This is a genomic window from Pseudodesulfovibrio hydrargyri (assembly GCF_001874525.1).
In the GTDB taxonomy this organism is placed as follows: domain Bacteria; phylum Desulfobacterota; class Desulfovibrionia; order Desulfovibrionales; family Desulfovibrionaceae; genus Pseudodesulfovibrio; species Pseudodesulfovibrio hydrargyri.
Genome location: NZ_LKAQ01000004.1, coordinates 2,293,914 through 2,405,680, shown reverse-complemented (window position 1 = coordinate 2,405,680; position 111,767 = coordinate 2,293,914). Strand labels below are relative to the sequence as shown.

Below are 111,767 nucleotides of genomic sequence, written 5' to 3'. Positions count from 1 at the left end.
GCAAGATGCGCGAAAAGGGCGGGCGCTTCCCGGACGTGGTGGACGCCTCGAAGCTCAAGGGCATCCGCTCCCTGCGAGAATTCGACGACCGCTTCACCGCGCCCATGGGCGGCTTCGCGGACGCGGCCGACTACTACGCCAAGGCCTCCTCGCTGCAGTTCCTGCGCGCCGTGCGCGTGCCCGCCCTGCTGGTCAACGCCCAGAACGATCCGTTCCTGACCCCGACCTGCTTCCCGGTGGCCGAGGCCATGTCCAACCCGCGCCTGTTCCTGGAGACCCCGGTCCACGGCGGCCACGTGGGTTTCGTCTCCAAGGACAAGGAGAACGTCTACTGGTCCGAACGCAGGGCCGAGGCCTTCCTGAACCAATTTCCGGCTTGATCTGCCTCCGGCACTCCCACGGAAAAGGCCCGTGCGTATCGAACGCACGGGCCTTTTCCGTTTCGAACTGACCGAGGTTAGTTGAACCGGCACCGCTTCTTGACGGCCAGCAGGGCCGCCAGCGGGATCAGGGTGCCGAACACGCCGAGCACGCCCAGGACGTAGGGCTTGTGGGGCCAGTCCCAGGAGATGAGCTGCATGGACACGGCCGCGACAAAGAATATCTCGAAGGTCAGGATGCCCGAGGCCGCGCCCACGTCAGAGTCCACCTGGTCCAGGATCATGGAGTTGGAGATGGGCCGGGAAAAGCCCACACTCAACGCCATGCAGAACATGGGGATGGCCAGGGTCAGAGGTGTGCGCCCGCCGAGCACGAACATCAGCAGGGTGGACGCGAACAGGCAGGCGAAGGTGGTATAGAGCATGTGCAGCGGCTTGTACGTGCCGACCATCCGGGTGCAGATGAACGAACCGAGCATGAAGCCGATGGCGTTGGCCCCGAAATAGATGCCGAAGGCCTGCTCCGACAGCCCCAGTTCGTTGATATACATGTCTGCCGAGCCGCCGATGAAGGCGAAATGGGGCAGCGACATGAGCGCGAACCCGCTGGCCAGGACCGTGAACGGCAGGTTCCCGAGCACCAGCCGGTACCGGCCGGCCATGGACAGGAAACCGCCGCGCGTGAACTCGGTGAGGGGCTCCTTGAGACGCAGCACCCCGTACAGCCCGATCAACGCCAGGCCCACCTGGAAGATGAATATCCAGCGCCAGGAGGCGAACTTGAGCATCAGTCCGCCGATGGACGGGGCCAGCATGGGGGCCAGGGCCATGATCACCCCCATGTGGGCAAGAATCTTCTGCCGCTGGGCTCCTTCGTACAGGTCCTTGGACAGGGCCAGGGCCAGGGACGCCCCGGCCGCGGCCCCCGCCGCCTGCAGGCACCGGCATGCGATCATCACCTCGATGGAGGGAGACAGGGCGCAACCGAAAGAGGCCAGAATGAACAGGGTCAGCCCGCCGGTGAGCACCGGCTTGCGGCCGAAACGGTCGGATAACGGGCCGTGGATGAGCAAAAAGACGCTGAACACGCCCATGAACAGGACCAACGACAGGTTGGCCGTGGCATAGGAGATGCTCCACTGCGTCTGCAGGGTGGGGATGGCGGGCAGATACATATCCGTGGACAAGGGCGGGAACGACGCCAGCAGGGCCAACAGGATCAGATTGGGCATGGGAACCTCGACGATTGTTGAAGGCGCAACCATCGGGAAAGACTAGCCTGATGTCAAGGATGTTCTTGATCGGCGTCGAGGTCGGGCCTGTGGGCCGAGGCGGGAGCGGGCAACGGAGACCGGCGGCAAGGACGGGTCCGGGATTATCTCTTCCCCGCCCACAAGGAAGGTCCGGTGCGCGAGGGTGGGAATCAGCCGACAGGCCGAATTTCCCAGAAATCGCTGAGTTTCTTGACGTCCCCGGATCGCGCCCACTCCAGGAACTCGTAGACGACCGCCTTGATCCTGTCGCGGATGGCCCGGACCTGGGCCAGCTTTTCCTCGTGGCTGCCCCGGGCCTTTGCCGGGTCCGGGAAGGGAAGGTGCAGGCGGTGCGTCATGCCGGGATAGACCGGGCACTCCTTCTCCACGGATTCCTCGCAGACCGTGATGACGTAGCTGAAGATGCGGCCTTCCTTGTACAGATCGAAGACCGATTGCGTCTTCTTGCCCGAGAGGTCGATGCCCTCTTCCTTCATGACCTCGACCACCAGCGGATTGATCTCCGTTGGCTCGAACCCGGCGCTCTCGGCCACGAACCCGCCGCCCCCGAACGCGTTGAGGAAGGCCTCCGCCATCTGGCTCCGCGCGCTGTTGTGCACGCAGACGAACAACACCTTATCCATGGTCGCACTCCTCTTTGACGGAATCATAGGGTCGCTCCCGACCGGCAAGACCGCACCGACGGCTCCCCTTCCAGGCGAGGACCATAGCCTATCGCGCCGCGCGTTTGGTTTCAAACAGGTGACGAATAGGCAGGCGAGAACGCAAAAAAGGCCGGCGCCTTGTTCCGGGCACCGGCCTTGAATGTCGTTTGCGGCCGTCCTAGTCGAAGACCAGCTCCCCTCCGCGTTCGTCCACTGTCACGGTCTGGCCTTCGGCCAGGTCGCCCGCGATGAGGCGCTTGGCCAGGGGCGTTTCCAGGTTGTGCTTCAGGTAGCGGTGCAGGGGCCGCGCGCCGAACGACGGGTCGTAGGCCGACTGGGCAATGAACGCCTTGGCCCGGTCGGTCAGGGTCAGCCCGATGTTGCGGTCCTCGAGCCGGACGCGCAGGCCGGCCACCAGCAGGTCGATGATGCCGATGAGCTGGTCCTGGGTCAGCGGCCGGAAGAGCACGGTCTCGTCCACGCGGTTCAGGAACTCGGGCCGGAAGTGATGGCGCAGGACCTCGCGGACCTGGTCCTCCACGCCGTCCTTGAACTCCCCGGACGCGTCGATGCCGTCGAGCATGTACTCGGCCCCGAGGTTGGAGGTCATGATCACGATGGTGTTCTTGAAGTCCACCGTGCGGCCGTGGGAATCGGTCAGCCGCCCGTCGTCCAGAATCTGCAAAAGCACGTTGAACACGTCGTGGTGCGCCTTCTCGATCTCGTCGAACAGGATGACCGAGTACGGCTTGCGCCGCACGGCCTCGGTCAGCTGGCCGCCCTCGTCATAACCCACGTAGCCCGGAGGCGCGCCGATGAGCCGGGCCACCGTGTGCTTCTCCATGTACTCGGACATGTCGATGCGGATCATGTTGTCCTCGGTGTCGAACAGGGCCGAGGCCAGGGTCTTGCACAGCTCGGTCTTGCCCACGCCCGTGGGGCCGAGGAAGATGAACGAGCCGATGGGCCGCGACGGGTCCTTGAGGCCCGCCCGGGCGCGCAGCACGGCGTCGGCCACGGCCTGGACCGCCTGGTCCTGACCGATGACCCGCTCGTGCAGGACGTCGCCCAGCCGCAGCAGCTTCTCGCGTTCGCCCTCCATGAGCCGGGAAACCGGGATGCCGGTCCACTTGGCGATGACCTGGGCGATGTCATCCGGGCCGACCTCCTCCCTGACCATGCGCGGGCCCTCGCCGGTCTCCAGCGCCTCGTTGCGCTGGGCCAGCTCCTTCTCCAACTGGGGCAGCCTGCCGTATTCCAGCTCGGCGGCCCGGTTGTAGTCGGGAATGCGCTTGGCCTCGTCGATCTCGCGGCGGGTCTCCTCGATCTCGCCCTTGAGCGCGCGCAGCCGCTCGATGCCGGACTTCTCGTTCTCCCACTGGGCCAGCATGGCCGCCTGGGACTCCTTGAGTTCGGCCAGCTTCTTCTCGAGCTCGACCAGCCGCTCGCGCGACGCCTTGTCGGTCTCCCGCTTCAGGGCCTCGCGCTCGATCTCGTACTGCATGATCTGGCGGTTGGCCGTGTCCAGTTCAAAAGGCTGGGAGTCGATCTCGGTGCGGATCAGGGCCGCGGCCTCGTCGATGAGATCGATGGCCTTGTCCGGGAGCTGCCGGTCGGTGATGTACCGGCTGGACAGCACGGCCGCCTCGACGATGGCACCGTCGGCGATGCGCACGCCGTGGTGCACCTCGAAGCGCTCGCGCAGGCCGCGCAGGATGGAGATGGTGTCCTCCACGGACGGCTCCTCCACGAGCACGGTCTGGAAGCGGCGCTCCAACGCCGGGTCCTTCTCGATATATTTACGGTACTCGTCGAGCGTGGTCGCGCCGATGCAGTGCAGTTCGCCGCGCGCCAGCATGGGCTTGAGTATGTTGCCCGCGTCCATGGCCCCGTCGGTCTTGCCCGCGCCCACGATGGTGTGCAGCTCGTCGATGAACATGATGATCTGCCCGGCGGACTCGGCCACTTCCTTGAGCACGGCCTTGAGCCGCTCCTCGAACTCGCCGCGGTACTTGGCCCCGGCGATGAGCGCGGACATGTCCAGCGAGAACACGGTCTTGTCCTTGAGGCCCTCGGGCACGTCGCCCTTGACGATACGCTGGGCCAGCCCTTCGGCGATGGCGGTCTTGCCCACGCCGGCCTCGCCGATGAGCACCGGGTTGTTCTTGGTCCGGCGCGAGAGGATGCGGATCACGCGGCGGATCTCGGAATCGCGGCCGATGACCGGATCGAGCTTGCCCGAACGGGCCTCCTCCACCAGGTCGCGGCCGTACTTCTTGAGCGACTCGTAGGTCGCCTCCGGGTTGTCCGAGGTCACGCGCTGCTTGCCGCGCACCTCCTCCAGGGCGGTCAGGACCTTGTTCCTGTCCAGGCCGAACTGCTTGTTGACCCGGCCCACGCCGCTGCTTCCGGACTCGTCCATGAGAGCCACGAAGACGTGCTCCACCGAGACGTACTCGTCCTTCATGCGCTTGCGCATGTCGTCGGCGGCCACCAGCGCCTTCTGCATGCGCTGGGTGACCACGATCTGGTCCGGGCGCACGCCCGAGCCGGACACGGACGGGATCTTGGCGATCTCGGCGTCGATGGCCCCGAGGTAGGCGTCCGGGGCCACGCCCAGCTTGCGCAGGATCTGCCCGGCCAGGCCGTTCTCCTGGGCCACCAGGGCGTGCATGAGGTGTTCGCAGTCGATCTGCTGATGGCCGCCACGGATGGCCAGGTTCTGGGCCTCGGAAACGGCCTCCTGGGTCTTGCGGGTGAACGTATTGATATCCATTATATTTTTACCTCCTCATGAAATAAGTCGGTCAGACAAGTCTCCTGAGTTCCTCGACCTCGGTCTCGAGCTCCTCGATCCTCTCCATCAGGTCCACGATGATGGATCCGCCGTAGACCGAGACCTCCAGGTCGTGGACCAGGCGCATGAGCTTGTGGATGCGGTAGACGTCCTTGAGACGGAACAGGTATTCCTCGGCCCCGGTCCGCTTGGGACTGATCCAGCCGAGGTCGACCAGCTCGCTCATCTCGGCGGGCTCGATGGAAGTCAGCTGGACCAGTTGGGCCCAGGCCACGTATTCGCTGCGCTCGGGCAGGTTCAGGCCCGGCATGCGCATGATCACTTCCTGCAATTTCTTCGTGGTCATTGTCGTACCCCTAGAAATTTCTCGGCTTGAAGTCCGAGACCTTCTGCAATTGTTCGAACAGGTCGCGCTCCTCGGCCGAGAGCCGTTCCGGCACCTGGATCATGATGCGGACAAACTGGTCGCCCTTCCTGGCCCCGGCCCCCAGGCCCCGGCCCTTGACGCGCAGCTTCTTGCCCGAGCCGATGCCCGGCGGAATCTTCATCTCCACGGCCCCGTCCAGGGTGGGAATGCGCGCGGTGGTGCCGAGCGCCGCCTCCCAGGGGGACAGGGGCAGGTCGAGGATCACGTCCGATTCCGAAATCTTGAACAGATGGTGCGGCATGAGCCGGATCTTCAGGTACAGGTCGCCCTTGGCCCCGCCGTTCAGGCCGGGATTGCCCTGGCCCGCCAGGCGGATCTTCTGGCCGTCCTTGATGCCCGCGGGCACCGTGACCTCCAGGGTCTTGGTGGTCATGCGCGGGATGCCGTCCGGGCCGCTGGTCTGCTCCTGCAGGGTGATGGACTTCTTGCCGCCCCGGTACGCCTCCTCCAGGGTCAGTTCATAGGACGCCTCGGAATCCGCGCCGCGACGCGGACGCCGCTGATAGTCGCCGCCGAAGTCGCCCTGCGAAAAGCCGCCGGACTGGAAGCCGCCGCGAAAACCGCCGCCTCCGCCGCCGAAGATGGTCTCGAAGAAGTCCGAGAAACCCGCGCCGCCTCCACCGAAGCCGCCGCCTCCGCCGAAGTGCACGTTCTCGTAGCCCGGCGGCGGCTGGAAGTTCTGGCCGTGCTCCCAGTTGGAGCCGAACTGGTCATAGAGCTTGCGCTTCTTCTCGTCCTTGAGGACCTCGTAGGCCTCGTTGATCTCCTTGAACTTGTCCTCCGCATCCTTGTCGTTCGGGTTGAGATCGGGGTGATACTTCCGGGCCAGCTTCTTGAAAGCCTTGCCGATCTCTTCCTTGGAGGCGGAGCGGGACACTCCGAGAAGTTTGTAGTAGTCTCTATATTCCATTAGAATCGTTTTCCTTGATGCTGACTGATTTCAATTTTTCCAACGCTTACCATAAATAATATGCCTTTGCCCGGTGTCAAGCCGGAAAAAACGACAACCGGACAATTTTCCACAGAGTTATCCACATATTCGACAAGGAGAAATCATGCGTCATTCCAGATCACTCGCCACCGTCCCGCTGATCCTTAGCCTTGCCCTGTCCTCCCTGGCCTGGACCCCGTGGGGAGCCATCTACGAAAGCGCGCGCGACGAACGCAGCGTGGGCGACCAGGCGGCGGACAAGAAGATATCGCTGTCCATCAAGACCGATCTGGCGGACAAGGACTCCAAGCTGGCCCTCAAGGTCCACGTGTATTGCTTTCTGAAGCACGTCTACCTGGTGGGCGCGATCGACGACCAGCCCTTCCGCGCCTTTGCGGTGAAGACGGCCAAGGGGGTCGAGGGCGTAAAGAAGGTGACCAGCTATTTCAAGCCCGAGACCGACACCACGGCCGACGATCTTGAACTGTCGGCCAAGGTGCGCGCCGATCTCATCGCCAACGGCGACCTGAGCTCGACCCAGATCGAACAGGAGGTCATGAACGGCGAGGTGGTTCTGCTCGGCATGGTCCGAAGCCAGGCGGACGCCGCCCTGGCCGTAAAGGTGGCCAAGGGGGTCAAGGGCGTGCGCAAAGTCACGTCCTTTCTGATCCCGCCCAGGTAGACGGGAAGTGGCCAGAGGGAATCAGGCCGCTGAGCGGTGCGCCGTGGAGGGACAGCAGTGGCCCTGGTTGAGGGCGTCGACCAGGTCCCGGACGGAGTTGACCGGCACGGTGAAGCGCGTGGGACAACGGCCCAGCTCCTCCAGGGAGTGGGCGTCGGACCCGGCCACGGCGGTCATGCCGCGGGCCTCGATCAGGTCCATGGCCATGCCGTTCTCGACGTCGGTGTTGCGCCCGTTCTCCGCCTCGGCGATGGAGCACAGCCCCTGGTCGAAAATGATCGTGTCGGCCGGGCGCCATGTCCGGCACGGGTGGGCCGAGATGGCCGCGCCGCCCAGATCGCGCACCGCCGGAAGCAGGACCTCGGCGGACAGCCCATGGGGCAGGGAACGGACGTCGCCGAAGATCAGGTAGTCGCCCTGATCCGTGGTGTACTCCATGCCCACGATGAGGAGCAGCCCGTCGGGCTGGAATCCCTCCCGACATTGCGTCAGGATGGACATGGTGTCGTGATCGGTGATACAAACGGCATCCAGGCCCAGGGAACGGGCGTTGGCCAGGATTTCCGAAGGCTTCAGGATGCTGCACGGGGAACAGGTGGAGTGGACGTGAAGGTCTATGAGCATGGGCCTATCTTACACCCGCATCCGCCCAAGACAATGTGATTGTATGTATGATACCCATTACTGTTATCGAGCGTATCTATGAATCTACCAGGGCCTCCAATGCCTGATACATGCATCCTGATCCTGCTGGACGGTCTGGGCGACCGCTCCCACCCCGGCCTCGGCGACCGCACCCCGCTCCAGGCGGCGGCCACGCCCTGTCTGGACCGGTTGGCCTCGGTCTCGGCCACCGGCCTGTACCACGCCACCCGGTTCGGCCGGCCCCTGCCCTCGGAGAACGCCCATTTCGCCCTGTTCGGCGGCCTGCCCGAGGAATTCCCGGGACGCGGCGCGCTGGAGGCCCTCGGCGCGGGAGTCGAACTCGGCACCGACGACGTGGCCCTGCTGACCCACTTCGCCCATATCGGCCCGGACGCGGACAACCGCTTGACCTTGCTGCACGACAAGGTGCCCGCATCGCCCGGCGAGGCCGAAGCCCTGTTCGCCGCCCTGCCGCCCTTCCTGTTCGAGGGCGTGACCGGTTCCGTGCACCCCGTGGGCGGGCTGTTCGGCGTGCTGGTCCTGCGCGGCGAGGTCTCGCCCTTTGTCACCGACACCAATCCCATGGTGGACGGACGGCTCCTGCCCCGCCCCCTGCCGCTCAAGGGCCACGAGGATACGGCTGCACGGCGCACGGCGCGGGCACTGGAGGACTATCTCGTGCGGACACACCGGACCCTCTCGGCACTGCCCCTGAACCGCGAGCGGGAAAAGGCCGGGCAAATCCCGGCCAACGGCCTGGTCACCCAGCGGGCCGGACGGCTGACCCGCTGCCCGACCATGCGCCAGCGGTACGGGCTGCGCGGCCTGTCCATCGCCACCGGGGCCATGTACGCCGGGCTGGCCCGGTTCGCGGGCATGGATTTTCTCAAGGCGCGAGACACGGACGATCCGGGCGCGGACCTGGCCGAACGCATCCGGCTGGCCCTGGACCGGAAGGACGACTACGACTTCATCCACGTGCACACCAAGAGACCGGACCAGGCGGCCCACAGCAAAAACCCGGAGGCCAAGGTCCGGGTCATCGAATCCCTGGACCGAGGGCTGGGCGAGGTTGCCGACGGGATATTGGCCGACCCGCGCCTGCTCCTGGCCGTGACCGCCGACCACTCCACCCCGAGTTGCGGCGCGCTGATCCACTCGGGCGAGCCCGTGCCGCTCATGTTCGCGGGCCGGGGCGTGCGCCGGGATGCGGTCGCCGCCTTCGACGAAGTGGCCGTTGCGGGGGGCGCGCTGGGCTGCATGCGCGGCCGCGAGTTCCTGTTCACGGTCCTCAATTACCTGGACCGCGCCCGGCTGGCCGGTATCCACGACTCGCCCGACCCGGTGGAGTACTGGCCGGGCGACCATCCCCCGTTCATCCTCGATCCCCAGGAGTGACCATGCACCCTCTCGGCTTCATCCACGGACGGTTCCAGGTCCTGCACAACGATCATCTTGTCTACCTGTTGGCCGGAAAAGCATTGTGCGAACGGCTGATCATCGGCGTGACCAACCCGGACGCGGCCTCCACCCGCGAGGAGCTGACCAACCCGGAGCGGTCCAGCCGGGAGAACAACCCCCTTTCCTTCGAGGAGCGCAAGGCCATGATCGAGGCCGCCCTGATGGAGGCCGGGGTGGACCGGCACGCTTTTTCCGTGATTCCGTTTCCGATCAACTGCCCGGAAATGCTCGAGGGGTGCGCCCCGCGCGAGGCGGTCTATTACCTGACCATCTACGACGACTGGGGACGGGAGAAACGCAAGCGGTTCGAGGGCCTTGGCCTGACCACCCACGTCATGTGGGAGCGGCCCCAAAGCGAAAAGGGGATCAGCGGCACGGACGTGCGCGCGGCCATCCGCGAGGACGGCGAGTGGCGTTCCCTCGTTCCTCCGGCGGTGGCCACCCTGGTGGACCGCTGGCACCTGGCCGACCGGTTCCGGCAACTTTCATAGCCCTCTCCCGGCGAAGCCCGACACCTCGCGCCGCAGGCGCAAAATGGGATGCAAGGGGGCGAACCCTTGCCCGCCAGAGGCGAAGTCACCCGGCAACGCCGCGAAGCGGCACCCACTCCTGGTTTTCTCCCTACACAACGGGCGGATCCGAATCCTCGGGGTCGTAGTCCCTGGTGTCCGGGTTGTAGCAGTATCGGCAGCGGCCGGGGCGGCGGAACCAGCGGATCAGGACGATGCCGGCGACGAACCCGCCCACGTGCGCCCACCAGGCCACGTTCTGCGCGCCGTGGGCCGTGGAGTACACTCCGGAGAGGATCTGCGTGAGAAACCAGAACCCGAGGAACAGGGACGCGGGTATGCGGAAGATGAAGGGAAAAAAGAAGACCGGAATCAGGGTCAGGACCTTGCCGTGCGGGTAGAGCACGATGTACGCGCCCATGATCCCGGCGATGGCCCCGGACGCGCCGATGACCGGGAGGGGCGAGGACCGCTCGAAGGCCATGTGCACGGCCACGGCGGCCAGGCCGCAAAGCACGTAGAAGAGCACGAACCAGCCGTGCCCGGTGACGTCCTCGATGTTGTCGCCGAAAATCCAGAGCATCCACATGTTCAGGATGACGTGCAGCCAGCCGCCGTGCAGGAACATGTAAGTCAGAAACGGCCACCCCAGGGTGTCGGGATAACCGGCCCAGGCCGCCCAGTCCGGCTCGAAAAAGCGCGCCGGGACCACCCCGAAGAGATAGAACATCTGGGCCCGGGCCTGGGGCGAAAGGCTGAACACGAACAGGAAGACCAGGGCGTTAACGATGATGATCGCCAGCACGGCATAGGGCCGCGTCTCGCGGGGCACGTTGTCGCGGATGGGGATCACGCCTCGCTTCCTCCGCCGTCCGGCCCGGCGGCCAGCTTCTCGGCCAATTCGCCGGACAACTCGTCGGCCAGCCCGGGCCACAAGCCGTCCATCCAATCCGCGAACTCCCGGTTGCGCCGCTCCCAGGCGACCTGGGCGGTTTGGTCCAGACCGCGCGCGCCCTCGGCCAGCTCGGCCAGCCCCTTGTCGTTGTCGACGATCACGTCGCAGGCCGCCAGCTTGTCCGCCTCGGGCCACTGCCAGGAGTCGAACACGGCCAGGATTTCCGGGGAGAGATGGCGGAGCTCGCGCAGCTCGCCGGTGCGCTTGGCCGGCGGGCAACGCACCCCGGCCACCAGGTCGACCATGCCGTCCTTGTGCCACCCCCCTTCCAGGAGCAGGGGGACTTCGGCGTAGGCCACGGGCTCGTCGCGGTGGGCCCGGAAGAATTCCTCGCATTGGTGGCGGACCATGGGATGGACCATGTCCATGACCTCGCGGCGCACGGCCTCGGATTCGCGCATGGCCTTGAAGAGGCCCGGCTTGTCCACGCCGCCGTCGTCCAGGGTATACCGCCCGCCGAACCGCTGTTTGATCATGGCCGCGCCGTCGCCGCCCGGTCCGTAGAGCGCGGCCACGGACTCGTCCGCCGAGAAACAAGGCCGCCCCATGCCGCGCAGGGCCTTGAGCAGGGTGGACTTGCCGCCGCCCGGCATGCCCACGATGCCCACGCGCAAACATTCGCGCGTCAGCCCGGACAGGAGCGCGCGGAAGTCCTCGGGCGGGGCCAGCCAGCGGGTCACGGGCTCGCCTGTGGCCGGATGGGGCACGCAAAGATAAAAGGCGTGGAGCATCTGGCGTGGGGCCAGCCCGGCCAGCCGGTCGGGCCGCCGCGCCCACTCGGCGTTCTCGCGCGGGCCGTAGACCGCGTCGCCCAAAAGCGGATGGCCGATGTGGGCCATATGCACGCGGATCTGGTGGGTCCGGCCGGTATGGATGCGCACGGCCACCAGGGAGGCCAGTCCGCGCGGGCCGGTCCAGAGTACCCGGTAGTCGCTGCGCGCCTCGCGCCCGCCCTTGGGCAGCACGGCCATGCGCGTCTTGTGGTGCGGGTGGCGGCCCATGGGCGCGTCGATGGTCCCCTGCCGGGGCTCGGGGCACCCCTGGACAAGGGCCAGGTAGACCTTGAAGGTCTCGCGCCCGGCGAAACTCGCGGACAGGGCCAGGCGGGCCGCTTCGGTCCGGGCCACGGCCATGAGCCCGGAGGTGTCCTTGTCCAGGCGGTGGACGATGCCGGGCCGCTGCGGATCCATGGAACTGTTTTCGGCGGCGATGTCCGGCCACTGGTGAACCAGCAGGTTGACCAGGGTGGGGCCGGGTTCGCCCGGCGCGGGATGGGTGGTCAGCCCGGCGGGCTTGACGACCACGAGCATGTCGGCGTCCTCGAACACGGCCTCGATGTCGCCCCGGACCGGTTCGGCCGCAAACTCGCCCGGCTCGGGCGCGGCGGCCCGGATGGCCACGGTCTGGCCCGGGGCCAGCTTGCGGTTGCCCTTGGGAGCGGCCTCGCCGTCCACCAGGGCCAGGCCGGACTCGATCCAGCTCTTGATGCGTCCACGGGAGACGCCTTCCCCGGCCAGTTCGCGGCCCCAGAACTTGTCCAGGCGTACCCCGGCGTCGGCCCGCGAAACGGTCCGTTCCCAACACTGTTCGGATTTCTCGTTTGTCATGGTCAAGGTGATATACCGGGAATCATTGGAAAGTAAAATTCAAATTGATTTTATGCACTCGCCGTTTACAAAATTGGCTCTTGACCCTCTCCCCCCATCGGCTTAGAAAAAAGAAATTTTGCGCAATTGAAACTTTCCCCTACATATTATCAAAAACCCAAAGAGAGGCGAAAATGGCCTTACACCTGGTTGACCACCCGCTGATCCGGCACAAGGTTGGTCTGCTCCGCCAGCACGACATTTCCACCAGCCACTTCCGGACGCTGGCCAACGAGATCACCCGGTTGCTGACCTATGAGGCGACCAAGGATTTCGAGACCGAAAAGAAGACCATCAAGGGATGGGCGGGCAAGGTCGAGGTGGACCGCATCAAGGGCAAGAAGGTCACCGTGGTGCCCATCCTGCGCGCAGGCCTGGGCATGATGGACGGCGTGTACGACATGATCCCCGGGGCCAAGGCGTCGGTCGTCGGCTTCTACCGCAACGAGGAGACGCTGGAGCCCGTCCAGTACTACGTCAAGCTGGCCAAACGCATCGAAGAGCGCATGGCCCTGATCCTGGACCCCATGCTGGCCACCGGCGGCACCCTGAACGCGACCATCAAGCTGCTCAAGGAGGCGGGCTGCCAGTCCATTCGCGGCCTGTTCCTGTGCGCCGCGCCCGAAGGCATCGAACGTATCCTGAACGAGCACCCCGACGTGGACATCTACACCGCGGCGGTGGACGAGAGATTGAACGACGTAGGCTATATCATCCCCGGTCTCGGAGACGCGGGGGACAAGATATTCGGCACCAAGTAGGCAAAGGGCACGCTGCACAGCGTGCCTTTTTTTGAGACCGGAGAGCAACACAGGAGTCGGGGGGCTCCGCAACCAATAAGAGAGGAGTGGGTAGCGATGAGTGACGTGCATTCCACCGAGTACAATTTCAGACTGAAGGACGCCCTGCTGGGCGCGCAGATGCTCTTCGTGGCATTCGGCGCGTTGGTCCTGGTGCCCATCCTGACGGGCATCGATTCCAACGTGGCCTTGTTCACGGCGGGCATCGGCACCCTGCTGTTCCAGGTCATCACCAAGGGCAAGGTCCCGGTCTTCCTGGCCTCGTCCTTCGCCTTCCTGCCGCCGCTCTTCGCGGCCCAGCAGGGAGAGTTCACCTATCCGGAAATAATGTGCGGCCTGGCCGCGGCCGGTGTCCTGTACGTGATCATCAGCCTGTGCATCCGCTTTTTCGGCGCGGGCTTCCTGCACAAGCTCCTGCCCCCCATCGTCACCGGCCCGGTGATCATGCTCATAGGCCTGATCCTCTGCCCGGTAGCCGTGAAGATGGCCCTTGGACACAACGGCCAGGTCTGGATCGAACCCGCCGTTCCGTCCATGATCGTGGCCGGCGTGGCCCTGTTGACCACCATCCTGGTCTCCCTGCTCGGCAGGGGCTGGTTCAAGCTCGTGCCCATCCTGTGCGGCATCGTGGCGGGCTACGCCTGTTCCCTGATCCTGGACGCCACCGGCCTGTCCGCCTCCATGTACCAGACCTTCGTGGACTCGGCCGTGGACGGCAAGATCAACGGCATGGGCCTGGCCCCGTGGATGGACGGCACCCTGATCTCGATGGCTCCCGTGAGCCAGGCCAAACTCTTCGCCGTGCCGAACTTCTCCATGCCCACCTGGAGCTGGGAGGCCATCCTCTACGTGGTGCCCATCGCCATCGCCCCTGCCATCGAGCACTTCGGCGACATCCTGGCCATCAGCTCCATCGCGGGCAAGGACTACGTCAAGGACCCGGGCATCCAGAACACCATGCTCGGCGACGGCCTGGCCACCTCCCTGGCCGCCCTGCTCGGCGGCCCGCCCAACACCACCTACTCCGAGGTCTCCGGCGCCGTGGCCCTGACCCGCGCCTTCAATCCGGCGATCATGACCTGGGCCGCCATCGCCGCCATTCTGCTCGCCTTTGTCGGCAAACTCGGCGGATTCCTGAACACCATCCCCATGCCGGTCATGGGCGGCATCATGCTGCTCCTGTTCGGGGCCATCACGGTCATCGGCCTGAGCACCCTGGTCCGCGCCCAGCTCGACCTGCTTCTGCCGCGCAACATGATCATCGTGGCCATCATCCTGGTCTTCGGCCTGGGCGGCATGGTCCTGAACATCGGCATCACCGACCTCAAGGGCATCGGCCTCGGCGCCATCGCGGGCGTGGTCCTGAACCTCATCCTGCCCTGCAAGGACTGCAACGAGGAAAACGACCCCGCCGAGCTCTAGCATCCCGCTCGTCCAAGGCCCCTCTTCGCAGGAAGGGGGGCCTTTTCGTTTCGGATGGACCGGGCCGCCGATAGCGGCTATGATCCCCCTGCCCAAGGAGAAAACCCATGCGCGAAACCGTGACCGGCCTGGTCCTGACCTACAATGGCGAGCGGCTGCTCGAAAAATGCCTCAAGTCCCTCGACTTCTGCGACGAGATCCTGGTGGTGGACTCGCAGTCCACGGACCGCACCCGGGAGATCGCGGAAAAATGCGGCGCTCGGGTCGTGGTCCGGCCCTGGCCCGGCCCGGTGGACCAGTTCCACTTCGCCCTGAAGGAGATCGGCACGACCTGGGTGGTCTCCCTGGACCAGGACGAGCTGCTGACCGGCGAGCTGCGCGCGGCCATCGAGGACAGGCTCAAGGCCGGAGAGCCGGTGGCGGGCTATTACGTGCCGCGCAGCTCATTTTATTTCAACCGGTTCATGAAGCACTCCGGGTGGTACCCGGACTACCTGCTGCGCGTCTTCCGGTCCGGTAAAATGGAGGTCACGGCCTCGGGCGCGCACTACCACTTCCATCCGCTCGGCGAGACGGGGAAGCTGTCCGGCGACATCCTCCACTACCCCTACGAGTCCTTCCGACAGCACATGGACAAGATCAACTACTATGCCGAGGAGGGCGCGGCGGCCCTGCGCGAAAAGGGGCGCAAGGGCGGCCCGGCCCGGGCCCTGCTCCACGCCGCCATGCGCTTTATCAAGCTCTACCTGCTCAAGCTCGGCTTCCTGGACGGCACCGCCGGACTGTGCAACGCGCTGGCCGGGTTCTATTACACTTTCCAGAAGTACATCCGCGTGGAAGAACAAGGGAAATGGGGCGGCGAGTAGACAAAAAGACATCGCATCTTATCAATAAAACTGTTCCGATATTTTTTCCCCTGTGCTAACAATTCGCACGACGAGATCACACTTCATTTTTCCGGAGGAACCATGGACATCAACATCTCCCAGCTGACCGACACGATCATGGCCTACGTCACCCAGTACGGCCTGCGGATCATCGTGGCCCTGCTCATATTCGTCATCGGGCGGATCATCTCCAAGGCCCTGGCCAACGGGACCAAGAGGATCCTGCTCAAGGCCAAGGTGGACGAGACCCTGGCCTCGTTCCTCAAGAACATCACCTATTACGCATTGATCGCCGCCGTGGTCATCGCGGCGCTGGGCCAGGCGGGCATCAACGTGACCAGCTTCCTGGCCGTACTCGGCGCCGCCGGCCTGGCCGTGGGCCTGGCCCTCAAGGACTCCCTGTCCAACTTCGCGGCGGGCGTCATGCTCATCCTGCTCAAGTTCTTCAAGAAGGGCGACTACGTGACCGCGGGCGGCCAGTCCGGAACGGTCACGGCCATCAACATCTTCAACACCGTGCTGACCACCCCGGACAACAGGGTCATCACCGTGCCCAACTCCGCGGTGCTCGGCGGGACCATCGTCAACGTGACGGCCAACGACACCCGGCGCGTGGACATGACGTTCGGCATCGGCTACGACGACGACCTGCTCAAGGCCAAGCAGACCCTGGAGCGCATCGTGTCCGAGGAGCCGCGCGTCTTGCCTGAGCCCGCCCCCGTCATCCAGGTCATGGAGCTGGCCGACTCCTCGGTCAACTTCGTGGTCCGACCGTGGTGCAAGACCTCAGACTACTGGGGCGTGTACTTCGCCCTGACCGAAAAGGTGAAGCTGGTTTTCGACCAGGAAGGCATCTCCATCCCGTTCCCGCAGCAGGATGTGCACATGTACACCGAGAAGTAGCCGGAGGGGCAGCCCATGCCGATCCTCGCCTGGAGCAAGGAGCTGAGCGTCGGTTTCGAGGCCATCGACGACGATCACAGGAAGTTGATCGCTCTGTTCAACGACGCTCACGAAGCGGCCAAGGCCACCGCCCCCAGGGAATTCGTCGAAAAGCTGCTGACCGAACTGATCGAATACACCGGCTGGCACTTCGACCATGAGGAAGGCCTCATGGAACAGCACGGCTACGACATGATCGAAAGCCACAAGCTGGAACACCGGGAACTCGCCGACAACGCCAACATGCTGTACGTGCAGTATCTCGGCGGGGACGACACCGTACCGGGCGTCCTCCTCCCCTTTCTCCGGAACTGGCTGACTGCCCACATCATGGGCTCGGACAGACGCCTTGGAGACTTCCTGAACGGCTATCGGCGCCGGGAACTCTGAACAAACAAAAGGCCCCGCCTGGGCGGGGCCTTTTTCATTCCTGTTTTGCCGGGGAGAATCGGAATTACTGGGCGTCGATCCAGGCGTTGGCCTCTTTGACGTCCAGGGTGCCGACGTAGATGGCGCGGCCGGAGATGGCGCCCTCCAGTCCTTTCTTGGACAGTGGGTAGAGATTCTTGATGTCGTCGAGGGTGTGGACGCCGCCGGCGGCGATGACCGGGACCGAGGTCTTGGCGCACAGCGCTGCCAGGGCGTCGAGGTTGACGCCGGTCTGCATGCCGTCTCGGGCGATGTCGGTGTAGACGATGAAGCAGATGCCGTCGTTCTCGAGGCGCGGCAGGACGTCGTCGATGGTCAGCCCCGCGTCCTCGACCCAGCCCTTGGTCTTGAGCCTGCCGTCCACGGCGTCCAGGGAGACGCCGATGCGGCCGGGCAGCGCCTTGCACAGATCGGAAAAAAGCTGCGGTTTTTCCAGGGCCATGGTGCCGATGATCAGACGGCGCACGCCCGCCTCGATGTACTTCCGGGCCGTGGCGATGTCGCGGATGCCGCCGCCCAGCTGGACCGGGATGTCGATCTCGGAGCAGATGGCCTTGATCAGGCCGAAGTTCTTGGGCACGCCGGAAAAGGCCCCGTCCAGGTCCACCACGTGGAGGTAGCGCGCGCCGAGGTCTTTCCAGTAGCGCGCCTGGGCGACGGGGTCCGAGGCGAATACGGTGACCTCGTCCTCCTTGCCCTGGGCCAGGCGGACGCATTCACCGTTCTTGATGTCGACAGCGGGAAAAAGAATCATAATCCAAATCCTTATATCTAACTATTTGAAATTATTAAATATTTTAAACGCATTTTCATGCATTATTCACCATTTTGCCAACTCTAGGTTGGCGTGGATGTACGATTTACACACAGAATCGAAGTCCATTCTGGATGCAGATAAAAATCGAAAATTACCCACATCGGATATTCTATGCAGTTGGACGTTCTTTGTGCTAGAGAATTCTTGTGGTTGCAGCTCTTGTCGCGAACTCAAACCAGAGAGATTTTACTCATGGCCCTAACCCAAATCCAGATCATACAATCTCTAGGCGAAGCCTTATCCTGGATGGAAAAAGAAATCAATTGGGGAGTACCCGTAACCGAGCTTCGCCACCTTTCTGGTAGAATCGGAGAACTGTACGCAGCCCTGATCTCAAATGGGCAGATGGCAACCGAGGTCAACCAAAAGGGGTATGATGTTGTCAGCGAAAACCGTGGTCGAATTTCAGTCAAAACGACAGCGCAGAACACCTATACAGGACACTTCAGTTTCAACCCCAATACGTTAGATCAAGTAGACTGGATTATTGCTCTAAAGATCGACACTGACGAGATGGAAATTCAGCTCCTCTTGGATGCGAAAAAAGAAGAAGCTCTCGAACTCATGCGGGAATCAAAAGGTCATTACACTCTCCCGATGAGTAAGCTGGCACCAACGCCTGACAGCTCAAAGCCCATCAAATACGTCAACGAAGTTCAGCATGGTGAATACACTGTACGAGAAGCAGAAACCGGCTCATTTGAAATACTAAAAGGTTCTGAAAGCATCTCGCCGGTAAAACCAACGATGAGAAAGATCGCCAAAGAGATAGGAGTTGATCTGACCAATATAAATGGCAATACGAAAAACACCCGCCAATTGGGGGCGAGTGTTATTCAGGCTTTACAGGATATTTCCTAGTGCTATTCTGATTCGTCATCAAATTGCTTTTTCAATTTCTTGATCGGGTCAACCTTCTCTGCGACTCCTCTCCCCCATTGCACATACTCTTTTGCCTTTGGGTTGTCGGGATATGTACTTTCAACCGCATCGAGGAAAGCCTCAAGTTTTGCAAAAACATCCCACTCCTCGGCAGTTTTCAGTAAACGCTTCTCCTTTTCAATCTCAGCAAGCCTGCGCTGTTCTTCTTGTCTCCGAATTTCTCGCAGCCTAGCTTCTTCTCTAGCCTTTATTGCTTCCTGTTTTATGGCCTCATTGAAACGATAAAACTCCTGCAATATTGATTTAAAATGACCATCTAATTTGGTCTTTGCATTTTCTTTCCACTCGCCTTTTACTCTGTAATAAGCATTGTGAATTCTAAATGAGAAGTAACCCGTTGGTGTAAACTGATACCGATCATAGCCTAGAAACGAATTCTCTCCATGAACTGGCTCTGGAGTTTGGGACCTTTTTCCTGTCTCATAAATACCAACCTGGATAGCTGACTCTTTAAAAGAGATAACAGTCTTGACCCATTGGTAATCTTTTACAAATCTCACTTCAGCTCCCATACGCTCTACCGTTTTCAACAAAGAATCAAAAAACAGTAACGCACGATCCAGGGACGCTGGTGAGACTTGAATATCCAAAACCTCTTTATACCTAAGATCATACACATTACGCAGACGATCAGGCTTTGCCTTTTTAAACATCGCCTTCGCTTCACGAACAAGAGGGTGCTGAGAACGAAGAGAACCTTTCACGATCTTGATATCGTCTGGGACCTCAACATGAAACTTTTCTTTTTTAGGAACAGGCGGGGCTGGATTGTATTGAACTAAAGAAACTCCTTTCAGCGAAAGAGGCTTCAAAGGTGTCTTCTTAACTTTTGCGTAAGACTTCTTCTTGGCCCAATACCCTCTCGGTGGCTTTGGGACCTCCATCTTACGGCACCATTTAGCAATAGCACTGTCCGATATGTTGAAGTCCTTTGCTAACTGGCTGGTAGGCTTCTCCCATACCAACTCGTATAACTCTTCACGGGTAAGGACTTTGTTCGTCATAAAAAACTTAAATAAACAAACCGCTTATCATTGAGCCATACGCTCTACCATTATGCATATCCTTAAACTAGCCTTCTACTAAACTCATCATACTTCTCTCCGTATAATCGGGAAAATCTACAAAAGCGGTAAAATCAGGTACGTGCTTTTTATAAATACTATAAACTCGTTTTACCATCCCTCTTCTCCGATCAGGACTCATTGCTTGAAAACAATCGGAGCTAACACTAAACGATTCTCCTTGAAGGAAATTGTCCAAAGTTTCGGACAAAACATGTGTAGTCGCGCCAAGTTGAACACGTCCTTCTTTTGATACTGCATTCCATGCAAAAAGAGGTGACCAACGTAATCGAATAACCGCCAGAGACAATTTTGCAGTAAGGGATCGTGCACACTCTCCGCAACCATCACTACAATCCATCCCTCGCCTGCCAGCCAACCGATACCACTTAAACTCATCGATAACGCTAAAGTCGGTGCACAGAGTTAATGGGCAAAAGACTTTCTTCCTTCCAAAGCAGTACCCTGTAATCTCTGAAGGAAAGTCGGTATCCATAAATATCCGCGCGCCCTTTCCACTTGCTTCTAACTTAACAGCTCGCGTTACAGCATCACCAACTAAAAACTTACTGCTTTGACTCTTTTTATTCTCACATACAGTCTCACCATAGGATAATCCGCCACGACACAAAATGCCTACAGATAGTAATCGCCACATTAAATCCGGCAGGGCATAAAGCATGTCATCTGCTTTTTGTGTCCACAGAAACGCGGAGTCTGACAAAAGCGAGTAGCCCAAACGATATTTGCGAGAAACTTCTTGAACTATCTTGCGATATTTTTTGACCAGTTCGATTGAAAGCATCAGATTTTTATTGTCGCATTTACCACGGAGAAACGGATGTTCTTCGACTTGGACACTTTTGTTTGTCAAAGCACCAAACCCAATAATATCTAGATAAGCTACAGCTCGATTTTTCACTTTTCACCTTCAATACTCATCACCTTTGAAACTCCCTTGGCCCAACCACAATATAGCTTCACGTTTGAACCTCGGAAGGCTTCTTGAAGAACGCCCATCTGCGCTTGAACTCCATACAAATCCAAGAACGCCGAGTAGTCATTGAACCATTCATTTTCCTCTGAAAACGAATGGACCAACATGATCGCACTGGTCGCATGAAATTGCTCTGCCACGATAAGAGGCGAAGCGGTCCGATGTAGGAGCTGATACCGAACTTCGTCAGCAAGAACTCCGTCTAGTTGCAACACTTCCTGTAGGTATGCCAACCGCCTCAGCTTGCCCTCTGATCCATTGGCTCTCCACTCTCCGAGAGTTGGACCAAATGACTCATATGCTTTCCCTTCAATCATAATGACGACAAGCTCATCATCATTTCTAGCCATCACGAAAAGGTCATTCTGAGAGGGCCTGCTCCCACCCGGCAAGGAAACTTGGTATTCTGGAACGGCAAACAGTATTTCAAGATTCTGAAATACCGACTGTGTATTCAAAACAGCTTGAATTTCAGCCGGAAAGCCTTTTGACATTTCCCAGCTATAAGCCAGTTCTTTAGCGGAGTAGCCCGTCTTCCATTGTTTGACAGGATCAGCAAGAAACTGCCGCCAATCGTCGGGGCCTTTGCTTGGTACATAGAATGAGGAGAGCTTTTTCATACTCATCCCAGGCTACTCGCTTTGGTCCTCTTCAAAGCTCAAGTTATCCTCGATCTCCTTTTGCACCTCTTCAGGAGTATCCTTTCTAAAAACAATACGCCGAGTCCCATCAGGCAACTCTTCGACAGACTCAACATATTCAGCCAACTTTTCAGGCAAGACCGAAATTACTTTGGAAAAGACTTCATCAGCAGAATCGTTCTTAGTGATCAGTTGATGTAAACCCCAACCAAAGAGAGAACCACCAACTCCAACAGCAAGCCACGGAAGGAAAAATGCCATAACAACTCCAACCTGTTAAATATTATAGCGCTACCCATCACCGCCTATATAGCCGATATCTTTAATCTTAAACTTCTTCTTTTTCTTCTTACGCTGAGAGGCCCCAGCCATCTTCGCTTTACGTTCCTGATGTTTACTAACAGTATCACCATCCTCACGAACCCTAGGGACAGCCTCAACAGATTTTCGCTTCGCTTCCTCAAGAGGCTGAAAATAAACTCTTGTTGTCGTTGAAATATCACTGTGCCCAAGAATTGATGCTATCGCCGCTGGATCACCTCCCGATGCGCCAGAGTAAGTCGCATGCATGTGTCGAAGATCATACATCCGAAACGGCTTAGTGATCCCAGCTTTCTTTAAAGCATTCTGCAAGGAAGTAGTAACTCGGTTAATGGGCTTCCCATTACGTTCAATGACATGATCAGTCTTAGCTTTCCTCTTTGCCCTTTTGAGGATTGGACGCAAAGCTTGGGAGATCGGGATTACCCCGTAGTTGTTTGTCTTACTGCGAAATATCCGTATTTCATCCCGCTCGAAATCGACATCATCCCACTTCATTGCAAACAATTCAGTTACTCCAGGTCTAACACCTGTATAATACGTAACCAGGATTGCCAGCTTGAGGTGTGGTGGCGAATGCTTGAGAAGCTTACCAAGCTCATCAAGGTTTATCTCAAACCTCCTGGGAGGGACTTTTTTCTTTTTCCAATGCTGTAATGGATTTACTTCCATATACCCATGACGAATTCCAAAATTGAACACGGAGCTTAGATACGCCAGCCAATTGTTTATTGTTGACTGTGATTTATTCGGATAGCGCTCAATAAAATCCATCACATGCTTATATGTCAGTTCATCGACAGGCTTACTTGGAAGATGCAAAAAGACTTTCTTCTTAAAATGAGATTTTAAAGATTCTGCCTGCTTCTTACTTTGACCACGCAGGACATAATCTTTGATATATAATTCAAATAATTCTTCTAAGTACATCGCTGATCCCGAAATAAGAATAGCTGATTTTCTTTTCTTTTTGGCAAGCTTGACTTCAAGGTCAAACACCTCTGCCTTATCCTTACCGCGCAGCCCTACCCCGAAGTGCTTGTTCCGCTGCTTTCCAGCCGCATCCCGATAGCGGACAAAATAACTGTTTCCACGCTTGTGTACGCTCATGCTCGACTCCCATCACCGAGCATTGTCGGTGAGTCTATATAACAGTGTAAAAAAAGGAAAGGGACCTCGGCATAGAGCTTCGCCAAGGTCCCGTCAGGGTTCAGCAATCTAGATCGTATTGAGTAGGATTTCCTCGACCTCCTCGGCCTGGATTCCCAAGTATCGCCTTGTTATTGAGGGCGTTGCATGGTTGAGCCGCTGGCACAACACCTCCCATGGGGTGCCATAGTGGATCCTCTGGACATAGCAGAACGTCTTCCTGAGGCTATGCGCCCCAAAATTACCTGAGATATTGAGCGATGAAGCCCATTCTTTCACTAAGCCAGTCACTCGGTAAGTTGTGATCGGGTTAAAACCCTTTCGACTTGGGAAAAGATACTGATCTGTTTCCGGTTCAAGTTCATCCATGTAGAACTTGAAACAGTCGGCGATCTCTTTGTTCACTATGACCACATTTTCCTTGTTGGTCTTTGATTCGCGAACTGTGATGCGATCACCGATCTTCTTGCCTTCCAGATCACTCACACGGAGCCGCAATAGATCGATGCTTCTCAGGCCCGCGTTGATTCCCATTGTGAAAAGCAACAAATCCCTGGGCTTTGATCTGAGCAGCTTCTTGATGTTTCTGATGTCCTTCAAATTGGTAAAAGGCTGCACCTTCATTTGTTCCCTCCTGAATGTTCGAATTTATTGGAATAATGGTAGATTGTTCCATTCAAAACGGCACGATGGAGCTGAGCTTTTGTTTGGCTTGGGTAACCCGTTGTCATCCTTCGCCAAATCTGAGGACAGCTTTCGAATGTACGTTTCTTTTATGAAAACGTGCATTCAACCACCTAGGATTTAATATCTATTTGAAGGTACGAAAAAGCACAGGCAGATGATGCAGGATTTGCCGTTAAAGAAATCCGAGAAACAAAAAGAAGGAAATGCCCATTAAGAGCACCTCCTTCTCCAAATACTCTTTCATCGCTTTTTCCTGAATGCTTCATCGATGAGGATGATCGCTATGGTCTTCACAGAATGTTTGAGTATTTTAACGGCTGTCTTGGACTTGAGAATCTTAATGATGATCGCTCTATGAGCAACCACACTTCGAACCATTCGTCCTCCTTCTGCAAAAGGGTTGAACCATTACCCCTTAATATCTCTATCTATTGATCCTTAATGACATTCTTCTGGCTTTGATGGCTCTTTGAGAAAGAGTAAATTATTTACAGATATAATAGAATTCAGAAACACCTCATTCGAGTTGCATTTGATTGAGAGGAGTGATTTGCGGAATGAAAAAATGATGAATTTCAAAACAATATATTATTATAATTACTATTTTAAAATATTAATAATTCATTAAATGGTATACTCATTATCTAATTCAGTCATAATAAATAATATTATCATCATTCATCATTAAAAATGTTATTAATATTATGATTGTTGACTAATATACAACACTTCATCTGTTACTGCGGTCTTTATTAGTAACAGTCACTCCGTCAAATCTTCCCGCCACCGTCAACGGTCCTCAAAGCTCCCGCTCCATGGGAGCTTTTCTATTTGTGTCTCCTGGTTCTTCTACGTCACGCGACAAACCGATCCAGCAGCAACAATTCGAATTCATCTTTCACTTCAACAGGATTTACTTATGAAAAAATACAAACCTGATTCATTTGCCGAGTATCAAGAGCTGTCCGATTCATTCATGGACTTCGAATTCAGCTCCATCGAAATCAAACCGAGCATCGACTACCTAAAGTTCTCGATCAGCTTCATAGACCTTCCATCAAGAAACGTTTCTGACTATCTGAAGGAAAATGGCTTTGAAATAACAAGAAGCTATCCCGATGGTGGAGATGCAACCATCACCAACATTCAGGCGCAGATCAGTATCGGGGGTAAATGGTACGGGCTTTTCTGCAAAGTGGTTCCGAAATGCTTCAGGACGACTTTCAGAATGGTTGATCCAGACAAGAATTTTTTCAACCATATGTTTGGAATGATGTATTATCCTTACGTGTTGTCCGAGGTTGAGTATTCACTTGATTTTCATGGTTGTGATAACGGCGAAATGTTCAGCTTTCTCGCCTCTCACGGCAATCTCAAGAAGCCCGGCAACCTCTTCACTGTGGATGAATACGACTACCCTCCCACGCAATACTTCAACAACGTCCGTGACACCAATCAAGTCGGCTGCAAAGTCTACATCAAAGAAAAAGAAGCCCTGGTCTTCGTGCGCCTCGAAGTGTCCATCAAGCAGAGACAGTTTCGCGTATTGGGAATTGACAGCTTGTTCGGTGCCACTCAGGTCACGGCAGATGAAGTCTTTCGCAAGTTGCAAATTCAAGCGTTTGATTTCGAGAACTTCCTGAAGAACCTGGGTATCCAAGGATACGAATACCAAGACTTTGAACAAGACATCATGGGAGCCATGAACGGTAACGCGAACTGCGGAGGGCTTACGGCAGTGAAGAAGATGGCTGAAGCTTTCAAGCCAAATCCTGCATATTACTTTAAGACACACCCATTTCAGGACGCATTTCATAGTGCAATCAAAAACATGACGTTCGTTCCTTCAGGAGCGGTAACTGACTAATGAAAAACAAGGCATAGTCCAAGGGATAGAAGAACGGAGAACAACGCCATGGGAGGTTAACCCTAAAGAGGTTATTGACTTCGCCATGTTCTCGCCTTCAATGCGTACAACATTTTGTCTGTAGTACACTGAAAGCCCGAAAGGTACGGGCGACAATGGGAATGGGGGACTCATTCCCGACTCATACAGTGAACGCACTCTGTCCCTCATTGCTCCAGGGTGCATCACCTTCAAAAAAAGACTGGAAGCCGCAGTGTTCATCCCGCTACGGCTTCCTCTTTTTAGTCCTCAATCCCGTCTTCCGAAGGTTCCGAGAACTCGACAGATTCAATGGGGTCTTCCACCTGATCGACGATACGAGTCAGCACGATCTTTTCGTTGTCGATTTCGATTTCGAACTGATCGTTATGCTGGTAGGTCGATCCCGGAAAATCCAGCATCCGCTTCGTCAGACGCAACTCGTTTTTGAAGTTGATCATGGGGCGGCGAAGATTTCGCACATACAGCCCCGGCACGTCATAGAACTGGCGGTCCTGGTTGATAAGCTTGAGTACGTGCTGCCGCAGAGACTGCTTGGACACAATACCCAAAGCACTTTGAATTTCATCCGCAGTCTTCCCCTCGGTAACCAACGTCCGAAGAGTCGCCGGATCATACTTACTCTCGAAATGCATCTTGGATTCCTGAGTTTTCTTCTTAGCCATAGTTCCTCCTGGTTTTATTTCATAATATCTATACATTTCAGGAGAAAATCACGGGCTGGTGGTTTATTAGGAATTCATCCATTGAAGGAGTGATAAAGACAAAGTTGACTCGTTAAACTAATTCCAAAAAGCCGGTATACCGGCTTTCCGGTTTGAGCTGAAATAAACAGCAAAAAGGCTGACCAAGATACGCTCCTGGTCAGCCTTTTTTTACCCATTGGGATGTCATTCTATGGAAGTAACGGCGAGTTGTTCACTTCGTATTCAAGGTTGGCGAAATACAGCATGTTCACCAACTCCCGGTAGAAGTCACCATCATCGGTTTTGAATGCTTCGAAATCCAGGTCCAGATTGTGAGCGATGTACCGCTTGAAGTCGTCCAGGTACTTATATTCGTGGTAGTAGTAACCCTTACCTTCATCCGGCTTTTCCTGGTACTTCGGGAAATAGATTACATCAGTCTTATCCAGCCCCTTGTTTTCAGGATTCCAATACAGGACCTTGCCACGAGTTCCGTAGTCAAGAAACGTCTTGGAATCGCATGAATACAGCGGCACATGATTGATAATCTTCGGAGTGGTCTTGCCAAAGAGATGGACCTTGATACCTGCTTGGTAAAGCCGATCCACTACGGGATAGAGCACACGCAGATCATCCCGCCCTTTGCACTGCCCAATGGCAACCATATCGTATTCATTGTCGATAAAGTAGCTGATCTCGTTGGGATCGTAGATATTATGGATAACAGGAATCGCGTTAACGCCAATGTCTTCCATTTCATGCAGCCGCCCAAGATTGTGCTCCATGCTGTCGAGATCAAAACGATCATCCATGCTGATGATATGATCATACTGTTCATGGGCCAGCTCGGTGTACGCCTTATACGCCTCGAACAGTTCATCAGAAGCTCGCTCCCTTTCGTCCTCTGAGCGATTCCTGTACTCCTGCTGTAAGCTGAACGCACCACAATCCAGCATAAGCTCTCCAATGCGCTCCCGGTTCTTAATCGTATATCGGGTGGGCTTCAGGTCTCCCCGGCTGAGCGGGTAGATGTCATAGTAGGTTATAAGCACGTTGGGCTTGTATACAGTCACCCTCTTGGCAAACTCCTGAACCAGTCGGATTAACGGTGACGAGATAAATATCTTGATGTTCGAATTCATTCTAGATTCCTTCCTTCACCCCCGACCGCCTCACGACAGCCGGGGGTGTTTACTAGTTGGGTTAAGCGTGACTACGGAGGGTGGAGCGCAGCTTCTGAAGACTTTCGATCAGTTCATCTATGGCTTCGAGATCAACAGAGCCTTCGAACTCTTCCTTTCTAAAGGCTTCCTTCAGAGAAGAACCAAGCTTTGAAACCTGCGTGTCAATATTCTTGATCTTCCTATCGACGATGGAAGCATCGGGAGTAGCTTCGAGAAGCAGCCCTTCACGTTCTCCACCGGCAGCCCTGACCGCATCCAAGTATTTACCAGGAGCCTTCTCATCCTTCTGGGCGATGAGAGCCATGTACTTTCGATCCGCGCCAGTGATCTTGAGCTTTGCCTTAAAGAACTTCTCAATAACATCGGGAGACACGTTGATCTTCTTCTGTGCGAGGTCATAGTGAGCCATGATAGAATCAATCTTTGTACGATTGTTTTCGAAAGGCTGTCCCATAGTGACACCGTGCTCCCTAAGCATCATTCCAATCGGGTCATCTGAAAGAGTGGTCTGCTGCTTTACTGTCAACTTATTGTAGTACCGACCAAACTCAGACAGTCGTTCCACACCTAAATCAAAGTAGTTTTCCACTCCAGGAAGGCTCGCAATACGCATCCGATTTTCACGAGCAGTTTTATTGATTTCGGGGAAAGTCTCATCTGCCCACTTCATCCAACCACCTTCGCGGCTACGAAGAAACTTAAGCTGATTGAGATAAACTCCAGCAACATATGCCTTTGCAGATACAATCTTACTGGCTTTCGCAAAGACGTCCTTGTAATCAGCGTCAGACTCTCGCACCTTGGTAATCAAGAACTTTTTATCAGTGATATTAGGCACCTCTTCCTTGAGCTTCGCCAAAAGGTCATCGTAGGAATAATCCTTGATTACCTCTTCAGAATCTTCAGGAACACCGCCAAGTCCTCCAGTGCCTCCAGCAAGGGTCTTCTTGTTCTCTTCCTGAAGCACTGCATCAAAACCAAGAGGCTGATCGCTGTATCCACCGGGCAGTCCGGGACCGCCAGTACCGGAAGTGTATTCCTCGCCGCCGCGCTGATTCATGTTCTGCTTTTCCATCTTCATTTCCTTCTTGTTTTCATGGTTGTTGTTCTGAGCCTGAGACACGTTCTGGTTGTTATTTTTCGACATGAAAAAAACCTCCATTTCATAGTTTGCTTTCCCGACTTGGATGAAGTGCCGTTCACTTCACCGCCGCCGTTGATTGCAAGCTATGGAAAGGAGGTTCAGAACTCTCGCCAAACTCTGAGAAACAATTTGGCAGAAGATGAAAATCTAGAAAGTTTTAATCATTCAGGTTGAATACGTACATATCTTTTATACATCTATCTGTTGCGGAAAAATACCCTTGAATACGCTTTCGGCGTGACAAGAACTGGCTGAATGGTTTTTCGCCACCCATTCCAGCCTCTTCGATCTTCGCTGTGACTTGCTCATAAGCGTCCATGAACCCCGCATCCAGATCATCGGGGTTTGCTTCAAATGCTCGGTCCCACATCCAAAGCACTGCCAGCCGAACCAGATCGGAGTTGTTGATATGCTTTCCGGCGATGCTGAGCTGGTAGGCAGCGTTGGGAGTCGCCTCGTCCAAGACCTGTTCCCCATGCTCCTCAAAGAGAGCCTTGTGAAGCATATTCAAAACTTGGACCTCATGTCCGATCTTCGCCAACCTATCCAACGAAACATTGGGGTTGATGGGAACGGTTGCATCAGCCTCTCCAAACACTAGGACATGAGAGGGAGCATTACCATCTATCTGGACGATCCAGTCATGGTGCATCTTGAGCATGGCTGTCATATCCGCAAGGCTTTCCACCTCAAAGGAGACTGGCTCTTCGGTAAGAGATTTAGACAAATTTTCTAGAGTCTTAGAGAAGTATTCTTCTGTATCCATACCTATGGATGGGTCACGAAAGATTCGCTTGAACTTCCGGTCAAACTGAAATCCGAGAAGCGACCACTTTATGAAAGCTCGCCTTGCCTCCTTGCCATGCTCATCTTCAAGATGTCGGCAATACGGGTTGTCCATGATCGCATCATCATATTGCGGGTCTGAGTAATACTCTTTGAGCTTATGGGCGAATTCTTCGGAACACAGATATTCCCATTCTCCAATGTCATCGAAGTAAAGGATGTAACGCTCAATCACTTCACACCAGCGTCGATACTCCGGGTTTCTTCGCTGGTATTCCCAATGCCAGAAAGCGACATTCCTCAGCCGGTCATATCCGTCCTTGGGTATGGATTGTGCCATTCACATGCTCCTCAGTTTGATCATAGGGACACTCAGTATTCGGTTCAGCCACGCAAAAAGTGGAGAAACAGCTACTAAGTATCCAGCTAAACCATGAAGAGCAACACTGGTATTCGCTACAAGTCTCATCAAAAATCAAAAAGCCGGTAAACCGGCTTTCCAGAATTAGGTGAACGCCTCACCAAAACGGACATTGGGATTTCCTGGCCCCCTCCTGCGATTTTGCCTGTGGAGCTTGACCAGCCATCAGATTTCAAATTCAAATTGCAGGGAGGTCCCATTTTGCGCGAAGGGAAGACCACCCTGCAACTCATTTTGGGAGGTTCGAACTATTGGAAGGCCCAGATTTGACCGGGGAAGTCGGATTCAATGCGAATCAAGAAAGAACAGTTTATGGGGGAATTGATCTCCGCCCCGATCTTTTCTACGAAGTCTGAGAGGTCCCATTCGCAGCAAGTTCAAACAGGCTTCCGATTTGTGGCTGCATTTCCTTGTGAGCAATCTTATCAGCATCATTGATAAGGAACACCCGCTTCAAGGAACCATTCGCCTTATGCGCCGCTCTCGCTTCGATAAAGCCATCACTGTGACCAATCAGCGCAACAATCACTTTGGACCCATCAGTCTTGTTGATTTGGGAGATGAATGTCTGTTCGGCAGCTTCTTTGAATTTCCATGAGATGGACTTCTCTTTGGTGAGCGCAATTATCTTGTCCAGAAGTGATATGGTTTGCTGATCCTTCTTGGTGACAAGCGGGAGTGCAACATCATCCAGCACAACGATCTGGACCAGCTCAAACACTTCCTTCATTGCGTCCTGAATCTCAGAGTTAATGGAGTCGCTGCCATGAGGTACGTGCATAGCCATAAGGGGTTTATCATCTTTGATCCACAAGACCTCGAACTGAACTTCACCGTCCTCTCTGAGATAGAGTGCATATTGGGCCTCGCCAACGGCATCCTCCGTTTTGGCGACAAAGAAGTCTTCTTCAAAATACTCCCAATCCAATTCTCCAGTGAGAGTTCCTTGCCGAAGGTTTTTGAATTGAAAGCGCAAGCTGTTCAGGAGGTACCGAGAGTCTGTCGAAGGAAGTGCGATTTGCTCAATGGTTTTCTCGATAGAAGCTGGGGGAGGGGGAGAAGAGAACTCATTTTTAATGGCGTTGATTGCATTAAAAATGCCTTTACCCAAGTTAGTCGCACCTTTCAGAACCTCAATGCACAGCTCAGGATTATTCCGCATGGCGGTTGTTGCAAATTCCCACTTGTTCACTTCACGACTCCAGAAGGCTAGAAGAAATCAAATGCCGAATGTTTACTGCGATGTAAGGAAAGAATCAATCGCCGAATGGCAATCAAGCAATCCCGCCGTTCAATAAAGCAAATAAAAACTTCTTCCGAAACGTCGAGGTCCCGGAAGAAGCCTGTTCTAGTGTCCAAAAGCACACTGTCCAATGATGAAAGCCACTCCGATAACCAAAGCGATTTTGAAAAGGTAGAGAATCCCCGCTTTGGCAGAAAGCTTGGCTCCACAATTGAAACACTTGTCAGCTTTCAGAAGGTTCTCAACTCCACACTTGTGGCACTTCTTCGTTTGCATAAGACACTCCTTTTACTAGGATATATCTATGCAAATCGATTCATTATGAAATTAGCCACCAATAAGCTGCATAGCCATACGGGGTAAGCTGTTCGCCTGGGCCAGCATCGCTACTGCGGATTGGGTGAGTATCTGTCGGCGCACGAATTCGGTCATTTCCTGGGCCACATCTACGTCTGAAATACGGGATTCTGAGGCTTGTAAGTTCTCAGCTTGGATTTCCAGATTTGAAATGGTGTTTTCCAAACGATTTTGCATGGCACCAAGATGGGCACGAACACCATCCTTGTAGACTATGGCTTCATCAATTTGTCCAAGAGCCTCCTGTGCGTTGCTTTGAGTCTGAACTCTCGTGTTTTCAACTCCAAGAGCCTCCGTGGTCACCGAACCAATAGCGACATCATAGTAATCCTCTGCGCTGTCGTTCCCTGTCCCGAAGTGAACCAATACGTCTTGCTCTTCAAGCTGCGTCGATGTCGAGCTTGTGGAAGATTGATTATACAAATCGACAACTTCATCCTCGGTCAGTCCGGTTGAGTAGATTCTGAAGTCTTCCACATTCCCGATAAAACGAGCCGCGTTTCTGCGCCCGCCATCGGTCCAGTAGTTCATCCCGATATTGTGTTCATCCGCGTATGCCGGATCAGCTGCTCCTATCGCTGCTGGCGTGGTGTCTTGGGCAACGAGCGTATCATTTTTATATACGCTGAAGCTGTCACCTGTGAGACTCATGGTCCACCGAATGTAGGTATCTCGATCTGCTACATTATCGAACGGGACATTGAGGACATTGCTTCCCGCGCGGAACTGGATATTAGTCCCGCTCCTGTGAATCCCGACATGCAGGTTGGAATAGGTGATATACGCAACCTGCCCAGGACTGGCGATTGTATCCTCATTGATGTTCATGGATAGAGTCATCTCGGAGTAGGTTGACCAGTCAATCTGAGGCACTTCAACATATCCCCCTGTGGGGGTTGCCGGGAGTACGAAATCTCCCGATTGACCTTCTATCCTCGCATTGGTGCCATTGAGAGTGACATTGTTATACGCAATCGCATTGGCCCCACCTTCCTCGTCCGCGTAAGTGTTATCGAACGTATAGTGGACAGACATATTCTCAAGATACGCTGGCGAACTAGTCGATGTACTGATGCTCCCATTGAGAAGATGAATCCCATTGAATTCTGTCGATTGGGCAATCCTTTCAATTTCAGATTTCATCGCTTGAAATTCTGAATCAATAATCAATCGCTGATCCGAGTTATAGGTTCCAGTTGAGGCTTGAATGGCAAGCTCTTTCATGCGGATCAACTTTTCGTCGATCACCTGTAAGGCACCATCCGCTGTCTGGATCATCGAAATCGCATCATTGGCGTTCCTGATACCTTGATGAAGTGACTTGACTTCGGAACGCATTAACTCTCGTATGGCTAGTCCTGCTGCATCATCAGCCGAGGTCCCAATTCTCAGACCAGATGACAGCCGCCTCGTCGAAACGCTCAATGCTCCATAATGGGCATCAAGGTTCCTGGCGGAATTCATTGCCATCAAATTGTGATTTATCGTCAGGGACATCAGCTACAGGCTCCGATCAACAGGAAATATATTCCTCACTCACTCGAACAGGAATCCACTCAATCCGTTGAAAACAACGGGCATAGAACTTTTTTCAACAGTTGTTTAAATATCGGTAGCAAATATTAGACCATCGTTGCTTATTAAGCTTCTGAAACTCCACTACCATTGTGGTGGAGGTGCCAATGGCTAAAGTTCAGGATGCATTTGGAAAACGACTTCGGGATATTCGCCGAAGAAAAGATATGACCCAGGAGAAGCTTGCTGATCTGTCTGGCCTGTCCATCCAGTACATTGGCGAGATCGAAAGAGGGAAACGAAACCCATCATTGACGAGCATCGAGACGCTGGCAACCGCGCTGGGCATGTCCGTAGCAGCCCTCTTTGACCTTGAAGAGTTTCAGATCAGCAACGAAGAAATGAAGGCAAAGCTCATTGACCAAATCAATCGGGCTGATGATGAGAGCCTTCACCTCTACTTCGCCATCTCTAGGGCTGTTCTCGGATAACAACCTCATTCATCCTCAGGCAGCATGAGAGTGATGACAGGTTCCATGTCATCTCCTGGCCCGACCATCGCGAGACACTTCACTAGGTCAAGGGACCTCGGCATCTTGAATAGTACTTGATAGTACACTCGGTTGTCTTCCCACCGGGTAGCCATGGCAGCCTTGGTCATGGTGAAAAGATCATGCAGCCGCCCTTCGACAGACTGCCCCTCACCATCCATTCCATCGGGTGGAACAACATACCCATGATAGAGATGACCGCTGACGCAAACCGGGAGCTTGAATCCAGCTTCCCGCGCTTGGTCCGACACGTCGATCAAAACCCCATCCGCAATTGCTTGTTTCCGACTATAAGAGTAAATAATTGAGAAACTATTTGGACACATTCGACTCTCCTTGATTTTGGATTTTCTGAATGTGTGGGAAAATATCCTCGAAATTGGACCTCCTCACGCTAAATTTAAAATAAAATTTGGCTAGTTAGATTTTGATTCGAAGGAAGGAGACGAAGCGATGGGGCTTTTTGATAAGATATTGGACGGAGCACAAAAGCTGAAGGATGTCGCCATTGAGATTACGACAGAAGAAGTTCCCGTAAAACACTCAGACCCCATTGATAATTCAGACACCGAGAATATTTCAGATAACGAACTGGACTTAGCAAAACCACAAGAGACAAAACGGGTTGCAAAGAAATGGGTTAAAACTACAGGAAAAGCAGCCGCCGCTTTAGCGACACTCTATTTAGCGAAAAAGGGATACGATAAGACTAAAGATTATCTCAGTTCAGATGACACCGAAAACAGAAACACTTGGGATGACTCTCATCCCCAAAACGACTCTGCATATCAATCAGTTGCAGACACAAGAAACTATGAAATGGATTATGGCAACTGGCCCTCTAACCCTTCTGAGACTGCCAACTCATCTTTAAGAAGCAACTGGGAAACACAAGACTCTGTCAATAATCAACACATTGAAAACTATGTGTCAGACTTCTTTGCAAAAAACTCCGACACAATAGATTCAAAATGGGATTACAAATCTTATGAAGTAAATCCCGTGGATTTAGATGATACTTCACTCGACAATCTCATCAAATCATCCGCTCAGATTGAAGGACTACTTGAAAGCAACGGTGCTATTGGTCGAGGGCTGCACGAAAAAGTATCAAGTGTTGAAACGATGATCCCCAATGGTTCAGTAAAAGCAATTCGCTTCATAGCTTCGATCAGAAACAAACTGGTACACGAAGGACCAGACTCTGTTTCATCGGAAACCAAAGAAGACTTCCTAGCAGCATGTGATCGCGTGTTAGACGATCTATCCGATTGAAGCATACAGGCACATAGTGCTCAAAGCGCAAAGGAGCTTTACTTACAAGCCGGACTTGCGCTGCAGGACTGGCCCCAGAATCGTGTCTGAATTAGGAGCAAGGTCACGTGAGTTTTGAAACAATGAAAATTAAAATCGAAAGCTGAGGCTGCTGGACTTGTGACCCCACTAGGTCTTTTGCTATCAACTTGGACCTGACAAACTCTGGTCAGTCACGTGAAGGACATCCGTTGTTTATGTGAACTATAACGCTTGTTTGAAGTTCGACAGTCTGATAAGCGTAAGCGCATATGTTTTTCAAAAACTCTAGGCAAAAATACTATGAGTAAAAAAGAAGTAAAAAATGGGAATGTTATTAGATTACAAAACGATGTTAATGCTGACATCGCTATAGAAGACAATCTTAGCTACATGCGTAAATTCCCAAATGAATCTATGAAACTAATTGCGACATCTCCTCCGTATAATATCGGAAAGGAATATGAGAGCAAAAAGTCACAAGATAAATATATCGAAGAGCAAGCAGCATGTATTGCGGAGGCAGTTCGATTAGTTCACGAAGAAGGGTCTATATGCTGGCAGGTCGGCAATCATGTAAGTGATGGAGAGGTATTCCCTCTAGATATTATTTTATATGACCTCTTCAAACAACATGGGATGATTCTACGGAATAGGATCATATGGATATTCGGTCATGGACTCCATTGTCAGAAGCGCCTCTCAGGAAGGCATGAGACTATATTATGGTTCACCAAGTCAGATAACTACACCTTTAACCTTGATCCCATCAGAGTTCCCTCCAAATACCCAAAGAAAAAGCACTTTAAAGGTCCTAACAAAGGCAAACTATCTGGCAACCCACTAGGTAAAAATCCCACAGATGTATGGGATATTCCTAATGTCAAAGCAAATCATGTCGAAAAAACAGAGCACCCTTGCCAGTTTCCTGTTGGACTTGTTGAACGGCTAGTCCTGTCTTTGACTAACGAGGGGGATAATGTCCTTGATCCTTACCTTGGGGTTGGCTCATCAGCCATTGCAGCTTTAAAGCATAACAGAAATGCCTACGGCTGCGATGTTGACAAAAAATACATCAACATAGCTTGGGATCGAATCCATCAATTAAGGGCTGGCTCCCTAAGAACACGACCAATGAATAAACCGGTTTATGACCCAACTCAAAAGGGATGATATGAAACTTGCTTACACATACGATGACCATCACAATGCAGGCTCAGTCTGGGAAAACCGAGATTTGAAGGACTGGCTTACTGACGTATTCGAAGCACCTGCTATCAAAATCGAACCAAGATGCACCTCTGCTATTCGCGAGCATGTCGAGTTGGAATTTTTAAACGAGGGATGGGGCCTAAATGTAAAGCTAGACCCCGATTTCGGATTAAAAGTATTTTCTCTGAAGGATGATCTCGCGTTTCAACTTCAAACAGGCAATATGAGTCGTGCTCCATATGATTTGTTAAAATTACAGTATTTATTTCAAGCTGGAAAAATAGAAGGCGCAGCGATTGCTCTTCCAACACAAGAAGCTGGACGAATCATTGGCGACAATATCGCTCACGCCGAAAGAGTTTGTAGAGAATTAAAACTTTTTGATCGAGTAGTAACTGTACCTATTCTCATCGTTGCTTTCGAATAGCTCTGAATTCCTGGAGGACCAAGTGAAATATGAAATAAACATCGTACCCAGATCTGAGCGAGAGACACTTATTGCTCAGCGAGTTGACAATTCAGACAAAACAGGAACTCCAATCTATGAATTTAGAGGCGGCGAGTATACTCCCAAAGTCATATCTGTAGGCATCAACCTACCTGTATATAGAATGGGTAATTGTAGGGTCTTCTCTGCACAACAAAGCGCAATTGCAAAACAAGGTTTAGAAAAAGATCATTTTTCAAAAGGCCAAGAGAAAAGCTCTGTACAAACAGAACAACACACACTGTTAGTAAAACTTGCAGAAAGAAAAACTACAAATGTCACACCTATTATAGAAGTTCTGAGCAGGGACGGTCAAAGAGAGCCTATCCTTATTACAAGCACAGGAGTTGTGGTTAATGGCAACCGCAGACTGGCAGCCATGCGAGAGCTCTATCGAAGGGATGATGGCTCAGTTGATAATCGGTTTAGCCATGTTGAATGTGCTGTATTACCTCCTGACACTACCGCTGATGAAATTGATGATATTGAAGCGGACCTCCAAGCACGGCCCGAGACTAAACTAGAATATGATTGGGTTGGTGATGCCCAACTGGTCAGGAGACAGATAAATAAAGGTAGAACTCCGAAAGAAGTTGGAGACAGGCTGCGTAGAAGTGAGGCTGACATTAAAAACGTCTTACAGTCATTAGAAGAAGCTGACCTCTATTTGAACGAATGGATAGGTAAGCCAGGACAGTACGACTTAGTAAGTGGCGATGGCGAACAAATATTCGGAGATATACCTAAGAAAATTGCAAGAAAAGAAAGCGGGCTCCAGAACGCTAGCCGTGTTATCGCTTGGTCTCTCTACGAAAACAGAGATCAAGTGCCTGGTCGTGTATACTCCTATAATGCTGCATTCGGAAACCTTGCACCACAAGTACTCGACATCCTTAATGACCAGTTGGACTTAGATGATGCCACTGGCGATGACCTGGACTCAGAAGACGATGATTTTCTCATTGATATTGAAGAAGACAACGGTGTTAATGACTACTCCCTAATAATTGATGCTCTCAAAAATGAGGAATCAAAAGAAGAGGCTGTTGTCGCACTGATTGATGCTTGTCAGACAGCTCTTGAACGAGAGAAGGGAAAAAAATCAGAAAAGGCTGCACTCAAAGCATTATCTCAGGTAAATGCAAAGCTTACAGGCATAGATGTCCTATCTGCCGGCGAACACACTTTGCCTGGCATGAAAAAGCAAATTGAATCAATTCAGGCTCTCTTGATCAAAATGAATGAAGCTGTTGATAAACGTATGGTCGGAACTGAAAACGATAGCATGTAGGTAGGAAGAACGCGATGAGCAATACTCCTACAATTGTGACGATTCAGACACATCACAATCAATCTGGCATTATTTCCGTCCCCCCCAATGAAACGGACTCTCCTATTTGGTCTAGGATTAAGCTAGCAGTAAGAGCAAATAATACCGAGTTTCTTTCGTCAAACAATACAATCCAAGCTTCTTGGGCGGATGTATTGGGACTGGTCCGTGAACTGGGGTCAAAAAACAGCCAGGTTTCATTAAACTTTCGTTTCCGACCTGAAGGTGATGCTCTTGATAAATTGAAGGCTTTCTCTGCACAAATCAAAAAAGCAAGGGAGCAGAGGCAAACCTTGGTGGAAGAAATACCACCATCAGAACTTGAATCGAGACTTCAACATCTTGGCTTCACCAAACGACATTTGAAAGAGTTCCAACTGAGAGACTTAAGCCATCTACTTTCTCTTTCGAATGGAGCCAACTTCTCTGTTCCTGGGGCTGGAAAAACTACCGTTACCTTTGCCCTTCACACATTGACTCGCGCAGCGGGTCAACATTTTATTGTGGTATGTCCTAAAGCGGCGACACAAGCCTGGAAAGATATTGTTGATGAATGCATGGAAGAGGATTCTCCCAATAATGGGAATGAACCTTTCACACTCCTAGAGGGCCAGGAAATAGACATCATAACAGCTTTAAACTCAGGCTCTACAAGGTTCATTATATCCTACGACTTAATGATCCGTCAGCAATCGACACTGTCCACTCATATTAGTAAAATACCGACCCACCTTGTTCTTGATGAGTCTCATAGGATGAAAGCAGGATGGGCATCACAGCGAGGAGCCTTCCTGCTCAGTGTAGCAACACTTCCAGTACGAAGAGACATCCTCACCGGTACTCCTATGCCACAAGCTGCATCTGATATTGAATCGCAGCTCGATTTTTTATGGCCAGGACACGGATTAGGGCTAGAGGTTGTATATGGGAAAACCCCTAGGGAAGTTCTCGGCAACCTTTATGTTAGGACAACTAAAACAGAACTTGGTCTTCCGCCTGCAAAAAGATTTTTTATTGATGTGGACATGGAGCCAGGGCAACTTGCGCTATATTCAATCGTGAGAAATGAATTCCTGAGGGAATTTTCGAGAACAGTCAGCAGGAATATGCCCAGTACCCAAATTCTAAAAGCAAGAAGATCAGTAATGCGCCTCTTGCAACTCTCTGTGAATCCTGTGCTGGCATTGAGTGCTATGGCAAACGAAGATTATTCAATAGAATCAAAAATTGCAGACACAGTCCTAGAAGAAGGTCATTCAGCTAAAATGAAAGCTGTCATGGACCATGTGAGACTACTCGCGAGCGAGGGCAAAAAGAGTGTCATTTGGACAATCTTTACCGACAGCATACACAGCTTTGCGTCTTCATTGGCTGATCTAAATCCAGTCTATATACACGGCGGTGTGCCTTCTGGGTCAACAAGCGACCCAGAGACTCGTGAAGGTAGAATTAAAAAATTCCATGAAGACAAAAATTGTCGAGTCTTAATCGCCAATCCTGCCGCAGCAGGCGAAGGGATTAGCCTTCATACTGTTTGTCATAATGCAATTTATGCAGACAGAAGCTATGTCTCTACACACTACCTTCAATCAATTGATCGAATTCATCGCCTAGGATTACCTCCTGACCAAGAGACAAATATCTACGTTTATCGGTCCAAAGCTCCTGCACAAATAGGAAGCATTGATCTATCTGTTAGCCGAAGATTAACAGAGAAGATTAGGAATATGCAGGTGCTCCTAGATGATCCAGATTTGCATGAATTAGCACTTGATGAAGAAGAAGCCGTAGATCCGATTGATTACGATATTCGCCTCCAAGACATCATCGATTTAATCTCTGAACTAGAGGGAAAGGCAATCGATCCGGCGGATGGCTTATGATTTCGAGAGTGCCTACCGAGCGCTTGTTTTCACTCCCTTCTTTTGAAGGCTTGAAGCTCATTCGAAAATATGCTGAACAGCAACCAACTCTAGGAGTTTCACAACTCGTTGAGCTGATTGAGAAGATCGATTCAGACGGATTGAGTCTAGACTTACAAGCCTCCTCTTATCTCCACACATTGGTAGCAGATGATTGCCCTATGAATGGCTTGCCGTTCTACCAAGAGTGTATAAAAGCTGTTGTAATTCGACACCAGCCGATCTGGTCAAAGATGATGAAAGCAGGTCGAAAACGTTTTGTAAAAACACTCAATCAGGATGACCAAGATGTATTTAGTGCTGCGGGATTGATGATTGATCCGCCACCCATGGATGTAGTCAGGTGGTGGGACGATGTTGCTGGACATGCCCGTCTGAAAAACGACATTGAAAAGATGGAACAAGCAAGAGAGGCGGAATTACTAAGCATTGGCTACGAAAATGATAGACTGGAACGTCTTGGGATTGCCAAGCCCCCTATCTGGACAGGACTTGATGATAACTATGCAGGGTACGATGTACTGTCTTACGACTACAAAGATGAAGAAATCATATCAATCATGGTTGAAGTCAAGTCAACAATAGCCTCCCCTCTTAGATTTTATCTAACAAGAAATGAATGGAATCAGGCTAGTAAAATAGGCGAAGCGTATTCGTTTCACATATGGGACATGGCTAAAGAATCCCCCGAATTGCATATTCGCACAGTTGATCAAATTCTTCCTCATATCCCTTCAGACAATGGAAAAGGAGCGTGGTCCAGTGTGCTAATCCCTTTAGGGGCAAACCACTAAATATACTAGTCTACCATCAAGCATCACCAGCGTATGCCTGCCTCAGATGCCCCTTAACTATTCAAATAGCGCTTATATTCCTCTGCTCTTTCCACCACGGAATAATTGCTATAAGCAATCCACAGCCTAATGAGACACACACTTTTCCGAGCATCCAATATCTTTCAACGACTGCTCCGCGTGCTTCAATCATTTTGCTCTTTTGATCAACAGATGCCATTAAAGACACCCTTTTAGCTTGAACTTTTGCGATTGCGTCTTCTTTGTCAAACATAGATCGTTTATAATCACGAAATCGTTCATTAATAAATTTCACTAGCTGTTCACCAGTCATCCCAGGAGTGTCTTTCTCGTAGTTAAAAAACATCTTGCTCTCAATTCTCTGAGAGAGTTCATACAGTTCATTAAGATTATTAAGTTGCCTGTTTGCTTCGGCCATTTCTAGCTCTGCAATTTTCAGTTCTTCTTCTGTTGAGCTTATCAGCAATAGATATTCACTTTCTTTCTTTTGAGGAACAACCATTGCAAACAATATTAGAGCTATTCCAATTGTAGTAAGGTAGGCATACACATTATTGGCTGGCAGCGATGGCATATTCATACAAACTCCTCCGATTAAACAACACAGGCTTCTTAAGATTGCTTCAAATTTGGATACATTTCACTCCACTCACTAAAGCTTGAATAATTCTTGCGCCCCTTTGACTTATTGAGTTTTCCTAGAATCGTATTATCAATTTTCTTTTGAACAAACTCAGCACATGCTTCGACATCATTTACACTCAATAAATCCCACTTCGTTCCAAACTGCTTCTGGATGCTACTGTAAATAACAGCATAGCTAAATTTTGCCCTTCGGTTCTTATTCTTGCTTGCAAAGTCGTTATAACGATCAATCAAATGTTTTATATATGAACGAGATAAACGATCATTTGCGACACTATCAGAAGGAGGAATGATCGATGGAGATGCCTTCTTGGGTGTCTTGAATTGTAAAATGGTAGTCTGCTTAGCTCCAGGACTATTTACCACCACATTACTTGAATTGCTGACATTCACAGCCGCTGAGGTATTTAAAATCTGCTGTGCTTTAAACATGTCTTCATCATTTTCTTTTCGTCCACGATTACTTTCATGAATTTTCTTAATCTCTCTCAGGGCTTCGGCGGGATACCAATCTTCCCGACTGTCAATAATCGTGTGGCAGTTAGGACAAAGAATTAGAAGGTTGTCATAACCGTTTCGCTCTTCGTCTGATTGGTTTGGATCGAACCTTGAACCATTTCTATTTTTAGCATTGATATGGCAAATCTCCCCAAGAAAAACTCCTGCCTTGGAAAATAATTTTGTATCACAAGCGGGCATTGCACATTCATTGCCTGACATTGCATAGAGCTTTTTGATCGTCAGAATTGAGATACCTTTCATACAGTGACGGCTTCCTAGTTAACAGTTTTCAAAACTTCTATATTCTATCAATCTTTTCTTTGAAAAGCCACGTAGTAGAGATAGAAGCAAAACTAAATAGCCGGTAAACCGGCTTTCCAGTCACAGCTCAACACGCCACAAAAAACCATCCAGTTTTCACTGAACTCGTCAGCAAAAACCAGCTGGTATTAGCTGAAAGAATCACCTCAAACCAAATCAGCCTAACGCTGCCAACCACGCAGGCTGGCATTTCTGGTTGGCAGACAGTCAGAAAACACGAAAAAGGGGCTAGCTGAAACATACAGCTAACCCCTTGATTTTATTCAATCCGAGTGTTTGGCGAGTATTATTCTACGCGCATCGGAATCATAATCCGAGTTCCGTGAGTTTCTCGTCCATGCCGTCGCGGGCCAGGCGGGTGGCGGTCACCCACTTGCCGCCGCGGGCGGCGAACTTTTTGGCGTTATAGAGGTTCTCCAGCAGCGACTGCTGGGTCTCCTCGTAGCGGGAGCGGAGCATCCGCTCGTTCTTGACATCGATCAGGTAGAAGTCGATGGCCACCGAGGCCGGGGTCTCCACGCCCGCGTCGCTGCCCACGCGCTCGCGCCAGGTGGTCAGCTGCGGGACGAGCAGAAAATCGGCCTGGATGCACTTGCCCACGCCGAGCCAGTACTTCCACGCGGACACCCGGGGCTTGCCCGAGTCCTCGAACACAACCACGTCCTCGCACTGGCGCACGGCGTCCGGGGTGATGTAATCGAAGACCTGGTGCTGCTGCAGGGTGTCGGCCAGAATCATGTTCAGGGTCTCGACGGTCCCTGCGGGCGCGGGCTTGCCCTCTTCGTCGAGATAGCCCGCCAGAAGTTCCCAGTTGAAGGTGGGATTGGAGAACCCGGCCACGGCCAGCTTGCCCTCGGGACGCGGCACGGCGGCCGTCCGGGTGGACTTGCCGCAACCGGCCACGGCCAGCAGGACCAGACACGACAGGGCCAGGACGGTAAAGACAGCGGAACGTTTCATCAGTCGAGACTCCCTTTGGTGCTGGAGACCCCCTTGCGCCCGACGGTGGCCGCCTTGGACAGGGCCAGGCCCAGGGCCTTGAAGGCCGCTTCCAGCAGATGATGGCCGTTTTGGCCGTACTCGAATTTGACGTGCAGGTTCATGCCCGCCTTGTACGCCAGGGACTTCAAAAATTCGCGCCAGACGTCCTTCTCGTCGCCCGCGATGAGGTCGGGCAACAGGGCGTCGTCGTAGACGATGTAGGGGCGGCCCGAGAGGTCCACGACCACTTCGGCCAACGCCTCGTCCATGGGGACCTTGGCCGAAGCCACGCGGTTGATGCCCCGCTTGTCGCCCAGGGCCTCGGCAAGGGCCTGGCCCAGGCAGAGCCCGACGTCCTCCAGGCTGTGGTGGGTGTCGATCTCCAGGTCCCCCTTGCAGGTCAGGTCCAGGTCGAACCCGGCCCAGAAGGCGCACAGGGTGAGCATGTGGTCGGCGAACCCGATGCCGGTGTCGACCGCGACCTTCCCCTCACCGTCGAGATTCAGGGTCAGGGATATGTCCGTTTCCTTGGTGGTCCGAGCCACTGTGGCCTGGCGCATGGCGCACTCCTTTCCTGTAGAACTTGAGCGTCGTCCCCATACATAGAGGAAAAGACTAGAAAAATAAACAGGGCAGGCACCGACTTTTGCGATGCCCGCCCAGGATGCGGTCGCTAGGGGGTCTCTTCTCCGTCCTCGTCGCCGCCCTTTTCGGCCACGGCGTCCAGTTCGGCCTGGGCCTTTGCCTCGGCCTGGGCCTGCTTCTGCAGATGGCGTTTCTCCCTCTTGCCGAAGAAGAAGGCCACCCAGATGCCGACCTCATAAAGGACGATCAGGGGCCCGGCCATGAGGCACTGGGTGAAGGGGTCCGGCGGGGTCAGGATGGCCGACAGGACAAAGGCGAACAGGATGGCATACTTGCGCTTCTTGCGCAGCCCCGTGGACGAGACCATGCCCAGCCGTGCCAGGAAGAAGATGAACAGGGGCAGCTCGAATACAAGGCCGAAGGCGAACAGGAGCTTCAGACAGAAACTTAGATATTCGTTGAGCTTGGGAACGAACTGAATGCCCTCGTTGGAGAACCCTGCGAAAAAGTCGAAGGCGTAGGGGAAGACCTGGAAATAGCCGAACAGCGCGCCGCCGGTGAAGAACATGCCCGAGAACAGGGCCATGGGCACCATCCATTTGCGCTCGTGGGCGTACAGGCCCGGGGCGATGAACCCCCATATCTGGGCGAACACGTACGGGCTGACCAGGAATAGACCGGCCACGATGGATATTTTTATGTGCGCGAAAAAGGCCTCGGCCGGATAGGTGTACTGGAAATGCCCCTCCCTGGCCACGGCCATGAGCGCCTTTTGCAGGGCGCCCATGAATATCTGCATCTGCTCGGGGTGGTTGAACCCGTTGGCGGCCAGCATCTTCTCGAAGACAGCGCCGAACTGCTGGTAGAACTCCGGGGTGAGCAGCGGGCCGGTGGCCGCGGCCTGCTTCTGAAAGACGTCCACCATGGGCTGCATGAGGATGTCGAACATCTGCGAGGCAAAGGAATAACAGGCGACCATGCCCACGCACACGGCCAGGGCCGCGCGGGTCAGGCGGGAGCGCAGTTCGCCGAGATGGTCGAGCAGGGACATCTGGGCCCCTTCGCCGTCCTCGGGATCCGCGTCCTCGTCGTCTTCGTCGTCCTCATCTTCCGGCTCGTCGTCGGATACGGCGGAAGCCGCACCGGTGTCCGAACCTCCCCCGTCGCCGCCCTCGGCCGGGACGGCCGTGGCGGCGTACACCTCGGGCGGTTCGGGCGCGGCAACCTCGTCGCCGCCCTCATCGCTCCCGGAGGAAGTCTCCTCTTCAGGGGCGTCGCAGGTCTCGGCCCCGGCGGATTCGGACGGCTCCACGTCCATCAGGGTCGGGTCTTCCTCCGGCTCGACGGCCTGGCTGGAGACGGGCTCCTCTTCGGGCCCTTTGACGTCGTCTTTCTCGGAACTCATTGAAACCTAGGCCTTTTTCTCTTCGGGCTCAGCTTCACCCGCCGTTTCGGCCTGGGCCTCGGCAGCGGATTCGGCAGCCGGGGCCTCGGCGGCGGATTCGGCGGCCTCCTCCTGCTTGGCCTTTTCAGCCTTGCGGCGGGCCAGCTCGGCGTCCACTTCCTTCTTGCGGGCAGCGGCCTCGGCCTTGGTGACCTCGTCGTCCAGGGTGGATTTGACCTCGTTGCCGACGCGCTTGAACTCAGCCACGCCCTTGCCCAGGGAACGGAGCAGTTCGGGCAGCTTCTGAGGGCCGATGACGATGAGCGCCACCACGCAGATAATCAATAATTCGGGTCCGCCTATTCCAAACATATGCTCACCTGGGTAATCGGTTAATCTCTCGGGCTATTCCCACTCGATGGTGCTCGGCGGCTTGGAGGAGATGTCCAGAACCACCCGGTTGACGCCCTTGACCTCGCGGATGATCCGGTTGGACATGCGGGCCAGCAGCTCCGAGGGGAGCCGGGACCAGTCCGCGGTCATGGCGTCCAGGGAATCGACGATGCGCAGGGCGATGACGTTTTCGTAGGTGCGGTCGTCGCCCATGACGCCCACGGTCTTGAGCGGCAGGAGCACGGCGAAGCCCTGCCAGACCTTGCGGTACCAGTCCGAGGCCAGCATCTCGTTCTGGACGATCCTGTCGGCCAGGCGGAGAATCTGGAGCCGCTCCTCGGTCACCTCGCCGATAACGCGGATGGACAGGCCCGGGCCCGGGAACGGCTGGCGCCAGATGATGTGCTCGGGCAGGCCGAGCTCGTAGGCCGCGCGGCGCACCTCGTCCTTGAACAGCTCGCGCAGGGGTTCCACCAGCTTGAGGTTCATCTTTTCGGGCAGGCCGCCCACGTTGTGGTGGGACTTGATCACGGCCGAGGGGCCCTTGAAGGATTCGGATTCGATGACGTCCGGGTACAGGGTGCCCTGCCCCAGGAATTTCACGCCCTCGATGGCCTTGGCCTCGCGGTCGAAGACCTCGATGAACTTGTAGCCGATGAGCTTGCGCTTCCTCTCCGGGTCCTCGACCCCCTTGAGGTCGGCCAGGAACTCCTGCGACGCGTCGACCATCTTGACGTTGAGGTCGAAGTGCTCGGCCAGGAAACCGACGACCTCCTCGCGCTCGCCCATGCGCAGCAGCCCGTTGTCCACGAAGATGCAGTGCAGGTTCTTGCCGATGGCCTTGTGCAGCATGACCGCGGCCACGGTGGAGTCGATGCCGCCGGACAGGCCGAGCACGACCTTGGCGTCGCCGACCTGCTCCTTGAGGGCCTCGATGGTCGTGTCCACGAAGGAGGACATGGACCAGGTCGCCTTCAGTCCGGCCACCTTGAACAGGAAGTTCTGGATGATCAGGGAGCCGTCCGTGGTGTGGGCCACCTCGGGGTGGAACTGCAGGGCGTAGATCTTTTTCTCGACGTTGCCCATGGCCGCGAACTCGATGGAGTCGGACTTGCCCATGGGCACGAACCCGTCGGGCAGGGCCTCGACGCGGTCGCCATGGGACATCCACACGGTCAGGTCGTCCTTGTCCTCAACCCCGTCGAACAGGATGGAGTCGTTCTGGGCGTAGAACTGGGCCCGGCCGTATTCGCGGTCGGTGGAAGCCACCACCCGGCCGCCGAGATTGTGGGCCAGCAGCTGCATGCCGTAGCAGATGCCCAGCACGGGAATGCCCATCTCGAGGTATTCCATGTTCAATTCGGGGCAGCCGCCTTCCAGCACGCTGGACGGGCCGCCGGACAGGATCAGGGCCGAGGGCTTGAACGCCTTGACCCGTTCGGGGTCGACGTTGCAGGGGTGGATCTCGGAATATACCCCGGCCTCGCGCACTCGGCGCGCGATCAGCTGGGTGAACTGACTGCCAAAATCAAGGATGAGAACTCTGTTGTCTTGCATGCGTTTCTCTCTAATTCACAATGGGAGAAATGAAAAGGCGAATTACCATTCCCGAGCCCGGCACCGGCGGCTAGCCGTCGCCGCGGTAGTTCGGGGATTCCTTGGTGATGGTCACGTCGTGGACGTGGGATTCGCGCAGTCCGGCCGAGGATATCTGGACCAGCTTGGACTTCTCGAACAACTCGGCGATGTTGGCCGAACCGGTGTAGCCCATGCCGGAACGCAGGCCGCCGATGAACTGGTACAGGGACTCGCCCACCTTGCCGCGGTACGGCACCCGGCCGACGATGCCCTCGGGGACCAGCTTCTTGGACTTCTCCTGGAAGTAGCGGTCCGAGCTGCCCTTCTTCATGGCGTCGATGGAGCCCATGCCCCGGTACTGCTTGTAGGTCCGGCCCTGGTACAGGATGGTCTCGCCCGGGGACTCCTCGGTGCCGGCCAGGACCGAGCCCATCATGCAGGTGTTCGCGCCCACGGCCAGCGCCTTGACCACGTCGCCGGAGTACTTGATGCCGCCGTCCGCGATGATGCACTTGTCGGCCTCGCGCGCCGCGCGGCTGGCCTCCATGACCGCCGTGATCTGGGGCACGCCCACCCCGGCCACCACGCGGGTGGTGCAGATGGAGCCGGGGCCGATGCCGACCTTGACCGTGTCCACGCCCGCCTCGATGAGTGCCTTGGCGCCCTCGTAGGTGGCCACGTTGCCGCCCACCAGTTGGAGGTCGGGGAAGGTGGCGCGCAGTTCGCGCGTGGACTTGAGAATGTTCTCGGAATGGCCGTGGGCCGAGTCGAGGACCAGGAAGTCCGCGCCCGCGTGCAGCAGGGCCTCGGACCGGGACAGGCAGTCCTTGCCGATGCCTATGGCCGCGCCGACCAGCAGGCGGCCGCGCGAGTCCTTGACCGCGTCGGGGTACTTCTTGTGCTTGTTGATGTCCTTGATGGTGATCAGCCCCTTGAGCCGGTTCTCCTCGTCGACCACCAGGAGCTTCTCGATGCGGTGCTGGTGCAGCTTGCGCTTAGCCTCCTCGTTGTCGATGCCCTCGGGCACGGTGACCAGGTCGCGGGAGGTCATCAGCTCGGAGACCAGGGACTTGTCGTCCTGGACGAAGCGGATGTCGCGGTTGGTGATGATGCCGACCAGGTGGTCGCCCTTGACCACGGGCAGGCCGGAAATGCGGTACTCGCTCATGATCGCCTTGACCTTGCCCAGGTCGTCGTCGGGGTGCACGGTGATGGGGTCGGAGATCATGCCGGACTCGGACTTCTTGACCCGGTCGATCTCTCTCGCCTGCTCGCGCACGGACATGTTCTTGTGGATCACGCCGACACCGCCGTGGCGGGCCATGGAGATGGCCATGCGCGACTCGGTGACCGTGTCCATGGCCGCGGAGATCAGCGGAATGTTCAGTTTGATCCCAGGTGTGAGGTAGGTGGACACGTCGACCGCGTTGGGCAGGACGTTGGAATAGCCCGGCAACAGCAGGACATCGTCAAAGGTCAATGCTTTATCGAGTATTTTGCTCATGTCATTCCTCCAGAGCGTTTTTGCTAACCATATATGACGAGGCCGAGCGTAGCGCCCGGCCTCGGTGTTTTCCATTATAGACCCAGGTAGGCCCGTTTCACCTGCTCGTTCGCGAGCAGTTTGTCGCAGGAGTCCGAAAGGACGACCCTCCCGTTTTCCATGACGTACCCCCGGTGGCCGATCTTGAGCGCCAGATTGGCGTTCTGCTCCACCAGGAAGATGGTCGTGTTGTTCTCGCTGTTGACCTTCTTGATGATCTCGAAGATCTGCTTGACCACCAGCGGGGCCAGCCCCATGGACGGCTCGTCCAGAAGCAGAAGCGCGGGCCGGGCCATGAGCGCGCGGCCGATGGCCAGCATCTGCTGCTCGCCGCCGGACAGGGTACCGCCCTGCTGCCTGCGCCGCCGGGCCAGGATGGGAAAGAGGTCGAAGCAGTACTCCATGTCCCGCTTGATCTCGGCCTTGTTGGAGCGCATGAACGCGCCCATGTCCAGGTTCTCCTGGACGGTCAGTTCCGGAAAGATCAGGCGTCCTTCGGGCACCTGGCAGATGCCCTGCCGGACGATGGCGTTGGGCGCGAGCCTGGTGATCTCCTCGTCCTGGTACAGGACCTGGCCCTGTCGGGCCTGGACCACGCCGCAGATGGTCATCAGCGTGGTGGACTTGCCCGCTCCGTTGGCCCCGATCAGGGTGATGATCTCGCCCCGGTCGACATGCAGGTTGACGTCGTACAGGGCCTGGATGTTTCCGTAAAAACTGTTGACGTTTTTCAGTTCGAGCATCCTAGTCATCGTGTTCCTCCCCGAGGTAGGCCTTGATGACCTCCGGATTCGCCGCGATCTCCTCGGGCGTGCCGTCCGCGATCATGCGTCCGTAGTCCAGGACGTAGATGCGGTCGGACATGGACATGACCATCTTCATGTCATGCTCGATGAGCATGATCGAGATGCCGTACTTTTCGCGGATGCTGACGATCAGTTCCTCCAGGTCCCGGGTCTCCTGGGGATTCATGCCCGCGGCGGGCTCGTCCAGGAGCAGGAGGAACGGGTCCGTGGCCAGGGCGCGGGCGATCTCGAGCCGGCGCTGCTTGCCGTAGGGCATGTTCATGGCCAGCTCGTTGACGAACTCCTTGAGCCCGACCAGCTCCAGCAGGTCGTAGGCCTTCCGGATGACCGCCTGCTCTTCGCGGCGGGTGGCCCCGTTGCGGGAGATGGCTCCCCAGATGGAGGACTTCGTCCGGCAGTGGGTGCCGATCATGACGTTTTCCAGCGCGGTCATGGACGGGAACAGGCGGATGTTCTGGAAGGTCCGGGCCATGCCCAGTTCGGTCACGATGTTGGGCTTTTTGCCGTTGATGCGCCGGGTCTTGCCTTTGGCCTCGGGATCGATGATCACGTCGCCGCTGGTCGGCGTGTAGATGCCGGTGATGCAGTTGAAGAAGGTGGTCTTGCCCGCCCCGTTGGGGCCGATGAGGGCGACGATCTCCTTGTCGTTGACCACCAGATCGACCTCGTCCAGGGCGCGGATGCCGCCGAAGTCCTTGCTCACGGCGTTGACGTTCAGGACAGGATTACTCATGGACGGCCTCCGCCTCTGCGGCCTTGTACTCGTAGACCTTGCGCTTGGCGCTGATCAGTCCCTGAGGCCGGAAAACCATGACCAGGACCATAATGGACCCGAACAGGAGCATGCGGAACTGGGCGAACTCGCGCAGGTACTCGGGCACCAGGATGAGGATGACGGCCCCGGCGATGACGCCCCGGATGGAGCCCATGCCGCCAATGACCACGATGGACAGGATGATGGCCGATTCCCAGAAGGTGAACGAGGCCGGATTGATGAAGGTCGTCTTGGCCGCGAAGACCACCCCGGCCATGCCGGCCCAGGTGGCGCCCAGGGCAAAGGCCATGAGCTTGGTCTTCATCTTGTCGATACCCATGGCCTGGCAGGCGATCTCGTCCTCGCGCAGGGCGAGCCAGGCGCGCCCGATGCGGGAGTTCTGCAACCGGTTGACGCAGAAGATGGTCAGGACCATCAGGGCGACCATGATGTAGAACATGTACTGGGTGGACCCGACCACGCCGAGCTTGACGCCGAACAGCCCCGGCCTGGCGATGGAGGAGATGCCCGAGGGACCCATGGTCACGTCGCCCCAGTTCTCGAGCACCAGCCGGATGATCTCGCCGAAGCCCAGGGTGACGATGGCCAGATAGTCGCCGCGCAGCCGCAGGACCGGGAAGCCGAGGAGGATGCCGAGGATCGCCCCGAGCACCGCGCCCACCGGGAGCATGTACCAGAAGCCGATGTTCCAGTGCATGTTGCACAGGGCGTAGGCGTAGGCGCCCACGGCGTAGAAGGCCACGTAGCCCAGGTCGAGCAGACCGGCCAGGCCGACCACGATGTTCAGTCCCAGTCCGAGCACGATGTAGACCAGGCAGGAGATCATGATGTTGGTCTGGTAGAGGTCGAAGACCCAGGGATAGACCGCGGCGGCCAGGGCCAGCAGGCCCAGGGCGGTGAATTTGAAGATCGGGTGCGACTGCAGTTGGGTCAGCAGGGACTCCACCCTGGTCTCGTTGCGGGTGTCGTCCTTCTTGAGTTCCTTGCGCGCCAGCAGCCAGCGCCAGACAAAGGAGCCGAAAAAGATGGCCAGGGCCACGTACCCGATCCTGCTCCAGTGCCAGACCACCGTGTTCTCGATGGTGTTCACCCGGATGACCATGATCGGGAAGGTCAGGAAGACGAACCACAGGGCCACCAGCAGCGACTTTCTGACCGCGTGGGCGTAGCCGTCGCACCCTGCGGTCAAAAAGAACCTGATGAAGCTCTGGTTCATGGTTTTGCTATCGATGCTCACTGTATATTCCTTCACGGTGAGCGGCCGCGAGGGCCGCGATGATCCCGGTTAGACCTTCTGGGTCTTTTCCTTGCCCATGATGCCCGACGGCCTGAAGATCAGGATGAGGACGAGCAGCAGGAAGGCGAAAACGTCCTCGTAGTCCGAGGAGACGTAGCCGGTGGCGAACGCCTCGGTCAGGCCGAGGACCAGGCCCCCGAGCATGGCCCCGGGCAGGGAGCCGATGCCGCCGAGCACCGCGGCGGTGAACGCCTTGATGCCCGCGATGAAGCCTATGTAGTAGTTGATCTGGCCGATGTGCGAGGCGATGAGCACGCCGCCCACGGCCGCCAGGCTGGAGCCGATGACGAAGGTGGCGGAGATGACCATGTCCACGTTGATGCCCACCAGCATGGCCATCTTGCGGTTCTGGGCCGTGGCCCGCATGGCCTTGCCCAGCTTGGTGAACTTGATGAACAGGGTCAGTCCCACGCAGGAGGCGACGGTGGCCAGGATGATGACCAGCTCGGCCGAGCTCATGATCGAGCCCATCTTTTCCATGAAGGCGAAATGCGGGATGAGTTCGGGAAAGGGCAGGAAGTCCGAGGTCTGGGCGAGCATGACGTAGTTCTGCAGGAAGATCGACATGCCGATGGCGGAGATGAGCGGGGACAGCCTGGGGGCGTTGCGCAGCGGCTTGTAGGCCATCTTCTCGATGGTGAACCCGTAGGCCGCGGCCCAGATGACCGCGCACACGATGGCGATGACCAGGATGGCGTACCCCGGGAAGCCCAGCATGGTCAGCAGCCCGGCCACGATGAGCCCGGTGAAGGCCCCGATCATGTAGATCTCGCCGTGGGCGAAGTTGATCAGCTCAATGATGCCGTAGACCATGGTGTAGCCCAGCGCGATCAGAGCGTAGATGCTGCCTCGGGTGAGCCCACCCATGAACAGCTCAAGGAAATATTCCATTGTCGTGATCCCTGTTCATTAAATAAATCCAGGGGACGGGCTTTGGCCCGTCCCCTGGTCTAATCCGTTCGGAAGCCTATATCTACTTGACTTCCGCGTACTTGCCGTCTTTCACCTGGTAGACGGCGAAACCGACGCCCTCGGCGTCGCCCTTGGCGTCGAACTTGATCTTGCCGACCGGAGTCTCGACATAGGAGGTGTGCAGGGCATCGATCATCTTGTCGTAATCGGTGCCGCCGGCGACCTTGACCGCGTTCAGCAGGGCCAGGGCCGCGGAGTAGGCCTCGGGGAAGAACGGGCCGGGATCGGTGCCGAACTTGGCCTTGTGGGCGGCCACGGCCTCCTGGTACAGGGGATTGGCGGAGAAATCCATGGGACCGGTGGCGTAGACGCCCTCGGCGTACTTGCCGGCGACCTTGATGAAGGTGTCGTCCTTCACGCCGTCATCCGACATGAAAGGAATGTCCATGTCCTTCTTGCGCATGCCGGTGACGATCTTGGAGGCCTCCGGATGGTAGCCGCCGAAGATGACGCCCTCGGCGCCGGAGCTCTTGATCTTCTGGACCACGGCGGAGTAGTCCACGGCGCCGGGGGTCACGCCCTCGAACAGGACCTGCTCGATGTCCGGGTCGGCATCGATGAACTGCTTGCAGAAGGAGGCGAAGCCCTTGCCGTAGTCACCCTTGTCGTGGATGATGGCGACCTTCTTCAGGCCCAGCGACTTGGCGAAGGCGACTTCCAGGGCGGCCTGGGCGTCGTCCGGAGCGATGGTCCGGAAAAAGTTGGGGTACTCGCCGGACTGGGTCAGCGGCGGGTTGGTGGCGGACGGGGACATGAGCACGATCTTGCCGGACAGGTAGATGGGCAGCGCGGCCTTGGTGGCGCCGGAGCAGATGTGGCCGAGCACGATCTTCACGTCGTCGGAGAGCAGCTTGGTGGCGACGTTGGTGGCCAGTTCGGGCTTGCACTGGTCGTCCTGGGGCACGACCTCGACCATGGCGCCGTTCACGCCGCCGGCGGCGTTGATCTTCTCGGCCACCAGCTTGGCGGCGTTGACCGTGGGCAGGCCATAGGAGGCCAGGTCGCCGGAGTGGGCGCCGGCAACGCCGAGGACGAGTTTGGCCGGAGCGGCGACCTCGCCGGTCTCCACGTCGGCCTTCTTGTCGTTCTTCTCATCCTTTTTCGCTTCGCCGCCGCAGGCCGCCAGCATGGCCGCCATGACGAGACACAGAGCAATCAGACTCAGTTTGACTCTCATGCTACCTCTCCTCGAAATGTATAAGGGTTCGTACCACTCAATGTGTTTACCAGCAGGCCGCCGGAAATACCGTCTCCGGCGGATAAAGCCACGGAATGTGACATTGTAGTTATTTTCAGGTTCTTGTCAATCATATCCGGGGCTGTGTTGCGGAACTCAACAGTCTTGAATGATTGACGATCTTATTTCCCCAACTCCTCGCGGGCCAGCTTGAGCATTTCCGCATCTTGTTTTTCCAAAGCCAGGACCTTTTCGAAGTATGTTTGGGCAATGTCCGGTTTTTTGAAATAATGCTTGTTAATCACGCCCAAATTGAAAAGCGCGAGGGTGTCCTGCGGGTCGACCTTGAGGATGGTCTCGTACGCCTCGCTCGCCTTGGCGTACTCCTCCTTGTTGAAATAGGCGATGCCCACGGCCTTGAGCACCGTGGCGTCATCCGGCCTGAGGCTGCGGGCCTTTTCCAGGGGCTCCAGGGCGCGGTCCCAGGCGCGCATCATCAAAAACGAGTTGCCCAGCCCGACCAGGGCCTCCACATCCTCGGGATTCCCCTTGACCCGCTCCATGTACTCCTTGACCCGGGACATGGCCCCGTTCATGGCTCCGCCCATGGCGGGCGCGCCCTGGCCGCCCCGCTCTCCGCCTTCCTCGGCGAAGCTGCGCGGGGCCTGGGACTTCACGAACAGATTGGGGTTGTTCATGCGGTACAGGAAGCTGGTCGCGAACATGGCCGCCAGGGCCAGGAACACGGCCAGGACGACGGCCTTGCGGCCGAACGGGACGCGGCTATCCGTCATGGTCGTCCCCCAGCAGTTCCAGTTGGCGGATGCGCTTTTCCAGACCGGCGGAGCGCGAGGCCAGGAAGGCGAGATATCCGGCCACGCCGAGCCAGACAGCCACGTTGGCTATGAAAATATAGACGGTTGCGGACATGGTGTATCCTCTCGTTTTGCTTACGATGTTATTCCTCGTCCCAGACGAGCATGGCCTCGAGCCGGGCCTTCTGACCGAGCTGGCGGATGCGCGTCAGGAGCATGGCGCCCCAAAGCAGCCCGAAGGCGAAGAGCCCGGCGAAAACCGTATGCCACATGCGCGCCTCCATGCCCGAGCCCTGGCGGGCCAGGCCGTCGGGATGGGCGCTGCCCCAGAGCTTGGCCGCGAAGAAGACCAGCGGCACGTCCAGGAAGGCGACAATGCCGAGCACGGCGCAGACCAGGGCCTTGCGGTCGCGGCCCATGGGGGTGCCGCGCAGGACCAGATATCCGGCGTAGACGTACCACATGATCAGGGCGGTGGTCAGCTTCGGGTCCCACAGCCACCAGTGGCCCCACTCGGCCCGGGCCCAGGTGGATCCGGAGATCAGGGTCATGGTCGCGAAGAGCACGCCCAGCTCCCCGGCTCCGGCCGCCACCCTGTCGTACCGGTCGTCGCGCGAGAACAGGTAGAGGATGGAGGCCACGAAGACCACGAAAAAGGAGACCAGGGCCCACCAGGAGCACGGCAGGTGCATGTAGAAGATTTTCTGCACGGGCCCGGACTGGGCGATGGGCGCGTAGAACCAGATCATGGCCTGATGCGCCACCAGCGCGATGCCCGCCAGGATGGCCAGGATGGAAACTTTCATAACTACTCTTCCCCACTATAGACGAACGGGAACAGGAACAGCCCGGCCCCGCCGAACAGACAGTCGAAGGCGAAAATCAGGCCCAGCCACTGGCCGTAGCCCATGGTGTGCTCCGGCGAGAAGCACAGGCCGAACAGGGTGATGCCGGACAGGAGCACGGGCAGCAGCAAGGGGAACACGATGACCGAGAGCAGCGACTCGCGGGCCGCCTGGCCCTGGGAGAGCGCCCCAAGCAACGCGCCGATGATGACCAGCCCGAGGTCCGCGCCCAACAGCGTGACCCAGAGCAGCCACCACGGGCCGTGGACCGACTGGCCCAGAAAGGCCGCCGTGGCGGGCAGAAACACCAGTTGCGAGACGAACAGCAGGCCGAACCCGGCCAGCCCCTTGCCCAGCCAGACCGCGTGCACCGGGGCGGGCGAGGACAGGATGCCGATGCGCGCGCCGTTCATCTCCTCGATGGCGAACAGGTCGTTGAAGACAAGGACCAGGCCGAAGGCCGAGGCCAGCCAGAAGATGGCGCCCGCAGCCTGGGGCGAGATGGCCCCGCCCAGTGGCTTGGACAGCGAAAACAGGAAGATCAGCAACAGGCCGAGCAGGACCGCCTGAACCAGTCCCTGGCCCCCGGACAGGGAAAGCTTGAGGTCCTTTTTGGCCATGACCAGGGTGCGCTTCAGCATGCGCCCTCCGGGGTGAAGTCCGAGGCCGGGCCGAAATATTCCACCCTGCGTCCCCCCAGTGCCAGGACCGTGTCGGCCAGGGCCGCGTCCTCGGCCACATGGTGGCTGATCCAGACGATGGCCGTGCCGTGGTCGCGCAGCCCGGCGATCTCTGCGCGCAGCCGCTTCAGCGAGGCCGGGTCCAGGCCGGTGCCGGGTTCGTCGAGAAAGATGAGCTTGGGGTCCGCCTGGTAGACGCGCGCCAGGTTCAGCCGCTGGGCCATGCCGCGCGAGAACGCTCCGGCCTTTTCCTCGGCCGCCCGCTCCAGCCCCACCCGCTTGAGCAGGGCCATGAGCTCGTCCCGGGTCGGCGACAGGCCGTACATGGACGCCCAGAAGCGCAGGTTCTCCAGGGCGGTCAACCCGGGATAGATGAAGGTGGCGTGACCCAGATAGGCCGTCTCCTCGGGCTCGAGCCCGCGCAGGACCTCGCCCGCCGACGGCTTGCTCAGTCCGGCCATGATGCGCATGAGCGTGGACTTGCCCGCGCCGTTGGGACCGGCCACCAGCAGAATCTCGCCGGAACGGACCTCGCAGGAGATCTCCTTGAAGACGAGCTTGCTGCCGAAGAACTTGGCCGCCCGCCTGACGGTCAGCAGGGGTTTGCCCGGTCCCGCCATTACCTGACCTCGCCGGGCCTGGGCGTGCGCTTGAGCAGCAGGAAGGCGAGCAGGCACATGATCGTCCCGCCGATCCATATCCAGTTGACCAGCGGATTGACGCTGATCTTGAAGCTCGCCTTGTTGTCCTCGGTCAGGCCGAGCAGCGTGGCGTAGAGCTCGTCGCCGAGGCTCGGGATGGTGCCCACCTCGGCGAACTGCTGGTTGGGGAAGTTTTTGTACATGCGCTTGTCGGGCTGGAGCACGCCCACGTCCCGGCCGTCCTTGGTGACCGCCAGGGTGGCCGTGGCCCGGACCTCTATGTCGCCCACGTTGCGGTCCTCGCGCAATCCCGCGTAGGTCACGGTGAACTCGCCGATGGACACGGATTCCCCCTGGGCAAGAACCACCTCGCGCTCGGTCTTGTACGGCCCGGAAAAGGCCACGCCCAGCGCCAGGAGCACCAGGCCGAGGTGCACGCCGTAGGCCCCCCAGGACTGGCGCATGGCGCGCACGGCCGGGTACAGGGCGAAGAGCAGGCCGATGCCGGCCAGGGCTGCCACCGAAGCGGCGGCGGTCAGGGCGGCCAGCACGTTGGTCACGCCCGACAGGTAGAACGCGGCGAACGCGACCACCAGCACGGCGCTGACCGCGATGAACCCTTTCTTGTCGCGGATGCCGCCCTTCCAGCCCAGCCAGGGACAGAAGCAGAAGAGCAGCACCAGCAGGGCCATGAACGGCAGGCAGACGCGATTGTAGAAGTGGGCGTCCAGCCCCATGGGCGAGGCGGTCCACAACCGGCTGATGACCGGCCACATGGTCCCCAGGGTGACCACCAGTCCCAGGGCCAGGAGGAACCAGGCCGTGATGACCAGCAGTCCCTGGCGGCTCAGGAAATCGGACAGGGTGCGGTGGGTCGGCCGCTCGGACAGGAAGGTGACCATCAGGGTGACGACCAGAGTCGCGACCATGGACCAGAACAGGGGCTGGGCCACGCCGGACGCGCCGAAGGTGTGCAGGGAGTCGATCACGCCGGAGCGGGTCAGATAGGTGGAGAAGATGCACAGGATGAAGGTCAGGGACATCAGGAAGACGTTGGTTCGCTGCAGGGCGTTGCGCCGCGATTCGATGATCGACGTGTGCAACACGGCGGTGCCCGCGAACCAGGGGATCAGGGAGGCGTTCTCCACCGGGTCCCAGGCCCAGTAGCCGCCCCAGCCGAGCTCCATGTAGGACCACCAGCCGCCCAGGACGATGCCCGCGGTCAAAAAGACCCAGGACAGGACGTTCCAGTTGCGGACCACCTTGATCCACGACTTCTTCTCCCCGGCGATGCTCGAGGCCAGGGCCGCGCAGGCCGGGATGGTATACAGGGCGAAGCCCATGAACAAGAGCGGCGGATGGAAGATCATGCCCGGGTTGCGCAGCAGCGGATTCAGGCCGCGCCCGTCGCCCGGGGCCGGGACGATCTCGATGAACGGGTTGGACCAGCCTGTGAGCAGGAGCAGGAAGAAGCCCTGCACGGTCAGGAAGAACATCCAGAAGAAGAGCTTGGTGTCCGAACCGAGCGACCGGTAGCCGGGCGTGACCATGAAGATCATGCCGGACAGGGCGATGATCAGCTCCCAGCACAGCAGCGACCCTTCGCGGCCGCCCCACAGGGCGGTCAGGGTGTAGACGAAGGACAGGGCGTTGTCCACGTTGTTGTAGACGTAGCGGAAGGAATAGTCCCTGGCGGTCAGGGCGAACAGCAGGACGAGCGTGGAAAAGATAACGCCGCAGGCGGCGATGAACTGCCCCCGCTCCACCACGGTCAGCGCCTCGCCCTTGCGGGTCCAGGCGGCGAAACCGGCGAAACCGGCGAGGAAGAGGAAGGCGAGCAGGGAAAAGAGTAAACCGACGTATCCGGTCAGATGCATACAGGCTCCTTACGACAAATTCGACGAGCGGGGAAAGGGGTCGTCGCCCCCTGGCCCGCGATCGTGTCCGGCGGGTTCAACGGCGATAGAGGGGAAAGGACCGGGGCGCAATGATGTGAAAAAAAATTCACTAACCGGCCTGCCCCTGCTGCATGTCCATCTGCTTGCTCTTCTCCTCGTACTTGGAGGGACACTTGGTCACCAGGGTCCGGGCCAGAAAGACCTGCCCGTCCGGGGAGAACTTCCCCTCCACGATGACCTCGACGTCCGCCTTGAAGGTGTCCGGCAGCGCACCCTTGTATTCCACCCGCAGGGTCTTGTCGTGCCGCATCTTGTCCACCAGGTCGAAGTCGGCGCCGAGCTTGCCGTCGGCGATGGCCAGCCGCGCGGGCGAGACCTTGCCGAACAGCCGGGCGTTGCCGATTTCGGCCCGGTCCTGGGCCAGGGCCTCGGTCACGTTCAGGAAGTAGACCGAATCCTGGGTCAGGCCGGAAAAGATGAGGTAGGAAAGGCCGCCCAGGAAGAGCACCAGGGCGACGGCGTACACGGTTTTGTTGGACTTCTTGGCCATATGGTTCCTTGCGCCGAGCGCTATTCTTTCTCGTCCCCGCCGGTGGACCCGTTGCGGGCGCGGGTCAATTCGTCCCGCTGGGTGCGGGCGAGTTCCCGCATATCGACCACCTGATCGGTCTCGTCAACTATTTCACTGCCCAAAATTTCCTCGAGCACGTCCTCCAGGGTGACCACCCCGGCCACTCCGCCGTACTCGTCCAGGACCACGGCCAGGTGCATGCGGCTGCCCAGGAACTGCACCAGCAGCTTGTCCAGGGTGACGGACTCCAGGACGAAACGCACCGGGCGCATGATGTCCGACAGCTTGAGCTCGTCCCGGTCGTCGGCCAGGGCCTCGAGCACCAACCGCCGGTAGACCACGCCCACGATGTCCTCGGTATCCTCCTCGTACACCGGGATGCGGCTGTGCGGCCAGTTGGGATGCTCCTCCCTGGCCTGGGCCACGGTCATGTCCGCGGGCAGCGAAAAGACCACGGTCCTCGGGGTCATGATCTGCTCCGCTGTCTTGGAGTCCAGGGAGAGGATGTTCCGGATGGAGGTCTCCTCGTACTGCTTGATCACCCCGGAACGGCGGGTCAGGCTGACGATGGCCCGGATGTCGTCCTCGGTGTGGTCCGGCTTAGACTCCCTGTGACTGACCGCCCTGGACAGCACGCCCATGATGGCGATGACCGGCTTGAACAGCCAGACCATGCCCTTGAGCGGCCGGGACAGGGGCGGCGCGATCACGTCCGAATAGAGCACGCCCAGGGTCTTGGGCATGATCTCCGTGAAGATGAGAATAATTACTGTAAAGCCCACTGTAAAGAGCCAAAGCGTGTCTTCGCCGTAGAGCTTGGCCCAGGCCCAGCCCGCCACGGCGGCTCCGGCGGTGTGCGCGCAGGTGTTCAGGGTCAGGATGGCGGTGATGGGCTCGTCGATCTTGGAGCGCAGCTTGTGGAGCAGAACCGCGGACTTGCGGCCGCTGTCCTTGAGCTTCTGGATGTCGGCCCAGCTCATGGAATAGAGCGCAGCTTCGGCCACGGAGCAGAATGCGGACACAAAGACGGCCACGCCGACGGCGAGTATGAGTTCAACCATGGGTTCTTTTCACTTCCTGGAAACGAGAGGAACGAACACGATGCATTTCTGTTGGATGTAGCAGATGCCACGGACCTGCGCAACACGCAACAGGCTTGACTTCCAAGGCGATTGAGGCGAACAGGACGGGCATGAATTCGAGTGCAGCCGAACAGCCCGCCGTGGTCTTCCGCCTGGGGCACATGGGCGACGTGGTCCTGGCCACCGGCGTCCTGTCCCACTGGCACGAGCGGACCGGGCGGACCTTCGTCTTCGCTACCAGGGAGGCCAACCTGCCCCTGCTCGCCAACCACCCGGCCTTGGCCGGGACCATCGGCCTGGCCAAGGCCGACCTGACCGACGCGGGCTGGCTGCGCAGGACCGGCGAACTGGCCCGACAATACGCCGGGAGCACGCTCGTGGACCTGCACGGCACTCTGCGCTCGCGTATCCTGGCCCTGCGCTGGAAGGGGCGTGTCCGCCGCTACCCAAAGTTCGGCCTGACCCGCCGCCTGTTCGAGCGTACCCGCTCGGACCGTTTCCGCATCAGGCTCGAGGCCCTGAACGTGCCCCAACGGTACGCCCTGGCCCTGGACCGGAGCGCACCCGAACGCGAGGCCGTGCTGCCGCGCATCTTTCTGACCGAAGACGAAACGCGGGCCGCCGAACGGCACCTGTCCCCGATCTCCTGCCAGGGGCCGCGCGTGGCCCTGCACCCCTACGCCACCCACCCGTCCAAGCAGTGGCCCGCCGAGAACTGGATCCGGCTGGCCGCCCTGCTCGACGCCGAGGGTGTCAACTGGTTCGTGGTGGGAAGAAACGAGACGCCGCTGACCAGCGGCCACGAGCACGACCTGACCAACAAGACCGACCTGCGCGAGACCTGCGGACTGCTCGGGCGGGCCGACCTGCTGGTCACCGGCGATTCCGGCCCCATGCACCTGGCCTGCGGCGTGGGCACCCCGGTGGTCGCACTGTTCGGACCCACGGCCCGCGCCTGGGGATTCTATCCGGCGGGCAAGAAGGACGTGGTCCTGGAACGGGACCTGCCCTGCCGCCCCTGCTCCCTGCACGGGGCCAGACAGTGCGTTCGCGGCTTTGAATGCATGACCGAGACCACGCCCGAAACGGTCATGGACGCGGTCCGGGCCTCCCTGGCCTGATTTCCCCGGCCTGCGCCCGTCCCCGGCCGTTGCACGGCTACGCCCGCTTCCGTTCGCCCCAATGGCTTTCGATCTCACCCGCGCGCTCTTCGAGCAGGTCGCGGACCCCGTCCGGGACCAGCAGGCTCAGGTTGCGGCGATCCAGCCAGCGGCGGCGGATGTGCCCGCCCTTGATGTCCAGGCGGGGGGTGTCCAGCAGCCGGATGGAGTTGCCCTCGGGCAACCGCCACGCGCCCACGGACTCCATGACCGCGTCGGGCCAGTGTTCGGTCACGAACCCGGCCACGTCGTCGGCCGCCTCCCAGCGGTTGACCACCACCAGGGAGGCCAGGGCCGGAATCTCCAGCCCGCGATGCCAACGGTGCATTTCCAGAAAGGTGGACGCGCCCACGATGAAATACAGTTCGGTCTCCGGCGTCTTGGTGCGGTAGCAGGTCAGGGTGTCGCAGGTGAACGACGGCCCGGGCCGCTCGGCCTCCAGAGGGTTGGCCCCCAGGCCGGGGATGTCCGCGATGGCCCGGTGGACCAGCTCCATGCGCAGGTCGAAGGGCAGGATGTCCGCCCCCCGCTTGTGCGGCGGCTCGCTCGCCGGGACCAGCTCCACCCGGTCCAGGCCGAGCTGTTCCAGAACCTCCACGGCCATGCGCACATGGCCGGTATGCACCGGATTGAAGCTGCCGCCCAATATGCCTATCTTCATTGCCGATCTCCTATATTGTCCCGACAATAGCTTCCCTGATGCCCGCACGCAACCCGGGATAGGCCGGGGCGGGCCGACAGAGGCTAATCAAAGGGCCGCCCTTGCGGACGGCCCGTTCAATTCATTATGTAGGATCGGGGAACGACTATTCCCTGATCTGCCCTTCGCCCAGCAGGACGAACTTGGCGCTGGTCAACTCCTTGATGCCCATGGGGCCGTAGGCGTGGAGCTTGGAGGTGGAGATGCCGATCTCCGCGCCCAGGCCGAGCTGCGCGCCGTCGTTGAACCGTGTGGAGGAGTTGGCCACCACCAGGGAGGCGTCCACCTCGCGCACGAAGCGCATGCAGTTGGCGTAGTCCTCGGACAGGATGGCCTCGGTATGGTTGGAGCCGTGCTCCGCGATGTAGTCCAGGGCCTCGTCCAGGTCCGCGACCACTTTGACCGCCAGGATCAGGTCCAGGAACTCGTAGCCCCAGTCTTCGTCCACGGCGGGCTCGGCGTACGTGCCGAGCAGGGGCAGGGATTTGGGGCAGGCCTTGAACCTCACGCCCTTGGGCCCGATGGCCTCGGCCACCCTGGGCAGCAGCGCCTTTGCCGCGTCCCGGTGGACCAGCAGGCACTCCACCGCGTTGCAGCCGCTGGGGTACTGCGTCTTGGCGTTCTCTATGATCGGAACGGCCTTGTCGATGTCGCAGGAGGCGTCGGCGAAAATCTGGCACACGCCCTTGTAGTGCTTGAGCACCGGCATGGTCGCCTGGCTGGTAACGGCCCGGATGAGCCCCTCGCCGCCGCGCGGGATGACAACGTCGATGTACTCCTCGAGCTTGAGCATCTCGGCCACGGCCTCGCGGTCCGTGGTCGGCGGCACCTGGACCGCGTCGCTGGGCAGGCCCGCCTTTTCCAGGGCCTTGTGCATCAGCTCCGCCAGACACCTGTTGGAATGGAAGGCCTCGCTGCCGCCGCGCAGGATGACCGCGTTGCCCGCCTTGAGGCAGAGGATGCCCGCGTCCACCGTGGCGTTGGGCCGGGACTCGTAGATCATGGCCACCACGCCGAGCGGCACGCGCATGCGGCCCACGAGCATGCCGTTGGGGCGCTTGGTCATGGACTCGATCTCGCCCACGGGGTCGGCCATGGCCGCCACCTCGCGGCACCCCTGGATCATGGAGTTCAGGACCTTGTCGCTGATGGTCAGACGCTGCACCCGGGCCTTGTCCAGGCCGTTTTCGGCGGCCGTGTCCAGGTCGAGCCGGTTGGCCTCCCGGATGGCCGGGGCCTCGGACTCCAGCAGTTGGGCCAGGATCAGCAGGGCGTCCCGCTTGGCCTTGCCCGAGGCCGCTGAAAGCCTGCGCGAAGCCGCCTTGGCGCGCTTGCCCATCTCCACCATCTGTTCGCGTAAATCCATGAAGATTCTCCTTGAAATTGTCGCCGCCGAAGCCGAACGAAATTCTGCCTGGGCGAGCCAATTTGCTAACCTCCTCCGGGGGATAAAGTCAATTCCCGTCTTTGCAGACCGAATACACTTTGGATTGACGGGCGCCGATCGATTTACATTTTTTGTTATTTACTTAGACAACAGCTTGATTACAGGCGCTGTTTTTGGCTATTTTACGTCTTCCCGCCAAAATAGGCTTTGACCTTTTTTACAATTTTGCTTATCAAGCCCTCTGCGTTGCCGGGCCTCGCTTCCCGGCCCGTTTACCACAAAAATCACCCTCATGGAGGCATGAAAATCCCATGGCTGCAACCAATCCCGATCAACCCGACGTGCTGACCGACATCGAGGCCCGCACTCCCGATTCCCTGCACCCGATCCTCGAAGCCGCGTTCGCCTACCGCAAGCAGCTGATCTCCGCGGTCTGCGTCATCCTGGCCGTGACCGTGGCCTACGCGGGCTACAAGGCCTACAGCGCCAGGGCCGAGTCCAGCGCCCAGGCCGCCCTGGGCGAGATCATGGTTTCCTCCACCGGGGCCGACCGGCTGGCCAAGCTCGACGCCATGCTCGGGGACGTCACGGATTCCGTCCGGCCCGCAGTGACCCTGGAGGCCGCCCAGACCGCCATGAGCCTGGGCGACTACGCCAAGGCCCAGGGCTATTGGGAAGCCCTGGTCGGCCTGACCGAGGGCGAGATGCAGTTCGTCGCCCGCCTGGGCCGCGCCAAGGCCATGGCCCTGGCCGGAAACGGCGCGGACGCTCTCAAGGAGATGAAGGAACTGGTCGGCCTGGCCTCCGCCGCCTACACCATCCCGGTCTACCGCCAGCTCGCCCTGGCCGCCGAGGCCGCGGGCGACAAGGCCGAAGCCCTGGCCGCCTACAAGAAGCTGGACGGTGAGAACGTCGGCGACAAGCCGTTCATCGAGTACAAGATCTCCCAGTTGGAAAACAAATAATCGAATCATCTAGTTCAAAGAGGCCGGACGCGAAGGCATCCGGCCGCAGGAGAGGCAAAATGGCAAATCCGCTCTTGGGTGACACTCCCGGCGACACCCATCTGCTCCTCGGCAACGAAGCCATCGTGCGCGGCGCCGTGGAAGCGGGCATCCAGGTGGTGACCTGTTACCCCGGCACCCCCTCAAGCGAAGTGCCGGACACGTTCTACCGCATTTCGCCCGACGGCAAATACTACTTCGAATACTCGGTCAACGAGAAGGTCGCCCTGGAAGTGGCCGGAGGCGCGACCCTGGCCGGCGCCATGTCCATGTGCACCATGAAGCACGTGGGCGTGAACGTGGCCGCCGACCCGCTGATGACCCTCTGCTACGTGGGCGCTCCCGGCGGGCTGATGCTCCTGTCCGCCGACGACCCCGGCTGCCATTCCAGCCAGAACGAGCAGGACAACCGCATCTACGCCCGCCTGGGCGGCATGCCGGTGCTCGAACCGTCCTCGGCCCAGGAGGCCAAGGACATGGCCCGCGACGGCCTGCTCCTGTCCAAGAAGCACGGCGCGCCCCTGCTCCTGCGGACCACCACCCGCGTCAACCACCTGCGCGGCCCGGTCGAGTTCGGCCCGGCCCCGGCCCCGGGCAAGCCCGAGGGCTTCAAGCGCAATCCGCCCCATTTCGTGCCCATCCCGGCCTTTTCCCGGCCCATGCACGTCCGCCTCATGGAACGCATGGAAGCCCTGCGCGAGGAGGCCGAGAACTCCCCGTACAACAAGGTCACCGGCAGCGGCGAATACGGCATCGTCTGTTCCGGCATCTCCCGCGCCTACGTGGCCGACGCTCTGGACAACGCGGGCCTGGCCGACAAGGTCACGGTCCTGGAGCTCGGCTTCTCCAACCCCTTGCCCGAGAACAAGTGCCTGGACTTCCTCAAGTCCGTGGACACGGTCCTGGTGGTCGAGGAACTGGAGCCGGTCGTGGAGAACGAGCTGCGCGTCCTGGCCCAGAAGAACGGGCTTTCCATCGAGATCAAGGGCAAGGACGTCCTGCCGCGCAACGGCGAGTTCGACGTGACCATGGTCGAGAACGCCATCCGCGAGGGTCTGGGCGAATCCCCGGTGCCCACCTGCGAATGTTCCCTGCCCGAGCTGCCCGGCCGTCCGCCGAACCTGTGCGCCGGGTGCCCGCATCGCGGCACCTACTACGCGGCCCGCAAGGTCTTCGGCGACGACGCGGTCTACTCCTCGGACATCGGCTGCTACACGCTGGGCCTGCTGCCCCCGCTGCAGACCGCCGACTTTTTGCTGTGCATGGGCTCCTCCATCTCGGCGGGCGGCGGACTGGCCAAGGCGTCCGGCCAGAAAGTGGTCGCCTTCATCGGCGACTCCACCTTCTTCCACTCCGGCCTGACCGGCGTGGCCAACGCGGTCTTCAACGCCCATGACGTGCTCATCGTCATCCTGGACAACCGGACCACGGCCATGACCGGCCACCAGCCCAACCCGGGCGTGGACAAGACGGTCATCGGCGACAACGACCACCCGCTGGACATCGAGTCCGCCGTGCGCGGCCTGGGCGTCACCGAGGTGCGCACGGTCAACCCGTTCAACCAGAGGAAGACCATGGCCGCCCTGGAGGAACTCGGCGGGATGAGCGGCGTGCGCGTGCTCATCGCCAAGGAGCCCTGCCCGCTGTACACCCGCAGGGTCTACAAGAAGATCGCCCCGCAGGTGGCCTACGTCGCCGAGTCCTGCACCGGCCGGTTCGACTGCCTGGACAAGCTGGCCTGCCCGGCCATGTACAAGGAAGGCGGCAAGGCCGCGGTCAACCCGATCCTGTGCAACGGCTGCATGCTCTGCCTGCAGGTCTGCGGGCACATCAAAGCCAAGAAGAGAGGCAGCTAACCATGCCCGATACCAAGAAAATCCGCATATTCATGACCGGCGTGGGCGGCCAGGGCACCCTAACCGCCACCACCCTGCTGGCCAAGACCGCCCTCAGCCAGGGGCTGACCGTGACCTCGGGCGAAATCCACGGCATGGCCCAGCGCGGCGGCGTGGTCGAGTCCACGGTGCTGATCGGGTGCAAGTCGCCCAAGATCGGCATCGGCGAGGCCGACATCCTCCTCGGGTTCGAACCCATGGAGACCATGCGCGCCCTGCCCTACCTGCGCCAGGGCGGCCTGGTGGTCTCGTCCACCGAGTACATGCCGCCCCTGTCCGTGGCCATGGGCAAACAGGAATGCCCGACCATCGACGACATCAGGAAGGCCGTGTCCACCTGCACCGACAAGGTGTACTTCATGGCCAACCAGTCCATCGGCCTGGAAGCGGGCGCCGTGCAGTCCGGCAACATCGCCATGCTCGGCGCGCTCTGCGCGGCCGGCGAGCTGCCCTTCGGCCCCGAGGCCCTGGAAGCCGCCATCAAGGCGAATCTCCCGGCCAAGCTGCAGGCCGTCAACCTCAAAGCCCTGGAACTCGGCGTCAAGGCCCTGAACTCCTAGAGCTTGAACTCCCAGAGAAGTAGAATGGCAACCAACACACAGGACCACTCCGATGATCTCAGCTACCTGCTCACGCTGAAGACCATCCAGGAAACCTTGAGGAAGGAGACGACCCTCGAGGAATCGCTCAACGCGCTCCTGAAAACCCTGGCCCTGGACATGGAGTACGTCCGGGCGTTCATGGTCATCATGGACCCCAAGACCGAGAACCTGAAGCTCTCGCTGACCTACAGCCCGGCGCAGTCCGACGACGTGACCTATTCGCCGGGCCGGGGCATCATCGGCCGGGTCTTCGACTCGGGCCGGTCCATCAGCGTGCCCCGCATGTCCGACGACCCCGAGTTCCTGAACAAGGCGTTCGGCCGAAGCGAGGAGGAACTCCGCAAGCTCGGCTTCATCTGCGTCCCGGTCATCAACCTGCGTTCGGATGAAGCCGAGGTCATCGGCGCGCTGTCCGTGGACGTGCCGCTCATCCCGGCCGAGGACATGGCCGCCCACCGCGACTTCCTCGAGGTGGTGGCGGGCATCATCGCCGGGCACGTGGCCCAGCTCCAGGAGGAGATGGCCACCCAGAACCACCTGCTCTCCCAGGGCCTCATGGCCGGGGGGGCGGATGCGGCCCCGCCCAAGGACTTCGTGGCCGCCTCCAAGGCCATGCGCCTGGTCCTGCGCCAGTCCACCCAGGTGGCCCCAAGCCGGGCCACGGCGCTCTTGCGCGGCGAGTCCGGCACCGGCAAGGAACTGCTGGCCGAGGCCATCCACCAGTCCAGCCCGCGCGCGGACAAGCCCCTGATCAAGCTCAACTGCGCGGCCCTGCCGTCCGAACTCATCGAGTCCGAACTGTTCGGCCACCAGAAGGGAGCGTTCACCGGCGCGTTCCAGACCAAGCGCGGCCTGTTCGAGGTGGCGGACCAGGGCACCCTGTTCCTGGACGAGATCGGCGAACTGTCCATGGACGCCCAGGCCAAGGTCCTGCGCGCCATCCAGGAAAAGGAAATCCAGCGGGTCGGCTCCGAGCAGACCATCACCGTGGACGTGCGCCTCATCTGCGCCACCCACCAGCCGCTGGAGGAGCTGCTGGAAAAGGGGCTGTTCCGCGAGGACCTGTACTACCGCATCAACGTCTTCCCGATCTTCATCCCGCCGCTCAAGGAGCGCCGCGAGGACATCCTGCCCCTGGCCGAACATTTCCTGGCCGAGTTCACCGACGAATACGGCAAGGAGGTCAAGCGCATCTCCACGCCCGCCATCGAACTGCTGGTCATGTACCACTGGCCGGGAAACGTGCGCGAGCTGAAGAACTGCATGGAGCGCGCGGTCCTGCTCTGCGAGGAGCAGGTCATCCGCACCTACCACCTGCCGCCGACCCTGCAGTCGGCCGAGAGCTCGGCCACGGGCACCAACCTGTCCTTCGGAGAAGCCGTGGCCAAGTTCGAGCAGGAGCTGCTCATCGACTCGCTCAAGAAGACCGGCGGCAACATGCTCCAATCAGCCCGCGACCTGCGCGTGTCCTACCGGATCGTCAACTACAAGGTGAAGAAGTACAACATCGACGTGAAGAAGTACTCGCAGACCAAGAAAAAGACCAAGAAGAAGCTCGAGGTCTAGCCTCGCGCGACAACGATACAAAAAAAGGCGGCCCGGAATATCCGGGCCGCCTTTTCATTTGCCTTTCGGTGGCGCTATTTGAAGGAACGGGAGAACAGCTCTTCGAGCGCCTTCTTGCCGTTGTCCTCCAAAAAGCGGGTGCCGGTGCCGGTGAAGTGTCCGGCGGTGACCGCCGGAGCGTCCACGGCCACCCATGCGCCGTGCTCCCACTTGGACCAACCGTCCTTGGCCTGGTCGAAGACGAACAGGTCCTTGTTGCAGATCTTGGCGAATTCCGCGCCCCAGCCGGTGCCGCCCTTGACCGTGCCGTCGTCCAGGATGGTGCCGACCACGAAAATCTGCTGGCTGGCGTCCACCTGCCACATGATGGTCTGCAGGACCTTGCGCATCTTTTCCGCGTTGGTGAACTTGCGGTTCAGCAGCCGGGATACGTAGGTCAGGCTGACGTCCTTCTGGGTCAGTTCCTCGTCGGTCAGCACGCGCACGCCGCGGGTGCGCTCGATGCGGTGGCCCTCGAAGGTGTAGTTCACTTCGGACAGGCCGTGGTATTCGGCGAGCTTGCCGAACTGATTCTCGGCACCCTGGGCGCCGCCGCTGAAAAGAGTGTAATTCTGGTTGGGCATGGTCTCTCCTTGATGTGATTCAATGCGAAATTCGGTCGCGGCCCTCGGCCTGATAGGGCCACTATGCACATCCAGCCGCCGCGAAGCAATGCCACTTGCCCCAAAACAAACCAAAAATCCACCCTTTTCCGGTAAAAAATAACGGTTCGGGCATTTTCGGCCAGGCCGCCCCGCACCCCCTCCCGCATTGACATATTCGGGATCGTGCCTACCTTGATGTAATAATGACTATCATTGTCACCCATGGAGGTGATCACATGATCCGCAAGCTTGCATATTTTACCCTGACCGGCGCCCTGCTCCTGGCGCTCGGCTTCGGCATGACCATCCTATCGTCATCGGAGGAACCGGCAATGGCTGACACTACCAATGCGAACTACGAGATCGCCACCCTGGCGGGCGGCTGCTTCTGGTGCGTGGAATCGGATATGGAAAAGCTGCCCGGCGTGATCAAGGTCGTGTCCGGCTACGCGGGCGGCAGCGAGCCCAATCCGTCCTACGAGCAGGTTTCGAGCGGGTCCACCGGCCACCGCGAGTCGGTGCAGGTGACCTTTGATCCCGCGCGGATCAGCTACGCCCAGGTCCTGGACCACTACTGGCGGCACTTCGACCCCACCGACACCGGCGGCTCCTTCGGCGACCGGGGGTTCCAGTACACCTCGGCCATCTTCTACCACAATGAGAAGCAGCACGAGACCGCCGAGGCGTCCAAGAAGGCTCTGGACGAGTCCGGCCGCTTCGACAAGCCCGTCATCACCCCGCTCATCGCGTTCACCACCTTCTACCCGGCCGAGGGCTACCACCAGGACTATTACAAGCACAATCCCGTGCGCTACAAGACCTACCGCTACTTCTCGGGCCGCGACAAGTTCGTGGACAACCACTGGGGCGATGAGGCCGACGACGTGATCGAGGCCGCGCGCGACAACGCCCTGGTCACCGCCGCCGGAGGCGATTTCGTCAAGCCCGACAAGGACACCCTGAAGAAGAACCTCACCCCGCTGCAGTACAAGGTAACCCAGGAGGAAGGCACGGAACCGCCCTTCGACAACACGTACTGGGACAACCACGCCGAGGGCATCTACGTGGACCTCGTCAGCGGCGAGCCGCTCTTCTCGAGCACGGACAAGTACGAATCCGGCACGGGCTGGCCGAGCTTCACCACCCCCCTGGTGCCGGAAAACATCGTGGAAAAGGAGGACCGCTCCCTCTTCTCGGTGCGCACCGAGGTCCGCAGCAAGGCCGGGGACAACCACCTGGGCCACGTCTTTACGGACGGCCCGCAACCCACCGGCCTGCGCTACTGCATGAACTCCGCCGCCCTGCGGTTCGTGCCCAAGGACAAGATGCGGGCGGAGGGTTACGGGGAATTCCTGTATCTGTTTGACTAACCGCGGCGTACCGCGCAGCGACCACACCGGGAGCCGTTCCGAAAGGGGCGGCTCCTTTTTTTGTTTGATTAAGATGAGAACCAGGACTTGAAAGCCGCTGCGCGGCGTTTGTCGGGTGATTTCGCCTCCGGCGGGGAAGGGTTCGCACCCTTCCATCCCATTTTGCGCCTGCGGCGCGGGGGGTTTATCGCTTCGCGAGGGGAATCGGAGCTTTTATTTCGGATCGGCTTTTGACGGATCGACTTTTACGATATAGCGTTCGGTAAGGCCCGTGCCGAACTCCCGGTGCGGCCAGTCCGCCACCCGAAACACCGGAGGGGTTTATGTACGTCGTCTACCTGGCCGTTATCGCCGTTGTCTGCGCCTTCCTGAACTGGATATTCACCGACGCGACCTTCTTCGCCACGCTCCTGGCCTGGCTCCTCGGCGTCCAGGTCGGCCTGGGCGCGCTGTGGGCCTTCCTCGGCCACTACTACAAATCGGACCAGGTCGCCGCCTACATCGGCTGGCGGCCCGGCAGCCCGTTCCAAAAGGAAATAGCCTTCGCCAACCTGGCGCTCGGCGGCTGCGGCGTTCTCGCCTTCGGCCTGCGCCACTCCCCCCTGCGCGACGGCTTCTGGCTCGCCACCATCCTCTTCGCCACCTTCTTCCTGGTCGGCGCCTTCACCGTCCACGCCGCCGACCTCCGCGTGGGCGGCACCCAAAAACCCGGCAACGCCGGGCCCGTGTTCTTCGCGGACATTTGCATGCCCGTGGTGTTGTGGGTGTTGTACTTATTTATATAGTATTTAATCTTACTGTTTAGTAAACTTAAAATCATGCTACCACTTTTGTACAACACATCTCACACATTTTACAATTAAATACTGGATAAACGCATGACAATAACTAAAGAACAAACTTACACAGCATCACAAGCTATTGTTAAAACATTAGAGACAATCGTTCAGAATTTTAACATAAAAGCAAACACTGGCATACCAACACATTATCATGACTTTGATATGCTAATGGAAGGATTACAGTCAGGAGAAGTCACTGTATTAGCTGGAAGACCAAGCGTCGGGAAAACGTATTTTGCCTTAAACATTGCTTTAAGATCATCAATCAGATCGCAAATACCAATAGTTATCTTCGCACCCTCACAATCAATAGATCAAATAACCCTCAGGATGTGTGCTATCCAAAGTAGAATTGAGTATTCACGCCTACAAAAAGGGTGGTTAGATGATGCCGATTGGGAGAAACTGTACGACGCTACCGATATCATTCAAAACTCTCCCATTTTTATACACGATACCCCAAGGCTCACACTCAACACTTTGTCGACACAGCTGATTAAAAGCCACAGTGATACCAAAGCTGAACTATATATTATTGACTACCTCCAACTTATCCACCCGACTACACCTCGTGCACCACGAGACCAAGAAATAGCCGACATTACTCGTGAGGTGAAAACATTGGCGAGGGAGTTAAATGTACATATAATTCTAATTTCACAATTAAATCGTAAGGTTGAAGAGCGGCTCGACAAACGCCCTATGCTTGCGGATTTACGTGATTCTGGAGCTATTGAAGATGACGCTGATAATATTGTATTCCTTTACAGGGATGCGCTCTACAACAAAAGTGAAGACAATCCACTGAAAAACCACGCAGAAATAATCATAGCAAAACACCGCAATGGGACAACTGGACGGGGGGAGCTTTTCTTTAAAAAAGAATATGGCCTGTTTGAGAACATGGAATGTTCACCTATTCCTCAAGAGCTTTCAGAGAATACAGCCTCCGGAGAGGAATAAAGAGGGTCGCCCTTCTGGGCGACCCTCTTTCATTCCATATCTAAATAATACCTACGCCTTAAACACCCTCGGCACACCCCCCGTATCCTCAACTCTGAATCCGGCCCCCCCGATCTTGTCCCGCAGTTCATCCGATAAGCCAAAGTCCTTGGCCTCCCGCGCCTTCTGTCTGTCCGCGACCATGCCTTGCACTTCCTTGGGCAGGTCGCCGAGGGGGACGGGCATTTGGGCGGGGTCGATGATGGCGAGGATGGTGTCGATGGCCTTGAGTTCGTCGAGGCAGGCCTTGGCGGCCGCGCCGGTGAGCTGGTTGTCGGCGGTCCAGTGGTTGACCTGTTTGATGAACTTGAACAGGGCGGGCCAGAAGTGGTGGAGGTTGAGGCCTTGGTCCAGGGCGGTCCTGAAGGCCGCCTTGACGTCGAAGACCGCCTGCTCCACGTCGGTGGGGACGGCGTCGCCGCGCGCGTCCAGCGCCAGGGTCAGGGCCACCGCGCCCTCCTGGATGCGCCGCCAGTTGCGGGCCCACATGGCCAGGTTTTCGCCGGACGCGCACAGGGGCTTGCGGGTGGCCACGGACAGCAGCCACAAGCGGGCCGCGCGAAAGCCGCCGAGTTTTTCGGCCACCGTGGCCAGCGTCTCGCCCTCGGCGTCCGAGGTCTGCTGGCAGACCATCCACGCCTGGGCCTCGCGCCCGGCCGTGGACCAGATGGCCCGCAGGTTCTCCAGGTGCGGGAAGCGGTGCTTGTCCGAGCCGATCATCACGTCGGTCCGGTTCGATTCGTCCAGGGCCATGGCCGCGTGCTGCAAGAACCAGCTCGGGCGCACGTTGCCCCACTGGGTCTCCAGGACCTCGCCGCGCTTCAGGTCCATGAGCGAGGCGCGTTTCAACAGCGTGAAATCGAGTGGGTTGTCCTTGACGTAGGCGTCCAGGTCCACCGTGCGGCCGCCGGACACCTTGTCCAGGTCCACCGTGCCGATCTCGCCGTACCGCTTGTCGCGGAACACGTCGAAGTAGACGCTGCGCAGCTTCTCGTAGGCCAGCCCCTTGCCCAACAGCTTGCGGCAGAGGGTGAGCGCGGTCTCGTTACCGGCGGACGACAGGGGAAATTTCAGGGACTCGGACAGCCCCATGGCCCGGCCGCGCGCCAGGATCGCCTCGCGAAGATCGGCGGCGAACGAGGCCCGGTCCGTGCCCGCCTCGCGGGCCGCGGCCAGGGTGCGGTCGTCCATGTCGGTCAGCCCGGCCACGCCCTCGACCTTGACGCCGCGCCCGGCCAGGTGGCGGACGAACACGTCGAGCAGGGCCAGCCTGCGCCAGGAGTCCAACCCGTCCGGGTTGTCCAGGCTCGGGCCCATGGTGTACGCGCCCAGGCCCGACGCGGTGTTGAGCATCTTGTCCGCGCCCGAGGCCATGTCGAAGATCGTCACCCCGCTGCCGGACCGCTGGCGGTAGAGGTGGGTGGACAGATAGCGCTCGCCCGAATCCGGGAAGATGACCACGATGAGCCCTTGGTCCAACCGCTCGGCCAGCTGCAACGCCCCGCCCAGGGCCGCGCCCGAGCTCATGCCCGCGAAAATGCCCTCGTGCCGGGCCAGCCTGCGGCAGTTCTCGAAGGCGTCCTCGTCCTCCACGTGCAGAATCTCGTCCAGGGCGTGCTTGTCGTAGATGCCCGGCGGGTAGGATTCGAGCATGTTCTTGAGGCCCTGTATCTTGTGCCCCGCATAGGGCTCCACCGCGGCCACGTAGACCTGGCCCATCTCATGCAGCCTTTTCGCGATGCCCATGGCCGTGCCCGAGGTGCCCAGGGTCATGACGCAGTGCGTCACCTTGCCCTCGGTCTGATTCCAGATTTCGAGCCCGGTGCCCATGTAGTGCGCCAGGACCGAGGCCGGGTTGTTGTACTGGTCCATGAGCACGTACTTGTCCGGCTCCTCGCGGGCGTAGCGGTAGGCCTGCTCGATGGCCCCGTCCGTGGCCAGGTGGCCCGGGGTCAGCTCCAGCTCCGCGCCGTAGGCGGCCATAATCATCTTGCGCTCCTCGGAGGCCGTCTCGGGCATGAGCAGCTTGATGCGGTAGCCCTTGATGGCCGCGACCATGGCCAGACCCACGCCGGTGTTGCCCGAGGTGGCCTCGATGATGATCTTGTCCCTGGTCAGCTCGCCCGACTCCTCGGCGGCCGCGATCATGGCCGCCGCCACCCGGTCCTTGATGGACCCGCCGGGATTCTGGCACTCGATCTTGGCCAAAATCCTGACGTTCGGATTGGGGTTGAGGTGGCGTATCTCCACCAGCGGCGTGTCGCCGATCAGCTCAAGCAGGTTCTTGTTCATCGTAGCGCCCTGGAATCATGCGGGTTGGGTTCGAAATGGATGCCCGCACCGTAGGGCAAAAACAGGCTTGGCGCAACTGGCATGCAAAGTGCATTTTCCCGGTCGAACCGTCATTTTTTGAGCACGCGAGGCCGCACCATGAATCCGTACCCGTTCCTGAAAGACAACATCGAATACCTGCAACGCACCGGAAATCCCATCTTCCAGTGGCTGTCCACCCGCCCGTTCAACGAGGAGATGCTCAAGACCAGGCTGTTCCGCAACGAGTTCGGTCTGCACGACTGGCGCATGGACAACGGCAAGGGCATGTTCGAATCCCTGCCCCCGCAGGGGCTGTACGGCAACTGGCTGCACCCGGAAAAGGCCGGGACCTCGGCCACCTTCGTGGTCGGCTCCAACCTGGGCTACGGCGTCAACCACCTGCTGACCAACACCCCGGACACCCACAAGGTCATGCTCCTTGAGCCGCGCTCCGAGATGCTCCTGGCCTGCCTGGGCCAGACCGACTACCGGCCGTTCTTCGAGAACAAAAAGTTTCACCTGCTGGTCCCGGACGAACGGTTCCTGTCCGAGGTGGTCCGCAACCTGGACCTGCAGTTCATCTACGGCCAGATCCACCTGAAGAGCGACATCCCCAGCCGCCAACTCGGGCCGGAATACGCCCGCTGGGCGACCTGGCTGAAGAACAAGCTCGAAAACTTCTCCCTGGAGCTGTCCACCCTGCGCCACCGCCAGGACGTCATGGTCGGCAACGAGATCGACAACTTCGCCAAGGCCATGCGCGACGGCAGCCTCAAGCCCATGGAGGGCAAGGGCGCGGGCGTGGGCGCGGTCATCCTCGGCGCGGGCCCGTCGCTGGAGACCATGGCCCCGCTGCTCAAGGAAAAGATGGGCCACGTGCTCTACACCTGCGCCCTGCAGACCATCCCGTCCCTGCAGAACCTCGGCATCAAGCCGCACCTGTGCGCGGCCATCGACTACGACAAGTCCATGCTCAAGGTCTTCGAGCGGCTGGACCCGGATTTCGTCCAGGACGTGCCCCTGGTCTACTCCACCAAGATCGACCCCATGATCCTCAAGCGCTATCCCGGACCGACCCTGCCCCTGTGGACCGTGGGCGGCGTGGGCACCAAGGTGCTCGAGGAGCGGGACCTGGTGCTCGACGCGGGCGGCAACGTCTCGGTGACCCTGTCGCGCTTCCTGCGCTACTGCGGCGTCTCCCACCTGCTCCTGGCCGGGCAGGACTACGCCTGGATCAACGGCATGTCCCACTCGGGCGGCCACCACAACCACACCACCTCGGACAAACGGTATTCCTGGCACCAGACCACGCGCAACATGGACGGCGAGGAAATCCTGACCACGGTGCAGTACATGACCGCCAAGCGCGAGCTGGAGGACGACCTCAAGCAGTCCGACTTCCCGGTCTTCAACCTCTACGGCGGCGGCGTGGTCATCGAGGGCACCAAGGTCGTGGACGTGGACACGGCCTACGCCAAGGGCATCCTGGCCTCGGCCCCGGGCGCGGTGGAGAGCTTTTTGCGCAACCTGAACGACTGCCGCCACGCGGTCCCGCCCCTGCGCCTGGAACCGCGCTCGCCCATGTGGTCCAATTCCATGCGCAACGCGGAAAAGCACCTGACCAAGCTGTTCAGGGACCTTGCGGACAACCAGCAAAAGGTCCACGAGGCCTTGAGCCGGGTGGAGCTGTTCATGAAGCAGGACCCGCTCTACTGCCCGTACCTGTTCAACGAGATCGTGGACATGGCCGGTCTGACCAAGGCCAAGTACCTCTACGAGTCCAAGGACCTGGGCGAATTCAAGCGCATCGCCAAGAACGTGCTCAGGAAGGTCCGCGAGATCGACCGCAAGGTCTGCCTGGCCGCCGACGACCAGGCCGTGGCCTGATTCGGTACGCGGTCCGCCAACCCCCCGCCGACACGGGCGATTCATTGCCGGAACAGGAGGCTTGTCTTTGCGCCGGTTCCGTGAAATAGTCCCCGGCCATGGACGAGAAGAAACCCTTCCTGACCGAGGACGGCACCCTGGTTATCCCCTTCGAATGCTCGGACAACGCCGACAAGTACTGGAAACAGGAAGGCAAGTCTCTGACCGACATTCTCAAGGACCTGAAGGCGAGCCCCGAGGTCTGGGCCCGGTACACCCACGAACCCTACCCGCAGAACGGAGACGGCGAGTCCTAGACACCCGCCGGGCCTGGCTTGCCTGGCCGCTCCCGATGGCTTATAAACCCGCATGCGCTGCACTTCCCTGAAACATTGGGCGCTCTACTCCGCGCCGCTGCTGCTCATCCTGGCCGCCCTCTGGCTCGGGTTCGACACCGAGCGCGACGCGGCCCTGTTCTTCAAGGACTTCCGCGCGGCCCACGCCGGGCTGACAATGTTCATGAAATTCGTCACAGACTGGTGCAACCCCCTGTTCTATCTCGTATACGCGGGCATGCTCCTGACCGCCTGGCGGACCGGCAACCGGGAGCGGCTGCGCTTCGTCCTGGTCGTGCTCGTGGTCCAGGGACTGGTGGCCGGGCTGGCCGTGCACTTCACCAAATACCTCATCGGCAGGCCGCGCCCCGGCCAAGGGCACTGGTACGAGCCCCTGTCCGGCCGGGCCGCGCAGGAGGCCCTGCCCTCGGGGCATACCGCCGAATACACCGGCTGGACCCTGCCCCTGGCCCTGCGCCTGTCGCGCGCGGCCCTGACCGTCCTGCTCGGACTGTCCCTCGGACTGGTCGGCTTCTCGCGCATCTACCTCGGCTGGCACCACCCAACGGACGTCTTCTTCGGCTGGCTGCTCAGCAGCGTGGGCGGTTTCGCCGCCGTGATCATCGCCGATTCCTCGCTTTTCAGGAGATCATGACATGAGCGCCCTTCGCACCATCTGGACCCGGCTCGAAAACCACCCCTGGCTGACCATGACCCTGGCCGTGCTGGCCCAGACCTGGTTCGCCCTGAGCAACCGGGCCCTGTGGTTCTCGGACGAGGTCCGCTACGCCGACGCCTACAAGAACCTGGCGGCCAATGGAAAGTGGGTCGTTCTGGCCCTGAACGGCCAGCCCTACCCGGACAAGCCGCCGGTCTACTTCTGGTTCCTTTGGCTCCTGGACAAGCTGACCCCGTTCCACCAGCCCGCCGTCTTCTTCCTGGGCGCCGCCCTTTCCGGCCTGTTCTTCCTGGTCGCGGCCTACGCCCTGGCCCGCACGCTCAGGTTCGACCGGACCACTTCCCTGGCCTCCACATTGATCCTGCTGTCCACCTTCATGGTCGCGGCCCTGCTGCACTACTCGCGCATGGACCTGATGTTCGCGGCCCTGATCATCCTCAGCCACGCCGCCTTCTTCCGCGCCTACTCCGGAACGTCCGAGGGCTGGTGGCCGGTCTGGGGATTCGTCCTGGCCGGGGCCGCCACCCTGGTCAAGGGACCGCTGGGCTTCCTGTTCCCGCTGGTCAATATCGCCCTGTTCCTGCTCTTCAAGGGCGAGGCCAAGCGGCTGCTCTCCCGGCGCACGGGCTTGGGCCTGCTGGCCATGCTCGGCATGCTCGCCGTCTGGGTGGGGGGCGTGATCCTGGCCGAGGGGCCGGGCTTTCTAATCAACACCGTGCTCGGCAAGCAGATATTGGAGCGGGCCACCCACACCTTCCACCACAAAGAGGCGTGGTGGTGGTATTTCGCGGCCTTCCCCCTGGCCTGGATGCCCTGGACCCTGGCCCTGTTCGCCGCCCCGCTGAAGCGGCTGGCCTCCCCGGCGTTCTGGTCCGCCCTGTGGGCCGGACGCCGCCATGCCGGGCCCACGACCCTGCTCTGGATCATGTTCCTGGGCACCTTCCTGTTTCTCTCCTCCCTGTCCGGCAAGGTCTTCATCTACGTCCTGCCCATGTTCCCGCCCCTGGCCCTGCTCACCGCCGACTCCCTGCGGACCATGAGCGACCCCCGCGCCCGGCGGCTGTGGACCCTGGTGGGCGGGTTGTGGATCGTGATCGGCGCGGCCCTGCTCCTGGCGGGCGACCTCATCCCGGTCCCGGTACCCGTGCGCGGCATGGGCTTGTGCGCGGCCGTGCTCATCCTCGGCGGCGCGGCCATCGTCTCGGTGCGCGCCAAGGGGTTCCGCGCCGCGCTAATGACCTGCGCCCTGGCCATGATCCTGTGGATATATCCGGTGGGCATGCTGGCCGCCCCGTCCCTGGACGACGCCATGAGCCCCCGGCGGCAGGCCCTCATCCTCAAGGACTACATCGAACGCGGCTACGCGCCCTTCGCCGCGCGGGTCTATTCCGGCATCTACACCTTCTATGCCGGGCACGATTACCCCGAGTTCGACAACTACGACCGGCTCATCGAGGAGATGGCGACCCGCGACAAGGCGGTCCTGGTCATCCGCGAAAGCCATTGGAACGACATCAGGGACCGGCTGACCGAGTTCCACGTGGTCGACCGGCAGTCCATCGCGGGCCTGGTCCACGTCCTGGCCGTCAAGGGATGACCGGCCGATAGTGTTAGACAATTTCTAGTCCTTCGACTATACTTCCTCGTCAATGATGCCCGAACACGCGACCAAGGCGGCCCTGGCCGTCATCCTTTGCGCGCTCCTGGCCGGATGCGCGGTCTATCCCGCCGTCCAGGTGGCGGGCGGGGCCATGACCGGCTACGACGCCATGGTCTCGGCCGACAAGCTCCTGCCGCGCAACAGCGTGGACGGCGGCTGCCTGGATGTCGTCCACGACGCCCAGTTGCAGCGGCGGCTGCGTGAACGGCTCGCGCTCAACGACCTCCATCTCTCGGCCCACGTCATCGACGCCAAGGCGTACCTGGTGGGCCAGGTGGCGAGCCGCAGCAGGGCGGACTACGCCATCCGCACGGCGGCCACGGTGGAGGGCATACGGACCATCACCTGCAAATTCTTCCCGGCCCCCCGGCCAAACAGGCCGCCCGCGACGCGGCCCGCGACGAACTCCTCATCAAGGAACTGTCCGAACGGTTCGGCCGGACCAAGCGGCTCAACGGCACGGACCTCCGCGTGGAGGTCTTCCGCAGCCACGCCATCCTCATCGGGCGGACCAAGGACTTCAGCCAGAAGACAGCGGCCTTGGCTATTGCCGAGGAGGTCAATGGTTTGGCGGATGTGGTCGACTATATTTCGGTGGAAGCCCCAGAAGCCGCCCCCGTCACGGAAGGTTCGGTAGCGGTTAAGTAAGGCGGCTTCCGAAAGCGGGCCATCCGCACATTTTTTCCGGGGGCTTCCATCCTCGCGTAGAAGGCTACGCTGCGGTGAAAGCCCCCGGAAGAAAATGCACAGCGGCCCCACTCTCGAAAGCCTTGTGCCAGCGCGACCGAAAGAGCCGCTGTCGGGTGCTGCGCACCCGAATCGCTCCAAAAGAATGAAGAAATGGAAGCTCATGACTCAGGGATGAGTCGGAGGCCATTTCTATTCGTCCCTGCCCCGCGAAGCGGATACATAAGGTTTAGGAGGGTGAGAAGGATGGGGGTCCGGGGGAGGCGAAAAAAAAGGGGCCGCTCCGAATGGAGCGGCCCCTTTTTATTGGTACGGTATGACGCCTAGCCGTGGAGGCTGTCGAAGAGGCGTTCGAAGGTTTTGAGGACTTCGAGGCCGTCCTCGCCGGTGATGGGCGCCGGGATGTTGTTGCGCAGGGCGTCGAGAAAGGCGGTCAGCTCGGCCTTGATGGGTTCGCGGGCGACCACGGGCCATTCGCGCACGGAGTAGGTCTTTTCTACCTCGGAAAAGGGCGAATATTCCATGACGCTCTGGGCGATCAGATCGGCGGCCACGAATCGGGACTTGCAGGCCACGTTGATCTTGCGGCCCCTGAACGGGCTCACCCAGTTGGTGGAAATCTGGGCCAGGACGCCGTTTTCCATCTCGGCGGTGATCACGGCGGAATCCTCATGCTCGCCGAAGGTGGCGGAAGCGACCACGTGCACGTTCTTGAAGTCCGAGCCGGTCAGGTAGCGGATCAGGTCGATGTCGTGGGACCCGAGGTCCTTGATCACGCCCACGTCCTGGATGCGCACCGGATACGGGCTGACCCGCTCGATGTGCACGGAGATGACGTCGTCTTCGAGCAGGGACTTGACCCGCTCGATGGCCGGGTTGAAGCGTTCCGAGTGGCCGACCATGAGCACGGCGCCCTTTTCCCTGGCCTTGGCGACCAGTTCCGCGCCCTCGGCTGCGGTGGCGGCCAGGGGCTTTTCGATAAGCGTGGAGACGCCCTGTTCCAGAAGGCGCATGCCCGCCTCGTGATGCAGGAAGGTGGGCACGCACACGGACACGGCGTCCGGCTTTTGAGCGAGCAGTTCGTCCAGGGTGGCGAAGGTCGGCACGCCGAACCGGGCGGTGACGTCCTCGCGCGCCTTGGCGTCCACATCGACCACGCCGACCACTTCCACATCGGGCATTTCGGTGTAATTGCGCAGATGGACGCCGCCCATCCGGCCCAGACCGACCACTCCGACTTTCAACATATATGTATCCTCGTTCTAGAGTTCGCGTTGCGAGTGTCTAGTACAGGCCTACGCCTCCCATGGCAACCCCCGTAGAACGGCATATCCCGGTTCGTCTTGCGGGCCGGCCGGACATGGGCTACTAACTGTGCATGCAGACAGGCAATCCATCCGGTCCCATCTGGTTCAGCGTGGGCGAGGCCTCCGGCGATCTACACGGCGCGGAGTTGATGAAGGCGTTTCGGGCCGTGGACCCGGACGTGCCCTTCACCGGCATGGGCGGCCCGGCCATGGAGGCCGAGGGGCTGGTGCCGCGCCACTCCATGCGCGAGATATCCCTGGTCGGCATCACCGAAATCCTCGGCGGCCTGCCGCGCATCCTCAAGCTGCTCGGAGTGATCAGGAAGGAACTCGCGGCCCTCCGGCCCCGGGCCATCGTCCTGGTGGACTGCCCGGAGTTCAACTTCCGCATCGCGCGCATGGCCAAGAAGCTCGGCATCCCGGTGTACTACTACATCAGCCCGCAGATCTGGGCCTGGCGCTCGGGCCGGGCCAATTTCCTGCGCGACTTCGTCCGCAAGGTCATCTGCATCCTGCCGTTCGAAAAGGATTTCTACGCCAAGTACGGCATGGACGTGGCCTATGTGGGCCATCCGCTCATGGATGTGCTGCCCCTTGATCTGCTGGACGGGCTCCCGGTTCGGGAAAACCGCATCGGGCTGCTGCCTGGCAGCCGGACCAAGGAGGTCACCTCCCTGCTCCCGGTGTTCGCGGGCGCGGCCCGGAGGCTGGCCGTGGACCATCCCGGCCTGGAATACGTCCTGGTCCGCGCGCCGGGCATGGACGAATCCCTGCTGCGCTCCCTGTGGCCCGAGGACATCCCGGTGTCCTTCGTCTCCCCGGCCGAGCGCTACCAGGTTTTCCGCACATGCAAGCTCATCATGGCCGCCTCGGGCACCGTGACCCTGGAGACCGCGCTCATCGGCACCCCGGTCCTGGTGGCCTACAAGGTCTCGCCCCTGTCCGAAATGATCGGCAGGATGCTCATCAACGTGCGGTATGTCTCCCTGCCCAACCTCATCCTGGACCGAGAGATATACCCGGAATACATCGGCCGGGACGCCTCGCCCGAGAACCTGGCCCGGACCGCCCGGTCCTGGCTGGACGACCCCGAGGCCTACGGCGAGATCAAAAACGGGCTCAAGGTCCTGCGCACCATGGTCGGCGATCCCGGCGCGCCGGGCCGGGCCGCGAGGATCATCCTCGACGACCTTGAGGCCCTGGCCTCCGCGTCCGGCTGACTGGTCCCGGACTGGAATTTCTGCTAATCGGCAACCATCATGAACCGTTTCGCCTTCCCCCGCACCCTGCCGCCCTGCGCGCCCGTGGAACCGGCGTTCGCGCACCATTTTTCCGGCTGGCACCTGGGCATGGGACTGCCCGAGGCCTTAAACGGCCTGCTGCCCGGCCTGTTCCTCCTGGGCGAGGAAAACCCCGGCTGCCGCAACGCGGCCGTGGGCATGGCCCTGTGGTCCATGCAGGCCCATCCGCTCCACCCGGAGCTGGCCCGCTGGGCGGTCAAGGCGGTCAACCTCGGGCTCAAGGCGGCCCCGGCCCTGGCCCGACTCATGGTCCTGGCGGCGGACATGAAGCGGCCAGAGGAGGGCGAGGCCACGGACGTCTGGTACGATCTGGCCCGGCAGGACGACCGGGGGCTGATCCTGCGCTTTCTGGCCGTGGTCCTGGGCAATCCGGAAACGGGCCTGGGCTGGCTGCATCTCGTATGGCGGGACCTCCTCCACCTGGGCCGGCCGGAGATCGCCATGGCCGCCCTGGACATGGTCGGATGGACCGAGGTCGGCCTGCCGCTGCGGGCTCGGTTCGAAGCGGACCGGGCCTTCCATTGCCTGCCGCCCGAGGAGGCACTGCCGATCGTCGAGGGACTCGACCCGGCTCTCTGGGGGCTGTGGCGGGCCTACGCGGGCGGCGAACTGCTGCTGCGCATGGGCCGCACCGCCGAAGCCAAGGGCGCACTGGCCGGTCTGTGGCAGGCCGTCCCGTGGCACGTCAACCTGACGCTGAAGCTGCACGATCTTTTCCGTCCCACGCCCGTGGCCGAACCCGACGACTGCGCGGAAGCGGCCGTGCTGGTCTACTCCTGGAACAAGGCGGACCTGCTGGCCGACACTCTGGGGTCGCTTTACGCCAGCGACATGGGCCGGGCCCGCGTGTTCGCCCTGAACAACGGGTCCACGGACCACACGGATCGGGTCCTGGCCCGAGCCGCCCAGCGGTTCGGCGCGGACCGCTTCCACGTCGAGACCCTGCCCGTCAACGTGGGCGCGCCCGGCGCGCGCAACTGGCTGCTGTCCCTGCCCGGGGTGCGCGAGGCCCGCTGGGCCGCGTTTCTGGACGACGACATCTTTCTGCCCAAGGACTGGCTCCTGCGCCTGCTCGGACCGGTGCGCGGACGCGACGACATCGGGTCCGTGGGCTGCCGGATCACCGCGGCCGCGCCGCCCTATGGCCTGCAGTCGGCCGACTACAACATCTTTCCCGTGACCCCGCCCGCGCCCGAGCCGGGCGGCCTGCCCAACCGGGTGCCGGTCTACGACAACTGCGCCGGGAGCGCCGACACCGGGCTGTTCTCCTACACCCGGCCCTGCCTGTCCGTGTCGGGCTGCTGTCATTTGGTAAACCTGCGCTCCCTCGGGCGCACCGGGCCCTTCGACCTGCGCTACACCCCGTCCCAATTCGACGACCTGGACCGCGACCTGCGCGCCGCGCTCGACGGCACGCCCGCGCTGTACGTGGGCGGCCTGGCCGTGCGCCACGTGCAGCACTCGTCCCTGGCCAAGTCCAAGACCGCCGGGCAGATCGGCCAGGTCATGGGCAACAAGCTCAAGCTGGACACCAAGTACGCCGACGAGGAACTCACCCGCCTGGGGCGGGAAAACCGCACCCTGCTGTGGCACGACCTGGAACAGAAAGCCCGCTTCCTGGTTGACCGCCTGGGCCTGAATGCCTAATTCACTCCCAGCACGTTCCCCAAGGGAGAAACAACATGGAAGATGTTCGCGTCTACGGTGACTTTCACCGCATCAAACCGGAAATATGGGATAAAATCAAAGACCTCTGCCCCTTCGAGCAGGTGGACTACGACGGCGACGTCCTGCGCGTGGACCACGAGGGCCACTATATCCTGATCGACGATTTCATCGAGGCCGTTCGCGACCTGCTGCCCGAAAACGGCTACGGCCACGTGGAGTTCATCGACCAGCTCGAATGGACCGTGACGCGCTACACCATCAAGCCCGGCAGGATCGAGGAAAAGCTCGTCCGCGTGGACAATGTCGTGGACGCCCACCAGAGGGAGAACGGTCTGTAGAAAGTGGAATTTTCTCTTCCGATAAAAGAAAAAGGGACTGCATTTGCAGTCCCTTTTTTATTACCTGGAGGTTTGGGAGAACAGCCTACATGAAGGCATTCCAGAGCATGCGCGTGCCGACCAGGTACAAGAGGATGGCGAAGATCTTCTTGAGCTTGGTCACGGGCAGGCTGTGGGCCAGCTTGGCGCCAAACGGCGCTGTCAGCATGCTGGTCACGATGATGCCGAGCAGGGCCGGAATGTACACGTAGCCGATGTGCGGGCCGGGGATTCCGGCCACGGACCAGCCGTTGATCACATACCCTGCGGTGCCCGCCAGGGCGATGGGCAGCCCCACGGCCGCCGCAGTGGCGATGGCCGCGTGCATGGTCAGGTTGCACCAGGACAGGAACGGCACGGTCAAGGTGCCGCCGCCGATGCCTACCAGGGCCGAGAACACGCCGATGCCGCCGCCCGCCGCGAAGGTCCCGGCCTGGCCGGGCAGCTCGTGGGCGGCCTTGGGCTTGATGTTCAGGATCATCTGCGTGGCCACGTAGTACAGGAACAGGCCGAAGAAGATCTTCAGGAACATGGTGGACAGCAGCGAGGCGATCCAGGAGCCCAGGTACGTGCCCACGATGATGCCCGGCGTCAGCCGCCAGAAGGCGGCGTAGTTGATGGCCCCGCGCTTGTGGTGGGCGCGCATGGACGACAGGGAGGTGAAGATGATCGTGGCCATGGACGTGCCCAGCGCGATATGCTGGATGTGCTCCACCGGGAAGTTCTGCCACTCGAAGGCGAAGTTGAGCATGGGCACGATGACCAGCCCTCCGCCGATGCCGAGCAACCCGGCCAGGACTCCGGCCACTGCCCCGAGGCAGATGTACAGGATGTAGGTGGTGATCAAGGCTCGGCGCTCCTTAGAAGAGGACGTTGCTGTCGATGGAGGCGATGTCCTTGCAGCCGGTCAGGACCATGGCTCCGGAGAGCTGGGCCTTGATGGTCGCGAGGTACTGCTCGACGCCTTCCTGCAACCCGCCCACGGCGGCCACGGCCACGGGGCGGCCGATGAGCACGCCGTCGGCACCCAGCGCCAGCATCTTGAGTACGTCCGCGCCGGTGCGGATGCCGCCGTCCACCAGGATGGTGATCTTGCCGTGGACCTTTTCGGCCACGTCGGGCAGGGCCTCGGCCGTGCCGGGGGTGTGGTCGAGCACGCGCCCGCCGTGGTTGGAGACGATGATGGCGTCAGCGCCCGCCTCGACGGCCAGTTCCGCCTCGTCCGGGGTCATGACCCCCTTGATGATGAACTTCGCGTCCCAACCGTGGACCTTGTCGATGATCTTCTTGAGCTCGGACAGGGGCTTGGGCGACACGGGACGGCCCATCTGACGCAGGGTGATCAGCCCGGCGGCGTCCACGTCCATGCCGAATATGGAACAGCCGGTCTTGCGTCCCTTTTCGAGCTTCTCGTCCAGTTCGGCGCCCTCCCAAGGCTTGATGAACGGGATGCCGTGGCCGCCGTTCTTCTCGATGGCCGCGAACCCGGACTCGTGCAGCAGAGGCGGCACGCCGTCGCCGGTGCAGCCGATGACCCCGGCCGCCTTGCAGCCGCTGACCACGGCGTCGGCATAGTCCTCCTCGGACACGCCGCCGCCCATGTTGAAGGACACGCCGCCGATGGGCGCGGCCATGACCGGCATGGACATGTCGATGCCGAGCAGGGACGTGGAGGTGTCCGGCTCGGACGCGTCGTGCAGCAGGCGCATGTTCAGGCGGAATCCCTCCAGGGCCTCCAGGTTGGCCTTGAAGGACGCGCCCGTTCCCAGGCCGCCCATGCCCGGGACCTCGCCCGCGCACACCTTGCCGTCGCAGACCTTGCAGACCCGGCAGTAGCCCTTCATCAGTTCACGTGCTTTGTCTCTAATTTCCTTCATCGCTATCTCCTTGAGTATGCTCCTCTTTGATTATCAAAGATGATTCTTTCAACTTCATCGAGATGTTCCCGCATGGCCCGTTCGGCCTGCATGGCGTGGCCGTTTCTGACCGCCTCCACGATGGCCCGGTGGGCGGCCAGGGAGGCCTTCTGACGCTGGGGGGACTGGACCTCCTCGGCCCGGCTGCGGGAGAACCCCTCATGCAGGGCCGAGACCATCTCGCGCAGCACCGGATTGCCCGACGCCTCGGCCAGGGCCTGGTGGAACCGCTGGTCGATGCCCGCCCCGCTCTCGCCGTCGTCGATGGCCTGCTCCTGCTCCATGAGGATGGCCTCCAGCCGGGTCTTGGCGTCCGGCGAGCCATTGCGCGCGGCCAGGGCCGCGATCTCGGGCTCGAGCATCTTGCGCACCTCGAATACGTCCTGGAGGTCATGATTCCCGGCCAGAACCGCGTCGATGAGCGAGCCGCCCCGAGCCCCGTCGTCCGGACGGCTGACAAAGGTGCCCGCGCCCTGGCGGCTGGTCAGAAACCCGGACTCGGACAGGATCTTGATGCCCTCGCGCACCGTGGTGCGGGACACGCCGAACTGTTCGGCCAGCTTGCGCTCGGCAGGCAGCCGGTCTCCGGGCTGCAACCGCCCGTGCTCGATCATCTCCCTGATCTGGCTGACGATCTCGTCGGATATGCATTTTCTGCATACGGGTTTGGCTTCCATTGTTCGCCTCTCAAAAATTGGTTGGACCAATTGGGTGTAAGACAAGTTGATCCACGAGTCAAGCACCCGGAACATCCCAATGCGGCGACCCCGTCGAAAAGAGCCCAAAGGGCTGGACGTAACCGCCCATGGACGATAAGGGGTCCGTGGTCCGTCGCCGCAGGAGGTGCGGTTTTCGGGAAGGACGGGCCGTTTTCGCAACCCCCACATACAGCCCGCGCAGGGCGACCCCATATCATCATGAACAATCTACAAAAAAAGTATGGATTCTGGACCGCGACCGCCATGGTCGTGGGCATCGTCATCGGCTCGGGCGTATTCTTCAAGGCGGACAACGTGCTCGAGGCCTCGGCGGGCAGCCTGCCCACGGCCCTGTTCGCCTGGCTCATCGGCGGGGCGATCATGGTCGTCACCGCTTACGTCTTCTCCAAGATCGCCACCCGCATCCAGAAGATCAACGGCGTGGTGGACTACTTCGAACAGGCCTACGGCAGGACCGCCGGGTACCTGGTGGCCTGGTTCATGACCTTCATCTACTACCCCACCCTGGTCGCGGTCCTGGCCTGGGTCTCGGCCAACTACACCCAGGGGCTGATGGGCGTGGAAGGCGCGCTGTGGCCCCTGTCCTGGGGCTACATGACCGCCTTTTTCCTGCTCAACTACTTTTCGCCGGTCCTGGCCGGGCGGTGGCAGGTGACCTCCACCGTGGTCAAGCTCATCCCCCTGGGGTTGGTCGCCGTGGTCGGGACCATCGCCGGGCTGACCAACGGCATGACCGTTCAGAACTTCACGGTCGCGGCCAAGACCGTGTCCCACGGAGGCGGCGGACTGGCCCTGGCCACCCTGTCCACCGCGTTTGCCTACGAGGGCTGGATCATCGCCACGGTCATCAACGCCGAGCTCAAGGACGCAAAGCGGACCCTGCCCCGCGCCCTGGTGGTCGGGACCATCAGCGTGGTCTGCATCTACATGCTCTACTACCTGGGCATCTCCGGGGTCCTGACCAACGACCAGGTCCTGGCCCAGGGCGACGCCGCCCCGGTGAGGGTCATCTCGATCATCTTCGGACACCTCGGCGGCACCCTGCTCACGGTCTTCGTGATCATCTCCTGCCTGGGCACCCTCAACGGCCTGATCATGGGCTCGGCGCGCGGCATGTTCTCCATCGCCTCGCGCGGGCTGGGCCCCAAGCCAGACCTCTTCTGCCGGGTCAACCCGGTCAACAACTGCACCACCCACTCGGCCATGATCGGCTACGTACTGTCCTGCTTCTGGCTCGTGGTCTGGTACGGCAACTTCGCGGGCTGGTGGGGCAGCTTCATGGACATCTCCGAACTGCCCATCGCCTTCCTCTACGTCATCTACATCTCCCTCTACGTCTGGGTCATGAAGACCTTCACCGACCTCGGCGCCCTCAACCGCTACGCCTGCCCCTGCCTGGCCGCGGCCGGTTCCCTGTACATCATCTGGGGTGCCATCCAGAAGGATATGTTCCTGCACTTCCTGATCCTGTCCGTGCTCATCCTGGCCGTCGGCGTCCGGCTCATGCGCGGCGACAGGCCACGCAACCGCAGGCGCACCCTGGGCTAGCCGGTTGCCCGAATCAGAAAAGAGCCGACGCCCGCTATCGCGGGCGTCGGCTCTTTTTCATGACAGATCAGATTCAGATAGTGATGGCCGCTGCGCGGCGTTTGTCGGGTGATTTCGCCTCCGGCGGACAAGGGTTCGCACCCTTACATCCCATTTATGCGCCTTCGGCGCTAGGCTTTTCGCAGGGTGTGCAGGGTGATCTCGGGGCGGGTGCCGATGCGCATGGGCGGGCCCCAGTAGCCGGTGCCCATGTTCACGTACAGCTGGGTATCCTCGTGCAGGTAGGGCCCCTTAACAAACGTCTGGAAGAGATGAATGACGTAGTTGTACGGGAAGTACTGCCCGCCGTGGGTGTGGCCGGACAGCTGCACGTCGAAGCCCGCCTCGGCGGCCGCGTACACCGAGTTCGGCTCGTGTGCCAGGAGCACGGACACGTCGTGGTCCGGCGCGCCCGCCATGGCCTTGGCCGGCGAGGAGGCCTGGCCCGGCACGGTGCCGCCCATGCGCAGATCCGTGACCCCGCCGAGCAGGATCCTGCCCCGGCCCGTGTCGATGAGCGCGTGCTCGTTGACCAAAGGCCGCATGCCCAGCCGCCGGGCCTCGTCGAGCCATGCGAAGACCCCGGAATAATACTCGTGGTTGCCGGTGCAGAACCACACCCCGTGCGGGGCGTGCAGTTCGCCGAAGGGCTGGACGTCCGCCTTGAGCCCGTCCACGGCCCCGTCCACCATGTCGCCGGTGTGCACGATCATGTCCGGCGAGAGCGCGTTGACCTCGGCCACCACCTGCCGAGCCCAGTCGCCCCGAATGGTCGGACCGATGTGGGTGTCGGAAATCTGGGCGATGGTGAAGCCGTCAAGGCCGTCGGGCAGCCCGGGCAGGAGCAGGTCGTTGGCCAGGACCGAGGGCTTGCGCCGGGCGTTGTACACCCCGAAACCGGCCATGGGCAGGACGGCGGCCATGATCACCCCGTTGGAGGCGTTCAGCAGGAAGCGGCGGCGGGCACGGTCCGGGCCGATGAAGTACGGCAGTTTGCTGCGCCGGGTGCACAGCCGCTTCACCCCCGCGATCATCCGCCCGATCAGGCTGGGGATGTCCCGGGCCAGCATGAAGACCACCAGGATGGAGATGAACCCGAGAAAGGTGAACCCGATCCAGTCGATGGTGTCGCAGGCCAGCAGCTCGTAGCGGTTGGTCCGATGCAGGACCCAGGTCAGCCGGTGCCCGAACAGGATCAGTGCCAGCAGGAACCACAGCGTGAGCTTGCGCTTGATGCCCAGCGGCAGAGGATTGATCAGCCGCCACCCCAGGTACAGGACCAGGAGGGTGGAGACGGTCATGACGATGATGAACCAGTAACCCATGTATGATTTCCCTCGGGATTTTTTCCCGAAAATCATGGAGGACATCGCGCCGGTTGTCAAACCGGTGCACAAGGCTGCCCAATCGGCGCCCCGAGGTTCTCAAAAATCAACGAATCTGCTAGACGGGGGAAAGACCAAGCGCACAAGGAGCCGCCCCACGTGAATCTCGACCTGCCCTTCGACCTGCCCGTCACCCTCATCGAAGCCAACCCGGTCCTGGACCTCGCGGCCAAGACCGGCCTGCTCCTGCTCGCCGGGCTGCTCGCCTTTTTCCTGGCCCGCTGGCTGCTGGTGCGCGGCGGCCGCGCCTTTGCCCGGCGCACCCGCAGCAAGTTCGACGACATCCTGCTCGAATCCGGGTTCTTCTCCCGGGCCGCGCTCCTGGCCCCGGCCCCGGTCTTCTTCTGGGGGCTGGAGTTCTTCTCCGGGCTCAAGGGGCTGCTCGACCACCTCATCTATGCCTACCTGGCCGTGAGCGTGGTCCTGGTCCTGGCCAAGCTCCTCGACGCCCTGTCCGGCCTGTACCGGACCTTCAAGGTCGCCAGCCGCCGCCCCATCAAGGGGTACGTCCAGCTGGTCAAACTGTTCCTCTACATGCTCGGCGGCGTCTCGGTGGTGGCCATCCTGCTCGGCCAGTCGCCGTGGGGGCTGCTCTCGGGCATCGGCGCCATGACCGCGGTCCTCATGCTGGTCTTCCGCGACACCATCCTCTCCCTGGTGGCGGGCATCCAGATGTCGGCCAACGACCTGCTCCACACCGGAGACTGGATCGAGATGCCGGCCATGAACGCGGACGGCACGGTCGTGGACATCGCCCTGAACACGGTCAAAGTCCAGAACTGGGACATGACCGTCACGGCCATCCCGACCTTCAAATTTCTGGACACCCCGTTCAAGAACTGGGAGAGCATGACCAAGAGCGGCGGGCGCAGGATAAAGCGGGCCGTCATGATCGACCAGTCGTCCATCCGCTTCACGGACGACGCCCTCAAGAAACGGCTCATGGCCGTCCAGCACCTGGCCCCGTTCATGGAGATGCGCCAGAAGGAGATCGACGCGGCCAACGCGGCCTCCGGCGCGGACCCGTCCTCGCCGCTCAACGGCCGCCGCATGACCAACATCGGGCTGTTTCGGCGCTACGCCCTGGAATACCTCCGCTCCCACCCCAAAATCCGCCAGGACATGACCCTGCTCGTGCGCCAGCTTCAGCCCCACGCCGACGACGGCCTGCCGCTCGAGATCTACTGCTTCACCAGCGAGACCGCCTGGGCCCTGCACGAGGACATCAAGTCCGACATCATGGACCACCTCCTTGCCGCCCTGCCCGAGTTCGGCCTGCGCGCCTACCAGCGCAACGCCCTGGTGGACGTCCGGGCCAATTCCTAGACGATCAACAAGTTCGCGCCCGGCAAAATCTCGGTCAGGACCGCGTCGAGGTAGCGCCGCGCCGCCCGGCTGAAGTGATAGGCGTCGGTCAGCGCGGCCCCGGCATTGTTCTCCATCACGGCGAACCGCCACGGCGCGACGTCGTAGGCCACGCTCTCGTCCCCCGGCAAAACCGGAAAAAGCGAACCGTCGGCGATCCGCTTTCGCCACAGGGCGCAGCGCTTCTCGCCCTCGGGCTCGACCTTGCCCAGGATGGCGCGGATCGCGGACGCGGTCTTCTGGTCGAAGGCGGCGTGCCCGGTGCCCTTTTCCATGGACGAGAGCCCGTTGCGGTACGCACGGAACAGGGCGTGCAGCCGAGTGCACGAACGGTAGTAGGACTTGGGGTTGTCGCGATTCTCCAGATCATAACCGGGATCAAGGCCCGGGGCCTCCTCGTACCTGAACCGCCACTTCAGGTACGGCAGATCAGGAAAGGTTGCCACCGAGGCGTGGCCCAGGCGGGTTTCCTCGGCCACACTGCCTGCGAACCGGGCGCTGAAGTGCTTAAGGACCGCGTCGACCCAGGCCTTGAGGGACCCCCTGTTCAGGGCGCTCAGGGTCTTCTGGTGGATGCGGTTGCGGTCCGTCGCCATGCCGCAGAACCCGTAGTGGGAATAGGTGTCCTGCAGGACGTGGCTGACCACGCCGAGCAGGTGCAGGCCGTACGCCTTGCGCCGCTCGCCCAGGCTCAGGTTCAGGACCGCCTCGACCACCGGATTGTCCGGCTCGCCCCACAGGCAGATCAGCCGCCGTTCCGCGTCGTTGCCCTGGTTCCCGGGCAGAAAGTGGAACGGCAGCCACACCTGCCACTGGTCGATGGTGTTCGAATTCTTGGCCAGTTCGAACATGCCGTGGGACGAAACCACGGGAAGCAGAAACCCCTGCCCGCTCAGGGAAACCGGCTCGGCCAGCAGGGAATCGTCCACGAACTGGGCCGCCGTGGCCACGACCTTCGCCTCCGGCGGAGGAAAGCCCGCTATCCGGGCCACGGCATAGGTTCCGTAAAAGTGCATGTCCTTCTGCATGTGGGCCTCCTCGCGATAGAGGGTGTACGATGGTTATCGTCCATTCAATACACGCAGAATGAACAATCGACAAGAAAGAAGCCAGTTCGCCACATTCGACAAAAATGTATCCGCGCAAAGGGCTATAACCGTATTGACAAAGCGCTGTTCCTTACCTGCCGGGGTTTTGCCCGGAGCCTGAAAAATGTCCCGGTTTGATTGTTCTTTTTCCTGTGGAATACACCGCCCTGCGAGCCACTTTTTTGTTCCCAACCGACAACCCTTGTGGTAAGCACTTTTCTGCGCCTCAAGGCTGCCCTTTTCCCGCCCGTCACAATCCCCTGCTGTCGAAAATCAATCCCCCTGAAATCGAAAAAACTTTTTTCTAAACTTACTCTAGAAAAAAGTTAACTATATTGGCGTGTTCACTATTTAACAACAGTGGATAACTTTTCGATATAACCGATAATCACTTATAATCGCCCATAACTTCCAAAATTCACTTGTGTAGCCAAATATTTTCCGAATCCCCCCTGTACAAAATTATTCCGCTGGGATAGGCTTACCCTCACGCGCTCACGCCTTTTTCCCTCCGAAAACAGCGTCCGCGTCCGCTCCGGGAGTGGTGACGGTAACAGCATCCCCGGGCACTATTATTACCTATTGCATGCGCGGCCGGGAACGGCCCGTATCGCTTGTTAAGGAGTCGAGATGAGCGAACCCACCGGGGTCTGGAGTTATGTCCGAGGCTTTGAGAACATGAGCCTGTGCGACTGGCCCGGTCGGACATCCTGCATCATCTTTCTGGGCGGCTGCAACCTGCGCTGCCCCACCTGCCACAACTTCCAGCTTGCCTGGGACATGCAGTCCCTGCCCGTCCTGGACCCGCTGCGCGTCAAGGCCTACCTGCGCGACCGGGCCGGATGGCTGGACGGCGTGACCATCTCCGGCGGCGAACCCACCACGGTGCCCGGCGTCGGCGAACTGGCCTTCGAGATCAAGAAGACCGGCATGCCCGTCAAGATGGACAGCAACGGCATGCGGCCCGAAGTGGTCGCGGAACTCCTTGAGGAAAAGCTCGTGGACACCTTTGCCGTGGACGTCAAGGGACCGTACGCCAAGTACCCCGCCCTGACCGGCAAGGCCGTCTCGGAAATAGCAGCCCGCGCCAACATGGCCCGCATCTTCGCGATGGCCGAAGCCAAGCCCGGCGCGTTCTACTTCCGCATCACGCAGGTGCCCGGCCTGACCCAGGCCGACATCGACGTCGCGCGAAGCTACCTGCCCCCGAATCATGAACTGAAAATCCAGAAATACGTTCCCCCAAGGAGGACGCCGGAGCATGCCAAGCCAAATCATGAAGAGAGACGGCCGGCTGGAAACCTGGTCGACTGATCGCATCGCACAGGCCATTTTCAAGGCGCTCAGCGCCAGCGGGATCAAGGACCCGCTTCTCGCCAAGCGCCTGGCCCGCAAGGTCGAGAAGAAACTCGACGACATGGACATCCCCGAGCAGGAGCACGTCCAAAACATGGTCGAGCAGGTCCTCATGGAGGGCCGCCAGTACGACATCGCCAAGAAGTACATCCTGTACCGCGAAAAGCGCCGCCAGCTCCGCTCCCAGAAAGAGGCGTACCTGGACATCAAGGAAGTCATCGACACCTACCTCGACCAGGCCGACTGGCGGGTCAACGAAAACGCCAACATGACCCACTCCTTCCAGGGGCTCATGCTGCATCTGTCCGGCACGGTCCAGGCCCGCTACGCGCTGGAAAAATATCCCGAGGAGATCCGCCTGGCCCACGAGCACGGCTATTTCCACATCCATGACCTCTCCTTCGGCCTGGCCGGATACTGCGCGGGCTGGTCCCTGCGCGACCTGCTGCTCGAGGGCTTCAACCTCGAGGGCCGCGCCTCGGCCGGTCCGGCCAAGCATTTCGACACCGCGCTGGGGCAGATGAACAACTTCCTGGGCACCCTGCAGAACGAATGGGCCGGAGCCCAGGCGTTCAACAACGTGGACACCTACCTGGCCCCGTTCATCCGCGAGGACGGATTGTCCTACGACGAAGTGCTCCAGTGCATGCAGAAGTTCGTCTTCAACCTGAACACCACTTCGCGCTGGGGCGGCCAGTCGCCGTTCACCAACCTGTCCTTCGACCTGGTGGCCCCCAAGCACATCGCCAAGGAGCCCGCCATCATCGGCGGCAAGTACGACGACGAGCTGACCTACGGCGACTTCCAGGAAGAGATGGACATGATCAACCGGGCGTACATCGAGGTCATGCTCGGGGGCGACCATTCCGACCGCATCTTCTCCTTCCCCATCCCGACCTACAACGTCACCGAGGACTTCCCCTGGGAATCCGAGATCGGCGAACAGCTCATGAAGCTGACCGCCAAGTACGGCGTGCCCTATTTCCAGAACTTCATCAGCTCGGACCTGAGCCCCGAGGACGTGCGCTCCATGTGCTGCCGCCTCCAGATGGACCTGCGCGAACTGCGCAACAAGACCGGCGGCCTGTTCGGCGCGGGCGACCTGACCGGCTCCATCGGCGTGGTCACCCTGAACCTGCCCAAGCTCGCCTATCTGGCCCAAAGCGAGGACGACTTCCTCGACCTGGTCGAGGAATACGCCGAACTGGCCAAGGACTCCCTGGAATACAAACGCAAGGTCATCAACAACAACCTCGAATCGGGCATGTTTCCCTGGTCCAGGCGCTACCTCAAGAACGCCTACAAGGGCCACTTCTCGACCATCGGCCTGCTCGGCGGCCACGAGGCCTGCCTGAACCTCATCGGCAAGGGCATCGAGACCGAGGGCGGCGTGCGCCTCATGCGCCGCACCCTCAACCACCTGCGCCGCATCACCGCCCGCTTCCAGGAAGAGACCGGCAACCTCTACAACCTCGAGGCCACGCCCGCCGAAGGCACCAGCTACCGGCTGGCCAAGATCGACAAGTCGCTCTACGCCGACATCAAGACCCAGGGCAACGGCACCCCCTACTACACCAACTCCACCCAGCTGCCCGTGGGCATCTCCGAGGACGTGCTCTACGCCCTGGAACACCAGAACCAGCTCCAGCCGCTGTACACCGGCGGGACCGTGTTCCACACCTTCCTGGGCGAGGCCGTGACCGATCCGAAGTCGCTCAAGAACTTCATCCTCAAGGCGTTCTCCAAGACCAAGATCCCGTACATCTCCGTGACGCCCACCTTCTCCATCTGCAAGGAGCACGGCTATATCCTGGGCGAACACTTCGAATGCCCCACCTGCGGCCAGGAGGCCGAGGTCTACACCCGCATCGTGGGCTACTACCGCCCCGTGTCCCGGTGGAACAAGGGCAAACAGGCGGAATACACCGACCGCGTGGTCTTCAGCGACTGCCTGTGCAACTAATCGAGTTCCAACAGCCCCTTTGAGGAAAGGGGCTTGAGGATAGTGGAATGTAATGCCCGCTGCCCCCGCAGCGGGCATTACGCATTCAAATCAAATTAGACATAGCCGCAGACAGGTGATACGATTTTAACTATTAAATATAGCATAACCCAACCAAGGATAACACAACATGAAAATTGTTTCCATTTTCAACAACAAGGGCGGAGTGGGTAAAACAACATATATATACCACATTGCACATTTACTTGAGGATGAAGGGAAAAAAGTGCTACTTGTTGATTTAGATAGCCAGTGCAACCTCTCTGCATACTCAATGCGCGACCAAGACTTAGAAAATAGCTGGAAATCTGATCGTGGGAATAGCATCTGGAATGCGGTTGAGCCTCTATATGAACGAACTGGCGATTTTAGAAAGCGTCAGCCTTCCAAAATTAAATTATCGTACCCTGATTTATACATAATCCCAGGCGATATTCTTCTCAGTGATTTTGAAGATACTCTTGGCGACTCTTGGAATGCAGCAAAAGGTGGCGACGCTGGTGCGCTAAGAGTTCAAACAGCCATATATCGTTTCGTTATCTGGGCTGCACAAAAAGTAAATGCTGACGTAGTGATGGTTGACCTTGGGCCAAATCTTGGTGCATTGAACAGAGCAATGCTCATAGCTAGTGACTTTTTTATTGTTCCAATTTCTCCTGATTTATTTTCTATTCGCGGAACTCAAAACCTCGGGGCCAAATTAGAAACATGGCGAAGAGAATGGCAGCAGTGCAAGGATTCTTACAGAGGGACATCGGTTCAACTTCCTGTTGGGAAGCCCACCTTTTTAGGGTACGTCACCCAACAGCACAATGTACGAAACACAAGTGCTGGAATGACCAAGGGATGGAATATATTTGGTAAGCGAGTAGAAAAAGCCGTTAAAAACAACATCATCAAAAGACTTGATCCCATCGGGCAAGTCCATCACTGGAAAAATAAAAGCTGGTGTATTGGCAAAATACCAAATTTACATAGTTTGATACCATACTCTCTGGAAGCTCGCAAACCAGTATTCGACTGCAACTCAACAGATGGCCTAAAGGGATCACACATAACAAAAGCAAAGCAATCTAAAGAGCTCTTCACTCCGATTGTTAATAAACTTCTCCAGATACTGTAATTCAAATACGGCATAACCAGACCCTATTTACCGATCAATAATTCCCGTACCAACATGAACTATATAAAAGAATTCAAGGCCGCTGCGGCCCAGAGCAGGAAGCTGGGGCTGAGCGAGATCGCGGTCGGCGAGACCGCGACGGTGTTGGATCAGGCAGTGCTGAACGCGCTGGAGGAGACCGGGCACATTCCGTTCCGCCAGCGGGCGGTGCAGGGGCTGAACGTGAACTTCGGCATGTTCCACATGTTGGCCAAGAAATTCCACATTCCGGGCGGCGTGCTGACCATGGGCAACGTGGCCATGGACGGCGAGATGCGTTTTCCGGTCACGCCCGCGCATTTCCGCAAGATGGTCGAGAACGAGTCGGGCGAGGACGCGCTGGGCACCTATCATCTGTGGACCACCCTGCCCGGCGGCTTCATCCTGGACCACGTGCTGCCCTCGATCCTGGCCGGGGACGGGCTCATCGAGGTGGACGAGGCCATGCCCGCCGAGCGGTACCTGTACGGCCCGGCGGACGAGCTGCCGCACGGGATCACCTACCACCCCATGGTCGCGGGGCTGGAGTTTTTGATCGCCTCGGGCACCGTGGACCGCGAGGCCATGGAATACCTCATGGGAGAGAAGTTTCCCAAACAGTACGGCGGCTGATCCGGCCGCTCAATTCATCAGATTTCTGAGCCAGACCTGGAAGGCGGGTTCGACCTCGTCCGGGATGCGCGAGATGTCCGGGCGTCCCTTGACGAGCAGGACCTTGACGACCCTGCCCGGCCGGTACTGCCGCCAAAGGCTGTCCGGCAGCCGGGCCTCGGCGCGGCGCGCGTAGCCGTCCGGGTCCACGTAGGTGTATTCGATGACCACCCGGGCATGGGGATGTTCCGGGTCCTCGTCCGTGCGCAGTTTGAGGACCAGGCCGGAGGTGACCTCCTCGCCGAACAGGCGGGACCGCTCGGCCCGCAGAATATCGTAGGGGATGGAGGCCAGCGCCCAGACGATGAGCGAGACCGCCGCGAGTCCCAGGAGGACCCGCGCCAGCCGCCGCAAGGGGGTACGCCGGGGAGTGGAACCGGACAAGTAGACCATATTGCACACGATACATCCGCGTCCGGTCCGGCGCAAGGGGCTGAGAAAACGCGCCCCGCACTGCGGCTTTGCTTGCCATTCCCGGATGGCCGAGGTAACAATAGGTTGCGGCAACCGGTTCACGCCGCTCCGAGGGAAATGAGGAATATGCCAAACGATATCAGGCAATTGGAAGAAAGCATCCTGCGCATGACCGCAGTGGTGCGGGCCAAGCAGGCCGCGATCACCGCCCAGAGCTTCGGCGAGGAGACCGACCCGAACCTGCGCCCGCGCGGCTGGTGGGTCCTGGCCTGCGGCGAGCCCCTGGACAAGGAGTCCTTCGACCGCCGCGAAGAGGCCCGGCAGCAGTTGCTGGCCGCCACCCGCAAGGCGGGCCTGGTCCTGCCCGAGAACATCTGGGTCTGGGACGAACGCGGCACCGCGCAGTTGGTCATCAGCACGGTTCCCTCCATCCAGCGCGCCAATATCCTGGCCCAGAAGCTCCGCGAAAAGGGGCTGACCATCCGCATCAAGCGGGAGGACTTCTGACCGGCGCGCGTCCAGCCGCAGGGACTTCGTCATGAAGAAAGTGGCCATCATCCTCACCCAGGGATTCGCGGACTGGGAATACGGCCTCATCGCCGGGGCGGGCGGGCCGTTCTACGGCCTGGACATCCGTTTTTTCGCGCCGACGGCGGGCGAAATCCGCTCCATGGGCGGCCTGTCGGCCGACATCCCGGAAGGGGTGGAGGCGATCCGCGCATGGTCGCCCGGGGTGATCGCCGTCATCGGCGGAACCATCTGGGAGACCGACGACGCCCCGGTCCTCGACGACCTGCTCCTGGCCCACCATTCGCGCGGCGGGGTCGTGGCGGGCATCTGCGGCGGCACGCTGGCCCTGGCCAGGGCCGGGCTTCTGGACAACGTCCGGCACACCTCAAACGACGCGGACTATCTCCACCGCCACGCGCCGGGCTACGCCGGTTCGGAACTGTTCCAGCCCGCGCCCGAGGCGGTCACCGACAACCGGGTGATCACCGCGCCCGGCACGGCCCCGGTGGGTTTCGCCACGGCGGTCTTCGAGAGCGCCGGACTGGTCCGCGACGCGGCCGAGGCGTTCCGGCGCATGCTGGCAGCGGAGCACGCCGGAGGCGCCGGGAAGTGACCCCCCTGAAGCAGGGACCGGCAAGAGGGGCGACACCCTGAACCGGTCTTTTTTTTACAACAACAGTTGAAGAAAACGCCAAATGTAATCCGCAACACGCTGCAGGATGAACGGAATATGAACTTACCTCCGACGGCCGAGCCCGGCTCCATTGTCCGGCAATGCGGCTGCCGGCTAGGCAACCAACCCCAGAAAGGATACGACTTGTGGTACAAAGAATTGCGATCCCGGTTTGCTTGTTTCTCCTGGTGTGCATGGCCCTTTCCGCCGCCCCTGCCGGAGCGCAGGAGCCCGGCGCGCCGGTCCCGGCGGCCGAACTTATTTCCGGCGAGCCCCACTCCATGCCCATAGCGGGAATGATCACCATGGTGGACATCGGCGCGCATTCCTGCATCCCCTGCAAGATGATGACCCCTATCATCGAGGAATTGTCCACGGAGTACGAAGGGCGTGCCGCGATCGCCTTCATCGACGTGTGGAAGCACCGGGCAGAGGCGTCCAAATACGGCGTCACCACGATACCGACGCAGATATTCTACGACACGCAGGGCAAGGAACGGTATAGGCACGTCGGTTATCTGGACAAGCAGAGCATCGTCGCCAAGCTGGCCGAGCTGGGCGTTGAATAGTTTCACATGGACCAGGTATTCATCCTCATCAACCAATGGATGACGGGCGGGGTGCTGCTCGGCGCGATCGGGTGCTTTCTCTGGGGTATGGTCAGCGTCCTGTTCAGCCCCTGCCATCTGGCGTCCATCCCGCTTATCGTGGGATACGTGGCGGGCCAGGACAAGGTCATCGAGGGGAGACAGGCCTCGGTCTACGCCCTGCTGTTCACCTCCGGCCTGTTCATCACCATCGCGGCCATCGGCGTGGTCTGTTCACTGCTGGGCCGCATGCTCGGCGATGTGGGGCCTTACTGGACCATCGTCGTGGGGCTGGTGCTCCTCTGGGTCGCCCTGGACATGCTCGGCGTGTCCCGGTGCGCCCTGTCCGGCGGATTGATGGCCAGGCTGAAGCTGAAGGGGATGTCCGGCGCCTTCGTCATCGGGCTGGCCTACGGCGTGCTGTCGGGGTCCTGCACTTTCGGCTTCATCGCCCCCATCCTCGCCGTCATAACGGTACAGGAAAAGATCCTCACCGGCGTCGTCTTCATCCTCCTCTTCGCTACCGGGCACTGCATCCCCATCGCCGTGGCCGGCGGCTCGACCGCCATGGTCAAGAAGCTGCTCGCCAATTCGGCCTGGCAGCGCGGCGGGATGGTCTTTCGCCGTCTGGCAGGCGGGCTGATCGCCCTTCTCGGGCTCTACTTCATCGCCCAGCCGTTCTTCGGTGCGGCATAGGCACGGCCCACCGTGAAATCCATCCGCCCGCCCCAAAAAAATGGCCCCGACTCGGTCGGGGCCATCCTCTCACGCCTGAGAAAGCCCCGCGAAGATCGCGGGGAGGGTTTTCATCAATATGTATTCCGGGCCTATCCCCGGGGTTCCGGCAGGTAAGGGGTCAGTTCGGCCACGGCCTCGAACAGGAAGTGGTCCACCAGGTGGCAGAACATGTGTCCGGCCGCGATGTGGATCTCCTGGATGACGGCGGTGTCGCCCGAGGGCACGGTGACCAGGAAGTCGGACACGGAGGCCATCTCCGCGCCGCTCTGGCCGGTCATGCCCACGGTGACGATGTCGTTGCGCTTGGCCTCGCGCATGGCCCGAATGATGTTGGTGCTGGTGCCCGAGGTGGAGAAGCCCACCAGGATGTCGCCGGGCCGTCCCAGGGCGAGGAGCTGTTTGGAAAAGACCTCGTCGAAGCTGTAGTCGTTGCCGATGGCGGTCAGGGCCGAGGTGTCGGTGGTCAGGGCCAGCCCCGGCAGGGGCGGACGCTCCATGCGGAACCGGTTGGTGAATTCGGCGGCCAGGTGCTGGCTGTCGGCGGCGGACCCGCCGTTGCCGCAGAACATGACCTTGCCGCCCCCGGCCAGGCACACGGCCATGGCACGGGCGATCTCGACCACCAGCTCCGCCTTGGTGTCGAAAAAGGCCTTGCGCGCGGCCAGCCCGGCCGAGGCGTGATCCATCACTTTCTGCAAAGCGGATTCAGACATGCGTTCCTCATCTGTGGTTGTCGTCAAAAATTGCCAGCCCTGCCTATACTGCCGAAACCGGTCCTTGCCAACCCCTATCGGGCGGCGGGCGAGGAAAAGGCTTTTATTCGGGCGTCAATTGGGGTACAGCGCAACCTTGCGCCCGGCCCCGGCCGGACCGAACTTTTTCCAGCAAAGGCAATCAAGACCATGACCGAATCCAAGGAAAGCACCGTCAGGCTGCTGATCACCTGCCCGGACCAGCCCGGCATCGTCGCCGCGGTCTCCGGCTACCTGCACCGCAAGAACGCCAACATCATCCACTCGGACCAGCACTCCACCGACCCCGAGGGCGGCCGGTTCTTCATGCGCAACGAGTTCTTCCTGCCCGGCCTGGACATGGACGGCCTGGACGAACTGCGCCGCGAGTTCGCCGAGGAGGTCACCAACGGCTTTGTCATGGACTGGTCCCTGAACCCGGTCTGGGTGCCCAAGAAGATGGTCATCCTCTGCTCCAAGGTGGACCACGCCCTGATGGAGCTGCTCTGGCGCTGGAAGCGCGGCGACCTGGAGACCGAGGTGGCCATGGTCATCTCCAACCACCCGACCCTGCGCCGCGAGGTGGAGAATTTCGACGTGCCCTTCCACCACGTGCCCGTGGGCCCGTCCCTGCGCGACAAGGTCTCGGCCGAGGACGCCATGATCGAGCTCATGGACGGCCAGGCCGACCTCATCGTGCTGGCCCGGTACATGCAGATTCTGACCTCGGATTTCGTCAAGCGCTTCGCCAACCGGATCATCAACATCCACCACTCGTTCCTGCCCGCCTTCGTGGGCGCGGACCCGTACCGCAGGGCGCACGAACGCGGCGTCAAGCTCATCGGGGCCACGGCCCACTACGTCACCGAGAAACTGGACGAGGGCCCGATCATCGAGCAGGACGTCATCCGCGTGACCCACAGCCACGACGTGGACGACCTGAAGCGGCTCGGCGGCGACATCGAACGCCACGTCCTGGCCCGGGCCGTGAAGTGGCACCTGGAGGACCGGGTCATCGTGGACGGCAACAAGACCATCGTCTTCCGCCGCTGATCCAGCCACGCCGGGCTAGGCGGCACCCGAAAAGTCCAGTAATCCATCGGGCCCGAACACGTCGTTCCGCAAATAGCCGAGAAAGGTCCGTTCCGTCAGGTTGGGAATCTTGTCGAGCAGCTGCGCCAGGGAGATGGTGTTGACTATTTCGCGTGCCCCGGTCCTGATCGGGACGATGCTCCCCGCCGCCAACTCCTTCCTCACAAGATGCGAAGCGATCACTCCCAGCCCCAGATGGGCCCGTATCCCGGAGATGATCGCCTGATGGCTGTCGGCGAACAGCACGCGGTTCAGCCCGGCGCACGGTTTTCCGAAATGGTGGAGAAACCAGCCCGCCAGGGTCAACGAGGATTCCCGGTAGGCGACGAATTCCCGCCCCGCCAGGTGAGCGAACGAATGGTCGCCCGCGATGGCCTTTTCATAATATTCCCTTGAACAGGCCAGGACGACCTCTTCGTCTATCAGCGGTTCAGCGGCGCAGGGTCCCATCCCTCCTTCCAGCCGATCCCGGAGAAAGAAATCGTCCACCAGGCCGAAGTCCACGACGCCATTGCGGACCATCGACAGGAGTTCCGCCGTGTCGGCGAGTTTGAGGGTAAAGGTCACCTCGGGGTAGGATTCCCTGAAACCGGCCATAATCGCGGGCAGATAGGCGTTTCCGAATTCGATGGGCGAGCCGATCCGGAGCATCCCCGAAGGGACCTGCCGGGCCTGCTGCAGACGGGCGACCCCCGTGTCGAGATCGCGGAGAAAGGGCCCGATCATGCGGGCGAGCTGTTCGCCCGCATAGGTGGGCACCAGCGCGCTCGGCGAACGCGTGAACAGGACCACGTCCATTTCCCCTTCCAGCTTGTTCAGGGCCTGGCTTACGGCCGAAGGCGAGACGTGCAGCTTCCGCGCCGCCCCGGCCACGCTTTTCTCCGTGAATATGAAATGAAAGACTTTGAGCCTGTTGAGATCGGGAAGCATCGGTTTCACTTAACCCACGGTTTAGTACTGCTGCATTTACTCGGCTGCATACGCCAAATACAGTGGGAGCACAATCGGGCCGACAGCGGCCCCGTCGACAACACCATGGGAGACCATATGAAAAAAGTCGCCTTGATCGCCGAATACGACCCGTCCTTCGAACCCCACGTCGCCACGGAGCGGGCCCTGCGCCACTCCGCCGACGGTGCCGGGCTCGAAATAAAAGGAGACTGGATATCGACCGAAGACCTCGGCCCCGAACTGTACAGCGAGTACCAGGGGCTCTGGATCGGTCCCGGCAGCCCCTACAGGAACATGCGGAAAACCCTTGAGGTCATCCGGTATGCCCGGGAAAACGACGTCCCGCTGCTGGGGACCTGCGGCGGATTCCAGCACGTCATCCTGGAAATCGCCCGAAACATGCTGGGCTTCAAGGAAGCGGAACACGCGGAGTATGATCCCTACGCCAGCGACCTGTTCATCTCCGAGTTGGCCTGTTCCCTGGCCGGAAGGGAAATGGCCCTTTCCCTCACCCAGGGGTCACGGGCGGCGGCCCTGTACGGAAGCACGCGGACGACCGAACGCTATTACTGCAACTTCGGCGTCAACCCCGCGTATGTCGAGGAATTGAAGAAAGCGCCCATCCGGGTCAGCGGTTCGGACGCCGAGGGGGAAATCAGGGTCGTGGAGATACCGGCGCACCGATTCTTCATCGCCACCCTGTTCGTGCCTCAGGCGCGTTCCACCCGATCCTGTCCGCACCCGCTGGTGGACGGCTTCGTCAAGGCGGTCAGTGCGCCGCTCACCCGTTTCTCTTGACGCCGTATTTTTCCAGGATTTCGGTCAGCCTGACCGTCAGGTTGGTGGTGGTCCGGGCCACCAGCTCCAAGTTGATCAGGACCATGATGTCCACCCGGAACACGGCCCGCTTCCACAATTCGGCCAGCCCCTGCTGCAACGCGGGTTCGAGCGAGAGCATGGACATGGCCTCGCCCAGCTGCTTGGCGGTCTTGGGCTTGAACAGCAGGGTGTCCTCCCGGGTCACGTCGTTGCCGAACAGCTGTTTCTTGCGGATCTTGGACATGCCGCGCAGCTCGTTCACGGCCGGGGCCGGCACGCGCCGGGCGCGGCCGCTGCGCACCTGGATCTTGCCGCCCTCCTCGCGCCCGCACTCCTTGAGAATCTGGATGAAGTGGTTCTCCAGCAGGAAGAAGAGGATCTTTTCTAGCACCGGCAGGCTGAAATCCTTCTTCAGCGGCAGGATGCCGTCGATCTGGTCCGGGACCACGGCCTCCAGCGCCTTGTAGAAATGGTCGCCGGTCACGCCGATGGCGATGGACGCGCCCAGCCCAAGGGCCACCAGCTGGTCCTGCACGAACTTGAACCAGGCCTGCTCCCTCTGCCGTTCCTCGGGTTCCTTCTTGTCGGCTTCGCCCTTGCGTACCGCCTCGGCCTCGGCCAACCGAGCCCTGTACTGGGTCTCGAACTCCTCGGCCACGTTGTCCATACAGGCCACGCGCGCCGCGTGCAGCAGCTCGCCCGCCGAGAGCTTGTCGAACTGCGACAAGCCCTTCAGCCCCTTGACCAGCATGGCCTGGATCAATTTGGCCCGCTCCCTGATCCCGGGGTCCTCGCGGGCTGCGATGAAGCTGTTCTGGATGCGGGTCTTGGATATCTCCTGATCCGTGGGGTTGAGCTTGGACAGAATGTCGTCGAACAGGAAACGGATGACCAGGAAGGTGCGCTCCTTGGCGATCTCGTACTTCTCGCCCTCCAGAATCTCCCGGTGGGCCTCGACCACCCGGCTGGCGATGAACTCCTCCACAAAGGCGTTCCAGAACCCCTGGTCGAGCTCGTGCTTCTCGATCAGCCCGCTGTACTGTTCCAGGCTCTGCTTGCCGAAATAGCGCAGGACCAACTCCTCGAAGTTGTCCGTTACCAGGGCCATGGCGTAGACCACGCCCTGTGCGCACTTGACCAGCACGGCCTCGGCGTTGAGCAGGGTCGCCTCCAACTCCTCGCGCCGTGCCGCATCCCCGGTCTTGACCGCCTTGTCGAAATGGGCCAGCAGGACGATGAACCGCCCCACCCGTTCATGGATGAATTCGTACCCGGGATGGCCCACCCGGCCGCACAACAGTTCCATGACGCTGCTGCGCTGCGCCTCGAGCATGGGATACTCGTTGATGGCCTGGCTGTTGTTCTCCAGGATGTCCAGCAGCATCTCGCGCTCCGTGACCTCGCGCAGGGAGGCGCGCTCCTTCAGGGCGCGGAGCTTCTTCTGGTAGGCGGCAAGGCGCGCTTCCTTGTCCGGTCGCGTTTTGTCTCGGGCGGGTGCTTCGCTCATGGGTCGATTATCCTCAATGGCGCTTGGGAGTTGCGCCATGCTACGCCGTCTCCGGCTTTTCTGCAAAAGCATTATCACCAACCGCGCCGGGATGGAAGGGCCGCGCCGCCTCTTGACCTTTCTCCTTCCCGGCGGCCATAACCTTCCTGTGATCACCTGCACCAAATGCGGAACCAAGAGCTCCGACGACACCCTGGCCTGTCCCAAATGCGGCAACAAGCTCCAATCCTCCCGCCGCGCCGCCCCGGACAACGGAGCCCGAACCGACGCGCCCCTGGAGCCCTTCCGCCACCACGGCGTGCCCGGCGACCTCATGCGCTCCCTCAAGCGCATGCTCGAGGCCTGGGCCTACGTCCTGATCCTCGCCGGCGTGGCCGCGTCCTGCATCGTCTACAGAATCTGGTGGCCCCTCTACCCCGCCGTCGCCTTCATCGCCCTCCTGCTCTGGCTGCGAAAGGTGTAGGACGCCTCCCCCTTCCCCCGGACTCCCATCCTCCTTTTCCTCCTAAACTTTTTGTGCAGCTTCGCGGGTGAGGGGTGCGAAAAAAGCCCCCGCATTCATGCAGGGGCTTTCGTTTGCCGTTGGGCTTGAACTATTGGGCCGGAGGCGCGGCAGGAGTTCCCTGTCCGTTCTCCCCGTTCTGGACGGGCTGATCTTCCGGGGGCAGGACCTCCAGCGCCTTTTGGAGGTCCTCCTCGAGCAGGTCGGGAATGGGGCGATCCCAGAAGTTCTGTTCCTTGACGTCCTCTTCGGTCTTTTCCGTGCAGCAGACGATGGGATCGGTGCGGGTGCACTCCGAGGAGGAGTATTCGACCACTGCGCATTTGCTGGTCTTGTCGAAAGCGTAGGGAATGGTCCGGGTGAGCTTGAGGAATTCCCGGCCCTGGACGCGGATCTTGTCGCCCGAGATGCCGACCACGAACCGGGCCTCCTGCTTGGCGTAGAACACGGAGAACAGGTAGATGTTGTCCCTAACCTTGGTCACGTAGTTGATCTCCTGGGGGTCCTTGCACAGGATGCGCCCCAGAACCTGCTTGCCGAGGCAGATGTCCATGTCCGCATAGTCGGAGGCCGGGGCCGGAATCGCGGCCAGGGCAATGGCCAGGGCCAGGGCCAGAGCGGTGAGGATGCGTCGCATTGTCCTTCCTTGGTTGCCTTATCCCAGATCGAGGAAGAGCTGGAACCCCTCGGGATCGCGGGTTTCGCACCGTTCCTTGCAGCCGCAGCAGCGGTAGTGGCCCTTTTTCAGGTACCACTGGGCCTTCCACGAACAGTCGCAGTTGAAATACTCGTACACCGAGGCGTCAACCGCGCCCCGGTACCGGGTGTATCCTTCCTGTTTGAGCTTGTCCTTGTATTCCATGGTCATGCGCCGGGCCGTTTGTCAGGCCTTGGGCCAGGAAAAGATGTACACCCGCTGGGGACAATTTGCAAAAGCCATTCCATGGGAAAAAACAACCCCTTGCGAACTAGGCGGTTTTCTGCGGGATGAGCAGTGAAATGAAGAAGCCCACGGCGGCCACGGCGATGATGGACGCCCCCGAGGTGATGTCGAGCGCGTACGAGATCATCAGCCCGCAGACCGTGAACACGGCGGACAGGATCGTGGACACCACCATCATGACCCGGAGCGAACTGGTCCGCCGCTCGGCGATGAACGGCGGAATGGTCAGCAGGGCGATGACCAGGATGAGGCCGACCACGCGGATGATCATGACCACGCTCAGGCCGACCATGACGATGAGCAGGATATACAGAAAATTGACGGGCACGCCCCTTGAACGGGCGAACTCCTCGTCGAAGCTCATGACCGTGAAGCCCCGGTAGAAGACCAGGACCAGAACGATGACGATGGCGGCCAGCCCGGCCATGAGCCACAGGTCCGAGCGCGGCACGGCCAGGATGGAGCCGAACAGGTAGCTCATCAGGTCCACGTTGTAGCCCGGCGTGAAGTCGAGCAGGATGATCCCCAAGGCCATGCCCGCGGCCCAGATGACGCCGATGACCGTGTCCACGCGCTCCCGGGCGTGCAGGGTGACCAGGGCCATGATCAGGGCCATGCACACGGTGAAGGCCGAGGTCACGGGCAGGACCGGCAGGCCGAGGATGAAGGCCAGGCCCACGCCGCCGTATGAGGCGTGGGCGATGCCGCCGGAAATGAAGACGATGCGGTTGACCACCACCAGGGAGCCGATGATCCCGCAGATGAGGCTGGCCAGAAGCCCCGCGGCCAGGGCGTTCTGCATGAAGTCGAAGCCGAGCACGTCCATCATCGCTCGCCGCCTTCTTCCGTGTCCGCCTGTTCGTGGGGGGCGAGCACGCGGTGCGGCACGTGGCCGTGGGTGACCAGTTCCACCGGGCAGCAATGGTCCCCGGACCCGCCGTAGGCCATGGTGAACATGTCGTCGGTGATCTCCGGGGCCTTGTGAAAATGCAGGGTCCGGTTGACGCAGGCCACGGACTTGACCCCCGAGGCCAGGGACGAGATGTCGTGGCTGACCATGATCACGGTCATCTCCTTGTTCAGTTCGTTGAGCAGGGAGAACAGGACCGTGCGGCTGGCCGAGTCCACGCTGGCCGTGGGCTCGTCGAGCAGGAGCATCTCCGGACTGTCCACCAGGGCGCGGGCGATGAACACGCGCTGTTTCTGGCCGCCGGACAGCCGGGCCAGGCCGCGCCCCTGGTAGTCGAGCATGCCCACCTTTTTCAGGGCCTGGCGGGCCTTGTCGTGGTCGATCCTGGAGTGGCGGCCGGACATGCCCTTGAATCCGGGCTTGACCGTGCCCATGCAGACCGCCTCGAGCACGGTGATGGGAAAGGAGCTGGCGACCACGGTGTGCTGGGGCAGGTAGCCGATGCGCCCCCCGGCATCGCCCGGACGCAGGCCGAGCACGCGGATGGTCCCGCTGTCCGGCCGGATCAGCCCGAGCATGAGCTTGAGCAGGGTGGATTTGCCCCCGCCGTTGGGGCCGAGCACGGCCAGATAGTCGCCGCGCTCGATGCGCAGATCGACGTTCTCCAGCACCGGCAGGCCGCCCGGCGAATAGTTCAGGCCCTGTATGTCGACAACGGGCTCAGCCACGTGAAACTCCTGGTGAAACGATTTGGATGGACATCCTTACCGATCAAGGCAGCCTAGCACAAGCCCGGAAATCATGCCAGCCAGGCCCAGACCCAGGCGGCCACCGGCATGAGCAGGGCCGCCGCGTACAGCCGGGAGTCCGCGCCCTTGTCCGGCAGCCCCCGGCGGGTGGCCGCGAGTCCGGTCAGCGCTCCCAGCCCCAGGCCCGAGGCGAAGCCGAAGAGATGCGCCCCCAGGTCGGTGTTGCCCTCCCCGTTGCCCGCGCCGAGCATGGCCAGCAGCCCGAGCCCCGCGCCGAACGGGATGAGCGCCGTGCGGGTGAAGCGCAGAAAACGCCTGAGCCATGAGCCGTTGCCCAGCCCGTGCAGCCCGCCGCCCACGCCGAACGGGGTGATCCCGGCCAGCACCCCGGCCGCGCCGAAGGTGGCCGTGGAAAAGCCGATGGCGTCGTGGTGCACGCCCAGGACCAACGAGTTGAACAAATTGCCCAGCACCCCGGAAACCATGGTCAGCAGCCAGGCCGCGCCCGAGCCGAGCCGCCGCGCGGCCAGCCAGATGAACACCCCGCCGATGACCGCGTTTCCGGCCACGTGCGGGCCGTCCGCGTGCAGGGTCAAGGCGGTGCACAGCCGCCACCACTGGCCCGACAGGATGGCCCCGGCGTCCGCGCTGCCAAGCCGCACCCACAGGTCGGGGTACAACCCAAGGTTCGGGTAGGTCCGCGAATAGGCCCAATAAAAAAGCACGAACAGGGCCAGGCCGAACAGGGTCGGCTCCAGCCCGCCCACGGGCCGCAGGTCGGGCACATCCGCCTCGGTCGGCTCCGGGCGGTTCTCCTCGAAATAGAGCTCGATCTCCTCCACGGCCCGGTCGGCATACCACTCCTGGACCATGACCGCCCAGCCGTCGCCCCGCTCGGCCGGGAGCCGCCGCAATCGGTGCGGCACATGGCGCGAGGACAGGACCAGTCCCCACAGCTGGGCCTCCCGGCGGGACAGGGGGGGTGCCTCCTCCCCGCGCGCCAGGAGCGCGAGGTCGATCCAAGCGTGACGCAGGACGCGGCGGAAGAATCCGGGATGGACGGTTCGGGCGTGCATGCCGCAATGTATAGGAAATCCGGCCCGGCGCAAACCGGTTTCGGCCTTGCGCCGCGCGGCGGCCCGCCCTATGCTGGCCCGGACCCGCAACCCTCAAAGCCAACGAGTCCCGCCATGCGCATCCGCCTCGCCGCCCTGCTCCTGCTCCCCCTCTTCCTGCTCCCCTGCCCCGGCGCGCGCGCCGCCGACCTGGACACCATGATCGGCCAGATGATCCTGGCCGGGTTCCGGGGCTTTTCCGTGGACGAGAACTCGACCATCATGCGCGACATCCGCGAGCGCCATCTGGGCGGGATCATTCTCTTCGACTACGACATGTCCCTGGGCTCCGGCCGCCGCAACATCCGGACCAAGGACCAAGTCAGGAAGCTCATCGCCGACCTCAAGGCCAACGCGGACATCCCCCTGCTCGTGGCAGTGGACCAGGAGGGCGGCAAGGTACAGCGACTCAAAAAGACCTATGGTTTCAAGGAAACCCCGTCCGCGGCGGCCCTCTGCGCGTCCGGCGACGCCGCGGTGCGCGCCGCCGGGGCCACGGTCGGGACCATCCTCTCGTCCGTGGGCTTCAACCTCGATTTCGCCCCGGTGGCGGACGTGAACGTCAACCCGGGCAGCCCGGCCATCGGCAGGCTGGGCCGCAGCTTTTCGAGCGATCCCGGGCGGGTGGCCCGGTGCGACGCCCTGTTCATGGACGGGCTGCACGGCGCGGGCGTGCTCTCCTGCCTCAAGCATTTCCCGGGCCACGGATCCGCGGGGACCGACTCCCACAAGGGGCTGACCGACGTGACCGACGCTTGGTCCGAGGCCGAACTGATCCCCTACCGGGAACTCATCGCCGGCGGCAAGGTGGACATGATCATGACCGCCCACATCTTCAACGCGCATCTTGACCCCGAATACCCGGCCACCCTGTCGAGAAAGGTCATCACCGGCCTGTTGCGCGGCAGGCTCGGCTACCGGGGCGTGGTCGTCACCGACGACATGGACATGGGAGCCATCGCCGACGAGTACGGCCGGAGGGAGGCCGTCCGCCGGGCCGTCGAGGCGGGCGCGGACATCCTCCTGTTCGGCAACAACCTCGCCTATGACGAGCACATCGTCGAGAAGGTCCACGCCGTCATCCGCTCCCTGGTGGACGACGGGACCATCCCGGAGGCGCGCATCGAGCAGTCTTATGAAAGGATCATGCGGTTGAAGGCCCCGCTGGGATAAAAATCAGGAGTTGAAGGCCGCTTCGCGGCTATGTCCGGGTGATTTCGCCTCCGGCAGGCAAGGGTTCGCACCCTTGCATCCCATATTGCGCCTTCGGCACGGGGAGTTATTGAAAACAAAACCGCCGGTCGCCTTTTGCGGGCGACCGGCGGTTTCAGACTCCTCGAAGCGGGCCCTATCTACCAAAACAATCCTTCGGATGCGCCGGAGGTGAACCGCATTTCGCTCTGGCTCTCGGTCAGCAGGATCAGTTCGCCCGGGTCGGTCTGGGTATTGATGCGGCGCACCGTGGCCAGGTAGGTCATGTAGGTGTACTCGCGCTCGTCCTCGGCCGGGCCGCAGGACTTGTGCGCGGAGGTCGTCAGGGTGCCGAACTCCAGATAGTCGTCGGTCAGGGTGTAGGTGCCCGTGAAGGCGTTGCACCCGCCGAATCCCTCCACCGTGCCGTCGGCGTTGAACTTGATGGTCCGCGCCGGATCGTCGGCAAAGTCCCGGGACACGATCCTTCGCAGGGTCCAGGTCTTGCCGACCAGGGCCTGGCGAAGGGCGTTCTCGTCCATGACCGGGGTCTCGTGGGTCCCGCATGCGCCAAGGGCGGCCAGGGCGGCCAACAGCAGCGCCGCGCAACACATTCTCTTCCATAGGGTCGGCATCGTTCGTCTCCTTGATCAATGAATACGGGACCATGATTACCAGGGGCGCGGCCCGGTTGCAAGGAGACAGGAAAGCCCCCGGCGCGGAACTCCGTGCCGGGGGCGGCATTTGCGGGCTTGCGGGCCGCTATTTCACGTCCGGGCAGGCCTTGAGCGCCTCCTCGATGTCGCGCTGGGGCAGCTCGAAGTTGGTCAACAGCCCCTGGTTGAAGGCGTCGTACGAGGCCAGGTCGAGCATGCCGTGGCCCGAGTACAAGAAGACGATGACGTCGTCCGGGCCGGCGGTCTTGGCCGCCTCGATGGCCCCCTTGAT

At 59.8% G+C, this 111,767-nt stretch carries 111 protein-coding genes and 3 pseudogenes (2 of these 114 cut by a window edge); 49 read left to right on the top strand and 65 right to left on the bottom strand.

Annotated features, from left to right (window positions below; translation table 11 throughout):
* On the top strand, positions 1-380 hold the 3' end of the coding sequence (locus tag BerOc1_RS15410; protein WP_071546538.1) for a YheT family hydrolase. It extends 595 nt beyond the left edge of the window; only the last 380 of its 975 coding nucleotides appear in the window; its start codon lies off the left edge, out of view; the stop codon is at positions 378-380.
* Between the two features lie 77 nt (positions 381-457).
* Here BerOc1_RS15410 and BerOc1_RS15405 read toward each other — a convergent pair whose 3' ends face one another.
* From BerOc1_RS15405 to BerOc1_RS15385, 5 genes are all read right to left on the bottom strand, one after another.
* The gene (locus BerOc1_RS15405) at positions 458-1,612 is read right to left on the bottom strand and encodes a multidrug effflux MFS transporter (protein WP_071546537.1); all 1,155 of its coding nucleotides are present in this window, start codon (positions 1,610-1,612) and stop codon (positions 458-460) included.
* Positions 1,613-1,803: 191 nt separating this feature from the next.
* On the bottom strand, positions 1,804-2,277 hold the full coding sequence (locus BerOc1_RS15400; protein ID WP_071546536.1) for an arsenate reductase ArsC: 474 nt from the start codon (positions 2,275-2,277) through the stop codon (positions 1,804-1,806).
* Between the two features lie 199 nt (positions 2,278-2,476).
* Positions 2,477-5,074: an ATP-dependent chaperone ClpB gene (clpB, locus tag BerOc1_RS15395; protein ID WP_071546535.1), complete on the bottom strand. Its 2,598-nt coding sequence runs from the start codon at positions 5,072-5,074 to the stop codon at positions 2,477-2,479.
* 31 nt (positions 5,075-5,105) lie between these two features.
* Positions 5,106-5,441: a chaperone modulator CbpM gene (locus BerOc1_RS15390; protein ID WP_207503314.1), complete on the bottom strand. Its 336-nt coding sequence runs from the start codon at positions 5,439-5,441 to the stop codon at positions 5,106-5,108.
* 10 nt (positions 5,442-5,451) lie between these two features.
* Positions 5,452-6,432: a DnaJ C-terminal domain-containing protein gene (locus tag BerOc1_RS15385; protein ID WP_071546534.1), complete on the bottom strand. Its 981-nt coding sequence runs from the start codon at positions 6,430-6,432 to the stop codon at positions 5,452-5,454.
* A 145-nt stretch (positions 6,433-6,577) separates the two neighbouring features.
* Between BerOc1_RS15385 and BerOc1_RS15380 the strand changes: the two genes are divergently transcribed.
* Complete coding sequence (locus tag BerOc1_RS15380) at positions 6,578-7,135, top strand: BON domain-containing protein (RefSeq protein ID WP_071546533.1); 558 nt, start codon at positions 6,578-6,580, stop codon at positions 7,133-7,135.
* Between the two features lie 21 nt (positions 7,136-7,156).
* Here the strand turns inward: BerOc1_RS15380 and BerOc1_RS15375 are convergent, their stop codons facing one another.
* Positions 7,157-7,759, bottom strand: coding sequence for a PHP domain-containing protein (locus BerOc1_RS15375; protein WP_071546532.1), 603 nt, complete (start codon positions 7,757-7,759; stop codon positions 7,157-7,159).
* Positions 7,760-7,858: 99 nt separating this feature from the next.
* On the opposite strand from BerOc1_RS15375, the gene BerOc1_RS15370 reads away from it, so the two are divergent.
* On the top strand, positions 7,859-9,178 hold the full coding sequence (locus BerOc1_RS15370; protein ID WP_071546531.1) for a BPG-independent phosphoglycerate mutase family protein: 1,320 nt from the start codon (positions 7,859-7,861) through the stop codon (positions 9,176-9,178).
* A 2-nt stretch (positions 9,179-9,180) separates the two neighbouring features.
* Positions 9,181-9,732, top strand: a complete 552-nt coding sequence (locus tag BerOc1_RS15365; RefSeq protein WP_071546530.1) for a nucleotidyl transferase family protein — start codon at positions 9,181-9,183, stop codon at positions 9,730-9,732.
* A gap of 130 nt (positions 9,733-9,862) precedes the next feature.
* On the opposite strand, the gene BerOc1_RS15360 is transcribed toward BerOc1_RS15365, so the two are convergent.
* A complete protein-coding gene (locus tag BerOc1_RS15360) occupies positions 9,863-10,603 on the bottom strand; it encodes a rhomboid family intramembrane serine protease (protein ID WP_071546529.1) in 741 nt (246 codons plus the stop codon).
* Positions 10,600-12,312, bottom strand: a complete 1,713-nt coding sequence (locus BerOc1_RS15355) for a dephospho-CoA kinase (RefSeq protein WP_071546528.1) — start codon at positions 12,310-12,312, stop codon at positions 10,600-10,602. Before BerOc1_RS15355 ends, BerOc1_RS15360 begins: the two co-directional genes overlap by 4 nt.
* A 173-nt stretch (positions 12,313-12,485) precedes the next feature.
* Between BerOc1_RS15355 and upp the strand changes: the two genes are divergently transcribed.
* The 5 genes from upp to BerOc1_RS15330 all read left to right on the top strand — a co-directional run bounded on the left by upp (position 12,486) and on the right by BerOc1_RS15330 (position 16,792).
* On the top strand, positions 12,486-13,112 hold the full coding sequence (gene upp, locus BerOc1_RS15350; protein WP_071546527.1) for a uracil phosphoribosyltransferase: 627 nt from the start codon (positions 12,486-12,488) through the stop codon (positions 13,110-13,112).
* 96 nt (positions 13,113-13,208) lie between these two features.
* Complete coding sequence (locus BerOc1_RS15345) at positions 13,209-14,573, top strand: uracil-xanthine permease family protein (protein WP_071546526.1); 1,365 nt, start codon at positions 13,209-13,211, stop codon at positions 14,571-14,573.
* A 107-nt stretch (positions 14,574-14,680) separates the two neighbouring features.
* Positions 14,681-15,439 (top strand): glycosyltransferase family 2 protein, encoded by a 759-nt coding sequence (locus BerOc1_RS15340; RefSeq protein WP_071546525.1) that lies wholly within the window; start codon positions 14,681-14,683, stop codon positions 15,437-15,439.
* A gap of 102 nt (positions 15,440-15,541) precedes the next feature.
* Complete coding sequence (locus tag BerOc1_RS15335; protein WP_071546524.1) at positions 15,542-16,363, top strand: mechanosensitive ion channel family protein; 822 nt, start codon at positions 15,542-15,544, stop codon at positions 16,361-16,363.
* Between the two features lie 15 nt (positions 16,364-16,378).
* Positions 16,379-16,792 carry a bacteriohemerythrin gene (locus BerOc1_RS15330; protein WP_071546523.1) on the top strand — a complete coding sequence of 138 codons (414 nt, stop codon included), beginning with the start codon at positions 16,379-16,381 and terminating at the stop codon, positions 16,790-16,792.
* Between the two features lie 64 nt (positions 16,793-16,856).
* Here BerOc1_RS15330 and hisA read toward each other — a convergent pair whose 3' ends face one another.
* The gene (hisA, locus tag BerOc1_RS15325; RefSeq protein WP_071546522.1) at positions 16,857-17,585 is read right to left on the bottom strand and encodes a 1-(5-phosphoribosyl)-5-[(5-phosphoribosylamino)methylideneamino]imidazole-4-carboxamide isomerase; all 729 of its coding nucleotides are present in this window, start codon (positions 17,583-17,585) and stop codon (positions 16,857-16,859) included.
* Positions 17,586-17,759: 174 nt separating this feature from the next.
* On the opposite strand from hisA, the gene BerOc1_RS15320 reads away from it, so the two are divergent.
* Positions 17,760-18,509, top strand: coding sequence for a DUF6998 domain-containing protein (locus BerOc1_RS15320; protein ID WP_207503313.1), 750 nt, complete (start codon positions 17,760-17,762; stop codon positions 18,507-18,509).
* A gap of 2 nt (positions 18,510-18,511) precedes the next feature.
* On the opposite strand, the gene BerOc1_RS18960 is transcribed toward BerOc1_RS15320, so the two are convergent.
* The 6 genes from BerOc1_RS18960 to BerOc1_RS15285 all read right to left on the bottom strand — a co-directional run bounded on the left by BerOc1_RS18960 (position 18,512) and on the right by BerOc1_RS15285 (position 23,386).
* Positions 18,512-19,594, bottom strand: coding sequence for a hypothetical protein (locus tag BerOc1_RS18960; RefSeq protein ID WP_129586555.1), 1,083 nt, complete (start codon positions 19,592-19,594; stop codon positions 18,512-18,514).
* A 67-nt stretch (positions 19,595-19,661) separates the two neighbouring features.
* A complete protein-coding gene (locus BerOc1_RS18955) occupies positions 19,662-20,576 on the bottom strand; it encodes a hypothetical protein (RefSeq protein ID WP_129586554.1) in 915 nt (304 codons plus the stop codon).
* Entirely contained in the window at positions 20,573-21,271 is a 699-nt protein-coding gene (locus BerOc1_RS15300) for a DUF6946 family protein (protein ID WP_071547148.1), read from the bottom strand. Before BerOc1_RS15300 ends, BerOc1_RS18955 begins: the two co-directional genes overlap by 4 nt.
* 12 nt (positions 21,272-21,283) lie before the next feature.
* Positions 21,284-21,553 carry a hypothetical protein gene (locus BerOc1_RS18950; protein ID WP_129586553.1) on the bottom strand — a complete coding sequence of 90 codons (270 nt, stop codon included), beginning with the start codon at positions 21,551-21,553 and terminating at the stop codon, positions 21,284-21,286.
* Between the two features lie 30 nt (positions 21,554-21,583).
* Positions 21,584-22,723, bottom strand: a complete 1,140-nt coding sequence (locus tag BerOc1_RS15290; RefSeq protein WP_071546517.1) for a tyrosine-type recombinase/integrase — start codon at positions 22,721-22,723, stop codon at positions 21,584-21,586.
* Between the two features lie 108 nt (positions 22,724-22,831).
* Entirely contained in the window at positions 22,832-23,386 is a 555-nt protein-coding gene (locus BerOc1_RS15285) for a tyrosine-type recombinase/integrase (RefSeq protein WP_071546516.1), read from the bottom strand.
* 982 nt (positions 23,387-24,368) lie between these two features.
* On the opposite strand from BerOc1_RS15285, the gene BerOc1_RS15280 reads away from it, so the two are divergent.
* Entirely contained in the window at positions 24,369-25,316 is a 948-nt protein-coding gene (locus BerOc1_RS15280) for a hypothetical protein (protein WP_071546515.1), read from the top strand.
* A gap of 281 nt (positions 25,317-25,597) precedes the next feature.
* Here the strand turns inward: BerOc1_RS15280 and BerOc1_RS15275 are convergent, their stop codons facing one another.
* The 7 genes and pseudogenes from BerOc1_RS15275 to BerOc1_RS15245 all read right to left on the bottom strand — a co-directional run.
* Positions 25,598-26,020 carry a hypothetical protein gene (locus BerOc1_RS15275; protein WP_071546514.1) on the bottom strand — a complete coding sequence of 141 codons (423 nt, stop codon included), beginning with the start codon at positions 26,018-26,020 and terminating at the stop codon, positions 25,598-25,600.
* 230 nt (positions 26,021-26,250) lie between these two features.
* Complete coding sequence (locus BerOc1_RS15270) at positions 26,251-27,183, bottom strand: hypothetical protein (RefSeq protein WP_071546513.1); 933 nt, start codon at positions 27,181-27,183, stop codon at positions 26,251-26,253.
* Between the two features lie 61 nt (positions 27,184-27,244).
* Complete coding sequence (locus tag BerOc1_RS15265; RefSeq protein ID WP_129586552.1) at positions 27,245-28,372, bottom strand: hypothetical protein; 1,128 nt, start codon at positions 28,370-28,372, stop codon at positions 27,245-27,247.
* A 154-nt stretch (positions 28,373-28,526) separates the two neighbouring features.
* On the bottom strand, positions 28,527-29,495 hold the full coding sequence (locus BerOc1_RS15260) for a hypothetical protein (protein WP_071546511.1): 969 nt from the start codon (positions 29,493-29,495) through the stop codon (positions 28,527-28,529).
* A 424-nt stretch (positions 29,496-29,919) separates the two neighbouring features.
* Positions 29,920-30,768, bottom strand: coding sequence for a hypothetical protein (locus tag BerOc1_RS15255; protein WP_071546510.1), 849 nt, complete (start codon positions 30,766-30,768; stop codon positions 29,920-29,922).
* A gap of 378 nt (positions 30,769-31,146) precedes the next feature.
* Positions 31,147-31,548 (bottom strand): annotated as a pseudogene (locus tag BerOc1_RS19350) (flagellin); the annotation flags it as partial.
* 695 nt (positions 31,549-32,243) lie between these two features.
* Positions 32,244-32,673: pseudogene (locus BerOc1_RS15245) on the bottom strand (flagellin N-terminal helical domain-containing protein); the annotation flags it as partial.
* Between the two features lie 185 nt (positions 32,674-32,858).
* On the opposite strand from BerOc1_RS15245, the gene BerOc1_RS15240 reads away from it, so the two are divergent.
* Entirely contained in the window at positions 32,859-33,182 is a 324-nt protein-coding gene (locus BerOc1_RS15240) for a helix-turn-helix domain-containing protein (protein ID WP_071546509.1), read from the top strand.
* Between the two features lie 5 nt (positions 33,183-33,187).
* Here BerOc1_RS15240 and BerOc1_RS19345 read toward each other — a convergent pair whose 3' ends face one another.
* Positions 33,188-33,568 carry a DUF6573 family protein gene (locus BerOc1_RS19345; protein ID WP_071546508.1) on the bottom strand — a complete coding sequence of 127 codons (381 nt, stop codon included), beginning with the start codon at positions 33,566-33,568 and terminating at the stop codon, positions 33,188-33,190.
* Between the two features lie 127 nt (positions 33,569-33,695).
* Here BerOc1_RS19345 and BerOc1_RS18945 point away from each other — a divergent pair, with 127 nt between their 5' ends.
* From BerOc1_RS18945 to BerOc1_RS18720, 6 genes are all read left to right on the top strand, one after another.
* Complete coding sequence (locus tag BerOc1_RS18945; RefSeq protein WP_129586551.1) at positions 33,696-34,517, top strand: hypothetical protein; 822 nt, start codon at positions 33,696-33,698, stop codon at positions 34,515-34,517.
* A 321-nt stretch (positions 34,518-34,838) separates the two neighbouring features.
* The gene (locus tag BerOc1_RS15230; protein WP_071546507.1) at positions 34,839-35,708 is read left to right on the top strand and encodes a DNA-methyltransferase; all 870 of its coding nucleotides are present in this window, start codon (positions 34,839-34,841) and stop codon (positions 35,706-35,708) included.
* 1 nt (position 35,709) lies between these two features.
* Positions 35,710-36,174: a BglII/BstYI family type II restriction endonuclease gene (locus BerOc1_RS15225; protein ID WP_071546506.1), complete on the top strand. Its 465-nt coding sequence runs from the start codon at positions 35,710-35,712 to the stop codon at positions 36,172-36,174.
* A gap of 22 nt (positions 36,175-36,196) precedes the next feature.
* Complete coding sequence (locus BerOc1_RS18940) at positions 36,197-37,525, top strand: ParB N-terminal domain-containing protein (protein WP_129586550.1); 1,329 nt, start codon at positions 36,197-36,199, stop codon at positions 37,523-37,525.
* Positions 37,526-37,539: 14 nt separating this feature from the next.
* Positions 37,540-39,447: an SNF2-related protein gene (locus BerOc1_RS15220; protein ID WP_071546505.1), complete on the top strand. Its 1,908-nt coding sequence runs from the start codon at positions 37,540-37,542 to the stop codon at positions 39,445-39,447.
* On the top strand, positions 39,444-40,280 hold the full coding sequence (locus tag BerOc1_RS18720) for a protein NO VEIN domain-containing protein (RefSeq protein ID WP_084641626.1): 837 nt from the start codon (positions 39,444-39,446) through the stop codon (positions 40,278-40,280). The genes BerOc1_RS15220 and BerOc1_RS18720 overlap by 4 nt, the downstream gene beginning before the upstream one ends.
* A 61-nt stretch (positions 40,281-40,341) precedes the next feature.
* Here BerOc1_RS18720 and BerOc1_RS18935 read toward each other — a convergent pair whose 3' ends face one another.
* From BerOc1_RS18935 to BerOc1_RS15115, 21 genes are all read right to left on the bottom strand, one after another.
* On the bottom strand, positions 40,342-40,881 hold the full coding sequence (locus BerOc1_RS18935) for a hypothetical protein (RefSeq protein WP_129586549.1): 540 nt from the start codon (positions 40,879-40,881) through the stop codon (positions 40,342-40,344).
* A 32-nt stretch (positions 40,882-40,913) separates the two neighbouring features.
* Complete coding sequence (locus tag BerOc1_RS18930; RefSeq protein ID WP_071546503.1) at positions 40,914-41,708, bottom strand: HNH endonuclease signature motif containing protein; 795 nt, start codon at positions 41,706-41,708, stop codon at positions 40,914-40,916.
* A gap of 366 nt (positions 41,709-42,074) precedes the next feature.
* The gene (locus BerOc1_RS15205) at positions 42,075-42,728 is read right to left on the bottom strand and encodes a hypothetical protein (RefSeq protein ID WP_071546502.1); all 654 of its coding nucleotides are present in this window, start codon (positions 42,726-42,728) and stop codon (positions 42,075-42,077) included.
* The gene (gene hisB, locus BerOc1_RS15200) at positions 42,728-43,309 is read right to left on the bottom strand and encodes an imidazoleglycerol-phosphate dehydratase HisB (protein WP_071546501.1); all 582 of its coding nucleotides are present in this window, start codon (positions 43,307-43,309) and stop codon (positions 42,728-42,730) included. The genes BerOc1_RS15205 and hisB overlap by 1 nt, the downstream gene beginning before the upstream one ends.
* A gap of 113 nt (positions 43,310-43,422) precedes the next feature.
* Positions 43,423-44,739, bottom strand: coding sequence for a twin-arginine translocase subunit TatC (tatC, locus tag BerOc1_RS15195; protein ID WP_071546500.1), 1,317 nt, complete (start codon positions 44,737-44,739; stop codon positions 43,423-43,425).
* Between the two features lie 6 nt (positions 44,740-44,745).
* Positions 44,746-45,090, bottom strand: coding sequence for a Sec-independent protein translocase protein TatB (gene tatB, locus BerOc1_RS15190; RefSeq protein WP_071546499.1), 345 nt, complete (start codon positions 45,088-45,090; stop codon positions 44,746-44,748).
* A 33-nt stretch (positions 45,091-45,123) separates the two neighbouring features.
* Positions 45,124-46,668, bottom strand: coding sequence for a glutamine-hydrolyzing GMP synthase (gene guaA / locus BerOc1_RS15185; RefSeq protein WP_071546498.1), 1,545 nt, complete (start codon positions 46,666-46,668; stop codon positions 45,124-45,126).
* 70 nt (positions 46,669-46,738) lie between these two features.
* Entirely contained in the window at positions 46,739-48,193 is a 1,455-nt protein-coding gene (guaB, locus tag BerOc1_RS15180) for an IMP dehydrogenase (protein WP_071546497.1), read from the bottom strand.
* Between the two features lie 74 nt (positions 48,194-48,267).
* On the bottom strand, positions 48,268-48,975 hold the full coding sequence (locus BerOc1_RS15175) for an ABC transporter ATP-binding protein (protein WP_071546496.1): 708 nt from the start codon (positions 48,973-48,975) through the stop codon (positions 48,268-48,270).
* Between the two features lies 1 nt (position 48,976).
* Positions 48,977-49,771, bottom strand: a complete 795-nt coding sequence (locus tag BerOc1_RS15170) for an ABC transporter ATP-binding protein (protein ID WP_071546495.1) — start codon at positions 49,769-49,771, stop codon at positions 48,977-48,979.
* Positions 49,764-51,029 (bottom strand): high-affinity branched-chain amino acid ABC transporter permease LivM, encoded by a 1,266-nt coding sequence (gene livM, locus BerOc1_RS15165; RefSeq protein WP_071547147.1) that lies wholly within the window; start codon positions 51,027-51,029, stop codon positions 49,764-49,766. Before livM ends, BerOc1_RS15170 begins: the two co-directional genes overlap by 8 nt.
* Before the next feature lie 69 nt (positions 51,030-51,098).
* The gene (locus tag BerOc1_RS15160) at positions 51,099-52,001 is read right to left on the bottom strand and encodes a branched-chain amino acid ABC transporter permease (RefSeq protein ID WP_071546494.1); all 903 of its coding nucleotides are present in this window, start codon (positions 51,999-52,001) and stop codon (positions 51,099-51,101) included.
* A gap of 82 nt (positions 52,002-52,083) precedes the next feature.
* Complete coding sequence (locus BerOc1_RS15155) at positions 52,084-53,259, bottom strand: branched-chain amino acid ABC transporter substrate-binding protein (RefSeq protein WP_071546493.1); 1,176 nt, start codon at positions 53,257-53,259, stop codon at positions 52,084-52,086.
* A 182-nt stretch (positions 53,260-53,441) separates the two neighbouring features.
* Positions 53,442-54,053, bottom strand: a complete 612-nt coding sequence (locus tag BerOc1_RS15150; RefSeq protein WP_071546492.1) for a tetratricopeptide repeat protein — start codon at positions 54,051-54,053, stop codon at positions 53,442-53,444.
* Complete coding sequence (locus BerOc1_RS15145) at positions 54,043-54,189, bottom strand: CcmD family protein (protein ID WP_014323935.1); 147 nt, start codon at positions 54,187-54,189, stop codon at positions 54,043-54,045. The genes BerOc1_RS15150 and BerOc1_RS15145 overlap by 11 nt, the downstream gene beginning before the upstream one ends.
* 28 nt (positions 54,190-54,217) lie before the next feature.
* Entirely contained in the window at positions 54,218-54,880 is a 663-nt protein-coding gene (locus BerOc1_RS15140; RefSeq protein WP_071546491.1) for a cytochrome c biogenesis protein, read from the bottom strand.
* Between the two features lie 2 nt (positions 54,881-54,882).
* Positions 54,883-55,560 (bottom strand): heme exporter protein CcmB, encoded by a 678-nt coding sequence (locus tag BerOc1_RS15135; RefSeq protein WP_071546490.1) that lies wholly within the window; start codon positions 55,558-55,560, stop codon positions 54,883-54,885.
* Positions 55,554-56,219, bottom strand: a complete 666-nt coding sequence (locus BerOc1_RS15130) for an ABC transporter ATP-binding protein (RefSeq protein WP_071546489.1) — start codon at positions 56,217-56,219, stop codon at positions 55,554-55,556. The genes BerOc1_RS15135 and BerOc1_RS15130 overlap by 7 nt, the downstream gene beginning before the upstream one ends.
* The gene (locus BerOc1_RS15125; RefSeq protein ID WP_071546488.1) at positions 56,219-58,117 is read right to left on the bottom strand and encodes a heme lyase CcmF/NrfE family subunit; all 1,899 of its coding nucleotides are present in this window, start codon (positions 58,115-58,117) and stop codon (positions 56,219-56,221) included. Before BerOc1_RS15125 ends, BerOc1_RS15130 begins: the two co-directional genes overlap by 1 nt.
* A gap of 130 nt (positions 58,118-58,247) precedes the next feature.
* Positions 58,248-58,688, bottom strand: coding sequence for a cytochrome c maturation protein CcmE (locus BerOc1_RS15120; RefSeq protein WP_071546487.1), 441 nt, complete (start codon positions 58,686-58,688; stop codon positions 58,248-58,250).
* Between the two features lie 20 nt (positions 58,689-58,708).
* Positions 58,709-59,770: a hemolysin family protein gene (locus BerOc1_RS15115; protein WP_071546486.1), complete on the bottom strand. Its 1,062-nt coding sequence runs from the start codon at positions 59,768-59,770 to the stop codon at positions 58,709-58,711.
* Positions 59,771-59,901: 131 nt separating this feature from the next.
* Between BerOc1_RS15115 and BerOc1_RS15110 the strand changes: the two genes are divergently transcribed.
* Entirely contained in the window at positions 59,902-60,912 is a 1,011-nt protein-coding gene (locus tag BerOc1_RS15110; protein WP_071546485.1) for a glycosyltransferase family 9 protein, read from the top strand.
* Between the two features lie 37 nt (positions 60,913-60,949).
* Here BerOc1_RS15110 and nadD read toward each other — a convergent pair whose 3' ends face one another.
* Both nadD and BerOc1_RS15100 read right to left on the bottom strand, forming a co-directional pair.
* Positions 60,950-61,612: a nicotinate (nicotinamide) nucleotide adenylyltransferase gene (gene nadD / locus BerOc1_RS15105; RefSeq protein ID WP_071546484.1), complete on the bottom strand. Its 663-nt coding sequence runs from the start codon at positions 61,610-61,612 to the stop codon at positions 60,950-60,952.
* 145 nt (positions 61,613-61,757) lie between these two features.
* Positions 61,758-63,017, bottom strand: coding sequence for a glutamate-5-semialdehyde dehydrogenase (locus BerOc1_RS15100; protein WP_071546483.1), 1,260 nt, complete (start codon positions 63,015-63,017; stop codon positions 61,758-61,760).
* Between the two features lie 332 nt (positions 63,018-63,349).
* Between BerOc1_RS15100 and BerOc1_RS15095 the strand changes: the two genes are divergently transcribed.
* The 4 genes from BerOc1_RS15095 to BerOc1_RS15080 are packed head-to-tail and all read left to right on the top strand — an operon-like array spanning position 63,350 to position 68,105.
* A complete protein-coding gene (locus tag BerOc1_RS15095; protein ID WP_071546482.1) occupies positions 63,350-64,003 on the top strand; it encodes a YfgM family protein in 654 nt (217 codons plus the stop codon).
* Positions 64,004-64,062: 59 nt separating this feature from the next.
* Positions 64,063-65,898 (top strand): indolepyruvate ferredoxin oxidoreductase subunit alpha, encoded by a 1,836-nt coding sequence (gene iorA / locus BerOc1_RS15090; protein ID WP_071546481.1) that lies wholly within the window; start codon positions 64,063-64,065, stop codon positions 65,896-65,898.
* A 2-nt stretch (positions 65,899-65,900) separates the two neighbouring features.
* Positions 65,901-66,497 (top strand): indolepyruvate oxidoreductase subunit beta, encoded by a 597-nt coding sequence (locus BerOc1_RS15085; RefSeq protein ID WP_071546480.1) that lies wholly within the window; start codon positions 65,901-65,903, stop codon positions 66,495-66,497.
* Between the two features lie 24 nt (positions 66,498-66,521).
* Entirely contained in the window at positions 66,522-68,105 is a 1,584-nt protein-coding gene (locus BerOc1_RS15080) for a sigma-54-dependent Fis family transcriptional regulator (RefSeq protein WP_071546479.1), read from the top strand.
* A gap of 74 nt (positions 68,106-68,179) precedes the next feature.
* Here the strand turns inward: BerOc1_RS15080 and BerOc1_RS15075 are convergent, their stop codons facing one another.
* Positions 68,180-68,728, bottom strand: coding sequence for a hypothetical protein (locus tag BerOc1_RS15075; RefSeq protein WP_071546478.1), 549 nt, complete (start codon positions 68,726-68,728; stop codon positions 68,180-68,182).
* Positions 68,729-68,985: 257 nt separating this feature from the next.
* On the opposite strand from BerOc1_RS15075, the gene msrB reads away from it, so the two are divergent.
* The 3 genes from msrB to BerOc1_RS15060 all read left to right on the top strand — a co-directional run bounded on the left by msrB (position 68,986) and on the right by BerOc1_RS15060 (position 71,924).
* Entirely contained in the window at positions 68,986-70,119 is a 1,134-nt protein-coding gene (gene msrB, locus BerOc1_RS15070; RefSeq protein WP_084641623.1) for a peptide-methionine (R)-S-oxide reductase MsrB, read from the top strand.
* Positions 70,120-70,442: 323 nt separating this feature from the next.
* The gene (locus BerOc1_RS15065) at positions 70,443-70,904 is read left to right on the top strand and encodes a DUF6790 family protein (RefSeq protein WP_071546477.1); all 462 of its coding nucleotides are present in this window, start codon (positions 70,443-70,445) and stop codon (positions 70,902-70,904) included.
* A 93-nt stretch (positions 70,905-70,997) separates the two neighbouring features.
* On the top strand, positions 70,998-71,924 hold the full coding sequence (locus tag BerOc1_RS15060) for a DnaB-like helicase C-terminal domain-containing protein (RefSeq protein WP_084641619.1): 927 nt from the start codon (positions 70,998-71,000) through the stop codon (positions 71,922-71,924).
* Positions 71,925-71,975: 51 nt separating this feature from the next.
* Here BerOc1_RS15060 and BerOc1_RS15055 read toward each other — a convergent pair whose 3' ends face one another.
* Entirely contained in the window at positions 71,976-74,255 is a 2,280-nt protein-coding gene (locus BerOc1_RS15055) for a cysteine synthase (protein WP_071546475.1), read from the bottom strand.
* Positions 74,256-74,393: 138 nt separating this feature from the next.
* Here BerOc1_RS15055 and BerOc1_RS15050 point away from each other — a divergent pair, with 138 nt between their 5' ends.
* The 6 genes and pseudogenes from BerOc1_RS15050 to BerOc1_RS19335 all read left to right on the top strand — a co-directional run bounded on the left by BerOc1_RS15050 (position 74,394) and on the right by BerOc1_RS19335 (position 79,464).
* Positions 74,394-76,163, top strand: coding sequence for a motility associated factor glycosyltransferase family protein (locus BerOc1_RS15050; protein WP_071546474.1), 1,770 nt, complete (start codon positions 74,394-74,396; stop codon positions 76,161-76,163).
* Between the two features lie 98 nt (positions 76,164-76,261).
* Positions 76,262-76,459, top strand: a complete 198-nt coding sequence (locus BerOc1_RS15045) for a hypothetical protein (RefSeq protein ID WP_071546473.1) — start codon at positions 76,262-76,264, stop codon at positions 76,457-76,459.
* 52 nt (positions 76,460-76,511) lie between these two features.
* Positions 76,512-77,132, top strand: coding sequence for a phosphatase PAP2 family protein (locus BerOc1_RS15040; RefSeq protein WP_071546472.1), 621 nt, complete (start codon positions 76,512-76,514; stop codon positions 77,130-77,132).
* 1 nt (position 77,133) lies between these two features.
* Entirely contained in the window at positions 77,134-78,753 is a 1,620-nt protein-coding gene (locus BerOc1_RS15035) for an ArnT family glycosyltransferase (protein WP_071546471.1), read from the top strand.
* A 52-nt stretch (positions 78,754-78,805) separates the two neighbouring features.
* Positions 78,806-79,102, top strand: a pseudogene (locus BerOc1_RS19475) (BON domain-containing protein); the annotation flags it as partial.
* 59 nt (positions 79,103-79,161) lie between these two features.
* Entirely contained in the window at positions 79,162-79,464 is a 303-nt protein-coding gene (locus BerOc1_RS19335) for a BON domain-containing protein (RefSeq protein ID WP_341349799.1), read from the top strand.
* 362 nt (positions 79,465-79,826) lie between these two features.
* On the opposite strand, the gene BerOc1_RS15025 is transcribed toward BerOc1_RS19335, so the two are convergent.
* Positions 79,827-80,750 (bottom strand): Gfo/Idh/MocA family protein, encoded by a 924-nt coding sequence (locus BerOc1_RS15025; protein ID WP_084641617.1) that lies wholly within the window; start codon positions 80,748-80,750, stop codon positions 79,827-79,829.
* Between the two features lie 131 nt (positions 80,751-80,881).
* Here BerOc1_RS15025 and lpxB point away from each other — a divergent pair, with 131 nt between their 5' ends.
* The 3 genes from lpxB to BerOc1_RS15010 are packed head-to-tail and all read left to right on the top strand — an operon-like array spanning position 80,882 to position 84,117.
* Positions 80,882-82,030 carry a lipid-A-disaccharide synthase gene (gene lpxB / locus BerOc1_RS15020; RefSeq protein WP_071546469.1) on the top strand — a complete coding sequence of 383 codons (1,149 nt, stop codon included), beginning with the start codon at positions 80,882-80,884 and terminating at the stop codon, positions 82,028-82,030.
* 39 nt (positions 82,031-82,069) lie between these two features.
* Positions 82,070-83,758, top strand: coding sequence for a glycosyltransferase (locus tag BerOc1_RS15015; RefSeq protein WP_071546468.1), 1,689 nt, complete (start codon positions 82,070-82,072; stop codon positions 83,756-83,758).
* Positions 83,759-83,793: 35 nt separating this feature from the next.
* Positions 83,794-84,117, top strand: a complete 324-nt coding sequence (locus BerOc1_RS15010; RefSeq protein WP_071546467.1) for a hypothetical protein — start codon at positions 83,794-83,796, stop codon at positions 84,115-84,117.
* Positions 84,118-84,202: 85 nt separating this feature from the next.
* On the opposite strand, the gene BerOc1_RS15005 is transcribed toward BerOc1_RS15010, so the two are convergent.
* From BerOc1_RS15005 to BerOc1_RS14995, 3 genes are read right to left on the bottom strand one after another with little or no spacing between them, the layout of a single operon-like run.
* Positions 84,203-85,003, bottom strand: a complete 801-nt coding sequence (locus tag BerOc1_RS15005; RefSeq protein WP_071546466.1) for a sulfite exporter TauE/SafE family protein — start codon at positions 85,001-85,003, stop codon at positions 84,203-84,205.
* 13 nt (positions 85,004-85,016) lie between these two features.
* Complete coding sequence (locus BerOc1_RS15000; RefSeq protein ID WP_071546465.1) at positions 85,017-86,033, bottom strand: alpha-hydroxy-acid oxidizing protein; 1,017 nt, start codon at positions 86,031-86,033, stop codon at positions 85,017-85,019.
* A 2-nt stretch (positions 86,034-86,035) separates the two neighbouring features.
* Positions 86,036-86,749: a FadR/GntR family transcriptional regulator gene (locus tag BerOc1_RS14995; protein WP_071546464.1), complete on the bottom strand. Its 714-nt coding sequence runs from the start codon at positions 86,747-86,749 to the stop codon at positions 86,036-86,038.
* Between the two features lie 240 nt (positions 86,750-86,989).
* On the opposite strand from BerOc1_RS14995, the gene BerOc1_RS14990 reads away from it, so the two are divergent.
* A complete protein-coding gene (locus BerOc1_RS14990; RefSeq protein ID WP_071546463.1) occupies positions 86,990-88,339 on the top strand; it encodes an APC family permease in 1,350 nt (449 codons plus the stop codon).
* Between the two features lie 170 nt (positions 88,340-88,509).
* Here the strand turns inward: BerOc1_RS14990 and BerOc1_RS14985 are convergent, their stop codons facing one another.
* Positions 88,510-89,703, bottom strand: coding sequence for a metallophosphoesterase (locus BerOc1_RS14985; protein WP_071546462.1), 1,194 nt, complete (start codon positions 89,701-89,703; stop codon positions 88,510-88,512).
* 159 nt (positions 89,704-89,862) lie between these two features.
* Here BerOc1_RS14985 and BerOc1_RS14980 point away from each other — a divergent pair, with 159 nt between their 5' ends.
* The gene (locus BerOc1_RS14980; RefSeq protein WP_071546461.1) at positions 89,863-91,089 is read left to right on the top strand and encodes a mechanosensitive ion channel family protein; all 1,227 of its coding nucleotides are present in this window, start codon (positions 89,863-89,865) and stop codon (positions 91,087-91,089) included.
* Here BerOc1_RS14980 and BerOc1_RS14975 read toward each other — a convergent pair.
* Positions 91,086-92,156 carry a DUF6765 family protein gene (locus BerOc1_RS14975; RefSeq protein WP_071546460.1) on the bottom strand — a complete coding sequence of 357 codons (1,071 nt, stop codon included), beginning with the start codon at positions 92,154-92,156 and terminating at the stop codon, positions 91,086-91,088. The genes BerOc1_RS14980 and BerOc1_RS14975 overlap by 4 nt on opposite strands.
* Before the next feature lie 690 nt (positions 92,157-92,846).
* On the opposite strand from BerOc1_RS14975, the gene BerOc1_RS14970 reads away from it, so the two are divergent.
* The 4 genes from BerOc1_RS14970 to BerOc1_RS14955 all read left to right on the top strand — a co-directional run bounded on the left by BerOc1_RS14970 (position 92,847) and on the right by BerOc1_RS14955 (position 97,348).
* The gene (locus BerOc1_RS14970) at positions 92,847-93,530 is read left to right on the top strand and encodes an anaerobic ribonucleoside-triphosphate reductase activating protein (protein ID WP_071546459.1); all 684 of its coding nucleotides are present in this window, start codon (positions 92,847-92,849) and stop codon (positions 93,528-93,530) included.
* On the top strand, positions 93,478-95,535 hold the full coding sequence (locus tag BerOc1_RS14965) for a ribonucleoside triphosphate reductase (protein WP_071546458.1): 2,058 nt from the start codon (positions 93,478-93,480) through the stop codon (positions 95,533-95,535). The genes BerOc1_RS14970 and BerOc1_RS14965 overlap by 53 nt, the downstream gene beginning before the upstream one ends.
* Before the next feature lie 169 nt (positions 95,536-95,704).
* Positions 95,705-96,697: a ParA family protein gene (locus BerOc1_RS14960; RefSeq protein WP_071546457.1), complete on the top strand. Its 993-nt coding sequence runs from the start codon at positions 95,705-95,707 to the stop codon at positions 96,695-96,697.
* A 54-nt stretch (positions 96,698-96,751) separates the two neighbouring features.
* Complete coding sequence (locus tag BerOc1_RS14955; RefSeq protein ID WP_071546456.1) at positions 96,752-97,348, top strand: hypothetical protein; 597 nt, start codon at positions 96,752-96,754, stop codon at positions 97,346-97,348.
* Positions 97,349-97,357: 9 nt separating this feature from the next.
* On the opposite strand, the gene BerOc1_RS14950 is transcribed toward BerOc1_RS14955, so the two are convergent.
* Entirely contained in the window at positions 97,358-97,780 is a 423-nt protein-coding gene (locus BerOc1_RS14950; protein ID WP_071546455.1) for a hypothetical protein, read from the bottom strand.
* Positions 97,781-97,927: 147 nt separating this feature from the next.
* Here BerOc1_RS14950 and BerOc1_RS14945 point away from each other — a divergent pair, with 147 nt between their 5' ends.
* The 4 genes from BerOc1_RS14945 (at position 97,928) to BerOc1_RS14930 (ending at position 100,267) form a co-directional block, all read left to right on the top strand.
* Positions 97,928-98,308: a hypothetical protein gene (locus tag BerOc1_RS14945; protein ID WP_071546454.1), complete on the top strand. Its 381-nt coding sequence runs from the start codon at positions 97,928-97,930 to the stop codon at positions 98,306-98,308.
* 31 nt (positions 98,309-98,339) lie between these two features.
* Positions 98,340-98,924 carry a DJ-1/PfpI family protein gene (locus BerOc1_RS14940; RefSeq protein WP_071546453.1) on the top strand — a complete coding sequence of 195 codons (585 nt, stop codon included), beginning with the start codon at positions 98,340-98,342 and terminating at the stop codon, positions 98,922-98,924.
* A gap of 254 nt (positions 98,925-99,178) precedes the next feature.
* The gene (locus BerOc1_RS14935) at positions 99,179-99,553 is read left to right on the top strand and encodes a thioredoxin family protein (protein ID WP_071547144.1); all 375 of its coding nucleotides are present in this window, start codon (positions 99,179-99,181) and stop codon (positions 99,551-99,553) included.
* 6 nt (positions 99,554-99,559) lie between these two features.
* Positions 99,560-100,267: a cytochrome c biogenesis CcdA family protein gene (locus BerOc1_RS14930; RefSeq protein ID WP_071546452.1), complete on the top strand. Its 708-nt coding sequence runs from the start codon at positions 99,560-99,562 to the stop codon at positions 100,265-100,267.
* Positions 100,268-100,398: 131 nt separating this feature from the next.
* On the opposite strand, the gene BerOc1_RS14925 is transcribed toward BerOc1_RS14930, so the two are convergent.
* On the bottom strand, positions 100,399-101,022 hold the full coding sequence (locus BerOc1_RS14925; protein ID WP_071546451.1) for a D-sedoheptulose 7-phosphate isomerase: 624 nt from the start codon (positions 101,020-101,022) through the stop codon (positions 100,399-100,401).
* Between the two features lie 189 nt (positions 101,023-101,211).
* Between BerOc1_RS14925 and purU the strand changes: the two genes are divergently transcribed.
* Entirely contained in the window at positions 101,212-102,093 is an 882-nt protein-coding gene (gene purU / locus BerOc1_RS14920) for a formyltetrahydrofolate deformylase (protein ID WP_071546450.1), read from the top strand.
* 15 nt (positions 102,094-102,108) lie between these two features.
* On the opposite strand, the gene BerOc1_RS14915 is transcribed toward purU, so the two are convergent.
* Positions 102,109-103,062, bottom strand: a complete 954-nt coding sequence (locus BerOc1_RS14915) for a LysR family transcriptional regulator (protein WP_071546449.1) — start codon at positions 103,060-103,062, stop codon at positions 102,109-102,111.
* Positions 103,063-103,179: 117 nt separating this feature from the next.
* On the opposite strand from BerOc1_RS14915, the gene BerOc1_RS14910 reads away from it, so the two are divergent.
* Entirely contained in the window at positions 103,180-103,881 is a 702-nt protein-coding gene (locus tag BerOc1_RS14910) for a CTP synthase C-terminal region-related (seleno)protein (protein ID WP_084641615.1), read from the top strand.
* Here BerOc1_RS14910 and BerOc1_RS14905 read toward each other — a convergent pair.
* Positions 103,865-105,409: a hypothetical protein gene (locus BerOc1_RS14905; RefSeq protein ID WP_071546447.1), complete on the bottom strand. Its 1,545-nt coding sequence runs from the start codon at positions 105,407-105,409 to the stop codon at positions 103,865-103,867. The two genes, BerOc1_RS14910 and BerOc1_RS14905, sit on opposite strands and share 17 nt — an antisense overlap.
* Positions 105,410-105,557: 148 nt before the next feature.
* Between BerOc1_RS14905 and BerOc1_RS14900 the strand changes: the two genes are divergently transcribed.
* A complete protein-coding gene (locus tag BerOc1_RS14900; RefSeq protein WP_071547143.1) occupies positions 105,558-105,872 on the top strand; it encodes a zinc-ribbon domain-containing protein in 315 nt (104 codons plus the stop codon).
* Between the two features lie 130 nt (positions 105,873-106,002).
* On the opposite strand, the gene BerOc1_RS14895 is transcribed toward BerOc1_RS14900, so the two are convergent.
* From BerOc1_RS14895 to BerOc1_RS14875, 5 genes are all read right to left on the bottom strand, one after another.
* Positions 106,003-106,548, bottom strand: a complete 546-nt coding sequence (locus BerOc1_RS14895) for a hypothetical protein (protein WP_071546446.1) — start codon at positions 106,546-106,548, stop codon at positions 106,003-106,005.
* A gap of 18 nt (positions 106,549-106,566) precedes the next feature.
* Entirely contained in the window at positions 106,567-106,779 is a 213-nt protein-coding gene (locus tag BerOc1_RS14890) for a DNA-binding protein (protein WP_084641613.1), read from the bottom strand.
* A gap of 100 nt (positions 106,780-106,879) precedes the next feature.
* On the bottom strand, positions 106,880-107,683 hold the full coding sequence (locus tag BerOc1_RS14885) for a metal ABC transporter permease (RefSeq protein ID WP_071546445.1): 804 nt from the start codon (positions 107,681-107,683) through the stop codon (positions 106,880-106,882).
* On the bottom strand, positions 107,680-108,492 hold the full coding sequence (locus BerOc1_RS14880; protein WP_071546444.1) for a metal ABC transporter ATP-binding protein: 813 nt from the start codon (positions 108,490-108,492) through the stop codon (positions 107,680-107,682). Before BerOc1_RS14880 ends, BerOc1_RS14885 begins: the two co-directional genes overlap by 4 nt.
* Before the next feature lie 71 nt (positions 108,493-108,563).
* Positions 108,564-109,589 carry a rhomboid family intramembrane serine protease gene (locus BerOc1_RS14875; RefSeq protein ID WP_071546443.1) on the bottom strand — a complete coding sequence of 342 codons (1,026 nt, stop codon included), beginning with the start codon at positions 109,587-109,589 and terminating at the stop codon, positions 108,564-108,566.
* Positions 109,590-109,703: 114 nt separating this feature from the next.
* Here BerOc1_RS14875 and BerOc1_RS14870 point away from each other — a divergent pair, with 114 nt between their 5' ends.
* Positions 109,704-110,801 carry a glycoside hydrolase family 3 protein gene (locus BerOc1_RS14870; protein WP_071546442.1) on the top strand — a complete coding sequence of 366 codons (1,098 nt, stop codon included), beginning with the start codon at positions 109,704-109,706 and terminating at the stop codon, positions 110,799-110,801.
* Between the two features lie 179 nt (positions 110,802-110,980).
* Here BerOc1_RS14870 and BerOc1_RS14865 read toward each other — a convergent pair whose 3' ends face one another.
* Positions 110,981-111,454, bottom strand: coding sequence for an META domain-containing protein (locus BerOc1_RS14865; RefSeq protein WP_084641610.1), 474 nt, complete (start codon positions 111,452-111,454; stop codon positions 110,981-110,983).
* A gap of 127 nt (positions 111,455-111,581) precedes the next feature.
* A protein-coding gene (locus tag BerOc1_RS14860; protein ID WP_071546440.1) for a TrpB-like pyridoxal phosphate-dependent enzyme crosses the window boundary here: on the bottom strand, positions 111,582-111,767 show its end. The gene runs 1,161 nt beyond the window's last position; only the last 186 of its 1,347 coding nucleotides appear in the window; its start codon lies off the right edge, out of view; it ends in the stop codon at positions 111,582-111,584.

Coding starts and splice junctions, on each gene's coding strand:
- BerOc1_RS15405 (WP_071546537.1), bottom strand. CDS start 1,612: ATGCCCAATCTGATCCTGTTGGCCCTGCTGGCGTCGTTCCCGCCCTTG.
- BerOc1_RS15400 (WP_071546536.1), bottom strand. CDS start 2,277: ATGGATAAGGTGTTGTTCGTCTGCGTGCACAACAGCGCGCGGAGCCAG.
- clpB (WP_071546535.1), bottom strand. CDS start 5,074: ATGGATATCAATACGTTCACCCGCAAGACCCAGGAGGCCGTTTCCGAG.
- BerOc1_RS15390 (WP_207503314.1), bottom strand. CDS start 5,441: ATGACCACGAAGAAATTGCAGGAAGTGATCATGCGCATGCCGGGCCTG.
- BerOc1_RS15385 (WP_071546534.1), bottom strand. CDS start 6,432: ATGGAATATAGAGACTACTACAAACTTCTCGGAGTGTCCCGCTCCGCC.
- BerOc1_RS15380 (WP_071546533.1), top strand. CDS start 6,578: ATGCGTCATTCCAGATCACTCGCCACCGTCCCGCTGATCCTTAGCCTT.
- BerOc1_RS15375 (WP_071546532.1), bottom strand. CDS start 7,759: ATGCTCATAGACCTTCACGTCCACTCCACCTGTTCCCCGTGCAGCATC.
- BerOc1_RS15370 (WP_071546531.1), top strand. CDS start 7,859: ATGCCTGATACATGCATCCTGATCCTGCTGGACGGTCTGGGCGACCGC.
- BerOc1_RS15365 (WP_071546530.1), top strand. CDS start 9,181: ATGCACCCTCTCGGCTTCATCCACGGACGGTTCCAGGTCCTGCACAAC.
- BerOc1_RS15355 (WP_071546528.1), bottom strand. CDS start 12,312: ATGACAAACGAGAAATCCGAACAGTGTTGGGAACGGACCGTTTCGCGG.
- upp (WP_071546527.1), top strand. CDS start 12,486: ATGGCCTTACACCTGGTTGACCACCCGCTGATCCGGCACAAGGTTGGT.
- BerOc1_RS15345 (WP_071546526.1), top strand. CDS start 13,209: ATGAGTGACGTGCATTCCACCGAGTACAATTTCAGACTGAAGGACGCC.
- BerOc1_RS15340 (WP_071546525.1), top strand. CDS start 14,681: ATGCGCGAAACCGTGACCGGCCTGGTCCTGACCTACAATGGCGAGCGG.
- BerOc1_RS15335 (WP_071546524.1), top strand. CDS start 15,542: ATGGACATCAACATCTCCCAGCTGACCGACACGATCATGGCCTACGTC.
- BerOc1_RS15330 (WP_071546523.1), top strand. CDS start 16,379: ATGCCGATCCTCGCCTGGAGCAAGGAGCTGAGCGTCGGTTTCGAGGCC.
- hisA (WP_071546522.1), bottom strand. CDS start 17,585: ATGATTCTTTTTCCCGCTGTCGACATCAAGAACGGTGAATGCGTCCGC.
- BerOc1_RS15320 (WP_207503313.1), top strand. CDS start 17,760: ATGCAGTTGGACGTTCTTTGTGCTAGAGAATTCTTGTGGTTGCAGCTC.
- BerOc1_RS18960 (WP_129586555.1), bottom strand. CDS start 19,594: ATGACGAACAAAGTCCTTACCCGTGAAGAGTTATACGAGTTGGTATGG.
- BerOc1_RS15300 (WP_071547148.1), bottom strand. CDS start 21,271: ATGAAAAAGCTCTCCTCATTCTATGTACCAAGCAAAGGCCCCGACGAT.
- BerOc1_RS18950 (WP_129586553.1), bottom strand. CDS start 21,553: ATGGCATTTTTCCTTCCGTGGCTTGCTGTTGGAGTTGGTGGTTCTCTC.
- BerOc1_RS15290 (WP_071546517.1), bottom strand. CDS start 22,723: ATGAGCGTACACAAGCGTGGAAACAGTTATTTTGTCCGCTATCGGGAT.
- BerOc1_RS15285 (WP_071546516.1), bottom strand. CDS start 23,386: ATGAAGGTGCAGCCTTTTACCAATTTGAAGGACATCAGAAACATCAAG.
- BerOc1_RS15280 (WP_071546515.1), top strand. CDS start 24,369: ATGAAAAAATACAAACCTGATTCATTTGCCGAGTATCAAGAGCTGTCC.
- BerOc1_RS15275 (WP_071546514.1), bottom strand. CDS start 26,020: ATGGCTAAGAAGAAAACTCAGGAATCCAAGATGCATTTCGAGAGTAAG.
- BerOc1_RS15270 (WP_071546513.1), bottom strand. CDS start 27,183: ATGAATTCGAACATCAAGATATTTATCTCGTCACCGTTAATCCGACTG.
- BerOc1_RS15265 (WP_129586552.1), bottom strand. CDS start 28,372: ATGTCGAAAAATAACAACCAGAACGTGTCTCAGGCTCAGAACAACAAC.
- BerOc1_RS15260 (WP_071546511.1), bottom strand. CDS start 29,495: ATGGCACAATCCATACCCAAGGACGGATATGACCGGCTGAGGAATGTC.
- BerOc1_RS15240 (WP_071546509.1), top strand. CDS start 32,859: ATGGCTAAAGTTCAGGATGCATTTGGAAAACGACTTCGGGATATTCGC.
- BerOc1_RS19345 (WP_071546508.1), bottom strand. CDS start 33,568: ATGTGTCCAAATAGTTTCTCAATTATTTACTCTTATAGTCGGAAACAA.
- BerOc1_RS18945 (WP_129586551.1), top strand. CDS start 33,696: ATGGGGCTTTTTGATAAGATATTGGACGGAGCACAAAAGCTGAAGGAT.
- BerOc1_RS15230 (WP_071546507.1), top strand. CDS start 34,839: ATGAGTAAAAAAGAAGTAAAAAATGGGAATGTTATTAGATTACAAAAC.
- BerOc1_RS15225 (WP_071546506.1), top strand. CDS start 35,710: ATGAAACTTGCTTACACATACGATGACCATCACAATGCAGGCTCAGTC.
- BerOc1_RS15220 (WP_071546505.1), top strand. CDS start 37,540: ATGAGCAATACTCCTACAATTGTGACGATTCAGACACATCACAATCAA.
- BerOc1_RS18720 (WP_084641626.1), top strand. CDS start 39,444: ATGATTTCGAGAGTGCCTACCGAGCGCTTGTTTTCACTCCCTTCTTTT.
- BerOc1_RS18935 (WP_129586549.1), bottom strand. CDS start 40,881: ATGAATATGCCATCGCTGCCAGCCAATAATGTGTATGCCTACCTTACT.
- BerOc1_RS18930 (WP_071546503.1), bottom strand. CDS start 41,708: ATGAAAGGTATCTCAATTCTGACGATCAAAAAGCTCTATGCAATGTCA.
- BerOc1_RS15205 (WP_071546502.1), bottom strand. CDS start 42,728: ATGAAACGTTCCGCTGTCTTTACCGTCCTGGCCCTGTCGTGTCTGGTC.
- hisB (WP_071546501.1), bottom strand. CDS start 43,309: ATGCGCCAGGCCACAGTGGCTCGGACCACCAAGGAAACGGACATATCC.
- tatC (WP_071546500.1), bottom strand. CDS start 44,739: ATGAGTTCCGAGAAAGACGACGTCAAAGGGCCCGAAGAGGAGCCCGTC.
- tatB (WP_071546499.1), bottom strand. CDS start 45,090: ATGTTTGGAATAGGCGGACCCGAATTATTGATTATCTGCGTGGTGGCG.
- guaA (WP_071546498.1), bottom strand. CDS start 46,668: ATGCAAGACAACAGAGTTCTCATCCTTGATTTTGGCAGTCAGTTCACC.
- guaB (WP_071546497.1), bottom strand. CDS start 48,193: ATGAGCAAAATACTCGATAAAGCATTGACCTTTGACGATGTCCTGCTG.
- BerOc1_RS15175 (WP_071546496.1), bottom strand. CDS start 48,975: ATGCTCGAACTGAAAAACGTCAACAGTTTTTACGGAAACATCCAGGCC.
- BerOc1_RS15170 (WP_071546495.1), bottom strand. CDS start 49,771: ATGAGTAATCCTGTCCTGAACGTCAACGCCGTGAGCAAGGACTTCGGC.
- livM (WP_071547147.1), bottom strand. CDS start 51,029: ATGAACCAGAGCTTCATCAGGTTCTTTTTGACCGCAGGGTGCGACGGC.
- BerOc1_RS15160 (WP_071546494.1), bottom strand. CDS start 52,001: ATGGAATATTTCCTTGAGCTGTTCATGGGTGGGCTCACCCGAGGCAGC.
- BerOc1_RS15155 (WP_071546493.1), bottom strand. CDS start 53,259: ATGAGAGTCAAACTGAGTCTGATTGCTCTGTGTCTCGTCATGGCGGCC.
- BerOc1_RS15150 (WP_071546492.1), bottom strand. CDS start 54,053: ATGACGGATAGCCGCGTCCCGTTCGGCCGCAAGGCCGTCGTCCTGGCC.
- BerOc1_RS15145 (WP_014323935.1), bottom strand. CDS start 54,189: ATGTCCGCAACCGTCTATATTTTCATAGCCAACGTGGCTGTCTGGCTC.
- BerOc1_RS15140 (WP_071546491.1), bottom strand. CDS start 54,880: ATGAAAGTTTCCATCCTGGCCATCCTGGCGGGCATCGCGCTGGTGGCG.
- BerOc1_RS15135 (WP_071546490.1), bottom strand. CDS start 55,560: ATGCTGAAGCGCACCCTGGTCATGGCCAAAAAGGACCTCAAGCTTTCC.
- BerOc1_RS15130 (WP_071546489.1), bottom strand. CDS start 56,219: ATGGCGGGACCGGGCAAACCCCTGCTGACCGTCAGGCGGGCGGCCAAG.
- BerOc1_RS15125 (WP_071546488.1), bottom strand. CDS start 58,117: ATGCATCTGACCGGATACGTCGGTTTACTCTTTTCCCTGCTCGCCTTC.
- BerOc1_RS15120 (WP_071546487.1), bottom strand. CDS start 58,688: ATGGCCAAGAAGTCCAACAAAACCGTGTACGCCGTCGCCCTGGTGCTC.
- BerOc1_RS15115 (WP_071546486.1), bottom strand. CDS start 59,770: ATGGTTGAACTCATACTCGCCGTCGGCGTGGCCGTCTTTGTGTCCGCA.
- BerOc1_RS15110 (WP_071546485.1), top strand. CDS start 59,902: ATGAATTCGAGTGCAGCCGAACAGCCCGCCGTGGTCTTCCGCCTGGGG.
- nadD (WP_071546484.1), bottom strand. CDS start 61,612: ATGAAGATAGGCATATTGGGCGGCAGCTTCAATCCGGTGCATACCGGC.
- BerOc1_RS15100 (WP_071546483.1), bottom strand. CDS start 63,017: ATGGATTTACGCGAACAGATGGTGGAGATGGGCAAGCGCGCCAAGGCG.
- BerOc1_RS15095 (WP_071546482.1), top strand. CDS start 63,350: ATGGCTGCAACCAATCCCGATCAACCCGACGTGCTGACCGACATCGAG.
- iorA (WP_071546481.1), top strand. CDS start 64,063: ATGGCAAATCCGCTCTTGGGTGACACTCCCGGCGACACCCATCTGCTC.
- BerOc1_RS15085 (WP_071546480.1), top strand. CDS start 65,901: ATGCCCGATACCAAGAAAATCCGCATATTCATGACCGGCGTGGGCGGC.
- BerOc1_RS15080 (WP_071546479.1), top strand. CDS start 66,522: ATGGCAACCAACACACAGGACCACTCCGATGATCTCAGCTACCTGCTC.
- BerOc1_RS15075 (WP_071546478.1), bottom strand. CDS start 68,728: ATGCCCAACCAGAATTACACTCTTTTCAGCGGCGGCGCCCAGGGTGCC.
- msrB (WP_084641623.1), top strand. CDS start 68,986: ATGATCCGCAAGCTTGCATATTTTACCCTGACCGGCGCCCTGCTCCTG.
- BerOc1_RS15065 (WP_071546477.1), top strand. CDS start 70,443: ATGTACGTCGTCTACCTGGCCGTTATCGCCGTTGTCTGCGCCTTCCTG.
- BerOc1_RS15060 (WP_084641619.1), top strand. CDS start 70,998: ATGACAATAACTAAAGAACAAACTTACACAGCATCACAAGCTATTGTT.
- BerOc1_RS15055 (WP_071546475.1), bottom strand. CDS start 74,255: ATGAACAAGAACCTGCTTGAGCTGATCGGCGACACGCCGCTGGTGGAG.
- BerOc1_RS15050 (WP_071546474.1), top strand. CDS start 74,394: ATGAATCCGTACCCGTTCCTGAAAGACAACATCGAATACCTGCAACGC.
- BerOc1_RS15045 (WP_071546473.1), top strand. CDS start 76,262: ATGGACGAGAAGAAACCCTTCCTGACCGAGGACGGCACCCTGGTTATC.
- BerOc1_RS15040 (WP_071546472.1), top strand. CDS start 76,512: ATGCGCTGCACTTCCCTGAAACATTGGGCGCTCTACTCCGCGCCGCTG.
- BerOc1_RS15035 (WP_071546471.1), top strand. CDS start 77,134: ATGAGCGCCCTTCGCACCATCTGGACCCGGCTCGAAAACCACCCCTGG.
- BerOc1_RS15025 (WP_084641617.1), bottom strand. CDS start 80,750: ATGTTGAAAGTCGGAGTGGTCGGTCTGGGCCGGATGGGCGGCGTCCAT.
- lpxB (WP_071546469.1), top strand. CDS start 80,882: ATGCAGACAGGCAATCCATCCGGTCCCATCTGGTTCAGCGTGGGCGAG.
- BerOc1_RS15015 (WP_071546468.1), top strand. CDS start 82,070: ATGAACCGTTTCGCCTTCCCCCGCACCCTGCCGCCCTGCGCGCCCGTG.
- BerOc1_RS15010 (WP_071546467.1), top strand. CDS start 83,794: ATGGAAGATGTTCGCGTCTACGGTGACTTTCACCGCATCAAACCGGAA.
- BerOc1_RS15000 (WP_071546465.1), bottom strand. CDS start 86,033: ATGAAGGAAATTAGAGACAAAGCACGTGAACTGATGAAGGGCTACTGC.
- BerOc1_RS14995 (WP_071546464.1), bottom strand. CDS start 86,749: ATGGAAGCCAAACCCGTATGCAGAAAATGCATATCCGACGAGATCGTC.
- BerOc1_RS14990 (WP_071546463.1), top strand. CDS start 86,990: ATGAACAATCTACAAAAAAAGTATGGATTCTGGACCGCGACCGCCATG.
- BerOc1_RS14985 (WP_071546462.1), bottom strand. CDS start 89,703: ATGGGTTACTGGTTCATCATCGTCATGACCGTCTCCACCCTCCTGGTC.
- BerOc1_RS14975 (WP_071546460.1), bottom strand. CDS start 92,156: ATGCAGAAGGACATGCACTTTTACGGAACCTATGCCGTGGCCCGGATA.
- BerOc1_RS14970 (WP_071546459.1), top strand. CDS start 92,847: ATGAGCGAACCCACCGGGGTCTGGAGTTATGTCCGAGGCTTTGAGAAC.
- BerOc1_RS14965 (WP_071546458.1), top strand. CDS start 93,478: ATGCCAAGCCAAATCATGAAGAGAGACGGCCGGCTGGAAACCTGGTCG.
- BerOc1_RS14960 (WP_071546457.1), top strand. CDS start 95,705: ATGAAAATTGTTTCCATTTTCAACAACAAGGGCGGAGTGGGTAAAACA.
- BerOc1_RS14955 (WP_071546456.1), top strand. CDS start 96,752: ATGAACTATATAAAAGAATTCAAGGCCGCTGCGGCCCAGAGCAGGAAG.
- BerOc1_RS14950 (WP_071546455.1), bottom strand. CDS start 97,780: ATGGTCTACTTGTCCGGTTCCACTCCCCGGCGTACCCCCTTGCGGCGG.
- BerOc1_RS14945 (WP_071546454.1), top strand. CDS start 97,928: ATGCCAAACGATATCAGGCAATTGGAAGAAAGCATCCTGCGCATGACC.
- BerOc1_RS14940 (WP_071546453.1), top strand. CDS start 98,340: ATGAAGAAAGTGGCCATCATCCTCACCCAGGGATTCGCGGACTGGGAA.
- BerOc1_RS14935 (WP_071547144.1), top strand. CDS start 99,179: ATGGCCCTTTCCGCCGCCCCTGCCGGAGCGCAGGAGCCCGGCGCGCCG.
- BerOc1_RS14930 (WP_071546452.1), top strand. CDS start 99,560: ATGGACCAGGTATTCATCCTCATCAACCAATGGATGACGGGCGGGGTG.
- BerOc1_RS14925 (WP_071546451.1), bottom strand. CDS start 101,022: ATGTCTGAATCCGCTTTGCAGAAAGTGATGGATCACGCCTCGGCCGGG.
- purU (WP_071546450.1), top strand. CDS start 101,212: ATGACCGAATCCAAGGAAAGCACCGTCAGGCTGCTGATCACCTGCCCG.
- BerOc1_RS14915 (WP_071546449.1), bottom strand. CDS start 103,062: ATGCTTCCCGATCTCAACAGGCTCAAAGTCTTTCATTTCATATTCACG.
- BerOc1_RS14910 (WP_084641615.1), top strand. CDS start 103,180: ATGAAAAAAGTCGCCTTGATCGCCGAATACGACCCGTCCTTCGAACCC.
- BerOc1_RS14905 (WP_071546447.1), bottom strand. CDS start 105,409: ATGAGCGAAGCACCCGCCCGAGACAAAACGCGACCGGACAAGGAAGCG.
- BerOc1_RS14895 (WP_071546446.1), bottom strand. CDS start 106,548: ATGCGACGCATCCTCACCGCTCTGGCCCTGGCCCTGGCCATTGCCCTG.
- BerOc1_RS14890 (WP_084641613.1), bottom strand. CDS start 106,779: ATGACCATGGAATACAAGGACAAGCTCAAACAGGAAGGATACACCCGG.
- BerOc1_RS14885 (WP_071546445.1), bottom strand. CDS start 107,683: ATGATGGACGTGCTCGGCTTCGACTTCATGCAGAACGCCCTGGCCGCG.
- BerOc1_RS14875 (WP_071546443.1), bottom strand. CDS start 109,589: ATGCACGCCCGAACCGTCCATCCCGGATTCTTCCGCCGCGTCCTGCGT.
- BerOc1_RS14870 (WP_071546442.1), top strand. CDS start 109,704: ATGCGCATCCGCCTCGCCGCCCTGCTCCTGCTCCCCCTCTTCCTGCTC.
- BerOc1_RS14865 (WP_084641610.1), bottom strand. CDS start 111,454: ATGCCGACCCTATGGAAGAGAATGTGTTGCGCGGCGCTGCTGTTGGCC.